The organism is Sinorhizobium sp. P24N7, from assembly GCF_042436655.1.
Lineage (GTDB): Bacteria > Pseudomonadota > Alphaproteobacteria > Rhizobiales > Rhizobiaceae > Sinorhizobium > Sinorhizobium meliloti_A.
Map to the genome: position 1 here is coordinate 1 of NZ_JBHMIW010000021.1, position 115,343 is coordinate 115,343.

General features: G+C 60.0%; 95 protein-coding genes and 5 pseudogenes. 70 read left to right on the plus strand and 30 right to left on the minus strand.

What is annotated here, in order from left to right; genetic code table 11:
• Positions 1–1,001 precede the first annotated feature (1,001 nt).
• Positions 1,002–1,778: a LuxR C-terminal-related transcriptional regulator gene (locus tag ACFHWW_RS28980; protein ID WP_379942584.1), complete on the plus strand. Its 777-nt coding sequence runs from the start codon at positions 1,002–1,004 to the stop codon at positions 1,776–1,778.
• 505 nt (positions 1,779–2,283) lie between these two features.
• Here ACFHWW_RS28980 and ACFHWW_RS28985 read toward each other — a convergent pair.
• Positions 2,284–3,729, minus strand: coding sequence for a hypothetical protein (locus ACFHWW_RS28985; protein WP_379942586.1), 1,446 nt, complete (start codon positions 3,727–3,729; stop codon positions 2,284–2,286).
• A 524-nt stretch (positions 3,730–4,253) separates the two neighbouring features.
• Between ACFHWW_RS28985 and ACFHWW_RS28990 the strand changes: the two genes are divergently transcribed.
• Together ACFHWW_RS28990 and ACFHWW_RS28995 are read left to right on the plus strand one after the other, a co-directional pair.
• Entirely contained in the window at positions 4,254–5,699 is a 1,446-nt protein-coding gene (locus tag ACFHWW_RS28990) for a lipopolysaccharide biosynthesis protein (RefSeq protein WP_379942588.1), read from the plus strand.
• Between the two features lie 232 nt (positions 5,700–5,931).
• Positions 5,932–7,153 (plus strand): annotated as a pseudogene (locus ACFHWW_RS28995) (IS3 family transposase).
• Positions 7,154–7,185: 32 nt separating this feature from the next.
• On the opposite strand, the gene ACFHWW_RS29000 reads toward ACFHWW_RS28995, so the two are convergent.
• Positions 7,186–8,535 (minus strand): nucleotide sugar dehydrogenase, encoded by a 1,350-nt coding sequence (locus tag ACFHWW_RS29000; protein ID WP_379942590.1) that lies wholly within the window; start codon positions 8,533–8,535, stop codon positions 7,186–7,188.
• 309 nt (positions 8,536–8,844) lie between these two features.
• Between ACFHWW_RS29000 and ACFHWW_RS29005 the strand changes: the two genes are divergently transcribed.
• Positions 8,845–9,807 carry an NAD-dependent epimerase/dehydratase family protein gene (locus ACFHWW_RS29005; RefSeq protein WP_379942592.1) on the plus strand — a complete coding sequence of 321 codons (963 nt, stop codon included), beginning with the start codon at positions 8,845–8,847 and terminating at the stop codon, positions 9,805–9,807.
• A gap of 19 nt (positions 9,808–9,826) precedes the next feature.
• Positions 9,827–11,077: a glycosyltransferase family 4 protein gene (locus ACFHWW_RS29010; protein ID WP_379942594.1), complete on the plus strand. Its 1,251-nt coding sequence runs from the start codon at positions 9,827–9,829 to the stop codon at positions 11,075–11,077.
• Between the two features lie 75 nt (positions 11,078–11,152).
• On the opposite strand, the gene ACFHWW_RS29015 is transcribed toward ACFHWW_RS29010, so the two are convergent.
• The 4 genes from ACFHWW_RS29015 to ACFHWW_RS29030 all read right to left on the minus strand — a co-directional run bounded on the left by ACFHWW_RS29015 (position 11,153) and on the right by ACFHWW_RS29030 (position 15,868).
• Positions 11,153–11,785 (minus strand): class I SAM-dependent methyltransferase, encoded by a 633-nt coding sequence (locus tag ACFHWW_RS29015; protein WP_379942596.1) that lies wholly within the window; start codon positions 11,783–11,785, stop codon positions 11,153–11,155.
• Between the two features lie 41 nt (positions 11,786–11,826).
• The gene (locus ACFHWW_RS29020) at positions 11,827–12,573 is read right to left on the minus strand and encodes an FkbM family methyltransferase (RefSeq protein ID WP_379942747.1); all 747 of its coding nucleotides are present in this window, start codon (positions 12,571–12,573) and stop codon (positions 11,827–11,829) included.
• 165 nt (positions 12,574–12,738) lie between these two features.
• Positions 12,739–15,129 (minus strand): FG-GAP repeat domain-containing protein, encoded by a 2,391-nt coding sequence (locus ACFHWW_RS29025; RefSeq protein ID WP_379942598.1) that lies wholly within the window; start codon positions 15,127–15,129, stop codon positions 12,739–12,741.
• Positions 15,032–15,868 (minus strand): PIG-L deacetylase family protein, encoded by an 837-nt coding sequence (locus ACFHWW_RS29030; protein ID WP_379942600.1) that lies wholly within the window; start codon positions 15,866–15,868, stop codon positions 15,032–15,034. Before ACFHWW_RS29030 ends, ACFHWW_RS29025 begins: the two co-directional genes overlap by 98 nt.
• Positions 15,869–15,962: 94 nt before the next feature.
• Between ACFHWW_RS29030 and rfbF the strand changes: the two genes are divergently transcribed.
• The 5 genes from rfbF to ACFHWW_RS29055 all read left to right on the plus strand — a co-directional run bounded on the left by rfbF (position 15,963) and on the right by ACFHWW_RS29055 (position 22,440).
• Positions 15,963–16,733, plus strand: coding sequence for a glucose-1-phosphate cytidylyltransferase (rfbF, locus tag ACFHWW_RS29035; protein WP_379942602.1), 771 nt, complete (start codon positions 15,963–15,965; stop codon positions 16,731–16,733).
• 4 nt (positions 16,734–16,737) lie between these two features.
• Positions 16,738–17,787, plus strand: coding sequence for an NAD(P)-dependent oxidoreductase (locus ACFHWW_RS29040; protein ID WP_102762249.1), 1,050 nt, complete (start codon positions 16,738–16,740; stop codon positions 17,785–17,787).
• A 22-nt stretch (positions 17,788–17,809) separates the two neighbouring features.
• Positions 17,810–19,057 (plus strand): class I SAM-dependent methyltransferase, encoded by a 1,248-nt coding sequence (locus ACFHWW_RS29045; protein ID WP_379942604.1) that lies wholly within the window; start codon positions 17,810–17,812, stop codon positions 19,055–19,057.
• Between the two features lie 168 nt (positions 19,058–19,225).
• Positions 19,226–20,278, plus strand: coding sequence for a class I SAM-dependent methyltransferase (locus ACFHWW_RS29050; RefSeq protein ID WP_379942606.1), 1,053 nt, complete (start codon positions 19,226–19,228; stop codon positions 20,276–20,278).
• 59 nt (positions 20,279–20,337) lie between these two features.
• The gene (locus ACFHWW_RS29055) at positions 20,338–22,440 is read left to right on the plus strand and encodes a DNA-binding protein (protein WP_379942608.1); all 2,103 of its coding nucleotides are present in this window, start codon (positions 20,338–20,340) and stop codon (positions 22,438–22,440) included.
• Between the two features lie 15 nt (positions 22,441–22,455).
• On the opposite strand, the gene ACFHWW_RS29060 is transcribed toward ACFHWW_RS29055, so the two are convergent.
• The 4 genes from ACFHWW_RS29060 to ACFHWW_RS29075 all read right to left on the minus strand — a co-directional run bounded on the left by ACFHWW_RS29060 (position 22,456) and on the right by ACFHWW_RS29075 (position 27,217).
• Positions 22,456–23,310: a hypothetical protein gene (locus ACFHWW_RS29060; protein ID WP_379942749.1), complete on the minus strand. Its 855-nt coding sequence runs from the start codon at positions 23,308–23,310 to the stop codon at positions 22,456–22,458.
• Between the two features lie 116 nt (positions 23,311–23,426).
• A complete protein-coding gene (locus tag ACFHWW_RS29065) occupies positions 23,427–24,380 on the minus strand; it encodes a glycosyltransferase family 2 protein (RefSeq protein WP_379942610.1) in 954 nt (317 codons plus the stop codon).
• Positions 24,381–24,395: 15 nt separating this feature from the next.
• The gene (locus tag ACFHWW_RS29070; protein WP_379942751.1) at positions 24,396–25,388 is read right to left on the minus strand and encodes a class I SAM-dependent methyltransferase; all 993 of its coding nucleotides are present in this window, start codon (positions 25,386–25,388) and stop codon (positions 24,396–24,398) included.
• Between the two features lie 509 nt (positions 25,389–25,897).
• Entirely contained in the window at positions 25,898–27,217 is a 1,320-nt protein-coding gene (locus tag ACFHWW_RS29075; protein WP_379942612.1) for a glycosyltransferase family 8 protein, read from the minus strand.
• Between ACFHWW_RS29075 and ACFHWW_RS29080 the strand changes: the two genes are divergently transcribed.
• From ACFHWW_RS29080 to ACFHWW_RS29090, 3 genes are all read left to right on the plus strand, one after another.
• Complete coding sequence (locus tag ACFHWW_RS29080; RefSeq protein ID WP_379942614.1) at positions 27,216–28,634, plus strand: DUF4214 domain-containing protein; 1,419 nt, start codon at positions 27,216–27,218, stop codon at positions 28,632–28,634. The genes ACFHWW_RS29075 and ACFHWW_RS29080 overlap by 2 nt on opposite strands.
• A gap of 442 nt (positions 28,635–29,076) precedes the next feature.
• Complete coding sequence (locus ACFHWW_RS29085; protein ID WP_379942616.1) at positions 29,077–30,975, plus strand: GNVR domain-containing protein; 1,899 nt, start codon at positions 29,077–29,079, stop codon at positions 30,973–30,975.
• A 231-nt stretch (positions 30,976–31,206) separates the two neighbouring features.
• Positions 31,207–32,058 carry a sugar transferase gene (locus ACFHWW_RS29090; protein ID WP_379942618.1) on the plus strand — a complete coding sequence of 284 codons (852 nt, stop codon included), beginning with the start codon at positions 31,207–31,209 and terminating at the stop codon, positions 32,056–32,058.
• 721 nt (positions 32,059–32,779) lie between these two features.
• Here ACFHWW_RS29090 and ACFHWW_RS29095 read toward each other — a convergent pair.
• A complete protein-coding gene (locus tag ACFHWW_RS29095; protein WP_379942620.1) occupies positions 32,780–34,219 on the minus strand; it encodes a polysaccharide biosynthesis/export family protein in 1,440 nt (479 codons plus the stop codon).
• 8 nt (positions 34,220–34,227) lie between these two features.
• On the minus strand, positions 34,228–35,106 hold the full coding sequence (locus ACFHWW_RS29100) for a glycosyltransferase family 2 protein (RefSeq protein WP_379942622.1): 879 nt from the start codon (positions 35,104–35,106) through the stop codon (positions 34,228–34,230).
• Between the two features lie 299 nt (positions 35,107–35,405).
• On the opposite strand from ACFHWW_RS29100, the gene ACFHWW_RS29105 reads away from it, so the two are divergent.
• Complete coding sequence (locus tag ACFHWW_RS29105; protein ID WP_379942624.1) at positions 35,406–36,629, plus strand: glycosyltransferase family 4 protein; 1,224 nt, start codon at positions 35,406–35,408, stop codon at positions 36,627–36,629.
• Here the strand turns inward: ACFHWW_RS29105 and ACFHWW_RS29110 are convergent.
• Positions 36,619–37,752: a glycosyltransferase family 4 protein gene (locus ACFHWW_RS29110; protein WP_379942626.1), complete on the minus strand. Its 1,134-nt coding sequence runs from the start codon at positions 37,750–37,752 to the stop codon at positions 36,619–36,621. The two genes, ACFHWW_RS29105 and ACFHWW_RS29110, sit on opposite strands and share 11 nt — an antisense overlap.
• Positions 37,753–38,200: 448 nt before the next feature.
• On the opposite strand from ACFHWW_RS29110, the gene ACFHWW_RS29115 reads away from it, so the two are divergent.
• The 5 genes from ACFHWW_RS29115 to ACFHWW_RS29135 all read left to right on the plus strand — a co-directional run bounded on the left by ACFHWW_RS29115 (position 38,201) and on the right by ACFHWW_RS29135 (position 45,612).
• Positions 38,201–39,406, plus strand: coding sequence for a glycosyltransferase family 4 protein (locus tag ACFHWW_RS29115; RefSeq protein ID WP_379942628.1), 1,206 nt, complete (start codon positions 38,201–38,203; stop codon positions 39,404–39,406).
• Positions 39,407–39,837: 431 nt separating this feature from the next.
• Positions 39,838–40,569, plus strand: a complete 732-nt coding sequence (locus ACFHWW_RS29120; protein ID WP_379942630.1) for a Crp/Fnr family transcriptional regulator — start codon at positions 39,838–39,840, stop codon at positions 40,567–40,569.
• A 299-nt stretch (positions 40,570–40,868) separates the two neighbouring features.
• On the plus strand, positions 40,869–41,693 hold the full coding sequence (locus ACFHWW_RS29125) for a DNA-binding response regulator (protein ID WP_379942632.1): 825 nt from the start codon (positions 40,869–40,871) through the stop codon (positions 41,691–41,693).
• 36 nt (positions 41,694–41,729) lie between these two features.
• On the plus strand, positions 41,730–43,277 hold the full coding sequence (locus ACFHWW_RS29130) for a phosphomannomutase/phosphoglucomutase (RefSeq protein WP_379942634.1): 1,548 nt from the start codon (positions 41,730–41,732) through the stop codon (positions 43,275–43,277).
• Between the two features lie 31 nt (positions 43,278–43,308).
• Positions 43,309–45,612, plus strand: coding sequence for an AGE family epimerase/isomerase (locus ACFHWW_RS29135; RefSeq protein ID WP_379942636.1), 2,304 nt, complete (start codon positions 43,309–43,311; stop codon positions 45,610–45,612).
• A 593-nt stretch (positions 45,613–46,205) separates the two neighbouring features.
• Here ACFHWW_RS29135 and ACFHWW_RS29140 read toward each other — a convergent pair.
• Both ACFHWW_RS29140 and ACFHWW_RS29145 read right to left on the minus strand, forming a co-directional pair.
• Positions 46,206–46,304, minus strand: a complete 99-nt coding sequence (locus ACFHWW_RS29140) for a CPCC family cysteine-rich protein (RefSeq protein WP_379942753.1) — start codon at positions 46,302–46,304, stop codon at positions 46,206–46,208.
• Positions 46,305–46,544: 240 nt separating this feature from the next.
• A complete protein-coding gene (locus tag ACFHWW_RS29145; RefSeq protein WP_379942638.1) occupies positions 46,545–46,913 on the minus strand; it encodes a MarR family transcriptional regulator in 369 nt (122 codons plus the stop codon).
• Positions 46,914–47,010: 97 nt separating this feature from the next.
• Here ACFHWW_RS29145 and ACFHWW_RS29150 point away from each other — a divergent pair, with 97 nt between their 5' ends.
• The 16 genes and pseudogenes from ACFHWW_RS29150 to ACFHWW_RS29225 all read left to right on the plus strand — a co-directional run bounded on the left by ACFHWW_RS29150 (position 47,011) and on the right by ACFHWW_RS29225 (position 59,671).
• A complete protein-coding gene (locus tag ACFHWW_RS29150; RefSeq protein WP_379942755.1) occupies positions 47,011–47,529 on the plus strand; it encodes a hypothetical protein in 519 nt (172 codons plus the stop codon).
• Positions 47,530–47,532: 3 nt separating this feature from the next.
• Positions 47,533–48,201 carry a lytic transglycosylase domain-containing protein gene (locus ACFHWW_RS29155; RefSeq protein WP_379942640.1) on the plus strand — a complete coding sequence of 223 codons (669 nt, stop codon included), beginning with the start codon at positions 47,533–47,535 and terminating at the stop codon, positions 48,199–48,201.
• Complete coding sequence (locus ACFHWW_RS29160; protein ID WP_379942642.1) at positions 48,198–48,497, plus strand: TrbC/VirB2 family protein; 300 nt, start codon at positions 48,198–48,200, stop codon at positions 48,495–48,497. Before ACFHWW_RS29155 ends, ACFHWW_RS29160 begins: the two co-directional genes overlap by 4 nt.
• A 4-nt stretch (positions 48,498–48,501) precedes the next feature.
• The gene (locus ACFHWW_RS29165) at positions 48,502–48,843 is read left to right on the plus strand and encodes a type IV secretion system protein VirB3 (protein ID WP_379942644.1); all 342 of its coding nucleotides are present in this window, start codon (positions 48,502–48,504) and stop codon (positions 48,841–48,843) included.
• On the plus strand, positions 48,836–51,217 hold the full coding sequence (locus tag ACFHWW_RS29170; RefSeq protein ID WP_379942646.1) for a VirB4 family type IV secretion/conjugal transfer ATPase: 2,382 nt from the start codon (positions 48,836–48,838) through the stop codon (positions 51,215–51,217). Before ACFHWW_RS29165 ends, ACFHWW_RS29170 begins: the two co-directional genes overlap by 8 nt.
• Positions 51,217–51,915: a P-type DNA transfer protein VirB5 gene (gene virB5 / locus ACFHWW_RS29175; RefSeq protein ID WP_379942648.1), complete on the plus strand. Its 699-nt coding sequence runs from the start codon at positions 51,217–51,219 to the stop codon at positions 51,913–51,915. The genes ACFHWW_RS29170 and virB5 overlap by 1 nt, the downstream gene beginning before the upstream one ends.
• Positions 51,912–52,145, plus strand: coding sequence for an EexN family lipoprotein (locus tag ACFHWW_RS29180; RefSeq protein ID WP_379942650.1), 234 nt, complete (start codon positions 51,912–51,914; stop codon positions 52,143–52,145). The genes virB5 and ACFHWW_RS29180 overlap by 4 nt, the downstream gene beginning before the upstream one ends.
• A 5-nt stretch (positions 52,146–52,150) precedes the next feature.
• Entirely contained in the window at positions 52,151–53,086 is a 936-nt protein-coding gene (locus tag ACFHWW_RS29185; protein ID WP_379942652.1) for a type IV secretion system protein, read from the plus strand.
• Positions 53,087–53,122: 36 nt separating this feature from the next.
• The gene (locus ACFHWW_RS29190) at positions 53,123–53,395 is read left to right on the plus strand and encodes a hypothetical protein (protein WP_379942654.1); all 273 of its coding nucleotides are present in this window, start codon (positions 53,123–53,125) and stop codon (positions 53,393–53,395) included.
• A 4-nt stretch (positions 53,396–53,399) separates the two neighbouring features.
• The gene (locus tag ACFHWW_RS29195) at positions 53,400–54,071 is read left to right on the plus strand and encodes a virB8 family protein (protein ID WP_379942656.1); all 672 of its coding nucleotides are present in this window, start codon (positions 53,400–53,402) and stop codon (positions 54,069–54,071) included.
• A complete protein-coding gene (virB9, locus tag ACFHWW_RS29200) occupies positions 54,071–54,922 on the plus strand; it encodes a P-type conjugative transfer protein VirB9 (RefSeq protein WP_379942658.1) in 852 nt (283 codons plus the stop codon). The genes ACFHWW_RS29195 and virB9 overlap by 1 nt, the downstream gene beginning before the upstream one ends.
• Positions 54,923–54,934: 12 nt before the next feature.
• Positions 54,935–56,107 (plus strand): type IV secretion system protein VirB10, encoded by a 1,173-nt coding sequence (gene virB10, locus ACFHWW_RS29205; RefSeq protein WP_379942660.1) that lies wholly within the window; start codon positions 54,935–54,937, stop codon positions 56,105–56,107.
• 10 nt (positions 56,108–56,117) lie between these two features.
• Positions 56,118–57,119, plus strand: coding sequence for a P-type DNA transfer ATPase VirB11 (gene virB11 / locus ACFHWW_RS29210; RefSeq protein WP_379942662.1), 1,002 nt, complete (start codon positions 56,118–56,120; stop codon positions 57,117–57,119).
• A gap of 913 nt (positions 57,120–58,032) precedes the next feature.
• Positions 58,033–58,212 (plus strand): Rap1a/Tai family immunity protein, encoded by a 180-nt coding sequence (locus ACFHWW_RS29215; protein WP_379942664.1) that lies wholly within the window; start codon positions 58,033–58,035, stop codon positions 58,210–58,212.
• Positions 58,213–58,373: 161 nt separating this feature from the next.
• A pseudogene (locus ACFHWW_RS29220) lies at positions 58,374–58,552 on the plus strand (IS630 family transposase); the annotation flags it as partial.
• A gap of 534 nt (positions 58,553–59,086) precedes the next feature.
• On the plus strand, positions 59,087–59,671 hold the full coding sequence (locus ACFHWW_RS29225; RefSeq protein WP_379942666.1) for an NYN domain-containing protein: 585 nt from the start codon (positions 59,087–59,089) through the stop codon (positions 59,669–59,671).
• Between the two features lie 604 nt (positions 59,672–60,275).
• On the opposite strand, the gene ACFHWW_RS29230 is transcribed toward ACFHWW_RS29225, so the two are convergent.
• Entirely contained in the window at positions 60,276–60,581 is a 306-nt protein-coding gene (locus ACFHWW_RS29230) for a hypothetical protein (RefSeq protein ID WP_379942668.1), read from the minus strand.
• 749 nt (positions 60,582–61,330) lie between these two features.
• Positions 61,331–62,164, minus strand: a complete 834-nt coding sequence (locus ACFHWW_RS29235; protein WP_379939972.1) for an IS5 family transposase — start codon at positions 62,162–62,164, stop codon at positions 61,331–61,333.
• A 100-nt stretch (positions 62,165–62,264) separates the two neighbouring features.
• Between ACFHWW_RS29235 and ACFHWW_RS29240 the strand changes: the two are divergent.
• From ACFHWW_RS29240 to ACFHWW_RS29250, 3 genes and pseudogenes are all read left to right on the plus strand, one after another.
• Positions 62,265–62,525 (plus strand): annotated as a pseudogene (locus tag ACFHWW_RS29240) (type II toxin-antitoxin system VapC family toxin).
• A gap of 622 nt (positions 62,526–63,147) precedes the next feature.
• Positions 63,148–63,471 (plus strand): DUF736 family protein, encoded by a 324-nt coding sequence (locus ACFHWW_RS29245; RefSeq protein WP_018097213.1) that lies wholly within the window; start codon positions 63,148–63,150, stop codon positions 63,469–63,471.
• Between the two features lie 350 nt (positions 63,472–63,821).
• The gene (locus tag ACFHWW_RS29250) at positions 63,822–63,989 is read left to right on the plus strand and encodes a hypothetical protein (RefSeq protein ID WP_379942757.1); all 168 of its coding nucleotides are present in this window, start codon (positions 63,822–63,824) and stop codon (positions 63,987–63,989) included.
• Positions 63,990–64,473: 484 nt separating this feature from the next.
• Here the strand turns inward: ACFHWW_RS29250 and traG are convergent, their stop codons facing one another.
• From traG to ACFHWW_RS29265, 3 genes are read right to left on the minus strand one after another with little or no spacing between them, the layout of a single operon-like run.
• Positions 64,474–66,393: a Ti-type conjugative transfer system protein TraG gene (gene traG, locus ACFHWW_RS29255; protein ID WP_379942670.1), complete on the minus strand. Its 1,920-nt coding sequence runs from the start codon at positions 66,391–66,393 to the stop codon at positions 64,474–64,476.
• Positions 66,390–66,623, minus strand: coding sequence for a conjugal transfer protein TraD (locus ACFHWW_RS29260; RefSeq protein ID WP_379942672.1), 234 nt, complete (start codon positions 66,621–66,623; stop codon positions 66,390–66,392). Before ACFHWW_RS29260 ends, traG begins: the two co-directional genes overlap by 4 nt.
• Positions 66,613–66,900, minus strand: a complete 288-nt coding sequence (locus tag ACFHWW_RS29265) for a TraC family protein (RefSeq protein ID WP_379942674.1) — start codon at positions 66,898–66,900, stop codon at positions 66,613–66,615. The genes ACFHWW_RS29260 and ACFHWW_RS29265 overlap by 11 nt, the downstream gene beginning before the upstream one ends.
• Positions 66,901–67,077: 177 nt before the next feature.
• Between ACFHWW_RS29265 and traA the strand changes: the two genes are divergently transcribed.
• Positions 67,078–71,697, plus strand: a complete 4,620-nt coding sequence (gene traA, locus ACFHWW_RS29270; protein ID WP_379942676.1) for a Ti-type conjugative transfer relaxase TraA — start codon at positions 67,078–67,080, stop codon at positions 71,695–71,697.
• A 620-nt stretch (positions 71,698–72,317) separates the two neighbouring features.
• Positions 72,318–75,704 (plus strand): AAA family ATPase, encoded by a 3,387-nt coding sequence (locus ACFHWW_RS29275; RefSeq protein ID WP_379942678.1) that lies wholly within the window; start codon positions 72,318–72,320, stop codon positions 75,702–75,704.
• Between the two features lie 387 nt (positions 75,705–76,091).
• Here the strand turns inward: ACFHWW_RS29275 and ACFHWW_RS29280 are convergent, their stop codons facing one another.
• From ACFHWW_RS29280 to ACFHWW_RS29295, 4 genes are read right to left on the minus strand one after another with little or no spacing between them, the layout of a single operon-like run.
• Positions 76,092–77,165 carry an ABC transporter substrate-binding protein gene (locus ACFHWW_RS29280; RefSeq protein ID WP_379942680.1) on the minus strand — a complete coding sequence of 358 codons (1,074 nt, stop codon included), beginning with the start codon at positions 77,163–77,165 and terminating at the stop codon, positions 76,092–76,094.
• A 48-nt stretch (positions 77,166–77,213) separates the two neighbouring features.
• Complete coding sequence (locus tag ACFHWW_RS29285) at positions 77,214–78,080, minus strand: ABC transporter permease (protein ID WP_379942682.1); 867 nt, start codon at positions 78,078–78,080, stop codon at positions 77,214–77,216.
• On the minus strand, positions 78,070–78,960 hold the full coding sequence (locus ACFHWW_RS29290; RefSeq protein WP_379942684.1) for an ABC transporter permease: 891 nt from the start codon (positions 78,958–78,960) through the stop codon (positions 78,070–78,072). The genes ACFHWW_RS29285 and ACFHWW_RS29290 overlap by 11 nt, the downstream gene beginning before the upstream one ends.
• Positions 78,957–80,075, minus strand: a complete 1,119-nt coding sequence (locus ACFHWW_RS29295; RefSeq protein WP_379942686.1) for an ABC transporter ATP-binding protein — start codon at positions 80,073–80,075, stop codon at positions 78,957–78,959. The genes ACFHWW_RS29290 and ACFHWW_RS29295 overlap by 4 nt, the downstream gene beginning before the upstream one ends.
• 280 nt (positions 80,076–80,355) lie before the next feature.
• Here ACFHWW_RS29295 and ACFHWW_RS29300 point away from each other — a divergent pair, with 280 nt between their 5' ends.
• From ACFHWW_RS29300 to ACFHWW_RS29320, 5 genes are all read left to right on the plus strand, one after another.
• Positions 80,356–81,045, plus strand: coding sequence for a GntR family transcriptional regulator (locus ACFHWW_RS29300; RefSeq protein ID WP_275598935.1), 690 nt, complete (start codon positions 80,356–80,358; stop codon positions 81,043–81,045).
• 111 nt (positions 81,046–81,156) lie between these two features.
• Entirely contained in the window at positions 81,157–82,518 is a 1,362-nt protein-coding gene (locus ACFHWW_RS29305) for an aspartate aminotransferase family protein (protein WP_379942688.1), read from the plus strand.
• Positions 82,515–84,227, plus strand: a complete 1,713-nt coding sequence (locus ACFHWW_RS29310) for an acetolactate synthase catalytic subunit (protein ID WP_379942690.1) — start codon at positions 82,515–82,517, stop codon at positions 84,225–84,227. Before ACFHWW_RS29305 ends, ACFHWW_RS29310 begins: the two co-directional genes overlap by 4 nt.
• Positions 84,224–85,000 (plus strand): SDR family oxidoreductase, encoded by a 777-nt coding sequence (locus ACFHWW_RS29315; RefSeq protein WP_379942692.1) that lies wholly within the window; start codon positions 84,224–84,226, stop codon positions 84,998–85,000. Before ACFHWW_RS29310 ends, ACFHWW_RS29315 begins: the two co-directional genes overlap by 4 nt.
• Positions 85,001–85,020: 20 nt before the next feature.
• A complete protein-coding gene (locus ACFHWW_RS29320) occupies positions 85,021–85,719 on the plus strand; it encodes a winged-helix domain-containing protein (RefSeq protein WP_379942694.1) in 699 nt (232 codons plus the stop codon).
• 79 nt (positions 85,720–85,798) lie between these two features.
• Here ACFHWW_RS29320 and ACFHWW_RS29325 read toward each other — a convergent pair whose 3' ends face one another.
• Both ACFHWW_RS29325 and ACFHWW_RS29330 read right to left on the minus strand, forming a co-directional pair.
• The gene (locus ACFHWW_RS29325; protein ID WP_379942696.1) at positions 85,799–86,029 is read right to left on the minus strand and encodes a hypothetical protein; all 231 of its coding nucleotides are present in this window, start codon (positions 86,027–86,029) and stop codon (positions 85,799–85,801) included.
• A gap of 149 nt (positions 86,030–86,178) precedes the next feature.
• Positions 86,179–87,098 (minus strand): annotated as a pseudogene (locus tag ACFHWW_RS29330) (nucleotidyltransferase and HEPN domain-containing protein).
• A gap of 246 nt (positions 87,099–87,344) precedes the next feature.
• Here ACFHWW_RS29330 and ACFHWW_RS29335 point away from each other — a divergent pair.
• The 3 genes from ACFHWW_RS29335 to ACFHWW_RS29345 all read left to right on the plus strand — a co-directional run bounded on the left by ACFHWW_RS29335 (position 87,345) and on the right by ACFHWW_RS29345 (position 90,012).
• Entirely contained in the window at positions 87,345–88,094 is a 750-nt protein-coding gene (locus ACFHWW_RS29335; RefSeq protein WP_379942698.1) for a winged-helix domain-containing protein, read from the plus strand.
• Between the two features lie 185 nt (positions 88,095–88,279).
• The gene (locus tag ACFHWW_RS29340) at positions 88,280–89,524 is read left to right on the plus strand and encodes an aminotransferase class I/II-fold pyridoxal phosphate-dependent enzyme (RefSeq protein ID WP_379942700.1); all 1,245 of its coding nucleotides are present in this window, start codon (positions 88,280–88,282) and stop codon (positions 89,522–89,524) included.
• A gap of 164 nt (positions 89,525–89,688) precedes the next feature.
• Complete coding sequence (locus tag ACFHWW_RS29345) at positions 89,689–90,012, plus strand: hypothetical protein (protein ID WP_379942702.1); 324 nt, start codon at positions 89,689–89,691, stop codon at positions 90,010–90,012.
• 126 nt (positions 90,013–90,138) lie between these two features.
• Here the strand turns inward: ACFHWW_RS29345 and ACFHWW_RS29350 are convergent, their stop codons facing one another.
• The gene (locus tag ACFHWW_RS29350) at positions 90,139–90,726 is read right to left on the minus strand and encodes an SOS response-associated peptidase (RefSeq protein WP_379942704.1); all 588 of its coding nucleotides are present in this window, start codon (positions 90,724–90,726) and stop codon (positions 90,139–90,141) included.
• Between the two features lie 92 nt (positions 90,727–90,818).
• On the opposite strand from ACFHWW_RS29350, the pseudogene ACFHWW_RS29355 reads away from it, so the two are divergent.
• The 5 genes and pseudogenes from ACFHWW_RS29355 (at position 90,819) to ACFHWW_RS29375 (ending at position 95,503) form a co-directional block, all read left to right on the plus strand.
• A pseudogene (locus tag ACFHWW_RS29355) lies at positions 90,819–91,294 on the plus strand (SOS response-associated peptidase family protein).
• Positions 91,295–91,589: 295 nt separating this feature from the next.
• The gene (locus tag ACFHWW_RS29360; protein ID WP_379942706.1) at positions 91,590–92,750 is read left to right on the plus strand and encodes a CaiB/BaiF CoA transferase family protein; all 1,161 of its coding nucleotides are present in this window, start codon (positions 91,590–91,592) and stop codon (positions 92,748–92,750) included.
• Positions 92,747–93,877 carry an extracellular solute-binding protein gene (locus ACFHWW_RS29365; protein WP_379942708.1) on the plus strand — a complete coding sequence of 377 codons (1,131 nt, stop codon included), beginning with the start codon at positions 92,747–92,749 and terminating at the stop codon, positions 93,875–93,877. Before ACFHWW_RS29360 ends, ACFHWW_RS29365 begins: the two co-directional genes overlap by 4 nt.
• A 134-nt stretch (positions 93,878–94,011) precedes the next feature.
• On the plus strand, positions 94,012–95,022 hold the full coding sequence (locus ACFHWW_RS29370) for a GH25 family lysozyme (protein WP_379942710.1): 1,011 nt from the start codon (positions 94,012–94,014) through the stop codon (positions 95,020–95,022).
• A 10-nt stretch (positions 95,023–95,032) separates the two neighbouring features.
• Positions 95,033–95,503: a GNAT family N-acetyltransferase gene (locus ACFHWW_RS29375; protein ID WP_379942712.1), complete on the plus strand. Its 471-nt coding sequence runs from the start codon at positions 95,033–95,035 to the stop codon at positions 95,501–95,503.
• A 30-nt stretch (positions 95,504–95,533) separates the two neighbouring features.
• On the opposite strand, the gene ACFHWW_RS29380 is transcribed toward ACFHWW_RS29375, so the two are convergent.
• Positions 95,534–96,436 carry a LysR substrate-binding domain-containing protein gene (locus ACFHWW_RS29380; RefSeq protein ID WP_379942714.1) on the minus strand — a complete coding sequence of 301 codons (903 nt, stop codon included), beginning with the start codon at positions 96,434–96,436 and terminating at the stop codon, positions 95,534–95,536.
• Positions 96,437–96,620: 184 nt separating this feature from the next.
• Between ACFHWW_RS29380 and argH the strand changes: the two genes are divergently transcribed.
• From argH to ACFHWW_RS29410, 6 genes are all read left to right on the plus strand, one after another.
• Positions 96,621–98,087, plus strand: a complete 1,467-nt coding sequence (argH, locus tag ACFHWW_RS29385; protein ID WP_379942716.1) for an argininosuccinate lyase — start codon at positions 96,621–96,623, stop codon at positions 98,085–98,087.
• Positions 98,084–98,956 (plus strand): amino acid ABC transporter permease, encoded by an 873-nt coding sequence (locus tag ACFHWW_RS29390; RefSeq protein WP_379942718.1) that lies wholly within the window; start codon positions 98,084–98,086, stop codon positions 98,954–98,956. The genes argH and ACFHWW_RS29390 overlap by 4 nt, the downstream gene beginning before the upstream one ends.
• A gap of 8 nt (positions 98,957–98,964) precedes the next feature.
• Positions 98,965–99,735 (plus strand): amino acid ABC transporter ATP-binding protein, encoded by a 771-nt coding sequence (locus ACFHWW_RS29395; RefSeq protein WP_018097183.1) that lies wholly within the window; start codon positions 98,965–98,967, stop codon positions 99,733–99,735.
• 61 nt (positions 99,736–99,796) lie between these two features.
• Positions 99,797–100,627 (plus strand): ABC transporter substrate-binding protein, encoded by an 831-nt coding sequence (locus tag ACFHWW_RS29400; protein ID WP_379942720.1) that lies wholly within the window; start codon positions 99,797–99,799, stop codon positions 100,625–100,627.
• A gap of 86 nt (positions 100,628–100,713) precedes the next feature.
• Entirely contained in the window at positions 100,714–102,105 is a 1,392-nt protein-coding gene (locus ACFHWW_RS29405) for an MmgE/PrpD family protein (RefSeq protein ID WP_379942722.1), read from the plus strand.
• 10 nt (positions 102,106–102,115) lie between these two features.
• Positions 102,116–102,994: a polysaccharide deacetylase gene (locus ACFHWW_RS29410; protein WP_379942724.1), complete on the plus strand. Its 879-nt coding sequence runs from the start codon at positions 102,116–102,118 to the stop codon at positions 102,992–102,994.
• Between the two features lie 66 nt (positions 102,995–103,060).
• Here ACFHWW_RS29410 and ACFHWW_RS29415 read toward each other — a convergent pair whose 3' ends face one another.
• Together ACFHWW_RS29415 and ACFHWW_RS29420 are read right to left on the minus strand one after the other, a co-directional pair.
• Complete coding sequence (locus tag ACFHWW_RS29415) at positions 103,061–103,897, minus strand: amidohydrolase family protein (protein WP_379942726.1); 837 nt, start codon at positions 103,895–103,897, stop codon at positions 103,061–103,063.
• Positions 103,898–103,947: 50 nt separating this feature from the next.
• On the minus strand, positions 103,948–104,730 hold the full coding sequence (locus tag ACFHWW_RS29420; protein ID WP_010975556.1) for an IclR family transcriptional regulator: 783 nt from the start codon (positions 104,728–104,730) through the stop codon (positions 103,948–103,950).
• A gap of 167 nt (positions 104,731–104,897) precedes the next feature.
• Between ACFHWW_RS29420 and ACFHWW_RS29425 the strand changes: the two genes are divergently transcribed.
• From ACFHWW_RS29425 to ACFHWW_RS29475, 11 genes are all read left to right on the plus strand, one after another.
• Positions 104,898–106,217: an ABC transporter substrate-binding protein gene (locus tag ACFHWW_RS29425; RefSeq protein ID WP_379942729.1), complete on the plus strand. Its 1,320-nt coding sequence runs from the start codon at positions 104,898–104,900 to the stop codon at positions 106,215–106,217.
• Between the two features lie 69 nt (positions 106,218–106,286).
• Positions 106,287–107,183 (plus strand): carbohydrate ABC transporter permease, encoded by an 897-nt coding sequence (locus ACFHWW_RS29430; protein WP_018097177.1) that lies wholly within the window; start codon positions 106,287–106,289, stop codon positions 107,181–107,183.
• Positions 107,183–108,049: a carbohydrate ABC transporter permease gene (locus ACFHWW_RS29435; RefSeq protein WP_379942731.1), complete on the plus strand. Its 867-nt coding sequence runs from the start codon at positions 107,183–107,185 to the stop codon at positions 108,047–108,049. Before ACFHWW_RS29430 ends, ACFHWW_RS29435 begins: the two co-directional genes overlap by 1 nt.
• 6 nt (positions 108,050–108,055) lie before the next feature.
• Positions 108,056–109,153 carry an ABC transporter ATP-binding protein gene (locus ACFHWW_RS29440; protein ID WP_100670641.1) on the plus strand — a complete coding sequence of 366 codons (1,098 nt, stop codon included), beginning with the start codon at positions 108,056–108,058 and terminating at the stop codon, positions 109,151–109,153.
• 1 nt (position 109,154) lies between these two features.
• Positions 109,155–110,267 (plus strand): mandelate racemase/muconate lactonizing enzyme family protein, encoded by a 1,113-nt coding sequence (locus ACFHWW_RS29445; RefSeq protein WP_379942734.1) that lies wholly within the window; start codon positions 109,155–109,157, stop codon positions 110,265–110,267.
• A gap of 12 nt (positions 110,268–110,279) precedes the next feature.
• The gene (locus ACFHWW_RS29450; protein WP_018097173.1) at positions 110,280–110,609 is read left to right on the plus strand and encodes an L-rhamnose mutarotase; all 330 of its coding nucleotides are present in this window, start codon (positions 110,280–110,282) and stop codon (positions 110,607–110,609) included.
• The gene (locus ACFHWW_RS29455) at positions 110,602–111,684 is read left to right on the plus strand and encodes a Gfo/Idh/MocA family oxidoreductase (protein WP_338284248.1); all 1,083 of its coding nucleotides are present in this window, start codon (positions 110,602–110,604) and stop codon (positions 111,682–111,684) included. The genes ACFHWW_RS29450 and ACFHWW_RS29455 overlap by 8 nt, the downstream gene beginning before the upstream one ends.
• 1 nt (position 111,685) lies before the next feature.
• Positions 111,686–112,147, plus strand: a complete 462-nt coding sequence (locus ACFHWW_RS29460; RefSeq protein WP_102762312.1) for a MaoC/PaaZ C-terminal domain-containing protein — start codon at positions 111,686–111,688, stop codon at positions 112,145–112,147.
• Positions 112,144–112,878, plus strand: a complete 735-nt coding sequence (locus ACFHWW_RS29465; RefSeq protein WP_338284249.1) for an SDR family oxidoreductase — start codon at positions 112,144–112,146, stop codon at positions 112,876–112,878. Before ACFHWW_RS29460 ends, ACFHWW_RS29465 begins: the two co-directional genes overlap by 4 nt.
• Positions 112,879–112,901: 23 nt before the next feature.
• Entirely contained in the window at positions 112,902–113,747 is an 846-nt protein-coding gene (locus ACFHWW_RS29470; protein WP_018097170.1) for a fumarylacetoacetate hydrolase family protein, read from the plus strand.
• A gap of 123 nt (positions 113,748–113,870) precedes the next feature.
• Positions 113,871–115,148, plus strand: coding sequence for an L-fuconate dehydratase (locus tag ACFHWW_RS29475; RefSeq protein WP_379942737.1), 1,278 nt, complete (start codon positions 113,871–113,873; stop codon positions 115,146–115,148).
• Positions 115,149–115,343 lie beyond the last annotated feature (195 nt).

Consider the following 115,343-nt stretch of genomic DNA (forward strand, 5'->3'; position numbering starts at 1 on the left):
GCGCCCCACATGCCGCACACGCAGTTTCTGCTCTTCGTCACTCATATTTGGTGTCCACCTATTTTAAGTGGACACTTCATGCGGCAGAGGCATCAACGAGAAAAGGCGCATGGAAATGAGCGCTTACTTTGAGGCGAGGACGACGTAGACGGCATTTCCAGCCGTAACAACGGCGTCAGCCGCGTCATCTGAGATTTCGATGTCTGAACTTGCCCTCGATCATCCAATGGCGCCCGCAACAGAAGCGAGGCGGGGCGCGACTTTGCAGTCTTCAAAGACGGAAACAGGAGCGCAATGCCTTCCTATGGCTTCCTGATGAGCGGGGCGCCTAACATACTCCTACAAAAGGTGAATAGGCGATACCGGGCTTACCTCGAAGATGGTAGCTATGCCTCTCATTCGGTAATTGCCAAATGGCGCCCCCCATCACTTAATTCGAAGGTTAAGGTGATTAGACCTGACGGTCGCATATTATTTTGAGGAGACGAAACGACATCCACCGTCGCCGGCGCGGAACAGCAGATGTGCAATAGCGTGTGACGTTCCCCCTTTGTCGCGAACCCGATCTTCTTCGACGTGGGCTCTTGAAAGACGTGGTTTGCCGACCAATCGGCCTTCGTGGATGGGAGACGATTTGCCCTGCGGCGTCGGCCCGACTGCATGCGCCATTTGCCAATTGGATCAACATGGCCGGAATAGTGCTGATCCGTTGGGACAGCAGAGGACTCCAGTTCCGAATGTAAATCGTGCAGGCAATTCGTCATGACGTATGCCCGCGATCTTTGTGGATGTGTTCTTCAGGACCATCTACTGGAAGATTGTATTCGTTCTTTGATCGATAACGAATTTTCGGGGAGTAACGGTCCGAGGGAATAAGCCGAAGCTCGCGTAAAACATTTATAGTAAAATCTCGGTCGGAAATTGCTTCCTGGTCCGTGCAGTTCTTTGGCTGCAGTTCTTTGGCAAATATATCTGTCTAGCGGTACCAGAGGGAATCGGCAATGGCTTCATCAATACCAGATCTAGGGAAAGTGTCGGGATTCACGCATGAGCCGCACCGCGCGAAAAGTGTCTCACCAGCGGCAAATGAAGGGGAAGAGCAGTCACTCGAAAACGCAGACAAGCCGTGCTTGCTTGTCCTTGATAGTAGGGCGTTAGGTCGCGAATGCTTGGCCAGAACCCTCATTAATCACGGTATAGGGATGGATGTTGCCGCTTTCGGATCGATTGACGATTGGCGGGAGGCGAAGGGCAACCGTCCCCCCATTGCAGCCGTCCTCCTCAATAGCGGTGCGCGCAAACTCGGCGAGATCGAGATAGAAATTCCCAGGCTCGCATCCGAGTTTCGCCCCGCACCCGTCGTTGTCCTGTCCGACAGCGACGACATCACCCAAATCTTGCGGGTTCTTGAAAGCGGCGCGCAAGGATATATCCCGACATCTGTCGGCGTGGACGTGTGCATTGAAGCGATTAGTTTGGCGATCGCGGGCGGCGTCTTTGTGCCGGCGAGCAGCGTTCTCGCGGCACGCCACCTAATCGCGCCTGAGAAGCAGGAAGTTTCGCCGCTAGCGGGGATGTTCACCGTACGTCAAGCGGAAGTGGTCGAGGCGCTACGAAAAGGCAAGGCGAACAAGATCATAGCCTACGAACTCAAGCTCCGCGAAAGCACAGTCAAGGTCCATATTCGCCATATCATGAAAAAACTGAGGGCTACCAACCGAACCGAGGTAGCTTGTAAGCTGAATGGCCTCTTTTCAGGCGATACACTCACCTCCTAAGCCACTTAGTCCGTTCAGGCGGATCGTACGCGCTTGCGCAATGAGCCTAACAGAGCGGCCAGTGTGTACTCCTTAGCGCGCATCCTTGGCGTCGAATAGGCATTCGCACGCAGGCCGTTGCAAATGTTGAAATGCAACGATTTTGATGCCCAACAAAGGCCGATCGCCCGATCGCCCTCCCTCATCGGCTGACTAGGCCCCTCACCTTAGCCCAAGCCGGCAAGCTGTCGAGCAACTGTTCCCCAGTTCCCGCCACGACCCAACGACAAACGACTGACCCTAGGCCACTGATTGCTCGGAGTGCTCGTGTCCAGGCACTATGAGAACTGAATGGAAAGGGATATGCACTCGATCCGAACAAATCGTTGCGCCAGCCGGGCGAACGGAGGTCAAGAGGGAATCGGTAAATCGGTAGCCCCGTCGGAATGGAGGGGACTGAGGCGCGACGGCGATAAAGTCTTTGCCGGATGTGACAGCCCGCGCGCCGCGCCGCCTTTGCGACACATCAATGCGTTGCGGGTCGGTAAGTGAGAGGCGCAGGCTGACCAAGCCGTATGGTGCGCAATGTGGCATCCCTGCTTCTGCGGGCATTCACTCTGCTCGTCGAGATGACGGCAAGTGCAATGAAGAAAATCATGCCCGGATCGGCACTTCCAGCACCCAAAGATCCAGCGACGACGGAACCGAGCGCGCAAGCCTGCACGCTCGATATCACCGCATTTGCTTCGGGATGGATGTAGCCCTTTAGGCTTCCCATGCCCCTGAGTATAACCAGCAGCAGCGTCACCATCATCGCCCCGCCAACGAGGCCAAGCTGCGAAGCCACCGCAATCGGCCAGCTCGAGGCACGCGAACTGCCCAAGCCGACGCCGAGGCCACCCGTCTCGACGAAAGCCTGGAGGCTCTTAATATTCCAGTAGGCACGCTCCTGACCGGACGCGGAACTGGCTTTGTTGAGAACCATGGAATCGATCAGATGAACAAAAGGCGCGAAGAATTCTTCATCGTAGTGAACGATTGCCAAGATAGTGACGGCTGCGAGCGCAATGAACGCGATGATCAGGATCTCGTCCTTGTCCATGCGGCCGGACAGAAACGACCACGAAATGGAAAGTGCCACGGGAATGCTCAGTACGGCGAGGCCGACATAGGCAACAGAAGACGTGGAAAGAAGCAAGAGGACGAGTAAGAGGAAGGCCAGTACCTGGGCCACGCGTGACTTTGTCTTCCGCCAATAAACGTAACAAAATGAGAGGCAGACCAGTGAGCCGCCGCCAAAGGACGATGCCTCGGATGCGGCCCCAGTAATGCGCCAAAAGCCATTTTCGATGACCTCGGTAAGCATGGCGTAGCTGGCCGTGCGGATAGGCGACAGGATATCGCCGGCTCCGCCGACCTTGCCCAGCAAATCAAGGAGTCCGAAGACGACGTGAACACTACACCACAGAAGAAATCCGCGTCGGATACTCTCCAACCTATTTTCTTGGAGGAGTAGGACGCATAAGGCGATGGCGGTGAGGCCGCCCAGAACAAAATATCCGGTTTGGGTAATGTTGCCCGAGACGGGCGCAAGCGGAGCCTCGATGACCCCGCGCCTCATGGCTGCCTGAACGAATACGCTCGTCTGTCCGGCAAAGAAGCGCGGAAACAACCATGCGCCGACCACGGCATAGAGCATCAGGCCGGTGAGCACCCAAACCGGTCTAATTTTGCCGAACACGTGACCAAGGTCCCGCCACATGCGCCGCCTGCTGACAACTGCCGTTATTAAAAGCGCGGCGAAGAAGGTGTAGATGAGCGGTGACGAACCTCCAATCGCGCTCAGAGTCATAACTGCAGTGGCACCAAAAGCAAGCGAGACGATGAGGCCAATGATCAATGGAGCGCGGCAATAATAGCCGATTACCAATATCCCCGCACAGATTAAAAGGCCGACGAACGAAATCTGCATGGGCTGCCGGTTCCAACTCTGCAACGCAGACCGAAGGCACGCGAATTCGTCGCAACCTTGCCTCATCCAATCCTTGGCAAATGTTGCGCGGAACGCAAGCGCGCCAAAGGGAGTAAAGTCCTGCTACGATTTGGTAGGGCTTGTCGCCTCAGGTCGCCCCGCCGAGGTCTGCCGACGACGATCCCGCCCGCCAAACGCCCCTGAACCTCAGCGCGCGGTGTGCCAATATGCCGAAAGTTGCGGGGTTACTTCCCGCCGTCTGCCCCCGTTCTCATGGTTCGCGCCACATGCCATGGCCCTGCGAAAGGAGTGGGAAGGTTTACGCCCTCCCCAAAATGGAGAGATTTGCCTTCATCCCGTGCGCCGCTAGCCTGAGCGCACACCACAACTGCGGAATTTGGTAAGTGGCAGCGGCCTTGCATGTACCAAAACGGATCGAGCGAATAGCAAACGCCGAGGAAGACGATCCGCGCCCATGCAATTTAACTTCGAGATCCGATTCCCCAAAGGTCCGAGGACCCAAGATGACTTCGCTAGGCAAAAAGGTTCTCAGCAGCGCGGCATGGGCAGCTGTCGAGACATGGGGCCGCCAAGTCGCCATGTTCGCCGTCTTCATCATTCTGGCCCGCCATCTCGGCCCGGAGGAATTCGGCCTCGCCACACTCGCCATGGTTGCTCCAACCATTTTAGCAACGGTGGTGACGAGAGGGATACCTGATGCACTTGTCCAGCGCGCGGAGATCGAGCCCATTCATCTGGATTCAGCGTTCTGGCTGCTTGTTGCGACCGGCGCAACGCTGAGCGCTCTCATCTGGGCGTTCGCCGGACAGGTCGCCGAGCTCTTCGGCGAACCGCTTCTCGAGGGCCTCGTGCGCTGGACCGGCATAATTGTTGTGGTTCAGTCCTTGGCGGCAGTCCCAACAGCGGTCCTCAAGAGAGAGCTGAATTTTCGCCTCTTCACACTGCGCACACTGACCGGAACGATGGTCGGCGGGACCGTGGGTTTGACCATGGCGATCGCCGGCTACGGCATGTGGAGCCTAGTCTTGATGCAGGTCGCAAAGGCGATTGTAGAAACAACCGTTATTCTTCTCGGGAGTTCGTGGCGGCCACGTATGGCGTACTCTTACGCGCGCTGCCGCGAATTGTTCGGATTTGCCGGCCCGATCGTCGTCCAAACTCTATGGACCTTCGTGAACGAAGAGATTCCAAAAGTCATCCTTGGCCTGTTTTTCGGGCCTGTTGCTGTTGGCGTTTACGCCATCGCCCGTCGCCCCCTTGACCTTTTGGGGGAGTTCCTACTCGGTCCTTTGGCGGCGATAACGATGCCCGCCGTGGCCAGAGTTCAACGCGAACCGGACAAGATCGATCACTTCTTCAACACAAGCGTGCGGATGGCCGCAATTGCTGGCTTTCCCGCCTTCGTGGGCTTTGCCGCGATCGCGCCTGTCGCCGTTCCCTTGGTCTTTGGGCCACAATGGACAAGCGCCGTGGTCGCCGTCCAGATCCTCATGATACTGGGATTGCAGCGTACGATCGACAGCTTGTGTGCGTATACGATCCTTGCGCTCGGGCAATCGAGTTTGGTCCTGGAACTAAATATGATTTACACGCTCTTCAGTCTCGTCCTGCTCACCGCCGCAGCACAGATTAGTCTGGAGGCAGTAATTGCTGCGCTCGTCGCCTGTAATTTGCTCCTGCTGCCGGTCTTTCTCTTCTACGTACAGCATACCGCTCATATCGACGTGTCGAAGCCATTGGCAATCTTCCCGAGATTGGCGGGCGCGGCCGCACTCATGTTCGTGATCGTTAGTGCATGGTTGCTGGCCGCCCCGGATGATCTCCCTCAGGCTGTCACAGTGGCAGCAGGGATCGCGATCGGCGCTCCCATCTATATTGCCGCAGCCGTCCTGCTAGTGCGTGCGGACCTGCTCAAAGCTCGCGACATGCTTCTAAGCCTTCGCGAATAGGAGCAACCAGATCATCGGAGAAAATGGCAGCGCTCTCACAAGCACACTGACCAGGTCCCCGCGGCGCTTCCCGGTACCTACCTCGAACCGGCGGCTTGTCAGAATACAATTCGCTGACGCTATCCCACGGAGCCTTGCAGTCGGGCAATTTATGCTTTTACTTGAATTAGCCCCCGAAAGGCCCGGACATGCTCCCCCACTTAGTTAAGTGTGTAGGAGTAATGTTGGTAATATGACTAGCAGCAATTTTAAGATGGAAGTGCTCTCCGGGCCGGAACGTCGGCGGCGCTGGAGCACGGCAGAGAAGCTGGCGATCATCCACGAGACCTATGAGGCGGACGCGACGGTGAGCATCGTCGCGCGTCGGCACGGCATCCAGCCGAACCAGTTGTTCGCCTGGCGCAAGCTGGCGTCCCAAGGGGCACTAACGGCGACTGCCGCCGAAGAGGAGGTCGTTCCGGCTTCCGAATACCGGGCGCTTCAGGCCCAGGTGAAGGAGTTGCAACGCCTGTTGGGCAAGAAGACGATGGAGAGCGAAATCCTGAAGGAAGCCCTCGAAATCGCCGGCGGCCCAAAAAAACATCTGTTGCGCTCGCTCTCTCTTCCGAGGGGGATTTTGGAATGAAGACCGTCTGCGAAACTCTAGATGTCGCCCGGTCGAATATCGCCGCGCGTGCCGCAAATTCCCCTTCCAGAGCCAGAGGACGTCCACCACTCCCGGATCGGGAACTGGTGGAGGATATCAAGGCCATCATCGCCGACATGCCCACCTACGGCTATCGGCGTGTCCATGCCATCCTGCGCCGCAATGCCCGGAAAGATGGGCGTTCGTGGCCCAATGCCAAGCGCGTTTACCGGGTGATGAAGCTGCACAATCTGCTATTGGTGCGCCACACCGGAGCGGCCGACCTGACCGTCTCCACGACGGTCAGGTCGCTGTCGAACGTTCGAACATCAGATGGTGCTCCGACGGCTTCGAGATCGGCTGCGACAACAAGGAGAAGGTCCGCGTCGCCTTCGCTCTCGACTGCTGCGACCGAGAGGCAATCGCCCATGTCGCCACCACCGAGGGCATCAAGAGCCAGGACGTGCAGGACCTCGTGATCACCGCAGTGGAGAACCGCTTCGGCCGCATCAACATGCTGTCCGAGCCCATCGAATGGCTCACCGACAACGGCTCCTGCTTCATCGCCAGGGACACCGCGTCCTTGCTGCGCGACATCGGCATGGAACCGTGCACGACGCCGGTGCGCAGCCCGCTGTCGAATGGCATGGCCGAGGCCTTCGTCAAAACCTTCAAGCGCGATTACGTCGCCGTGAACCCCACCCCGGATGCCGAAACCGTCATGGCGCAACTGCCGTTCTGGTTCGAGCATTACAATAATCTTCACCCGCACAGCGCCTTAGGGTATCAATCTCCACGCGAGTTCATCAGCTCGAAATCTCAAGCCTGAGCATGTCCGGTCTTTTGGGGGCAACTCCAAGTTTATGCTTTTACTACATTAGGGGCGCTCACATGGAAGCGTGCACAGACATTTCTGGTGTCGACCACCAGCTTTGCACCTTCAACGACGGTTCTCCAATCAATGGCATCATGATCTGTCGTGATGACAATGGCATCAAACGAGGCCAGGCGGTCGGCTGAAATATCCACCGAGCGCCGACCTGCTAACGCGGCATACTCTCTTGTGGCGGGAATCTCAGGCACGTAAGGATCGTGGTAGTCAACGACTGCGCCCCGTCGCTCCATCAGGTCGATTAGCCTCAGCGACGGGCTCTCTCGTGTATCCCCCACATTCTTCTTGTAAGCCATCCCGATCAATAGGATCCGAGATTCGTTCAAGCCGCGGCGGGCTTTGCGGTCCAAAGCCTCCACAAGGCGGTCAACAACGTAGTGCGGCATGTTCGTGTTGACCTCTCCAGCTAATTCTATGAAGCGCGTTGCTACTTCGTACTCGCGAGCCTTCCATGTCAGGTAGAACGGGTCGATGGGGATGCAGTGGCCGCCGAGACCTGGTCCTGGGTAGAACGCCATATATCCGAACGGCTTTGTCTTGGCGGCTTCGATCACTTCCCAAACATCGATGCCCATCCGGTCGAAGATGACCTTCAGCTCGTTGACCAAGGCAATGTTCACGGAGCGAAAAATGTTCTCCGTTAGCTTGACCGCCTCCGCGGTTGCGGTTGAAGTCACGGGAACAGTCCGCACGATAATCTGGCTGTACAGTGCTTGCGCAATTTCCAGTGAAGACGGATCGTCGGCGCCGATCACCTTCGGAACACTGGTGGTAGTGTGCACTTTGTTTCCGGGGTCTTCGCGCTCGGGCGAATATGCAAGAAAAAAATCCTTTCCGAGAACAAGGTTCGTCGCTTCCAGCAGCGGCCGCACGATTTCTCGTGTCGTGCCTGGCCAAGTGGTCGACTCTAAGACGACAAGTTGCCCAGGACGGAGCCGGTCAGCGATGGCCCTTGCGCTGTTTTCGACAAACGACAGGTTTGGCTCCCGATTTCTGGTAAGCGGCGTCGGAACCGCTATCAGGATCGCATCAGGCATGCTCAACGCAGAGAAATCGCTCGTGGCGCGAAACCGCTTGCTGTCAACATTCTGTTGGATGGCTGGGCCAGGCAGATGCTTTATTCCGCTTTCGCCGCGGTTAAGCAGCGCGACCCGCGACTGGTCGATGTCGAAACCGATAACCCTGAACCCCGCCTCAAGCGAGCTCAGAGCGAGCGGCAACCCGACGTATCCAAGCCCCATGATGCCGATCGTGCAGTCCCGCGTCCGGATGCGGTTCAGCAGTTCTTCGGCATCAGGACCAGTGTTCATGTGTTGCATATGCTTTCGTCCCCATGTCGAAAATGGAGCATCGTCTCAATTATTGCAGTGAAGTAGTTCCCGGCAATCAGCAAATTGGATGTATTCTGCGAGGCGCTCTACATCTCAAAAAAGTTGAGTTGCGCCAAAAGGAGAACAGTCGAAATGCTTATCCAGCCGAAGTTGTCAAATAAATCGTTCGCTGCGACACTCAATCTCGAGCGCAGCAAAGAGCCTTTGACATTTCTCCGCTTATGAGCGGGCAGGGCGTGTTGTGGATGGCGCCGACGCATCGGCGGCCACTATCGGTTGCTTGGTACAGGTGGGATGATGACACAGTCAATTTTGATCACCGGAGGTGCGGGCAACATCGGCAGCGCACTCACTCGCGCTTTGGTCAAACTCCCTCAGACCCAAGTGGTCGTGGCTGACAACTTGTCGACCGGCAGTCGCGATAAAGTACAAATCGACGCCGGAAACCTGACCGTCATAAAGGCGGATGCGAACGATTTCGACGACATCTCCTCCTTGTTCTATCGCTTCCATTTCACACATGTCTTCCATTTCGCAGCCGTCGTCGGCGTGCAGCGCACCTTGGCAAACCCATTACTCGTATTGCGCGATATTGCCGGAATAGAGAACGTGCTGAGACTGTGCAAGAACACGGGCGCCGAGCGTGTGTACTTCGCTTCCTCATCAGAAGTTTATGGGGAGCCATTTGAGATTCCCCAAAATGAGAACACCACGCCGCTGAACTCGCGCCTGCCATATGCTGTCGTGAAGAATCTTGGAGAAGTCTATCTACGCACCTATCAGCGTGAATTCGGACTCCCCTTCACGATTTTCCGCTTCTTCAACACCTATGGACCACGCCAGAGCGAAGATTTCGTGCTGCCGCGTTTCGTGCATGCTGCACTTCTCGGTGAGCCTCTGACCATTTACGGGGATGGTTCGCAAACGCGCACTTTCTGTTATGTTGGCGACACGGTTGACACGTGCATTGCGGTACATCGAACTCGCTCGCACGAGAACGATGTCATCAACATAGGCAGCGATCTGGAAGTGAGCATTCGACAACTCGCCGAAATCGTCATCGGCGTGCTGGGCTCATCGTCAAAATTGGAGTTCCGTCCACCGCTAACAGAGGGCGACATGACGCGCCGGTGCCCTGACACGAGCAAGATGAAGGCACTCTTGAACCGTCCCTTGGTTCCACTAGAAGAGGGCATTAGGCGCCTTGCCGAACACGTCTCCAAGTCGCAAAGCTCTCATGAGTTCAGAAAAGTCGCGTGAGCACACGTTGGGGGCATGAATGAAGCTGGTCTATGTCGGGCAGCCTTACGATAGACTTTTCCCGCCGGTTCAAAATTCGATCGGGCTGATTGTCTACAATACTGCGCTTCACCTCAGTAACAGCTTGCACATCACGGTCTATGGAAGACACTACCGGGACGACAGAGTTCCGGCGGACCTGCCATTCGCTTTGCGGCGAGCTCCGGTACGGCGCGACAGGCTGCAGCAAAAGGTTATTCGCGAATTTCCTCGCTTGGCGCGGTGGACGCAACTGGACCGGAAGGCCGACGACCATTCCCAATATAAGAACGAAATTCGTCGTTATCTGGCCCTGGACCGGCCGGATATCGTCCATCTGATGAACTATTGGAAGTGGAGCCGGGCTCTAAAGGAGTCCAGCTCATCTCATAGGCTCGTGCTCGAGATGCAATGCGAGTGGTTGTCACAGCGTGACCGCGATCAGGTGGCCTCCCAACTTGAGGTAGTGGATGCCGTGGTCGCCGTCAGCGATCACATAGCCGAAACATTTCGTTCTGCATTCCCGGACTATCCCGGAGCTGTTGCCTCTGTCGGCAACGGCGTCGATGTCTTCCATTTTCGGCCGGGCGAAGCGGGAGCACCAGGTGACCCAAGAACCGGGCGTGTAATCCTGTTCGTCGGGCGAATATCACCAGAAAAGGGGCTTCACACGCTCGTAGAGGCCTTCAGTGAAGTCGCGCTGCGCTTCCCGGACGTGGAACTGCGGATCGCGGGGCCCTATTCTCCTCTCCCTGTTGACTTCCTGACCAGCCTCTCGTCAGACCCCCGTGTCATAGATCTCAACCGTTTCTACGACCAATGGAACAGATGCAGATATCAGGAACACCTGGACGAACTCATAGATCGCCACAGGCTACGGGATCGGATCCGATTCGTTGGCAATGTGTCCCACAAGGAACTCATTGCGGCCTACCACGACGCCGATATCGTGGTGAATCCGTCGCTCAGCGAGAGCTTTGGGATTTCTGTCGTGGAAGGAATGGCCTGCGGAATTCCGGTGGTGGGAACGCGGGTCGGGGGTATGTGTGAATCCATCCTGGACGGACATACCGGGATGTTGGTGGAGGCCGATGCTCCGGGCGAACTCTCGCAGGCACTGATCACCGTTCTGGATGATCCCGCCCGCGCAAGAGGAATGGGGAAAGAAGGACGCGAGCGCGCCGTGGCGCTTTATTCGTGGGAGGCGCGCGCGGAGCGGCTAAGGTCCGTTTATGAGCGGGTGAGCAGATGAGCACCGCTAGTAGCTAGGTCCATGTTTCGTTTCCTCAATCCAGTCATCCCATCCGGTCCATCCAAGACTTTGAAATTAGACGTATTTTCCCAAAAGGCCTTCCTGAATGGAATCTGGCTTCCTGAAAAACGTATAAGTGTGTCCGTAGCTTGTGTCCGTCCGATGCTCGCTCGCACCTAGCGGGGGAAATGAAGTGCGCGTAAAAGCCGCAAGCGTCGGGCTTTCCGAGGGAGGATAGGGCCGCAACTCGTCAATGTCGTTCCAGCCGAGAACGAACCAGCCGCCGGGGCGCAGACAACGCCAGCATGCCCGGAATGAGGCTTCAGCGTCGTCGCGCGTTTCAATTGCCGTTTTCATGAAGACGCCGTTGCAGATAACCGCGTCGAAGTAATCGGCGGGCCTATGCCGTTCCAGGTTCCTCAGAGCGTCAACCATATGGCGTCGCGCACCGAAGCGGCGCTTATTGGGATCTATGTCGATCGTCCAATATTCCTTGGCGCGAAACTTCGATTCACAAGGCTTCGTGTACCACTCGCAGCCGACAAACAGGACACGTTTTACAGCAGGATCGTCGCGCAGATAGGGGAGAATAACCGTCTCGAGGAGTATGCGGTCATCGGTGAGATGAAACGTACTGATGTAGCGAATCAGATAGGGCGCGCGCCTCCGAAGGAGGTCGCGCACCGCATTTCGCGCTTGTCTGTACATGCTCTTCTCGCCTCCCATCATATCCCGGCACCTAGCGACGGTTACATTGCTTCCGCGAACAAATGTTGGACGTGCCAAGACTGCTCGGTATAGGACGGCGGCAGTGCTGCGAGAACATAGCCGGCCGATGTCAGAAGCGCGGCGATTTGGCGAGCCTTACGGTCAAGACCATCGCGCGTCGCGTCATCGATTTCGTAGATGATACTCGGTCGATGGGCTCGCAAGGTTTCCGTCATGCCGCGAAGGACCTCAATCTCGGCACCTTCGACGTCAATCTTGACCAGCGACGGGGGCCGCAGACCGTGCCGGGCGATCGCGTCGTCAAGTGTTGTCACATCGACTTCAAGATAGCCGTTCATATCGGGTGGTGCCTCGGCCGAGGCAAGTGCAGCGCCCCCGATGTGACGCGCCAACAGAAGCTCTGCGCGGCCGGTCGTCGCCCCAACAGCTTCGGGGAACACCCGAATGGCGTCGAAGCCGTTGAGCTGCGCGCTTCGACGGATCGCGGCGGCATTCCTCGGCACCGGCTCAAAAGCGTAGACTTGGCCTTCCCTTCCGACCCGGCGCGCAGCGATGAGGGAGAAGAAGCCGATATTGGCGCCGATATCGAAAAAGGCGCCACCAGGCGCCAAATTCGATGCAATCGCCTGTTGGATTGGCCGCTCATAGGTACCGCGCCTGAAGTCCGGATCGGCATCTCTAGAGACCAGCGTCAATCCGGCGGCCTCTCCCGTGGCGACCACACGTCTTTCCGAAAAAGCGTCGAGCAGCCTTGAAACCAGTCTCATGGCCCCATTCTCCGTTGCGTCGGTAAAACATTCCTGCCTCGGCTCGGAACGGAGCCGACTACCTTGATAATGGCAAATCCGCCAAGCTCCATCGAGACCTACATCGGGTTGGTGGCAGTACGCCGATTGATTAACGGGTGCATCCCGCGCAGTGAGCAATGCACCTTATCGTCGTAACTGGCCGGGTTCAGGGGCCGCCGGCATTTGCTCGACCGCATCATTACGCCAGGCATGGATGGCGCCGGGGGCGTCCCATCCGATCGAAACGATGTCGAGATCGCCATCGCCGTCCAGATCGACCGCGCGCGCGCCGAGATGGCTTTCGAAACCTTCCCCGACCAACTGCTCGATAAAATTTCCGCCGCCCACATTGCGCCAAACCGACATCCCAAGCGCGCCGCGGTGCTCGGCCATAACTAGGTCCAACCTGCCGTCGCCGTCCATATCAGCGACCGAAAGGCTGTTGAGTGAGCCTCGCGAAGTGATTTCGTGCCGCTCCCAATTGAATGAGCCAGTGGCTGGGCCGCTCCACCAAGAGGCCCTCGCACCGTCAGCGGCGCCATTTTCCTCCGTCACGACGATGTCCGGGTGACCGTCGCCGTCGAGGTCAGCCGCCGCCACCCGATCGGGGTAGATCATTTCTGACACTTTCGCGACGTCTCGTCGCTGCCAATCTTCCGAACCATCGCCGGGGTTGCGCCACCAGGCGACCTCCTTGGTGTCCCCCGTCGAGGCGACGAGGTCAATCAGGCCATCGCCATCGAGATCGGCGAAGGCTATTCCCTCATCGGAGGCCTCTGCGCAGATGCGCGTCCTCGGCCAGGGAGCCGCCGGATCGTCGGGGATCGTGAAATAGAAGACCCCGCCACCGCTCGAGACCGCCAGCTCCGGAAGACCTCCTTCAACGATCTGTGCGAATACGTGGCCTTGCGAGCCGAGGTCATGCGTCGCTGCCGGCACCTCGCCAATTACGTGCTCTTCGAACTTGTGCGCTACAGCATCGACAGTTTTCAGCCAATAGAATTGCAACGTTTTGCCCCTGTTGCGCTGGGCGGTGGCTTCCGCGTGCCCGTCGCCGTCAAAATCGAGGGCTCCGACCGCGTCCAATCCTTCGCCCAGCCGGATCTGCTCCCATCCCTTCTGCCACGGCAAGGGTGGCTGACGGTACCAAAACGGGCCGGACACAATGTCCATTCGCCCGTCGCCATCCATATCGGCGAAGGCCAGCCCGAAAGAACGCACATGCGCGTTCGTGATCCGGTGATAGACCCACCTATCGAGCCGACGGGTCGGGGCGGGCGGGTTGAGAAGGTTGATCCAGACCCTGAGGGGCGGATGGCCCGCCCAGTTGGCGCCATAGATATCGAAATCGTCGTCGCTATCGACGTCCGCGACAACGCCGTTGTGCAAACCGGTATCGTCTATGATCTGCCGGGTCCAGCGCGTTCCGCGTCCGTCACGGTTATAATGGACGGCGAGGGTCCGCTCCTCCGTCTGATGCATTTGCCCGACCACAATGTCGATGTCACCATCCCTGTCCATGTCGGCTGCCTGTAGCGTGTGAGCACCTGCCACGGCTGGTTGAATGACATGGCGGACCCAATGGCCAGACGGTCCGCTTTCGGCGCGGAACCACGCGACATCAGCCGTGTGCTCTGAACTCGACGACAGAATGTCGACGCGTCCGTCTTGGTCGATATCGATAACGAGCGCCTTGAATGCCGGGTTGAACGGGCCAACCGGATAGCTCTGCCATCGAGGTGCATCGCGTGCCGCTACTCCGCCGGGATTGTGCGCCCATACACCGCACAGGACCAGGTCGATATTGCCGTCGCTGTCGATGTCTCCGATCGCCATGCCCTCTTCGCCCAGATTGAAGGAAGAAAAGGCGACACCGATCCAGGCGATCGGCTCGTTCTGGAAAAAGATCACTACTTCACCAGGCGCTCGTACGACAATGTCTAAACGGCCGTCGCCGTCAAAATCGGCAGCCTTAATGTCCTTGCCCCAACCGCCGGCTTCTCCAATCTCGTGGCGTTTCCATTTGTGACCATCGGCCGGGTCTCCGTTCGGGCGCGGATTTTCGAACCAGATTAAATTAACTCCGTCAGGCCCGTCGGCGGTGATAATGTCGAGATCACCATCGTCGTCCACATCGGCAAGCACGCCATCGGTGGTGAACTCGATGCGGGCGGTGGCGATGGTCGTCTTGCGCAAATCGGGACCGTGCCACCATGACAGCGGATCCTCCGGAAGGCCGCCGAGAACGAAATCGACTTGACCATCACCGTCAATATCGCCGACGAGCTTTACATCTCCCGAATGATCGGCGATTTCCTTCCGATCGAAGGTAAGGCCGTTAAGAGCTGTGTCTTCGGGATTTTCGTTGCCATGGCTGACATCGCAGTTTGTTGTCGCTATGCTTACCGCAAGGATGAAGACCGCACGACGTAGGTCGCTAAAAATTGACCGGGTAGCGCGTGAACACTTCATGGTCTGCAAGCAGCCGCGCAACGAACTCACCGCTTGAGAGATCTGAAAGTGTCTGCCAGTCATCCTTGTCTTCCGAGCGTTGAGTCTGTGAAACATGTGCTGCCAGTGCGTGGCGCTTTACCTCGAGAACGTCGCCGATCGGGACCAGCGTGTTGAGTGCAGACAGCGCACGCAGCCCGGCGGCGGTCTTGATCGTCTGCCGCAGTGTGGTTCGCCACATGCCGGGAAGATCGCCCGCCGTACGAACCCAGGGCCAGTGATACCAATACCATACCGGATACTCGAAGACGGTGAGCGGGCGACCATGCCAGCGAAGTGCCGCCCGCACGGCGGTGTTGACAGCGATATGGTCGGAAGGGGGGTCCTTTGCATGAGTGACAAACACGCTTTGCGACCGCCATCTTTCGAGCAACGGTACAATCGCCTTCGTTATCGCATGAATGTGATGTGATGCCTCCGCATCAGGAAAGCGTAAGAAGGTCACACTTTCGGAGGAGGCGCCGAGACGGCGGACCGCCTCCAACGCTTCGGCCTCCCTCCGGGAGCGCAATTCTTCAGGACTGATGAGCCTCCGATGAGATGCTGCGCCGTCGGTAACGAAAACAAAGCGAACCTCAACGCCTGAAGCGAGCTTCTTGGCTGCAACGCCGCCGCAACCCAGCGTCTCATCGTCTGGATGCGGCGCGAAGATGACGGACGACGCGGACCAATCGGCTACATCAAAGGGCTTAAATCGACGCCGCATACGGCTATCGAGGATCGTGCAAAGGGCCTGCCTGACGTCCCAGGTGTGCGTGTCCATCATCCGTTCGCCCGTGTTGTTTGCTCAGCGCTGAACATGCATCGTAGCTGAAATCGCCTGCGTCAGGCACACAGTCTTCGTGAGGAGGTTCTTCATGAAAGTGGGTATCTTGGCTGGTGGCTTCGGCACGAGGCTGGCCGAAGAAACGGAGGTTCGACCCAAGCCGATGGTCGAGATCGGCGGCATGCCGATCCTCTGGCACATCATGATGCACTACTCTCACTTTGGCCATCGGGAGTTTGCAATCGCGCTCGGCTACAAGGGTGAGTACATCAAACGCTGGTTCAGCGACTACATCGCGCTCAATGGCACTCTGACGGTCAACGCGGCGACCGGGAACGTGAGGCGTCACACGAATGCCGCCCCGGACTGGTCCGTCGATCTCGTCGAGACCGGGCTCAAAACGCTGACGGGCGGCCGCATCAAGCGCCTGATCGACTGGATGAATGACGGCACCTTCATGCTCACCTGGGGCGACGGCGTTTCGAACATCAATCTGGACGAACTCGTCGCCTTTCACCGTAGCCACGGCAAACTCGCGACAATGACGGCGGTGCGTCCGCCTGCGCGCTACGGACACATTCAGTTCGACGGCAACCGCGTCGTCGAATTCACCGAGAAGCCGCAGGCTTCGGAAGGTTGGATAAACGGAGCGTTCTTCGTGCTTGAGCCGGGCGTCCGCGATTACATCGGCGGCGACGAAGACATGTTCGAGCACGCGCCGATGCAGCAGCTCGCGGCTGATGGCCAACTGATGGCGTACCGCCATGAAGCCTTCTGGCAATGCATGGATACGCTGCGGGAGAAGCACATCCTGCAGACACTTTGGGACAGCGGGAACGCGCCCTGGAAAACGTGGGAGTGAATAGATGAAGGTGCTGGTCACGGGCCACCGCGGCTACATCGGAGCCGTTCTGACGCGGATGCTGCATCAGCGCGATCACGACGTGACCGGGCTCGACAGCGATATTTTCCGCTCCTGCACGTTCGAGAGCACCCTCGACGATACGCCGACGATGGAAGAGGACGTCCGCGACATTGTCGTCGGCGATTTGGCTGGTTTCGACGCCGTCATACACCTCGCTGGGCTCTCCAACGACCCTCTTGGGGACTATCGGCCGAACCTCACCCAACAAATCAACTGCGAAGCTTCCGTGAACCTGGCGCGGCTTGCAAAAAAGGCAGGCGTGCGGCGTTTCCTTTTTGCCTCGTCCTGCAGCAATTACGGAGCCGCAGGCTCGGATTTTTTGACCGAAAGCGCGCCTTTCAACCCCGTCACGCCGTATGGCCTTTCCAAGGTTGAAGTAGAGCACGCAGTTGCCCCTATGGCGGACGAAAGCTTCAGCCCTACTTTCCTGCGCGCTTCCACCGCCTATGGCCTGTCGCCGCGCATCCGTTTTGATCTTGTCCTCAACAATCTGACTGCATGGGCATTCACCACTGGGCAAATCTACCTCAAAAGCGATGGCTCGCCTTGGCGTCCGATCGTGCATGTGGAAGACATTGCTCGCGCCTATATTGCCGCGCTCGAGGCCGATCGTGAGCTTGTCCACAACGAGGCCTTCAATGTGGGACTGACCACCGAGAACTACCAGGTTCGCGAAATCGCCGACATCGTCCAAGCCATCGTGCCAAACAGTCGGATCGAGTTCGCGCCCGATGCGGGTCCGGATACGCGATGCTATCGAGTTGATTGCAATTACATTGGTCGGCGCTTGCACGCCTTCAAGCCCCAATGGACGGCACGGCGGGGCGTCGAGCAGCTTTACGAGGCGTTCTGCTCGGTTGGCCTCTCCCTCGAAGATTTTGAAGGCGAGCGCTTCAAGCGCATCGCCCATGTGAAGAAGCTGATCCGCAATGGCGAGTTGGACGATGACCTACGCCGGGTTTCCGTTCCTACCATGGCGGTGGCGGTCTAAAGTGTGCGAGGGTGGTACCAACATGCTGCATGAAAAGCTGAACTCTGTTACGGAGTACGCATGCCGGTCCTGCGGCGGAACACGTCTCGAAACGTTTCTTGACCTGGGAGCAACACCGCTTGCCGATCGCCTTCTAGCCGAGGAGGACATCGGTAAGCCCGAACTGATCTTCCCGTTGCGCGTCGCGTTCTGCAGAGACTGTAGCCTCGCTCAGATCACCGAAACCGTAAGTCCAAATATCCTCTTTGCGGACGATTACCCCTACTACTCCTCATTCTCGCCCGCGCTGTTAGAACATTCGCGCAAGAACGCGCTCGATCTCATCGCCTGTCGCAACCTGGGTCCAGAGAGCCTTGTCATCGAACTGGCGAGCAATGATGGATACCTGCTTAAGAACTATGTCGAGGCGGGTGTCAAGGTGCTTGGAATCGACCCCGCCGATGGGCCTGCCGCGGCCGCGGAAATGATAGGCGTTCAAACGCGCTGCGCCTTCTTTACCCAAGATCTCGCCGAAAAGCTCCGTGTAGACGGCGTGCTTGCCGACGTCGTTCACGCCAACAACGTACTCGCTCACGTAGCCGACACAAATGGCTTTGTCGCCGGGATAGCACGACTCCTCAAGGAAGATGGTGTAGCGGTGATCGAGGTGCCCTATGTCGTGCCGTTGATCGAGCATTGCGAGTTCGACACAATCTATCACGAACATCTTTGCTACTTCTCCGTCACGGCGCTCGAGAGGCTCTTCCGTCGCCACGGGCTTTATCTCAACGAGATCACGCCTCTCTCGATCCACGGGGGGTCACTCCGTCTTTATGTGGGGCCCAAGGAGCGCGTCGGCGCCACCGTGAAGGTGCAGCTAGCGCACGAAACAGCGCTGGGGATCGATACGATCGACTATTTCCGCAATTTCTCTGCGAAGGTCGACGTGTTGAAGCGTGAGCTTCTGGCACTCCTACGCAGGCTGAAGTCGCAGGGCTCATCGATTGCCGCCTATGGGGCGGCGGCCAAAGGAGCGACGCTGATCAACACGATCGGGATCGGACGCGATCTCATAGACTTCGTCGTGGATCGCAACATCCACAAGCAAGGCAAGTATATGCCGGGGCAGCGGCTGCCGATACGATCGACGGAGACGCTTGTCGAAACCCAACCGGATTACGTGCTGCTGCTTGCCTGGAATTTCGTAGACGAGGTCCTCGACCAGCAGGCCGACTATCGCGCGCGTGGCGGAAAGTTCATCATTCCTGTCCCGATTCCCCGCATCGTGTGAGAATAAGCTCGAGGAGCAGGCATGAATTGCGCGCAAGCAGTTGGAACCGAGACGGTCGCGTCAGATCTTCGCAGCGAATGTCCAGTTTGCAGGGGGCAAGAGCTACTGCCTTCGGTTACGTTCGAGGCGTTGCCCGTGCTTTGCAACGCTCTCCATTCGAGCCCGGCTTTGGCACGCGCAGCAGAAACCGGCCGATTTTGCGGCGTCTTCTGTCGCCGTTGCACGCATTTCTTCAATGCCGCCTTCGAGGAACAGCGGATCGGTTACACGCAAAGCTATGAAAACTCTCTGCATTTTTCTCCGCGTTTCCTGGCCTTCGTGGACGCTCTGGCGGGGCGTCTGAGCAATAGCTATGCACTCGCTGGCAAGACGGTCATCGATGTCGGTTGCGGTAAGGGAGATTTTTTGAAGCGCCTTTGTGCGCTCAGCGGCGCCACGGGCATAGGTTTCGACAAGAGCTTTGAGGAAGACCGTGGCGCGCTCGTCCCCCGGGTTCGTTTTGTTAGTGATTGGTTCGACGACCGCTATGCCGATTTGCGGCCGGACCTCGTCTCCTGTCGTCACGTCATAGAACACCTCGCTGACCCGATCGCCTTCTTGCAAGCCCTGCGCGCCCACCCCGGCATTGGCCCCGAAACCATATTTTATTTTGAGGTCCCGAATGCCCTTTACACCCTGCGCGAGTTGGGCATCTGGGATCTCATCTACGAACACGTGTCCTATTTCACCGGGCACTCACTGCGGGTTGCCGTCGAAGCGGCGGGATTCGACGTGCTGCGTGCTGGAAGCTCATTTGGCGACCAGTATCTGTTCATTGAAGCGCGCGCCGGTACAGTGTACCCGCTTGCGAGAGCCCAAGAGTCTGAGGAGTGTGCGTTAATGGTCCGCAAATTCGAGGGACTGCATCGCGACAAGGTCACGCATTGGCAGAAGTTTCTTTCTGAACGCAACCTCGAAAGGGTGGTTGTCTGGGGAGCCGGTTCAAAGGGCATCACCTTCGTGAACGTGGTCCCGCCGGCAGCGGGGATCAGTGCGCTTGTCGACGTTAACACGTACAAGCAAGGGCGATTTGCACCGCGGACCGGCACGCCGGTTCTCTCGCCCGAGTCCTTGCGCGGCTGTTTGGTCGACGCGATCATCATCATGAATCCACTTTACCGCCATGAGATCGCAGGAATTGCGAAAGCGATCGGTCTTGCGCCGGAAATCGTCGTCGCTTGATGCGGCGGCTGCAACACGAGCTTTTGTTACGACACGTCGTAGAACGGGAAGGGATGTCGATGACTGTATCGGTCGCGATCGTTGCGGGGCCGCGAGATGATCATAACGAATTGTTGGTCGCGGATGCCTTTTCCGACGATCGCGCCGCCGGCACGGTCATAGGAACCCATACCACCAACGGGGTGACTAGGGGCGGCTGTGATAGTGAACGGCAGATCGCTATCGACCATGGAACGCTCCGGTTTCAACCGCTCGTGAAACCTGGATGGGCACGCCAGGGGATCGCCTATGGCCCCTTCCACCGTGCAAGCGGGCTCGTCATGGCTGTCTCCGTAACAAACGGGCACAATACGTCACAGGGCACAACCATCGGAGAGCACATCCTCAGGCGAATTCATCGCTGGGTGTTAGGCCCTAATGCTGACCCTTGGCCGAACCGCCTCGTTTCCTGGGCGTGTGGTCCGCGCAAAAAAGGGACGCTCAGGCGCTTCCTCTGGTGGGCGCACAGCACAAGGACGACCTACAAGCTTCCTGATTTCAACGAGAATCTCGCGATAGGCTGGTTTACGAGCGAAGCACCCCGCGACCCGCTTTCTGACGGTTGCGGCTTCATCGTGCATGCAGCGAAAGGGGAAAACGGAGAATTGTGGACTCGGGTCGGGACGCGCTGTCTCAGTGCATTTCGCGGCCTGAAGAACTTGCGGATCTACTATTTCGTCGCTTTGCGTGAGCGCGGCGCAATCTACTATGCCGCTGCCATGGAGGGGGCGCATGGGCTCGCTGCCTTCCCGATGATGCGGCCGATCGCCATCGATCCCTTCAATGACGACGAGACTCTCTACGCCGGCGTGCATCAGTGCGTACTCGGCCAGATTGGATTTCGCGTCGATACGCGCATTCATGGCATCAGAGTGCACAAAGTGCCGGATCTAACGTCTCGCTTTGGGACAGCTCATGTCGGTGACCCGATGACGAGAGACCCCGTTGCCAGCGGTATTGCCGAGCGGAGTGGTTCTTGGCGTGTTTTGCGCGGCAATGTCGATTGCACGGAAACGGGGGCCGTAGGAGGTGATGGTGCCGCCCTGGCAACGTCCGACCCTGGCGTTCCGTCGGGGCTCATTCATGCGATCGCCGCAACCGGCGATACTCCGGGCGCTTGCGGCGTAGCGTGGCGCGTTCGCGATGGCGACAATTTCTGGCTCTTCAAGGTGTCGGGCGAGGGGAGTGCGCTCATCCGAGTAGAGCAGGGGGCAGAAGTCATCCTTGTCAGCGACGCGCGCCCAAGCCTAGCGCCAGACACCCTTCATTCGTTGCAGATTCTCGACGGATATGGGCAAATCGGTTGTTACCTGGATGGCGATCGCCTTTTCGGCATCGACGATCAACCGCTTGAAGAAGCTACCGGCACCGGCATATGGTTTGACGGCGCTGGTGGCGTGGAGATGCGCGATTTCGAGGCGCATCCACGCGAGGTGCCCATACCCGCCTTTGTGCTCTTCGACGCGCCTTGGCTGCGGCTTGGCCAACGCCCCGAAATCGTCGATGACTTCGCTGGGCCGTTCGGGGATCTTGCGGGACGCGCGCCGAGGATCGGCAGAGGAACCTGGGGGAAAACCTTCGGTGCCGGCTTGATCGACATCACAGGTAACGGGGCGGCGCGCGTGCGGGGAACCGTTGAAAAGCCCCATCCGAACAGAACATTGTACACGCTGCCGTGGGATGAGGTTGGCTTCGCCGATTTGGAAGTCACTATCACGCCGCCCGGGGAAGAGCGCGGCCAGGCGCATTGTTGCCGTACAGGGCTCGTATTCTGGCAGGACCGTGACAATTATCTCACGTTCACGGCTTATCTGGACGATGAATACCATGGATCCTCGATTGCGCTGTTTACCAAGCGTCACGGTTTTGAAGAGCTTTATGACGCGGTGTGGACAATGCTGTGGACCAAGATCGACTGGGGCAAGCCCTTCCGCCTCCGGGTTCCCTTCGATGGAGAGCGCTTTGTGGTCTTTGTCGATGACGAACCTGTGATGCAACGGGCCCTGACTGATTTATATCCGGACGATCCGCCGCTGCGAATTTTGGGCGTGGGCCTGGCGGTTAATTGGGAATGGGGAAATGATACCGGATCGACCCTTCAGTCGTTTATCGCTCGCCGGTGACGGGGTCCAAATTCGTCAGGAATCGGTCCGAATTGCGCTTGAGCGCGGCGCGTTTGCCATGGGAATTCGGTGAAGGTTGGTTGGGCGCACGAGGCAGTGGCGTGTATAATCAGTAACAAGCCTGACAAAATATGTTAAGGGCACCGGGGTTCTACGCCAGGCCGTCCATGTCGCTAGTGAATGCAGCCCAATGAGATAGCGAGATGAGACTAGGCGGTCGTGCTTATCTATTCCCGCGTAAGTAACGAATCCGCGAAACTCTGCTGCAAATCTCTTCAGCACGCTTTCGACTTGCCTGTCGTAAGGCTCGTTCGGGGCAAAACCCTGCTGTCCCATCGTCGTGCCGATAACCCTTGTGTGGGTCACGACCACCTCGTCAACAATCGCGTATCGGAACCATGGATCGTCGTTAAGACGCGTCCACACAAGATCTATTCCCGTTTCATAACCGAGACTAAATAAAGGGAGTGCCATACGCAGGTATTTCGCGCGGAACACAGGACACATCATCTCGACCGTGTTGGTGAACCGCAGTCGAAATTTGTGAATGACGAGCGTCGCCGCGTATGAGAAGTAACTGTCCCAGGACAAGGCTGGTTGAAACAGGTCGAGACGGTAAGCCATGCCGATTTGAAACAGCCGGTTGATATCCTGCTTTGTAGCTTTGATGTCATCGTCAATGAGTGCGATGTATTCGTAGCGGTCCAGCAGTTCAGGATATCGGTGGAAGAGTTCGTTATATCCGGCGATCTTTCGTCCAGGTAACAGGATGGACCACTGATCAGTTGCGCCGGGCGTAAGCTCCTCATAAGCGGCCACGAGGAGATCGAACTCAGCCTCACCCGTTCCCGCCGTCCAGCTCGCATGCAAAGAGTTGCGGCCCGCGCGCACGATGACCAGGTTCTTCCGCCGCAGTTGTGCGGCTGAATCACCAGGCAATGCCGGTCGGGTAATATTCATCGGTTGGAAAGTGAGGTGCGGCTTGTTCATGTTCGTCTTGACGGCTGGTTCGAGGAACCCTGTATCGACTTTAAGGCGCGCAACCCGATGGCGCGGAGTTTGGCGCGAAGCCGAGGTGAAAAGGCGCCGACGCCCTCCAGGACAAGCCGGCCTATCAGAGGAGGATCCAACATCCAAAGCGCAAGATGGCAGAGCGAACGGTGAACCGGTGCTTGGCGTCTATGCCTATACGCGATTACGACCAGGTGCCTCAATCGACTGGACAATTCGAAGGGATTCGAGCCTGATGCGTCCTGGTTGTGCCAAAGCAAGCGCTCACTGCTGTGCAAATTCACCGACCGTGTCGGATGATCGCGACTGTACAGAATTGCGCTCGGCACACGGACGAATTTGCCAAGCAGTGCCATTTCGGCAAGGAGCGCGCAATCGGAGCCGTAGTAGGGCTCATGGAGAGACGTCTGAACAAGGGAACTCCGGCGCCAAAGCCCGAACATTGCCGCATCGCATCCGTGCGCGGCAATCAGTATTCGGAAGCGCGATGCAGGCGGTAAATTCCTCATATTCGGTAAGTCGCGTTCCTGGTACGCAGTCATTGTGCCATACCCGTCGATGCCCAGCAAAGTAGGGTATGCGATCACGGCATCCGCATCCTCATCGAGAGCGTTTGCGGTGTCCGTGAGAAAGTTGGCGCTGATCAGGTCATCATGCGCGCACCATTTGAAGTAAGTCCCGCAGCTCAACTTGAAAACCCGGTTGAAGTTGCCCCCCGCTCCAAGGTTCCGTGTATTCCTGAAATAGCGTATCCGGGTGTCGCGTTCGGCGAACGACTGGCAGATTTCCGCCGTCCTGTCTGTTGACGCATTGTCCGCAATGATAAGCTCGAAGTCCTCGAAGTCCTGGTCGAGAAGCGATTGGATCGCTTCGGCTATGAAGTTCTCTCCGTTGTACACGGGCAATCCAAGGGAAACGCGCACCGACATATTTCGCTCCGGTTATCAATTTCCCACTGCAACAATTTCCGGCCTGAGGCCCAGTGAGTTGAGCGCGTGGGAAACCTCATTGCTATAGATCGCGTTCATCACGATGACCAAATCCGGTGGCCGCTGCAACAATGCATGCGGTGAGACGACGGGGTGGCCGGTCCCCGGGGTGTACTTGCCCTGTTTGTAAGGATTGATGTCAACCGCCGCATCCACTTCTTCGCCCAGGCCGAGCGTCGTCAGGAAAGAAACTGCTTTCGACCCGCCACCCCACAGGACGATCCGGCGGCCAGAGGCGTGCGCTGCGGCAACACGTTCGTGCCACTGCTGCTGAAATGAGCTTACCCGGTTTGAAAAGGTTTCAGCGAGGCGTTCCAATTCGGCAAGGTCATCCTCCAGCGGTAACGTCGGCCGTGTTCGCCCGTCGGCCGGTCTGGCGTATTGGACAATATATTGGCTTCCATAGACCAACTCGAGGCCGGTGACGTCGAAGCCCTCTTGCCGAAAGACACGGGCATGAGCGCCAGGGCTGAAATAGGAACAGTGCTCGTAGTAGATATCCCAGAATGCGGCTTCCTTGAGCACACGCTTTGCATCCGGCGTTTCAAAGACAATCCAGGTGTCATTATGCGTGCCGGCGAGTCGTCGAATTGAGCGGAGGAATTCCCGTACAGGCGCGATATGTTCGAGCGTATGACGACAAAGAACTACATCCGCACTGAGATGCTCGTATTTGGGCCCAAAATGGTCGACGATGAAGTTCAGCCTGCGATCGCCGTCGCCGCCGCGTCCCTTGTCCGCCCTATAGCCCGGGTCGATTCCGAGCCCGGTCGCACCACCCACGGCGCAGAGTTCCCTTAGGAATTCTCCTTTGCCGCAGCCGATCTCGAGCACGTGTTTTCCCGCAACTGCGCATACCTTCACGATCTCTCCGGCAAGTTTTTTCGCGAATGCGCCGAAGGTGTCCGAAAAATGTTGGGATTCCTCGAAGTTGGTCGAATAGCCCATTACGGACTCGTCGAAGATCCGGTTGAAGATGAATCCACACGCTCGGCAGTAGGCAAGCTCAAGATCGCGCACAGGAAACGCGCGGGCTTCCTCCGCGGACCCCAGCAGAATGCAACTGTGCACAGGAATGGACGAAGCCCGATAGATCGGCCTTGCTCCGCTCGACGCACAGCAGGGACAACCTCCCGGTGCGGCGACATTGGGCCTCATGGGCGCCACATTCAGTTCGAGCGAATTCATAACTTCACCGGGTCGAGTTTGGCTGTACCGTTAGGTGCGTCACAAGGTTGCCCTTGGGCGGCATCGGTGGCACGGTTCCAGTTGTCTAAAGTGTGGGTATCCTCCTACGCTCCAGCAAGCTCGCCATTGGGAGTAAGGGACCGCTGTTTCCCGTTGTCAAAAGGGGTAGGTCGCCAATTACGGACGTTTCTGGTGTGCTTGGCAATCACAACTGGAAAAGGTCACCGGGAGCGCTGTACATCGATACTGGCATCCCGGTCCGCTACGGCCTAGTTTCCGTTAGCGGTCGCGGAAAGAAGATGCAGGATTTTTCTTCTACGTGTGATCTTTCGCCATGGATAAACCCAAGTCATTCTGCTTCTGCTACGCCGCCGATGCGCTATGCCTGCCCTAGTCTGGGCCTCTGGGGGTACCGGTGTAACTAGTGTGCTTCCGTGCAAGCGCATTTCGGCTGCGCAATAATAGCGATTGAACGATTCATCCCACGGCCAATCAGGCATGTTCCAGGGTTTGGGGCCTCCGGTAAAGTGCCATATTGTGGGACCGATACCTCGTCTCCGCGGATCGAGCACCATCATGTGTTCACTCTGGTAGTTGTAGCGGAGGGACAGCATCGTGACGCGGCCACGCGCCGCGTGATTAAGCGCACTCTGATCTGAGGCGGGGCAATGGTCCGGGTGCTCGATCATGAATTTTATGGCGGCAGGAACAATGTCGTTCCACGCCTCGCGTGAAGCGTAAATCACGCCGGAGTTGAAATAAGTTTCGGCCCGGCAGCCTATGCCTTCCAGATGGGCTAGATCGCGCTTCTTACCACGACTGACCTCGTCCATGAAAATGTTCAGAAAATCTGGTGCGGCCATCAAACCTTCCGCTGGCGGCGTCGTGGCCAAGAGGCTATCAAGCTCGTCATCGACCATTGTGTCTCCGTCAATATAGAGGAACCGGTCGACCCCGGCATCAAGCAAACCGTCAATCCAAAATCTCGCGAGAGCTATAGGGGGCAGATAGTGATCGCGGTGGTATGGGGCAAGCTCGGCCAACTGCGGCAGCCTTGCTGCAATGACTTTAATCTTGGTCCCAGCGACCGCTTCGTCAAATTGGCGAGCCCATGTATCTTCAGCACCGACCACGAACATGCGAATTGCGATGTCTGCGCTTTTCGTGTGTTGATCAGCAGACAGCGCGGCAGAAAATGTCGGCAGTGCGTAATTCTGATCAGTGACCAGGACAATCGCGGCGCTCCCGGAGGAACACTGCCTGTTGAGTGGAGAAATCGCGCCTTTGTCCACGTCCTGATGCCTCCGCTGGAGCAGTATCTGCCCGGGGAACGAGGTTCGCTTGCGTCTCGTACCGAAGGCAGCATTTTCGTCTTCGCAAGCGATTTCACGCGCCACGCATATGGCGATCCGGTCGGCGCTCCCAGCACCAAATTCCACAAATTCAAGCGAGAGGTCATGCTGGCAATAAGTAGGCGAACGGTCGTCCAAAGGTGTAGCGAACGTCGCCGCCTCGTCAATTTCGTCGAATTGCCGCGCGGGCCGGGCGGCGGCATGGTTCGGGCATCGAAATGAAAAGGATTTGGTCATGTTTACTCGGCTGGCAATCGGAGCACTATGTCTCCTGACTACGGCCACCTCCGGCTCCGCAGACATGCTTTGGGGGGCCAACGGCCATCCGATCACGGCCTATCCTGGCATTGGAATCGAACAACAACTCAACTTCCTCGAGGATCTCGGCATGAAATCTTACCGCGTCAACATTTCCGACGCAGTCAGAGTAGAGGACCTCGCGGTACTTGTGAAAGAAGGAAAGGCCCGCGGCATAAGTATCCTTCCCGTGATCACACCCGGCAACATTGACCTCGACAAGGATAGTGTGGGAGATCTTTACGAGAAAGCCCATAGGCTTGCCGTGACGCTTGGCTCCCAGTTCAAGGCCGACATCCGGGTTTGGGAACTGGGAAACGAGATGGAAAACTATGCCATCATCAAGGCTTGCGAAAAGCGGGACGACGGTAGTCAATATCCGTGTGAATGGGGTCCTGCCGGCGGAGTTGGTCCACTGGACTACTATGGACCCCGATGGATGAAGGTGAGCGCTGTCTTGAGAGGATTGTCTGATGGAATGACCGCCGTTGACCCGCAAATCCGCAAAGCAATTGGCACGGCGGGCTGGGGACACGTCGGCGCCTTTGAAAGGATGAAGCAGGACGGGATCGACTGGGATATCTCCGTCTGGCATATGTATGGCGAAGACCCTGAATGGGCGTTCAAGGAACTCGCACGTTATGGCCATCCCATCTGGGTCACGGAGTTCAACAATCCCCTCGGTAGTCAACGCAGCGACGAGCAGCAGGCAGACGGACTTAGGCAGGCGATGATGCGCCTACGCGAGTTACACTTGAAATACAACCTGGAGGCGGCGCATGTTTACGAGCTCTTGGACGAGACATATTGGGCACCCAATTTCGAGGCGTATATGGGTCTCGTCAAGCTCGTCGCAAAGAGTGATGGCGGCTGGGCAATAGGGGAGCCCAAACCAGCCTACGCCGCGGCAAGGGAAGTCATTCTCGGGAAGCGCCCTGTGGTGCGCCCCAAAAGGGACTGTGAAATATCAGAAGTCAGTACATCCGAGCCCCTCTCTGTACGGCAGGGGCGCTTTGCCTACTGTCTCGTGCTAGGGCACAGAAAAGATGCCGGAGGCATAGCCCGCTGGGTGCAGGCATTGGAGAACGGCGAGACTAATGTCACGGAAATGGTGCTCACCCTGATGCAATCCGAGGAATTCAATCGGCGTTATGCCACCTTTGGCTTGACTGACCGCCCGTTCATCAGTTTTCTCTATCTCCTGCTCTTGGACCGGTCAGCCGATCCATATGGCCTCGACACATACGCGGGACATCTGAGTGACGGAACTATGACCAGGGAACACGTTGCCTTGGGAATGATACTATCGAGTGAGTTTCAGAGGAAATATGCCGCGCACCTTGGTGCGGGTCAGTGACGTCTGCGATGTCTGCTGATGCGGCATTTATGTCCATGAGGGAAGAAGGTTAGCTCTCCGCTCGGCGCGAGCTTGGCCTACATTTGCTAATTGCCTTTAATGACCCGCCGCGCTGCTGGAGCGAAGCTCCACCCAGATCGCGGTGGCACTCGCTGTTCATCGTGAATGCAACTGTCGATCGCTGATTTATGAAGGGCGTAGACCAGCCTACTCCATTTGGTGGCATTTATGCATCCCGCCCTTGAGGCTAACCTGCAATTTCCGGGACAATTTGGATCGCAGCAGGTCTGTAAATCGACATGCACATCTATTCCGTAGCACAAGAGGGTTGGCCCGACCGGTCGAGAAATTCACTAGGGGTTCCCTGGCCGAGTGTCGCTAGCATGTGTCTTACGCTTGCTCGGCACTTCCACATGATCTACGCGAACTGTGGGCGGACGCCATGCTAGAGCGCCAATGGTCGGCAGCGGCGGGCCAGCAGAATTCGTATGGACCAGCTAGGGACTCCGAGTTTATCGGCTTTGCCGATATCACCTCATTTGTCCGGCAGCGTATATTTCTGATCATGGCGTTCCCGTTGCTCGGGCTGCTTGGCGCCGTCTTCTCCCTAGCTACGACGGATTCTATGTTCACGGCTCGCACCCAGATTCTCATAGAACCGAAGATCCCCGAACTGCTGCAACGGCAATCCGGCGAGATTAACTTGTCCCTGGACACGTCCCAGGTTGAAACCCAGCTCGCGGTTCTCAGGTCCGAGAAGATTGCGTTAATGGTGATCGAAGAGTTGGACCTTGTCGACAACCCGCGTTTCAAGTCCGTGAGCAGCCCGAGCATAGTGGAGCGCATCGAACGAGTAAGGGAAATCGCCGTCGACATGCTCGCTCTCAACGGCGATCCGCAACATCAGGCGATGCCGAAGCCTGCTTCGCCCATCGCAGATCGGTCGGAAACAAGGGCAGTCACGGCACAACTATCGGAGTTTGAGCGCAGGCGCATCGTGGTCGAAACATTCAGAGAGAGCCTGGGCGTCCAGCGCGTTGGTGTCTCCTATGCTATCGATATAACCTTCCAATCCCACGATCCGGCACTAGCAGCAAAGGTCGCCAATGCCACAGCGGCAGCGTTCGTTCGCGAACAATTGGAGACCCGAGCTGCAGCCGCACGCGAAGGCGTGGCATGGCTTGAAAAGCGCATCGAGGAAGTCCGTACCCAGATGAATCTGGCCACGCAGGTGACCCAAGAGTTTCGGGCAAAGCACGACTACAGCGTTGGCCGTCAACTTGGAGCTACAATCGTGGACGGGGAGGTCGTGGCGTCCGGACAAGGGGAGGGAGTGACGCGAAACGGCCCCACTCTCGAGGAACTCGAGGTTACCGCGGACACATATCGAAAGATGTATGAAAGCCTGTTGGCCGCCTTCACCAGTTCTGTGAACCAACAACCTTACCTGATAGCCGACGCACGCGTCATCACGCCGGCCACGCGACCACTCGCAGCCAGTCATCCGCGGAAGAGGCTAGTGCTTGCATTGGGGGTTCTTTCGGGGCTGATGGCCGGCCTCGGGCTGGCATTCGCACGGCATACGCTGGACCGGACTATTCGGACGTCGAGGCAGGTCAGGGACGAATTGGGCTTTGACTGCGTCGGGGAACTGCCACCAGTGGGCTTTCTTCGAGGCTTTGGTCAGCTGGATGACGTACTAAGGCGGCCGGAGTCTCTGTTCAGCCGGAATCTCAGGCATACAAAGGGTGCCATTAGCCTGGCTGATGTCGCGCATCCCTTGCGGTGCATCGGCGTCACCTCGGCCACTCCGGATGACGGCAAGAGCACGGTTGCGAGCAACCTTGCCGCGCTGTATGCCGTCTCCGGCATGCGAACTCTCGTAATCGACGCCGATGGTTTCCACTCCACGTTGACAAAGCGCCTTCCGCATGCCCAGGTACCGACCGGCGAGAACCGCGACGGTGCGGAAATAGAAGGACAGATCACATCCGTTCCAGGGTTGCAATTTGATCTCTTACCAAGCCCGGCATCCGATGCGCTCCGGCTGATTACACCGAAGAATCTGGAAGCATTATTGGTCAATGAACTCGATAGCTATGAGATCATCATTGTCGACCTCCCGCCGTTCACCTCTGGGGTGCACGGTTTGGTGGCTGCTTCCGTTCTTGACGGTGTGCTCATTGTCGCGGAATGGGGAAAAACCCCCCTGGACCTTGTCGGCGAGCTTTCACGCATTTTGCGGGTTACAAAGACCGCGGTGATCGGCGTGGTCATGACGAAGGTCCGTAGCTTGTCGACGCGACAATATCGCAAGCGCACCACTCAGGCGGGGCATTGATTGCAGGTGCCTTGCAGAGCGGCAGCACTTGTTCCTGGGCGGCAGACGGTGCTGCTCCGCGTATTGGCGTGATGCGGTCGCCGAGCCGCATTCGAAGCGCGTAGCCGATAGCAACTTAGTAGTAGGCAGCGGCGGCAGTTGCAAAAAACGTTACGCCCTTTGCCGTTCTTGCCTCGCGGCGGCGGCGGCTGAAAAATATCTGGGTGAGATGTCCTGGGGGCCGCTGAGATCATGACAGTCAACACTCCTGGTATTCGCCCAGACCGTCGCGGAATCGTCGCCAGGTTGCTCGGTAGCAACAGCTCGTTGATGGGCGTGCGCCGTTCCGCGCATTCGGAAGCCTCAATAGAACGACCGAGCCACAAATGGCCGCCCCTTCCGATTGAAGGCAGTTCCACCAGGGAGATTGACGCGAATGCTGAGGATCAGCCCTTGGCGCTTGCAAGACCACATGGTCCACATCTCCAGCCCCTTGGCGGTAGCTCCAAGAGAGGCCTGGACCTCGCAGTCGCTTCGACGGCTCTTGTTTTGGCCCTGCCATTAATGGCTGTCGTCGCACTCCTCATCAAGGTCATCACGGGGGGGCCAGTCCTGTTCGTCCATCGCCGTATCGGTTTCAACGGCGCGCCATTCGATTGCTATAAGTTTCGAACGATGGCGGAGAACGCGGACCAGGTACTCAAGGAGTATCTTGCCTGCAATCCGCGGGCAGCCGAGGAGTGGCGGCAAACCCAAAAGCTCAAAAATGATCCGCGCACCACGCCGCTCGGCCAAATGTTGAGGAAGTCCAGCCTTGATGAACTTCCCCAACTGATCAACATCCTGCGAGGGGAGATGAGCTGCGTCGGACCACGGCCCATCGTGGCCAGCGAGATGTCGCGATATGGTGCCGTAGCGTACGAGTATCTAAAAACCCGCCCCGGTTTGACCGGTCTTTGGCAAATAAGTGGCAGGAATGACATTGAATACTCGAACCGAGTTGCCCTTGACGCACAATACGTACGAAATTGGTCCATTTGGACTGATCTCATCATCCTGGCTAAGACAGCCTTCGCGGTCATGAGGTTCGATGAGGCATCGTAGAGGGCCGCAACAGACGTGGCACGTCCGCTGGCTGCAATCAACCGCCTATCGCCGATGTCGATCAAAGGGCGACCTGTGCAACAACGTCGCAAAGAGAAGACCAATGAGATAGGTACCTTGTAAGGTGAGGACGAGGTACAGCGTCGTCAAAAACGTGCGTCCGTCAGAAAACCCCAAGCACTGCATCGCGGTAGCGCTCACTATAATCGTTATCAAGGACGCGACGATGAGCGCAGGCACCCTGAGGCGAAGGCCGATCAGCACGCCGACCGCTCCGACTGCAAGGAAGCTCCAAAGCATACCAACCTCCCCGCAGGCGTCCGAAGGGAAACCAATTAAGCCCAGAAAACCAGAGTCGCTTGGACTTGTGAACGTGAGTCTCTAGATTTTCATGGCTTTTCATTGCCAGGATGTGCAGCCATATTAACCGGCCTGGCGAAAACCCCGTCAGCCCGTAGCGATCCGGCATCATGAGCTTGGATCTGGACCTTGATCTGCTGGCGGCTTATGGCTGCTCGCATCGCATTTATTTCATGATTGTCGGGACGCACCTTGCTGTCCGTCACCGATGTGAGAGGGAGCCGTGAAACAGTGACAACGCCGGGAAGCTAGACCGCTTGCCCTTCCACAGGTCACATAATGGGCTTACAGCCTGCGACGATTCAGTCGGCCGCCTGCCGACTACGGCCGGAATTCGCTTGCTATCACGGTATTGAAGAGCCTAGCGAACATTCGGCACTCTGGATGTCGTCGGCGCGATCGAGAGCGCAGTGGTGCCCGGGGCGCCCGGGTCGGTGGCCTCGAAGCCCTCGAAGTCCTCTAGGTCGGGCATGGGAATTTCCACCTTCAAGGTGTCACCCGGGTTGACCACGTTCGACTCGCCTGCCCGCAGTTCCTTGCTGTGGCCGTTTGTCGTGCGTACGATGGTGTAGATCGGTTTGGCCTTAGCGGCCCAAGCCTGGCGCGCCAGAAGCCGAGGCGCTGAAATTTCCGACTCATGTAGCAGTTCAATCGCCGTCTCTGCCCTGCGACCCAGTGCATCGAGTTCTGCCTGTGTCTGGCGCAGAGTTGCAGTGACTTCGTTCACGTACCGATTGCGCAATTCCAGAATAGAGATCTCCGTCTTGCTAATCTCCTGTCGCGTGCGGAGAAGGCTTGTCTCACCCGCCAGTCGTTCACTTTGATACTGCGCCAGCGCGCGTTCCAGTGACATCTCTCGTGGAGCGGCCGCGAGGCCCTTGGAAACAAGCGATGATACATCCCCCAGCTCTTTCTGGATGAGTGCGATCTGCCGGTCGTGGAAAACAAGTTGCTTGTCCAATGATATGAGCTCCTTTTCAAGAAAGGCCCGAAGACTTTCAAGTGCACGGATTTGGGTCTCTAGCCCTTCGCGGCGGGCCTGGAAGATTGACCGTTCCTGCTCCATGAGAAGCGCGACTGCGTGATCGTCTTGACGAGAAATCAGCGAGCCTGGAAAATTAATATTATCTGCGTGCTTAAGCTCCGCCTCCAGTCGTGCCTTACGAGCCAGAAGATTGATGTTCTCAAGCCCGAGAAGGCTGACGTCCCCTCTTCCTTGAATCATTTCGCGCTCGAATCTGGCGATGCTTTCTTCCCTCGTTCTCACGCCTCCGGCGATGCTTACCGCTTGGAGAACCGTAAGCTCCGGCCTGTATGGAAATTCCCCCGGTTGCATCACATGGCCGACGATATAAAAGGGTCTGTACTGAATGACTTCAACTGCCGCATCCGGACGTCTCCCGAGACCCATATTGCGCTTCAAGTTATCGCCAATGGCGTAGGCGAGGCTATTCGGCGTGAGACCGGCGGCAGGGATTGCCCCGACAAAGGGCAGTGACAATGTCCCGCCCGCGCTGACCGTGAAGGTATCATTCAAAGCCTTCCATTCAAAAATAACGTCACGCGAGGCGCGCCATTCATAGATCTTGACGCGCACCTTGTCCTGAGGTCCGAGGAGATATTCATCGTTGGCGATGGCGGCAATTGGTCCGCATACGGAGAAAACGGAAAGCACGGCGGAGAAGGCGAAACGGCCGATGCAACGCCTGGTACCCTTCGACAAAACGCGGGCTGGAACAAGACCCCGCACTTCCAGTGAAAAGGGTAATTTGGATCGCGGGTGTTTGTGTGAGGGCATCATCTGGCCTCCTAGGCGGCTATCTTCTGGATGTATTCGGGCTCGATGCGGCCCTTCAGCAGATGCGCGAGGGCTATAAGGTTGCCGCGAAGGCGTCCCCGCCGGTCGATGTATGGCTCCGGCCAAAGGCTGCGCACAAGATTGGCGGCTAGGTTGCGTCCCATCAGCGGCAGCGCGAAACTTGCCGGCACGCTTCCTTTTCTTATCAGGTAAATTGGATTGATGATCTGGGAGTAGCCAAAGCGCTCGCCGCTGACGCGGCCGATCTTGAGCCCCAGATGAACACCGCGCAGTGTACTCAGACCGATCACTCGACCGAACCGTCTCAACTGACTTGTGAAGTCGATGTCTTCCTGCCAACCGTAAAGGACCAGCCGCTCATCGAAGCGCAACTTGCCGATAAACTTCATTCGAATCGACATGTTGCAGCCATAGGCCCCGACATGATCAACGATTTTCGGCTTGACAGGCATTTTCGATCGTTCAGCCGCAAGGACTTGAAGCCCCTCCGCCCAGCTCAGACCTGCAGTTCGGGCGCCGTCCTTGACGACGTGCCCCATCACCACCGCCCAGTCCTCATGCTCATGAAACGCCCGATCAACAAGGCGCAGATAATTGTCCTCGGGGATGAAGTCGTCATCGAAGAAGGTGATCACATCAAAGCGCTCTGAGACCTTATCGAGCGCTTGGTTGCGTTGCGCGCACAGTCCTCTCCTTCCCAAGACGATAGAGATCGGAAATTTGGGCGTCTCATAGACCGGAACGTGCGTCTCGTCAGGAGCCGACACGACGACCTCGTCCGGCAGCCTTTCCTGCCTTTTGAGGTGCTCTAGAAGGTGAGCAAGCTGCTCTTTGCGGCCGAAAGTGGCAATGATCACGGCCAGTTTCATCAATAGCTCGCTATCCTGCAGTTGACATAATCACGGGCCTTCGCCTAGCGAGACTCATCCTAGGCGAGCCGGGTTGGCCAGACAGCCTGTGAATAAGGCTACCGAGGTGCCGGGGGCTGGCCCATCAGGCGTAGCCATCATACGCATTTCGATTATGTCCGCCGCGCAGGTGAGAACCGTCTAAGCCCGATTGCCACCTTGCCCGCGTCAACAGCCGAACACAGACTGTTTGATGTGCGTCCCAGAACCGCGTTCATGTGGAGAATCTGGAGGCACATCAGCTGAGGGGGTGTTCCCACATGCATCATATGCGCCGGGACGAACTGGCCACGATCACGCGCCTTAGGCCGCATAGACGTCAGCAGCCGCTCGCCCTGGTGGACCGCAGCGCAAGAATCGCCATCGTACACGATTGGTGCCCAAACTTTCGCGGTGGTGAGCGTGTGCTTGCCCGCATATGCAAGCTGTTCCCAAATGCAGAGGTCTTCACCCTGTTCGACTTTCTGCCGAACGACATAAAGGAGCAGTATTTTCACGATGTCGCGTTTCATTCCTCGGCCGCCAACCGATTGCCGATGGTGCAGAAATATTATCGCTCCCTGTTTTTTCTTTGCCCTTTTCTCATCGAGCAGTTCGATGTCACCGGCTATGATGCCGTCATCTCGTCCTCCGCCGCTTTCGCGCGCGGAGTTCTAACCCGCCCTGACCAACCACATTTATGCTACGTGCACAGCCCCATTCGCTACGCGTGGGACGAACAGTTTTCCTATCTTGCGCAGGGCCGTCTTGGATTTGGCCCAAAGGGCCTGCTCTTCCGCTACATGCTGCATAATCTAAGGACCTGGGACACCCGAACCGCCCACGGGCCCGATCTCATGCTGGCCAATTCGAGCTATGTGCGCTCCCGTATCCAGCGAATCTACGGCCGGCAAGCTCAGGTCGTCTTTCCGCCGGTTGCCCTCGACGAACTTGAATTCATCGCCTGCAAAGACGACTACTACGTTACGGCGTCTTTTCTCGCGCCCTACAAACGCACGGACCTTGTCATACGGGCATTCAACGACATGCCATCGAGGCGACTGGTCGTGGTAGGAGAGGGGCAACAGTCGCAGAGCCTGCGAGGCATGGCCAGCTCGAATGTCAGCTTCACAGGCTATTTGCCACGACAGGAATATGTGAGGACCGTCGCCAGTGCCAAGGCGATGGTGTTTGCTGGGTGCGAGGATTTCGGAATAGCTCTGGCGGAAGCACAGGCGTGCGGTACGCCACTGATCGCTTTTGGCCGTGGCGGCGCGCGCGATATCGTGCAGCCGTTCGGCGAAGCCGAGCATCCAACTGGTATTCTCTTTGGCAGCCAATCGGTGGAGTCGCTCAAGGACGCCATCAAAGTCTTCGAGCAGAACCAGCCGGCGATCAAATCGCAGGCGTGCCGATCGAATGCGGACAGATTTTCCGAAGACCGCTTTGACCTGGCGATCCTGAAGGCGCTTGCGGTGGCGCAGGCCGCCCACGTCAGACGATAGATACGGCAACCGGCCCGCCGGATGGCTTGGACATTCCGTCCAAGACGGCCATTATGTCGAGATATCGGCCAGCCGACGCCTTCCACTGGAAATTTGACGCTCGCATCCTGCCAATGCCGATCATTTCATTGCGCATGTCGGGCATGTTGCGCAACCGCATGAAACGGTCGAACCAAGCTTCGGCGTCGTCGGGAGAAGCGTAAAGAGCCGCGTCACCGCAGATTTCCGGCAAGCTTGCCCGATTGGACACGATGACGGGGCAACCGGTGGCCATGGCTTCGAGCGGAGGCAGACCAAAGCCCTCTATGAAAGAGGGGAACGCGAGGCACAGGCAGTCCTGGAGCAGCGCCGCCAGTTCCTCATCCGAAAGCCTTCCCAACCAAGTAACATTACTCGCCGCTTCTTTCCGGCCAGAAGTTTTGAAAACGCGCGCGTCGGACATGCCTACCACCGCTATTCGTAGCCCCACCGCGGCAAGCCTTTCGGACATGCCGATGATAAGCCCGGTGTTCTTGTGAGGAATTGCGCTTCCAATGACGACGATCGTGTCCCGCCCCGCGACGGCCCGAGTCCTTTGGGAATGCCCCGGTTTCCACGAGGCCGCGTGCTCGTGCCCGTTTGGGATCACCATGATCTTGCCCGGTCCGCATATTCGATGACGGACGAGCTCGCCGGCAGAGTAGTGCGAGACCGTCGCGATCGCCGCGACTCTCCTCCCCAAAGCAGGTAGTAAGGTGCGGTAGAGCAGACGGAAGGGGAGCGAATAACTCTGTGGGTAGGTCCGCGTGTTGACATCATGGATGCACAAAATCTGCTTTCGGACGCTCAAGGGGCCGGTATTGCAGAAGCTGAGAAGTCCACCTCGAACGTGAGCTGCAAGCGCTGCCTGCTCCCAGAGATGGCCGTGCATAGGGGCAATAGCAATGGCGCGCGTTGAGATCGCTTTGAGGGAAGGGACCCTCGCCTCGCGAGGAACGAGCAATTCGATCTTGAGTTTGCTGGCGAGGAGGGGCTGCTCGACGAGAAGTTCGTCCAAGGCACGCACGATCTCAATAGCGTATCGCTGAACGCCCGTAAGAGGCTGCGCCAGAAAGCGTCCGTTAATCGTCCACGAGCGTTCCATAGTCCGCCACCGCGCGTTACACCGCGCCCGAGCCTACCGCAAACCATCGGATTTTTCTTCCCAGCCACCGTCAGCCCTTGGAGTGAGGACCGACGCTCGCTGGTTTGTCCTCGGCGTGGCCTGGCGAGCCTCGTTCCGACGAAGGGCTCAACACGTCACCACCCTTTGGATAGCGCTCTTACTCATTGGCGTTAGACTCGGTGTAGGTCGCAGGATGATGGCCGTCGGGCATGCCACCTTTACCTCCAATGGGTTCGTTTCGAAGGCGCGCATGTGGAGGTATTTTCCAAGAGGTTAGGTTTAAGGACAGAAGCCGACGGCATAACGCCTCCAGGTGGACGATAAATGGGCCGAGCGACTGACGGGAAGTTGAACGACCGGCTCCCAAATTGTCATTGGATGCTCCATTGCGCAGTCGGTCAACGTCGTCCGTGGTGGAGTAGCAAGCATGACCGATGTCGGGGGCGCTCGCCCGGTCGACCAGCAGAGTGCTCGTGCGAAATCGCCACGGCATGGAAGCGACGCAGGGGGACCGTCGCTCGCGACTCGTATTCCGAATTGGCACCATGACTGGACCATCAACGGGGACTTTCTCGCTTTGCGGCCGACTGGTGTGGCCCGCTATGCGCGAGAAGTGACTTTGGCGCTCGACGCGTTAATCACGGAACGTCATCCGATGACGCGTGGGCTCCAGTTTTCGATTGTGGCCCCTTGCGAAGCGCCTGGAGACCTTCCCTTGGAGTCAATCCCGGTGCGTGTGGTGCCGGAATACAGCCGACCTCGGATGCCGCAGTTCTGGGTGCAGGCGCAATTGCCATTCTATGTCAGGGGGGGATTGCTGAGCTTCTGCAATCTCGCGCCAGTGGCTATACGGCGCCAGATCGTGTGCATCCACGATCTACACACCAGATTGATGCCGCAAAGCTACGGGCGAGGATTTCGCTTGGCGCACAGATTGATACTTCCTGCATTGGGCCGCCGAGCGTCGGCGGTTACTACAGTATCGAGTTTCTCACGCGATCACATCGCCGGCTTTGGCGTGGCACCTTTCGAGAAGATCACCGTTACCTACAATGGAAGCGATCATGTAGCGCGCTGGGATGCGGCGCTGTCGTCGATCGATCTGGGGCAGCGGCCTTTTGTCTTCTGCCTTGGCCAGAGCCAAAAGTACAAGAATGTGGAACTTCTGTTGAAGCTTGCCCCAGCCTTGGATCGGCTGGGGCTGGATCTTTGTATGGCTGGAGATGTTGATGCCGCTTTGCTGAAACGATTGGTCTCGAAGCGGCCATCGAACCTCCGACTGCTGGGTCGCATCAGTGATAACGACCTGGCCAAAGCGCTCTCGCATGCATTGTGCTTCCTTTTCCCCTCCCGCATCGAAGGGTTTGGTTTGCCAGCCGTCGAAGCTATGGCACTTGGTTGCCCCCTTATTGCTTCGACTGCCCCCTGTCTTCCAGAGGTGTGTGGGGATGCCGCCCTCTACGCCGGCCCGGCAGATGCCGGATCATGGATTTCGGCCGTCCGCCGACTTTGCAAGGAAGACAGTCTACGCAGCCACTTGGCAGAAAAGGGCAGAGCCCGGGCAGCGACTTTTTCATGGCGCCGGATTGCTGAGGCGTATCTGCACCTGATCGCGGACATAGACTCATGCTAATCACATCCTGCGCGTGAACCCGCCGCAAGGTCTGCGTGACTCGCAGACTTCACCAGATCTGATGACGGCCATTTCCCTTTTGTTCGATTCTTTCCCGTCTCGCCCGCATCATTGGACCTCGTCCGCATCTATCCAGTTGGCGGCCAGGCCCCACGATTGAGCGCAATCGCCTCAGACTCGGGCCCAAACACGGCGGCTTCACCTTGCGGTAGCGACGCAGAAATTTAACGAGCAAGCGGGACCGCACTGAGTACTTCGCAAAAGCGTGAGATTGCCTCGTCGCTCAGCCACAACTCAATGTGCGAGACAAGACCTCACAAGGTCACAAGCGGGGAGCACGGTACCGATTTCGCATTAGCTCGCATTAGCAATCTTACGTTGTGGCGCACTCCGTATATTATGCAAGTTTAAAGAAAGGGGGTGCCCCGCAAATGACAGTTGCGTCTGAAGCGTTTGCCCGGGCACTGGAAACCTCGATACTCCGGGTTGCGCTCAACGACAGCGATAAATCCCACTTTGGGTCGCTCGGCTTCATTCCGAGGCGTTACCCCGCGCATGCCGTGATTACCCGACAGGGAGACGAGGAGGATCGCATCTTCGTCGTCCATTCCGGTTGGGGCTGCATCTGCACCAATTTGGCGAATGGCGAGCGGCAGATCCTCGATTTCCCGCTGAAAGGAGAGGTTGTAGCCTCTCGAGCCTTCGAGGGAGAAGGTTTGGAATCATTCACGGCACAGACCGAACTCATGCTATTCGAGGCGCCCGCCAAGGCGATCTCGTTAGGCCTCGCCCATTCCACGAGCCTTGCCGCTGGCCTGCTCGGGGCGATCGCCCGCGAAAAAGCGATACTGTCTCAGCACTTGACCAATCTGGGCCGAAGAAGTGCCTTGGTACGTACCGCTCATTTTTTCCTTGAGTTGGGGACGCGCCTAGAGAAGGCGGATGCTGCAAAAAGCCATGGGTTTGAATGCCCCCTAACTCAATATGATCTCGCGGCCACACTCGGGGTAACCCCGATCCATGTTAACCGGATGCTGCGCGAACTGAGACAGAGGAGCTATTTGGATTTCCGACAGGGTTCCGTTCATTTACTGAACAAAGAAGGCCTAGAGCACTTTGCAGATTTCGATCCAGGTTACCTCCGTTTGCCTGGTGAGACATGAAATGCGAATGCGAGATCAAGATGTTTGAGATAGCTCAAAATGGGTATAGTGCGAGCGGATTGTAAAATCGTATTAATCTGTAGAGTATCCTGTAATTGCTCCATTTAGGTTAGATTTCCAGACATATAAAATAATGGTGCATATTAACTTATGTTAATGAACTATGATTTTTTAGGGGGTATTCTCGCTTGCTATTGGGGATTGGCGCTTTACCGGCGCCCTTTCAAAAGTTGACATTTTTTTGTAGCGGGTGACGTGAACCGTTCAGCGCCACCTCATCATTTATTTGCGCCCGACTAATGTTGCGGTGGGGGTGTACCATGCATTCATTGACTCGAATTCACGAAAATGGCGCGCTTGAAGTCCACAGGCTGAGCTCACCTCTTCCTGGCAAGGCAATAAGTGAAACGCATAACAACACGGCAGCGGGCTCGGCTCTGCTCCTGCTGGACAACCGAACGCTCGATAGGGAATGCCTGTCCCAATGTCTCGTGCTGCATGGTATCGGCATGCAAGTCTTAGCCTATGGTTCAGTTGATGAATGGCGCAAGGACAAAGAACCTCATCCGCCCATCGCGGCAATCCTGTTGAATATCGGTGGTCGAAAGGCTGTCGATACCAGCAATTCGGCCGAAATCTCGGATCTGGTAAGGGAATTTGACCCGACCCCCGTCGTGCTCCTATCCGACTGGGATGAACTGCCTCAAATCCTCAAGGCACTTGAGTGCGGAGTCAGGGGCTATATACCATCCTCAATCGGGTTCGACGTCTGTGTGCAAGCCGTCAATCTCGCGCGAGCCGGCGGGATATTCGTCCCCGCCAGCAGTGTCCTGACCACACGAATGGACATGGTCGCTGGCGGGGAGGTGACACGGCCTCTGGGGGGGATGTTCACGCAGCGCCAGGAAGAAGTCATCCAAGCGCTCAGGCGCGGCAAGGCGAACAAGATCATTGCCTACGAGCTCAATCTGCGTGAGAGCACCGTAAAGGTCCACATCCGGAACATCATGAAAAAGCTGAAGGCTACGAACCGGACTGAGGTTGCTTACAAGCTCAGCGATATGTTCGTCGTCGAGGGCGGAGCACGGGACAAGCCGGGACTGCGGGAACCGCGATCCTGTTAATGGTTCCAACAATTGGCGGTGCGCGAGGCGGTGCAGATGAATTTTGCTCGTTTTGAATCGGCGTCGGCAAATGGGCGGGCCCAAGAATCCGGGCCCGACAAATTTACCTATGAGACGAGCCCGCTGATACGGGCGACGGGGTTTCGGGAATACGATGCGCGGTGGTGGTTCGGGCGCTCCGATGGCGGGAAGGCGCCCGAACTTAACCTGATGGGCGCTCAGGCACTGGGCATGGGGCTCGGCACCTTCATCCAGCGCTCCGGCGCCGGTCCGGAGATCGTGACCGGGCACGACTTCCGTTCCTACTCGCTTAGCATCAAGCTGGCATTAGTTTGCGGGCTGATGGCCGCAGGCGCCCGGGTCAGGGACATCGGCCTGGCTTTGTCTCCGATGGCCTATTTCGCGCAGTTCGCACTCGACGTGCCGTCGGTCGCGATGGTGACGGCCTCGCACAACGAGAACGGCTGGACCGGCGTTAAGATGGGCATGGCCCGGCCGCTGACCTTCGGGCCGCAAGAGATGGCGGAGTTGAGAAGGATCGTACTGGAAGCTGACTTCGACCTGACCGGCGGCGGAGCCTATGAGTTTGTTCCCGACTTCCGTCGGCGCTATATCGACGATCTGACCCGCGGCAGGCGCATCGGCCGGAAGCTAAAGGTCGTTGCCGCCTGCGGCAACGGCACGGCCGGCGCTTTTGCGCCTGATGTGCTGCAACGGATCGGCTGCGAGGTGATCCCGCTCGACTGCGAGCTGGACCATTCCTTCCCCCGCTATAATCCCAATCCCGAGGACCTGAAGATGCTCCATGCCATCCGGGACAAGGTCTTGGAGAGCGGCGCCGATGTCGGCCTGGGCTTCGACGGCGATGGCGATCGCTGCGGGGTGGTCGACAACGAGGGCTGCGAGATCTTCGCCGACAAGATCGGTGTGATGTTGGCACGCGATATTTCCGCTTTGAATCCTGGTTCGGTTTTCGTGGTCGACGTCAAATCGACCGGGCTCTTCGCGAGCGATCCGGTGCTGAAGGCGAACGGTGCGCGCACCGACTACTGGAAGACCGGCCATTCCTACATTAAACGAAGGGTCGCTGAACTGGGCGCCATCGCGGGCTTCGAGAAGTCGGGCCACTTCTTCTTCAATCCGCCTCTCGGGCGCGGGTATGACGATGGGTTGATCACCGCGATGTCGATCTGTGAGATGCTCGACCGCAGTCCGAACAGAAGCATGGCCGACATCTACCGGGCGCTGCCGATGACCTGGAGTTCACCAACCATGTCGCCACCTTGCGCCGATGAGGTGAAGTATATCGTGGTCGAACGGGTGGTGGAGCGGTTCCGGGCGATGCAGCGGGACGGAGTCCCTGTCGCAGGACAGATGATTGCCGATCTCGTCACCGTTAACGGCGTGCGCGTGGTGGCCGAGGACGGCACCTGGGGACTGGTGCGGGCATCCTCCAACAAGCCGGAGCTCGTCGTCGTGGTCGAAAGCCCGGTGTCGGAAGCACGCCAGCGCGCCATGTTCGAGGCGGTCGACTGCGTACTCAGGGAAAATCCGGAGGTCGGCGCCTACAACCAGACCTTCTAGCCGGAAGCGAGCAAGGGAAGAGGGCGAAGTTATGCCGGAACGGATTTCCTGCTTCGTAATGAGCGGCGGCGTCGGTTCGCGGCTTTGGCCACTTTCACGCGAGGACAATCCGAAGCAATTCCATGACCTTGCCGGCCACGGCTCGATGCTGGTCAACACCGTGCGGCGGCTGAAGGCTCGACCGGCTGGGGACACGCCAGTCCACGTGATCGCGTCGGAGCGCCATTCTGAGCGGATGCGTGCCGACCTGGCCGGCATCGATTTGGCGGGTGGTCACGCGATCTTCGAGCCGGTTGGCCGAAATACGGCTGCCGCGGTCGCTGTGGCTGCACTCCAGACGATTGCCGCTCACGGCGACGGACTGGTCTTGGTTGTGCCCTCCGACCACGAGATTTCGACCGAGGAGCAGTTCTGGAATACAGTGGAAAAGGGCGTGCCGGCGGCCGAAGCCGGCAGACTTGTTGTCTTCGGCATCCCGCCGGACCAGCCGGAAACTGGGTACGGCTACATAGAGTCGGTTGGTAAGGGCGATGTTCGTGATGTCGCCCGGTTTGTTGAGAAGCCTGGACTGGAGATGGCGAAGGCCTATGTCGCGTCCGGAACCTTTTTCTGGAACGCTGGCATTTTCCTGTTTCGCGCCGGCGCTATGCGCGCAGCCTTCCGCAAGCATCAGGCCGTGATCTGGCAAAAGACAGAGTGCGCCTTCGCGGCGGCAGCGACCGAGGTGTCGGGCACCTACCTTCCAATTGAGCAATATTCGACAATCCCCTCTGCCTCGATCGACTATGCGATCATGGAGCATGCGAGCGGCATCGCGATGGTGCCGGCGAGCTTCTGTTGGAGCGACCTCGGCTCCTGGCAGTCGCTGCTCGATATCAGCCCTACCGACGGGAACGGCAACGTGGTGATCGGCGACGTCGTCGCAATCGATTGCGAGCGCTCCTACCTGCGCAGCCAGGGTCGGCTGCTCTCGGTCATCGGTCTCCGAGACGTCGCGATCGTGTCCACGGCTGACGCCACCTTCGTGGCGCCGGTCGCCAAGAGCCAGGAGGTCAAGCGCATCGTCGAACAACTAGAGAAGAGCGGGCGTTTGGAGACGAAGTTCACCCCGGCTCACGGTCGCGTGCTTCAGCCCGGTGCCTGGCGTGAGCGGGTCGCTCACTGGCTGTTCGAGGAAACGCTGCCGCTGTGGTCTACGGTGGGTGTCGACGAGCGCCATGGCGGCTTCCACGAAGCCATGAGTTTCGAGGCTGCGCCGCTGATGAAGCCAAAGCGTATGCGCACCATGGCCCGTCAGGTCTACGCCTTTTCCGTGGCAAAGCTACGCGGCTGGGACGGCGATGCCGACCGGTTGATCGAGCATGGCATTGCGTTCATGGAGAAAGGACGTACTCAACGCGGCGGCTGGGCGCGGGTGCTTCAGGAAGACGGCACGATTGCCGATGCGTGTGAGGATGCTTACGATCATGCCTGTGTCCTGTTGATGCTCGCTCACGCACACCAAGCCGGCAATCCAGACGCTCTGCGGCTCGGCCAGGAGACCTTCGCCTTTCTCGACGAACACCTGGAGGACGACAGACTGACCGGTTTCCTCGAGACATCAGACGGTACCGAGTTGCGCCGGAGCAACCCGCATATGCATCTTCTCGAGGCTTTCCTCGCCTGGTACGCAGCAACGGGCGAGCGGGGTTATCTGCGCCGGGCTGCCCGCATCATCGATCTGTTCCGCAGCCATTTCTTCGATACCGAAAGCTGGACGCTCGGCGAATATTTCGACGAGGCCTGGAGGCCGGCCGCCGGTGAAAAGGGCCAGTGGACCGAGCCTGGCCATCATTTCGAATGGGCCTCGCTTCTCGTCGAGTTTGCCGCAAAAAGTAGGCAAACGGATTTGATTGCTTTTGCCCGCAAGCTCTACGCTTCCGCGATAGCAACTGGGCTCAATCGATCCACAGGACTGGCTTACGGAGCGGTGTCGCGTGCCGCCCTCCCGCTTGACCTCATCTCGCGCAGTTGGCCGCAGGCCGAGGCGGTCAAAGCCGCGCTCGCGCTTGAAGGCACGGGTGGACCGGATCTCAAGCCGGAGATCGAGGCGCGTGTCGGTCGCCTGTTCCGGTGGCACATCGACCCGGCGCCGCTCGGCATGTGGATCGACCGTATCGACGATAAGGGTAGGGCCGTTGCGACTGAAGTGCCAGCTTCCATATTCTATCACCTCGTGACCGCCCTTATGCAGTATCTCGATAAGACGGAAGAAGCTCTCTATCGACTGCCTTCTTTTTCTCAAAGCGTCGGTGTCGCAGACCCTTCAGCCGCACTCAATAAGGAAACTGTGTAATGAAACCCCGAAGCGGCACCGACGTAGGTCCGCTACAGGCATTCAACGGTGGGTGATCTGTTGAGCTTTTCTTAGCGAGCAAATAGGCATTGTTGCCTCCCCGCGAGGATAATGTCCAAATCACAAGGGGTTTATGTCGTATAGACCTGCGCGCATATGTCCTGTTGATGCGGATGCTTATCACTGCCAGCCAAAACGGTTCTCCGCAATCGGTGTGCTGGACCTAGGATTTGCCGTAGGTAACGGTGAGGCACCGCTGGGCTTCCCAATCTCACGCCAATCCTTTCAAGCCCAATCCATGCCGAAAGGTCGCCGATGCGACGCCGCTTCTGGTGCGCGCCAGATGCAAAGAAGCGCTACCGCTGTTCGACCTGATGATGATGGGAGGCGGACGAGAAATCCTGCCTAGATCTGAGCAGCCGCAACCTCATGCCGCTGCCAGTACATCCGTGGTCAACGGCACGAGGGCACGAGGGAGGACTTGTAATCTGCGCGTTGATTGTGACGGTGGCAAGTTGAACGCAGTACGCAATTGTGCGTAGCCAGCGTTTCGCGATCGGAGAATGCCGCTAGCGACCACCTGATGAGTACCATCACCTTTTCGGCGGCACTGCCGCTCGCACCTTGGTGACGAAGCGTATTTCGCTTGCCCCAAAAGCTGAATAGTTTGGACGAGCTTCGGTTAGCGATATTGGTCACTTAGGCAACCTCGCACTCGTCTGTATCGGCTCGTCTTGCCCGGCTTTTGTTCGCCGGAGCAGGCGGCCAGCAACTTCTCCCGCAAGTTGCAGCTCACTGCCTTCCTGCTCTTGCGCCGGCGTGGCCACATGGTGGGGCCCAACGGCAAGCGCCAGGGCGGACTTGATAGACGGTGCGCCGAAAGCGGCCGTGATCTCGCGCCTTACATGAACCTTAGTGTCAGATAATAGACACTAATTCTGCGGCTTTCTTTGATGTGCGCTCAGCTTTAGTCTCTCAAATAGGTCGGGACAGAACTCGAATTGCCTCGCAGTTCCGCGCCCCATGGAGTTCTTCACAATTGTCTCTGTAAGTATGCCTCGCTCAACGAGTGGATCGACCGATTCCGCCACGGCATTGCGCGTCAATCCGGTGATTTTAACGATGTTTGAAAGCGTTAGCTTTTCGTGGCTCTGGTGCATCATGTAGAGGACCGTCATCATCCCAAGCTGCTTCAGCCGCGATTGCGGAGTCTCCCCGTCGATCGGCTTGTCGAGGACTTCTTGCAAGGCGTAGGCCGCAAAAAGCTGGCTCTGCCAATGTGCGTTGAGTGCGCTTGTCATCTTCTATACTATCAGATATATGATTGTAAAACGACTCGCGAAAGCCGCAGAGCCTGCTAGGCTCCGCAAATGCTTGCGTCGGTGAAGGGTAGTGATCATGGACAAGTCTCTCATGCAGGCAGTCGTCGCTGCGGTCAGCTTAGCGTCATTCCATCTGGTTTTCGACGGTAAAGCGCGAGCGGACGAGTGGGGATGCAAGGTTATCCTGTGCCTTTCCAATCCGGTTGGTCCGACGCAGTATGCGGAGTGCCGGCCTCCGATCGAGAAGCTCTGGCGCGCGCTTGCAAAGGGACACTCTTTTCCGACCTGCAGCGGCGTTGGGTTCCAGGCCTCGCGCCCCAGATACCAGCCGTATTACTGCAATGATGGCTACCGCCTGACGACGCGGTATGGAGATCGTGGGCGCGAGGCGAGCTGCATCTCGACCACGCCACAAACCGTCTCAAGTGATGAGTGCTATTCCGACAATGATCGGAGCACCTCGGCGATGTGGCGCCGGAGCGAGGGCCGCATGAAGTGCCAACGCTATGTGACGACGCGGCCGAACGTCCGCGCGCAACCCCATTATGTCGATGTGACCATCGACGGCGTCAGCAAACAAAGGGTGTGGTACTGAGCTATGCCTGTTGCGTTCCTCGATCTGGCGCAAACGTGCGCACCAATGGTTGCGGCCGAGACACTCGCCGGCGTCGTCAGTCTTGAAAGCAGATTCGAGCCGTTGGCCATCCGGATCAACAGCGGCGCCAAACTTTCGCAGCAGCCCGCGACCAAGGCGGAAGCGATCGAGATCGCCACATCGCTCGTAGCCGAGCGGCAGGACATCCAACTCGGCCTCGGTGGTATTGGCTTGGAGGAACTTCGGAACCTGAAACTATCGATCTCCGACGCCTTCGATCCGTGCCTCAACCTTCAGGCCACCGCGACGCTGCTCGACGGCTATTTCCGGCTCGCTGTGAAGGCCGGCGCGGAGCCGAACCAGGCCGAACAAGTGATGCTGCAATCCTACTACGGCCGAGACGATCCCTCCGTCGGCGCCATGGTTCAATACGACGAGCAGGTCCGCGAGGAAGCGAGGCGGCTCGGCAAGACGCTTGCGACGCTCACGATCAGCGATGGCGGGCAGGGGAGGGGAGACAACGAAGCGCCTCCTACCGATGTGGCTGTCAATGCCGGCAGGGACGAATTCCAGGCGGAAGCGGCCTCGACGCAGTCCTGGGACGTTTTCAGTTCGCGGCGGAAGTCTTCCGTCCTCGTGTTTCAGAACAGTCAAATGGAGCAGAGTGAATGACTTTAAGTTCCCGTATCCGCCCAATGGCCGCCAGCGGTTTAATGGCCGTCGCCATTGTGGTCACCCTGGTCGAACCGGCCTTCGCGCAAGCCGCCGGCATCGAGACCGTGCTGCAGAACATCGTCGATATGCTGACCGGCAACATCGCCAAGCTGCTGGCCGTCATCGCGGTGATCGTGATCTGCATCGCCTGGATGTTCGGCTACATGGATCTGAGACGGGCAGGGTTCTGGATCATCGGCATCGGCGGCATCTTCGGTGCCACCGAACTTGTGAACACCATCGTCGGAAGCTGATGTCATGGCGACCGCGCGGCCAACGCTCGAGGACGACACGCTGTTCATCGCATGCACCCGGCCGGCGACGATCGCCGGCGTGACGATGGAAGCGATGGGCGTGAACATCATGCTGACGACCATTCTCTTCATCGTTGCCGGCTCGGTCGCCTACTTGGCTGTCGGCGTCGTCTTCCATCTGGTGTTCCGCGCGCTCGTCAAGCACGACCACAACATGTTTCGCATCCTGCTTGCCTGGGTGGAGACGCGCGGCCGGTCACGCAACGGCTTCTATTGGGGTGGGGCGACGCTTTCGCCACTGAGGCAGGCCCGGCGTTACGACGAAAAGGACCTCGGATTTGCCTAGTCTCGCCACACTCAGGTCTCGCGAGCTTGGCCCGGAGACCTTCATTCCCTATGTCCGCCACGTCGACGAATCTACGATCGCGCTCGATTCCCGCGCGCTGATGGTGATGATCGCGCTTGAGGGCGTCTCCTTCGAGACCGCGGACGTTCTCGACCTGAACGCGCTTCACCGCGACCTTAACACGCTTTATCGGAACATAGCCGACGAACGGCTTGCCCTTTGGACCCATCTCATCCGCCGTCGCGACAACAGCTATCCGGAAGGCACGTTCACCACGCCGTTCTCCGCCGCGCTCAATGACAAGTACCGCGCGCGCATGGTGGGCGAGGATCTGTTTCGCAACGATCTCTACCTGTCGATCCTGTGGTCTCCGGCGCGCGATCCGGCCGACAAGGCGGCGAAACTGTTGTCCCGCCTGCGTCACGCTCGTCGCGCTGGCATCGAGCTGGATCAGGAGGCCTTCAAGCAGCTTCGCGATAAGGTCGTCGATGTCACGGCGGCGTTGAAGCGCTTCGAACCGCGCGTACTGTCACTTTACGAGCACGATGGCTTGCTGCTCTCGGAACCAAGCGAGGTCCTGCACCAGATCGTCGGTGGCCGACGGGAGCCGATCCCGCTGACCGACGGGCGCATCGCCTCGGCGATCTACTCCGACCGCGTCATCGTGGGCCGCGAGACGATCGAGATCCGGCACGAGGCGACGAGCCGCTTTGCCGGCATGCTGAGTTTCAAGGAATATCCGGCCCGCACCAGGACCGGCATGCTTGATGGCGTGCTCACCAGCCCTTTCGAACTGATCCTGGCCCAATCCTTCTCCTTCGTCTCGAAGGCCGACGCGCGCGCGATCATGGGCCGCAAGCAGAACCAGATGGTGAGCAGCGGCGACAAAGCCGCCTCGCAGATCGAGGAGCTCGACGAGGCCATGGACGATCTGGAGTCCAACCGGTTCGTGCTGGGAGAGCACCACCTGACGCTTTCCGTCTTCGCCCCGTCGGTGAAGGAACTGACCGACAACTTCGCCAAGGCGCGTGCCAGCCTAATCAGTGGCGGCGCAGTCGTCGCGCGCGAAGATCTTGGCCTTGAGGCGGCCTGGTGGGCGCAGCTGCCGGGAAACTTCCGTTACCGCGCCCGGTCCGGAGCGATCACGTCGCGGAATTTCGCAGCCTTGTCGCCCTTCCACGCCTATCCACTCGGCCGGAAGGACGGCAACGAATGGGGTCCCGCCGTCACCCTGCTCAAAACGGCCTCGGGGTCTCCGTATTATTTCAATTTCCACTATGGCGATCTCGGCAACACCTTCGTCTGCGGACCCTCCGGCGCCGGTAAGACCGTGCTTCTCAACTTCATGCTGTCGCAGCTCGAAAAGCACGATCCGCATGTGGTGTTCTTCGACAAGGACAGGGGAGCCGATCTCTACGTGCGCGCCGCCGGCGGCACCTACCTTCCCCTCAAGAACGGTGTCCCGACCGGCTGCGCTCCCCTGAAGGCCCTCGAACTCACGCCGGAGAACAAGGTTTTTCTGACGCGCTGGATCGGGAAACTCGCCGGCTCATCGTCTCGGGAACTGACCGTTACCGAACTCCGCGATATCACTTCCGCCATTGACGGCCTTGCCGACCTGCCGGTGGAGCGGCGGACGATCGGCGCGCTCAGGACTTTTCTCGACAACACCGATCCAGAAGGTATCGCGGCAAGGCTGCGGCGGTGGGAGAGGGGAGGGCCGCTCGGCTGGGTTTTCGACAATGTCATCGAGGACATCGGCTTCGGCGAGTTTGGTGTCGGCGGCAAGTTCGTCGGCTATGACATGACCGACTTCCTCGACAACGAGGAGATTCGCACGCCGCTAATGGCCTATCTTTTTCATCGCGTCGAGCAACTGATCGACGGCCGCAGGATCATCATCGTCATCGACGAGTTCTGGAAGGCGCTTCAGGACGAAGGCTTTCGTGATCTCGCCCAGAATAAGCTCAAGACGATCCGCAAGCAGAACGGCCTCATGCTGTTCGCCACGCAGAGCCCGCGCGATGCGATCGTCTCGCCGATCGCCCATACCATCATCGAGCAATGCCCGACCCAGATTTTCCTGCCGAACGCCCGCGGCAACCACGCCGACTATGTCGACGGCTTCAAGCTGACGGAGCGCGAATACGAGCTGATCGCGCGCGAGCTCTCCGTCGAGAGTCGCCGGTTCGTGCTGAAGCAGGGCCATAAGAGCGTCGTTGCCGAGCTAGATCTCAATGGCTTCGACGACGAGCTCGCTATCCTCTCCGGCCGGACCGCCAATATCGAACTCGCCGATGCCATTCGCGCGGACGTGGGCGACGGTGCCAAGGACTGGCTTCCCGTTTTCCAACAAAGAAGGAGTGCGAGCTGATGGCTTTCCATCGACTTCACGGTGCGGCAATCGCCGCGGCGCTGATCCTTTCCGCCGGCAGTGCGGCGGGGCAGGGGATCCCGGTGGTCGACCAGACGGCGATCGCCAAGCACATCGAGAGCATTGCGCAGTTGAAGTCCCAGCTCGATGCCCTGCATCAGCAGATCGAGCAGGCGCAGCAGCTTTATGGTTCGTTGAATAAGCTGACCGACATGGCCGATGTCGCCAGCGTCCTGAACGATCCGGCGATCCGCAAGGCGCTGCCGGCAGATTTCAATGCCATTGAAGGATTGTTCAAGGGCAACGCCACCGGCCTCTTCGGCGATTCCGCGTCGAACTTCCTCGAAGGCAATACGACCTACCGGACCAGCGCCGACGACTTCTATGCGCAGGAGCTTTCCCGCATCCAGAACAGGAATGCCGGGCAGATGAGCCTTGGCGAGCAGATCTATGACGCCGCGACCAAGCGCATCGATGGTATCGACCAGTTGCGGCAAAAGATCTCCACGGCTGGCGACGCCAAGGATATCGCCGACCTTCAGGCGCGGCTTCAGGCCGAAACGGCTTTCCTCCAGACCGATGTGCTGCGGATGGAGGGGCTGCGGATGGTGCAGCAGGCTCAGGCGCAGGTGGACGAACAGCGTAAGGCCGAGGACTGGCGCCAGCGCATGGACACGATGAGGGCGGCCCTGCAATGAGGAGACTGCTCCTTCTTCTGGCAGTGCTTGGTCTGGCGGCCTGCTCGGAACCGTCTGACAGGAGCTACACCGTCGATGAGTTGCTGGCAGACGAGGCGCTGCTTACCGACATCATCACGAAGTGCCGTAACAATCCAGGCGAGCTTCGCGACACCACGAACTGCAGGAACGCCGAAGCCGCCGACGGCAAGCTGCGGCTCCAGCGTATGCGTGACTCCTTGGGAGGCTGATGCGCATGTATGAGGTGTTCAGCTTTGTCGACGAGCAGTTCAAGACCCCCCTGGAGACCTTCATCTCCGACGGAACGTCGAACATCTCAGAGTGGGTCTCAGGCCCGTTGACGGCGGCGGTCACCCTCTACGTTGTACTCTACGGCTATCTCGTCCTTCGCGGTTCGATCCAGGAACCGATCCTCGATTTCGCCTACCGGGCAATCAAGCTCGCCATCATCGTGATGATGGTGAAGAACGCCAGCGAATATCAGACCTATGTCACCAACATCTTCTTCGACGTCCTGCCGCGCGAGGTCTCCCAGGCGCTGAACACCGGTATGGCGCCGAGCGCCTCGACCTTTGATAGCCTGCTCGACAAGGGGCAGGCCTCTGCTACCGATATCTGGTCGCGTGGTTCCTGGCCGGTCGACATTGTCACGGGCGTCGGTGGCATGATGGTGATCGGCGCAAGCTTCATCGTCGCTGCGATCGGCTACATCGTTTCGCTCTACGCCCGGCTGGCGCTCGCCATCGTTCTGGCGATCGGGCCGATTTTCGTGGCGCTCGCCATGTTCCAGTCAACGCGACGCTTCACCGAGGCTTGGATCGGGCAGCTTGCCAATTTCGTGATCCTTCAGGTCCTCGTCGTGGCCGTCGGCTCGCTGCTGATCACCTGCATCGACACGACCTTCACGGCAATTCAGGGATATAGCGACGTGCTGATGCGCCCGATCGCTCTTTGCGCCATCTGCCTCGCTGCTCTCTACGTCTTCTATCAGCTTCCCAGCATCGCTTCGGCGCTGGCCGCCGGCGGCGCTTCGCTGACTTACGGATATGGCGCAGCCCGAGACGCCCACGAGAGTACGCTCGCCTGGGCTGCCTCACGCAGCTTCCAGGCCGCCGGGCGCGGAGTTCGTGCCGTCGGGCGGACTTTCAGATCGAGGGGCGCCCGCTCATGACGTCCTTCGCACGAACAAGAAAAAGGCTTTTCCGGAATGATCAAAACGTTTTCGCTGCTCTGCGTGGCGGCGGTTTTAACCGGCTGCGCATCGCTGACCTATCCGCTCCCCAAATGCGACGGCTATTCGCGCAGGCCGCTCAATCGCTCGATGTGGCAATGGGAGGACAAGAGCAATCTCAACCAGAAGCATTCGAATACGCGGTCGGCCTCCCAGCACGCGGCCACACCCTATGTAGAGGAAAGCAGGGAGCCGCCGGCTTTCGCCCATCTCACCATTGATGCTTCTTACCGACGTTGCGAGGGGTGACGCCATGGTTTCAGGGGATGAACTCAAGACATATTTCGATAAGGCGCGGCGTTTCGATCAGGACCGTATGGCTCAGGTGGAACGATCGAACCGCATCGCCTGGACGATTGCCATCGTCGCCAGCATCATCGCCGGCGCCTCGATCTTTGCAGTCGCCGGTCTTACGCCGCTGAAGACGGTGGAGCCCTTTGTCGTGCGGGTCGACAATTCGACCGGAATCGTCGATGTCGTATCGGCGCTGACGTCGACGGCCGGGACCTACGACGAGGCGGTGACCAAATACTTGGCGGCCAAATATGTCCGTGCTCGCGAGGGTTATGTCTGGAGCGAGGCGGAGGAAAACTTCCGCACCGTCGCGCTTCTGTCGACCCAGCCGGAGCAAGCCCGGTTCGCGGCCTTCTATCGCGGCAGCAATCCGGAATCGCCGCAGAACATATATGGGCGCGGCGCCACAGCGCGCATCAGCATCGCCTCGATCTCGCTGATCAACCCGAATGTGGTCTCGGTCCGCTACATGCGCACGATTACCCGCGGCGAGGAGGTCCGCACGACCCATTGGGTGGCGACACTCACCTTTGCTTACGTGAACGCACCGATGTCGTCGACCGACCGGCTTGTGAACCCCCTTGGTTTTGCGGTCAGCGAATACCGGGCCGATCCGGAGGCGATCAACTGATGCGGACCGCAGCTATCCTCGCACTTCTTCTCGCCGGCTCGACATCTTCGGCGCTTGCACTCGAAATCCCCCGCGGCGCATCGCAGGACAGCCGCGTGCGTTTCGTCGATTACCAGCCCTACAACATCACCCGCATCATCGGTTCGCTGCGTTCGTCCGTGCAGGTCGAGTTCGCTCCCGACGAGGAGATCGCCCATGTCGCGCTTGGCAACAGCGTCGCCTGGGAGGTCGCGCCGGCCGGCAATATCCTGTTCCTGAAACCGCGGGAGAACCAGCCGGTGACGAACATTTCCGTGGTGACGACGCGCCGGGATGGATCGACGCGCAGCTATCAGATGGAACTCACCGTACGCGACGGCTCCGTCGCGGTCGGCCAGAACACATACTTCTATGTGAAATTTCGCTATCCCGGTGATGAGGCGGAGCTCCGCCGCCGGCAGGCCGCCGCTCGCGCACTCGCCAACCAGGCGAAGGAAGCCGACAATGTGCTGGCTCTTCATGAAGCATTTGGGCCGCGCAACTGGCGCTATTCGGCACAAGGGGCGCAGGCGCTGGAACCGCAGAGCGTCTACGACAACGGCAAGGTCACGACCTTCGCGTTCGTCGGCAATCAGGAGATGCCCGCCATTTACATGGAGAACTCCGACGGCTCCGAGAGCCTGGTGCCGAAGTCGGTCGATGGCAATCTGGTGATGGTTCACGCGATCAGCCGCAAGTTCATCCTGCGCCGTGGCAAGGATGTGCTGTGCGTTTTCAATGAGGCCTACGATCGTGTCGGCATCAACCCGGACACCAACACAACATCACCGTCGGTCGAGCGCGTCGTAAAAGCCGACGACGCTGTTCAATAGGGGAGGGGAATCATGGCTCAGGAAGACGAAACCCGCATTCCCGGAGAGCGTGCCGAAACGGTGACCGGCCGGCGCATCGACAATAGCCCCGTGCTCAAGCGCGGCGCGGTGGCGCTCGCCGTCGTGGCGTTCGTTGGTTTTGCCCTTTGGTCGACAACCGGGAAAGAAGCGAAAGATGAGAACGCGCAACCCGAGCGCATCGTTATTCGGCAGACAAGCGACTTTGAGGCTGCCAAGGAGAAGGTCGAGCCGACGCAGGCGGTCCCGGAAGTGAAGCTGCCAACCCCGGTCGTAGAACCAGTCACCAAGGAGAAGGATGAACTGCTCGACTCTGCTCGTCGCGCGCCGGTCATGGCCTTCAGTGGTGGGCAGAAAAATGCGACGCAGCGCCGCGAGGCGGATCGTTCGGAGACGGCTGCGAACAGCAATTTCCTGCCGTTCGATAGCAATATGATAGGGCAGAACCAGCAGAACAGCGACGAGCAGCGGTTCGACGGCCTGTTACGACCGACCAAGCTCGAAGGCTCGCGTGCCGGCACGCTCGGCAATCGCGACTTCATCGTCGCCATGGGGACGTCGATCCCCTGTGTACTCGAAACGGCTCTGGCGTCCGACCAGCCCGGATTCACCAGTTGTGTGATCAATCGCGATGTCCTCTCGGACAACGGCCGGGTCGTTCTACTGGAAAGAGGCACACAGATTGTCGGCGAATACCGTGGCGGTTTACAGCGTGGGCAAAAGCGCCTGTTCGTGCTTTGGAGCCGTGCGAAGACGCCGAACGGCGTCATCGTCACGCTGGCGTCACCGGCGACCGATGCGCTCGGCCGTGCCGGCGTCGACGGCGATGTCGACACCCATTGGTGGGAGCGCTTCGGCAGTGCCCTTCTCCTCTCTATAGTAGGAGACGCCACGAGTTATGCCAACAGCCGCCTGCAGGACAGCGACGTCGATGCGCAGAATACCACCGGCGGGGGCCAGCAGGCCGCAGCGATTGTAGTGGAGCAGTCGATTAACATCCCGCCGACGCTCCTGAAGCACCAAGGCGAGCTTGTATCGATCTTCGTCGCGCGCGACCTCGACTTTTCTGGCGTCTACAGGCTTCGAGTAACGGAACCGAAGAACAGAATTCTTGACCGGGCTATGCTGGGTGACTTCAGTCCCCAATCGGCGTTGGTGACAAAGTAGGGGTGGCAATATGACCGAGGGACCTGATGCAGGAGTCGTCCGCGAGTTGCTTTCTCCGTTTTCGCGGTTCTTGAAAGACAGGTCCTTTTATGAGGTGATCGTAAATCGGCCCGGGCAGGTTTTGACCGAAGGCGCCGAAGGCTGGCGGACCCATGACACCCCGGAGCTGAGCTTCGAGAAGCTGATGCGCCTTGCCCGGGCCGTGGCGTCGTTTTCCAATCAATCCATCGATGAGAGGCGGCCGATCTTGTCAGCGACCCTGCCGGGAGACGAAAGGATCCAGATGGTCATTCCGCCGGCGACAAGCAAGGGCATAGTCAGCATCACCATCCGAAAACCATCTTCGGTGACACTGAGTCTCGAGGACCTCGAGAAGGATGGGCTGTTCGCGAACGTGACGCACGCTGGCAATGGGGGTTCAGCGGACCGTAGAATTGTCGATCTTCATCGAAATGGTGCTTATGCTGAGTTCCTGCGTGAGGCGGTGCTGGCGCGCAAGAACATCATAATTTCAGGAGCGACGGGGTCAGGTAAGACGACACTCTCCAAGGCGCTCATGCGTCATATTCCGATCGACGAGCGGATCATCTCTATCGAAGATACGCCGGAACTCATTATCCCGCAGCCGAACCATGTGCGGTTGTTCTATTCTAAGGGAGGGCAGGGGCTTGCCAACATCAGTGCGAAGGAGCTCCTCGAGTCCTGTCTGCGCATGCGGCCGGATCGTATTCTGCTTCAGGAACTGCGCGATGGGACCGCATTTTATTACATTCGCAACGTCAATTCCGGGCATCCAGGATCGATCACGACGGTCCACTCCGATTGCGCAGCGCTGGCGTTCGAGCAGCTAACGCTGCTCGTGAAGGAATCAGAGGGCGGCCGGGACCTCGGTAGGGATGATATTCACAAGCTTCTGAAGGTCGCGATCGACATAATTGTCCAATGCAAACGCATCGATGGGTGCTTCCGCGTGACGGAGATTTATTTCGACCCAGGCCATGCGGGGCATTGAGATAGCGGGTGCGGTCTGATTGTGTGGAGAGCAGTCGCCCGCTGCAGCTGGCACCGACGACCGTGGACATCGGCGTGCCACGAATGCTGGCGCGGAAGTGGGGTCCGCACCCGCGCAATGAGGCCCCCACCACAAGGTCCTCAACGGTTCCGTCGCCTGAGAGTGCCTTCGAAGCGCGTAGGCTTCGGGGCTAAATGGGTACAAATGGGCCCAACTGGCGCGCCTGTCGCGGTCTCAGCACATCCCTCCTTTCTGAAGCTTCGAGGCGATAAAATATGAAAGCGCCAGCGCACGCTATCCGTGGCGCTGATATCGCCGACGTCGCTCCTCGGTCGTCTGATCACTGAGCTCCAGTAGCGGCGGGACGGCGACACAGGCGCGTCCGTGAAGAGCAGCGAAGGTGGATAGACACTTCGGTCGCACCGGGAATGATTGAATGGCACCGCAATCGCCTCGGATTTTTCGAGCGTGAATCTAAGCTCGCATCCAAGCCAATGACAGAAAGCGCCTTCAACATGCCGGCCTCCCTGCCGTTTCGGACCTGTCCGCCATTGGCTTGTGGACGATTGAGCAGAAAGGTAATTATCGCTGCCCTATATAGATTGGTATATTATCGAATGGCACCCTTAGATGGTATCCATGTGAGAGGTGTAGGTGTCTACATTTCTTGGGAATGCTGACAATTGTTAAATTACAATCAGCCGGTACTGCTATCTTAGAGCAGAAATCATCTCGAAAACTCTGCAGCCGGCTGGAGCCGAGCAAGTGTGCAGCCGAGGTGCGCAATGAAGGTCGCAAACCTTGCTATGGCCCTGATGACAGCTGCGTCCGATGCTCATGCGTCTAACGGCAAAGACATCAATCGGTGGTGCGAAAATGACCCTGCCATAGCACTGGCCTACATCGACGGATTATGGATGCATATGCGACGGTGGGTCCTCCAATCGATTATTGCCCAGTCAGGGACGTGACATATGGGCAAGTCCGCGACGTCGTCTGTAAACGGGTCAACAATAATCCAGAGGAGAGACATAGGTCAGGCGCTTTGCTGGTCCCTCTGGCATTGAGCACGGTTTGGGCCTGCGAGGACTAATCACCGAGTACTGAAAGCTGCCGATGCAGCCGCTGATGGCGACGACTTTTCATGCCGATCGCGACGGCGTAACGCGGAAACGGCGCTCGAAGAGCCGCGCTTCTAATAGTAGACGGTAAAGCCATCTGGCGTGCTTCCGTTCGGGTATCGGTTGCCTCGTGCCCGTTCTCGATCCTATCGAACAGGCCTACACTAAAATCAAACACAGGATGTGGGCGGGCACGGAAGCGAACCCTCGATCAGACATGGCAATACCTCGGCAACCTTGTCCCCTCACTCCAACGCGGCGAGTGCAGCAACTACTTCGCCACCGCCCGGATATGCTTCCGTCAAAACCTGAAACGCCTCGAGCTGGCGCGGCATCGCTCGACCGGTCCCGCAATGCGAGCGGTTCTGGCGGCCACCGCTGCCGCCTCTGCTGCCCTTGGTATCACTGCCTGGCTGCAACAATCTCGCCTGATCAGCGATGAGCGTCCTCGCTTGCCGTGCTCCCGTTCAACAATCTCGCCGGTGACGCGAAGTGGGACGGTAGGACTGTCGGAACACATCATCAGCGGTCTCTCCCACCCGCGAAGTCTCCTCTTCTTGGTCGCGCGCACCTCTTCGGAGCATCAGGACACACGGCCGGCCCGCAAAAGGTCAGCAGGGAGCTTGGCGTGAAGTATCTCCTGCAGGGCAGCGTCAGTCTCGGACTAGATTAGATTGGCTACTCCCCCGGTGTGCTCCGCGCGGAGCGGGGGCGGGGAGGAAGGATGAGCCGAACGGACTATACGCAAGTGGCGCCCTATTCGCGTATAGTGCTCCTCTGGAGACTGAACCGCCGAGCAAGTTTGCTTCGTTCCGGAGCCCAGCCCTGCGGCGGGAGAGAGCGGCCATGTTCGATCAGCGGGAGAAGATCGCGCTCCTCATCGACGGCGCCAATCTGTTTGCCGCCGCGAAGGCGCTCGGCTTCGACATTGATTTCCGCAAGCTGCTCGAGGCTTTTCGCAAGCGAGCTTATCTGCTCCGTGCCAATTACTATTGCGCGCTGGTGGAGAACGAGGAAACGGCTACAATCCGGCCGCTGATAGACTGGCTCGACTACAATGGATACCAGGTGGTGACCAAACCTGTCAGAGAATTCACCGACTCGCTCGGACGTCGCAAGGTCAAGGGCAACATGGATGTGGAGCTAGCGATCGACGCCCTCGAGATGTCAAAGACGGCCGATCATCTCGTGATTTTCTCAGGCGATGGCAACTTCACGAGTCTTGTCGTGGCATTGCAACGTAATGGGTGCAAGGTCTCGGTAGTATCGACCATGGCGACGCGGCCGCCAATGATTTCAGACGCACTGCGCCGCGAAGCCGATCACTTCATTGACCTGGATAGGCTCCGGGGCGAGATAAGCCGGGCGCTTTCAGAAAGCGCCTCAAACGGCCGCGAAAATGGTCACGCAGTATCGGCACTTGGGGCGTGAGGCAGTGTAGCGCGTCACCGGGCGCAGCGTACATAAAGTATGATTAACCAACAAACCCATTATTTTTTATTGTCTATCTACGACTTTCGGATAATATCCTTGTTGCAGCGGCCCATCTTTCCTGAATGCCCTTAGAACTTGATGTATTGGCGAGGGGGAAGAAGTATTGTGGAGTCGATGATTGATATTGCATCAGAATACAGTTTGAAAATTGATTAAGCCCGGATCGCAACTATCCGGGCTTCTTTCGGCCTATTCTGAAGGAAGAGGCAGGCAGCGGTATGCCACCCCGGACCGAACAACCGCCCATGTGAGATATAGATGTGAGATATAGCCGCCCCAATGACCGCAAAAGCTTGTCGAACGCGCCGCCACCGGTGGAAGAAAAGGCCGAAATCCAGGCGACGCCTGCCGACCTTACAACTGAATTTTAACAACTTCGGGCCGTTTGGGTCGTAGGTCACCAGCTAACCGGCGGCACGAGAGCGCCATGAGCGGACAATAGGCCCATCCTTGCTTTCCCTAAGGCAGCAAGGACGGGTGGATAGCTCAACCGGATTTCGCAACCCCGCGTATAGTCTCCGCAACATGGCAGCGCTAATTCTCAAATCCCTGATCCGTCGAGCTCTCGCTCGTCTTCGCCTCCCCAGGGTGAGGGCATCGAGGTGCGATCGAGATTGGCCGAGGGCATCGGCATCCAACACTTCAATTCCGGCTCGGCGTATTCAATGATGTGGCCGGGCGAGGAATCAGAGGCGCGCCAGCCATCTGCACCGAACTGATCGCCATTCGACCAATATACGAGGTCAACTTCTGCCGCCCCCTGCTCGGACGGGCGGATCGTGACCAGGATCCGACTGCCGTCTTTCGGCGCGCTTGCCATGTGGCGCCAGGGGTTTGGTTCGGCCATTATTTTTCCTCCTGCCTTGCTGCAGGTCGTAAGTGTCGCCTCGCCATCTAGAACGGTCAATTCACACTTTTCACAGCCGATCGTCTATCACTGTCCGGCCAGGTTGGCGCTCCGAATTAAGGCGTACCATCGCTCCTCGGCAGGATTTCGTAGCGTGGGTCCGCCAGCACATCAAATGCAATAGCGGCAAACCGGTCGAGGTCCATGGCAACTTGGCAGCTTCTCGATCTGTGCACAAACGATCGCATTTCGTCCGGAACCGATTAAATTATAAGACTCTGATGAACGTCTTATAGCAGGCGGCAATTGCCAGCGAACCGTGGCGCAAGTTATAAGAGAATTGCGCAAATCTTATAGTGAGCTTGCTGATGAAGACGATCGACCTGATGTACCGAACAACGTTCGCGGAGCTCGTCAATGCGGACCCTCGCTCGTAACGATTTGCATCATGGCTGCGTTCATCACCGTTCCGATCGCATCGCCGCAGCAAATTTACTTGCCCGTCTTTCTCCTGCCGACAACATAACCGGGTGGGTTTCGTGCGACAGAAATCTACTTTCGACCCTGACAAATCACTTGGTCCGGGGTCGGCTCGGAGGTGAGAAGCGTCCAGCTCGAGCGACCTCACGGATGGGGTAACGCTCAGACGTCGTCATACAGAAACCAAGTGCATTTGCGGAAAGATCAAAGTTGCCGATGATTTCGACAGGCTGCCGGAGAATGTTCTAAGAGGCTGACTCAAAAAGACCTCAGCAATATCTGTATTTTGCAAGCCGCCGCGTGAGCATGCGGATGTGGGCGATTGTGATCCAGGCCTCGGCGGAGGCGATCGTTTTCTCCCAATCCTTGGCCAGTCTACGGCAACGACCGAGCCAGGCGAAGGTCCGTTCCACCACCCAGCGGCGCGGCAGGACGGTGAAGCCCTCGGCCTTGTCGGAACGCTTGACGATTTCCATCGTCCACTGGCCGAACTTCGCCAATCTCCCCTTCAGCTTGTCGCCCGCATAGCCGCCATCGGCGAAGACATGCCGGAGCCAGGGCCAGCGGTGGCGGATCGATTTCAGGAGGTCGGATGCCCCGTCACGATCCTGAATGTCCGCGCCATGCACCGTCAGGCCGACCATCAGCCCCAGCGTGTCGACAATGATGTGGCGCTTGCGCCCCTTGATCTTCTTGCCGGCGTCATAGCCCGAAATCCCGCCGCTTTCCGTGGTTTTCACGCTCTGGCTGTCGATCACGCCAGCGGACGGCGAGGCTTGCCGACCTTCCAGCTCGCGCGTCTCCATCACAAGACGATGGTTGATCCGGGCCCATAAACCCGTTGCCCGCCATTCGTAGAAATAGGCCTGAACTGTCGTAAACGGTGGAAAGTCCTTTGGCAGCATTCGCCACTGACAACCCGTCGAAGCAATGTAAAGCAGCGCATTCACGACCTCGCGAAGATCGGTACTACGTGGCCTGCCCAAACGCCTTGGCCCAGGTAGGCAAGGCGAGATCAATCCCCATTCCAGGTCCGTCAGATCGCTTGCATAGCGGCTCGCGCGTCGGGCATATTGCCGACGGGTGAAATCAGTCCAACCCATTGTGGTCTCCGTTCGTCATAAGCAAACAAACAGAATCACAAATGACTGATTTCACTCAACTCTTTTTCGGTCAGGCTCTAAAGTCCGTGGAAGATCGGACGTGAGGCTGCTACTCGATACGCATGGCTTGTTGTGGTGGCTGAACGACGACGAGGAGCTGGGGAATCTGCGTGAGGTCCTATCGGCGATCCTGAGAACGACGTCCTCGTCGGCGCTGTCTCCCAGGGAAATCACCGCGATCCCTTGGATCATCTTCTCATGGCGCAGGCCGTCGGAGGGAGCGCATTCGTTTTCCCAGGATCAGAATGTCGCGCCTTGTGGCATTGGGTTCGTCACTTGCTCGGATCCTGTTGTCTCGTGATCTCCGACGGGCTTGGTTCCACTGACCAAGCCGGCACCGATCGCTCGGATGGCACGCTTGCCCGTGGCGATATGTGCCTGCGAAGACCGACGGCTCAGAGTTCAGATGACCGGGCGGCGGGGGGATTGGGGAAGATCACCCATCGCTCACGCGAACGGCTTCATCAGGTGTTGCCGCGCCGGCTGCAGGCGGCGACACATTCGCCGCGTCTACCACGCGGATCAACAAAAGGGGTGATATCGTTAGCGACGTGCTTACCCGCCTGCTGTAGCTTAGAGAGGGCGAGGGCATGGCGTTGACCGGCACGCGGACCAACGTTTCAAGGGATGCGCGGCCGATATCCCGCGGCGTCGGACCGGACAGTCATGATGGTTTTTCGCGTCCATCTGTTGCCCCGAACCATTCCCGGTTTATGTCGCTCGTATAGACGCCCGCCTGCTTTTGCGGCCAACCCCTAAAGGGGTAAGACTCGCCCGAAATTTTGCAAGATTCGATTTCGGTTCTTTCTCTCTCGGCGGAAAATAGAATCTAGCAAAATTTTCGGGCGAGCTGACCGCAGCAGGTCGGCCGTCTCTTCGTGCGCCATCGGGAATGGTCCCGAGCAACCGAAGGAGACAGAACCATGGCTACCACGATCGCAACCCTGACGCAGAAGACTGACGGCATCCTCGAAGGCGTCTTCGCCACCATCCGGGTCAACGCCCCGATCGCCATCGTCCCGAACGCAAGCAAGTCGAGCGAAGAAGCCCCCGATTACCGCGTCATCAACCGCAAGACCGGCTTCGAGATCGGCGCGGGCTGGAACCGCGTCGCCCGCCAGACCGGCGAGGAATACCTCTCGGTGAAGCTGGAGGCACCCGAGATCGGCGTGATCTTCGGTAATCTCGCACAGGCACCCGGCGGCGATCCGAGCAAGAAGGTGATCCTCTGGAACAATCCGGACTGACGAGCCAAGCGAGCGGCCCCGAGAAATCGGGGCCGACTTCTCCGCTACTCGGCTTGATCGCTACACGCAGCATTGGGAGCAAAAGCGGGCATCGAGCCCGCTTTTGCTCCTCTCCCGTGCCACCGGAGCCGAAAGCTTGTCTGCTCAAATAGCCAAGTCTGCCATGAGGGCTCGCGCCGCCTCAAGGACTTCGCGGCCCCTCCAATTTTCAGCCGCTGCCCTTAAGGGCACCGTCAGAAAATCGGTTCCCCCGCGCGCTGCCTCCGGCAGTCGCTGACGCGATCCTTGACCCGGCCCGATCCTCACGACCCCGAACGTCATCTTTCACACTATCCAAGGAGATGACGACAATGACGATTGCACTTGAAATTCAGATTGAAGAACTGCGCGCCGAGCTCAGGAACGCGGACGCCGCCGAGTGCCGCGACATCGAAGCCGAGCTGGAAATGGCTCAGGCCGAACTGGCGGCAGCGATCGCCGAACAGGAAGGCATCCTCGACGCCGCGCCGCCCTTTTGAGGGCGGCGTCTGCCTTCTCGCTTGGGCCGACACGCCGGGTCGACCGAAGCTCCGCTTCGTACCAATGATCACCGGCAGGATCAGGGCGCGCTCGCTGCTGGAAACCCCAGGCCATGTGTTCACGTCGAACGCGTGTTTTCGGTCCTTAGCCGCGCGCCTGTCTGGTCTGCAGCAGATCGAGGATCATGTGCACAGCATGCTCTTCCTTGTCGAAGTGATGCACCATGGCCCGATGCGCCCCAACGCCGTGTCAGGCAGGGCGTGCCGGACAGCGTCGGTTCGATCGCGAGCGCGTAGAAGCGAGCCCCGACGCGGCCAACGGCATGCCCTTTTGGGCGTTCGGTCTAACGGTGCTCGGGCTCACTACTTCGGCCATACACTCTTTCTAGACTGGTTCACGCCGCCGGGCGCGGAGGACCCGTTCGCGCTGTATTGCCGCACCGAGCGATAGAGATTTTTTTCCCGGCGTCATGTTGGCGGCCCATCACGGGATCGGCTTGACGAAGCGGTTTGCCTTCGCCGCCTCCTTCATGTCCTTTCGCCTGAAGTAGATCGCGCGCCCGCAGCGGATCGGGCTGTACCCCTGGACGATGATGATCTGTTCATCCTTTCGCATCGAGTGGGTGATTTCGTGCGGCATGATCAGCGGTCGCCGCTGGTAATTGACGCTCTCTGATTTGCGCGAGGCGCCGTTCGTCGTATCCCAGCCGATATTGCGGGAGCTTCCCTTCACCTCCACCGTCATGTCACCGCATTGCGCCGAGACATTGCGCGCCGTGTCGAACGCCTTGATCGCGGCAAAGGAGGCCAAGGCGCAGCCATCAATCCATGCCGTCGCGCCATCCCTCCCGAAATGCCGCTCCAACTGCCCCAGGGATTGGTACATCAGCATCATGCTGATGCCGTACTTGCGGCCGCGGTCGCGTGCCTCCTCGAGGACGCGCATGTAGCCTAGGAGATCGACCTCATCGAGCATGAAGAGTGCCCGGCGCTGGAAGGCACCATCGGCCTGGACCATGGCATTGATCAGCGAGCCAATGATGACGCGGCCGATTCCTGGATAGGAGCGCAGGATCGTTGCCGGGATATTCAGAAACACGTCCTTCTTGGCTGTAACGATGTCGCTCGACTTGAAGGCGCTGCCGCAGACGAGCGCGGCGTAACTGTCGAGCGACAGCCACTGCGTGTCTTTCGAGGCGGTCGAATAGACGCCGCTGAACGTCTGCTCGGTCATGTTGGTGAAGACGCCGAGGGTTTCGCGAATGAAGGCAGAGTGCGAGTGCTCCTGAACGTCGCGCAGCATGGCGAGCACCGAGGGCTCAGGTTCCGAGACGATTTGCCGGAGACTGCGTAAGTTGCGCCGCCCCTCAAAGTCCGGCGAGAGCATGACGTGGGCAAGTAAGCCTGTCAGTAGATTGTGCGCCTGGTTCTGGAAGTAGGCGCCGCTCGAGCTTTCGAAGCGGGCGCTTTCCGACAGCAGCATATGCGCAAGGCCGACAATATCCTCTTCTTGTCTCTTCGACGCCTCGATCCCGTCGAGCACATTAAATCCCATAGTCGGGTTCGTTGGATCGAGCACCATCACCTCGCGCCCAAGGACGCGGCTTCGGTGCTCGACCACCATCGGCGCGACCTCGGTCGACGGGTCGAGGCAGATCAGTGGTCCGGTATAGCGCAGCGCCGTCGGAACAACGTTGCTCATCGTTTTGTAGCCACCTGACCCGGCGAAGAAGAGCATATGGGTGGAGTCGAAGTCCTGCTTGTAAGTGAGCAAAGGGGCTTTGCCCCCCTGTCCCCAAGTACTGCGATCATTTGGATCGAAGGGCAGTCCATGGACGATATCCTTGTCGACTCGGTAGCGCTCACCGACAACGATCTCGCCCCCCGGCGAAAACAACTTTCCGGCGGCCGACATTGGCAGCCAGTCCGCGTCGCCGAAGGTGCCGCGCTTGGCGCGCTTCACCGGCTCGGGCACGACGGTGGAAATGCGCGCGGCCATCGCCGCCGCTACGAAGCCAGCGACTGCACTGAAAACGGCGACCATATCGAGATAGGAAAGGGCACGGTCCCATGTCACCACTCTGCTCTCCACGGACGGGGCGAGCCGGCCGAACTCCCGCAGCGCGTAAAAACCGGCGACCGCAAGAAAGCAGACGAGGCTCGCCATCGCGACCGGCCGTCGCCGGTGCAATGGCAGCGCCCAGACGCTCAACAGTCCTGCCAGTGGTCCGAACAGAAGCGCCGGCACAGGAGAAGCGCGTAGGAACCAATATTCCGCTTTCCCGGATAGGCCGCCGGCGAGTGTTTGCCAGCGCCAGCCGACCACATAGACGGCGACAGCCGTTACTGCGATAGGCACCAGGACGAGCAACAGGCTCGGATGCGGTTTTGCTCGCACGGTCATTCGGTCGCCTCCGGGATGCGCGTCGAATGACCGTCAAGCGCCAGTGCCTTGAACGCTTCCTCGCCGATATCGCGCAACCGCCGATGCTCCGGTGAGCCCGGATCAAGCCTCGCCAGTTCGAGTAGACCGCCGAGCAGAAACGCCCGGTCGGACTTCGTGAGACCCGCCCTGACGACGATGCCGCCGAGTAAAAACTTCTCGCGCGCCTCGCGTTTGCGATCAGCTGTCATGAGAAACATCCGCCGACGTTCCAGTCCCGCCAGCTGCTGGTCGATGCAACGAAGTAGATACGCCGGCAGTCCCCTTCTTTTCCTCTTTACGAAATCGCGCGGCGATCTCTCCGAAAATCCGATCGACCTCCTCGTCAGCGATGTCCATTTCCGCCAGCCCCGATTTCGTTGCCGCTCGCGCAAAGCGTTCGGCGGATTTTGCGATCATCACGCGTCTGCGCTCGCGTAGCTTCTCGATCTGGGCGTCGATGTCAGCGATCGATGATTTTGCGACCATTCCGATGTCCTTTCCGGGTTCGAGCAATCTCCACGGGGCGAATTATACTATCTAGAATAAGATAGTTAAATAGGCTAGCCTGCAACCGAGAAGGCGGCATCGGCCCTGGCGGGCCGATCGGTTTGAGGGCGCAATATACGTCGCTGGCGCGACGTGCTTGGACGATCGGAGACAGCCGTGGCGATCATGTTCGTCAGAGCGCAGGTGATCAGCAGGGGAGCGGGACGCAGCATCGTCTCGGCCGCCGCTTATCGCCATCGCGCCCGGATGATGGACGAGCAGGCGGGAACGTCCTTCAGCTATCGAGGCGGCGCCGCAGAACTCATGCATGAGGAGCTGTCATTGCCGGAAGGAATACCGGCCTGGCTGAAGACGGCGATTGAGGGAAAGTCCGCGGCCGGCGCCAGCGAGGCGCTCTGGAATGCGGTTGACGCCTTCGAGATGCGGGCGGATGCGCAGCTTGCCCGCGAGCTGATCATCGCGCTGCCGGAAGAACTGACACGGGCGGAAAACATCGCCCTGGTTCGCGAGTTCGTGCGGGACAATTTCACGTCAAAGGGAATGGTCGCGGACTGGGTCTATCACGACAAGGAGGGCAATCCGCATATCCACCTGATGACCACATTGAGGCCCCTGACGGAGGAGGGGTTCGGGCCGAAGAAGGTTCCGGTGCTCGGCGAGGACGGCGAGCCGTTGCGTGTCGTCACGCCCGACCGGCCGAACGGCAAGATCGTCTACAAGGTCTGGGCGGGCGACAAGGAAACCATGAAGGGCTGGAAGATTGCCTGGGCGGAAACGGCCAATCGGCATCTGGCGCTCGCCGGTCACGAGATCCGCCTCGATGGTCGTTCATATGCCGAGCAGGGCCTCGACGGCATCGCGCAAAAACATCTCGGACCGGAAAAGGCAGCACTCGCTCGCAAGGGCGTTGAGATGTATTTTGCCCCGGCCGATCTTGCGCGGCGGCAGGAGATGGCCGACCGGTTGCTGGCCGAACCGGAGCTCTTGCTGAAGCAGCTCGGCAATGAGCGCTCCACCTTCGACGAAAAGGACATCGCCAAGGCGCTGCACCGCTACGTCGACAACCCGGACGACTTCGCCAATATTCGCGCGCGGTTGATGACCTCGGACGATCTGGTCTTGTTGAAGCCGCAAGTGGTCGACCGGGAAACAGGCAAGGCGGCGGAACCGGCCGTCTTCACCACGCGGGACATTCTCCGCATCGAATATGACATGGCGCAGTCGGCCACGGTCCTGTCTCAACGCAAGGGCTTTGGCGTTGCGGCGCGGAATGTCACGGCCGCGATCAAATCGATCGAGACTGCTGATCCGGAAAAGCCCTTCAGGCTCGATGCCGAACAGGTCGACGCGGTCCATCACGTCACCGGCGACACCGCGATTGCCGCGATCGTCGGTCTCGCCGGCGCTGGCAAATCGACGCTGCTTGCCGCCGCGCGCGTTGCCTGGGAAGGCGAGGGGCGCCGCGTCATCGGTGCGGCGCTTGCCGGCAAAGCGGCAGAAGGGCTGGAAGACAGTTCCGGGATAAAGTCTCGCACGCTTGCGTCCTGGGAACTCGCCTGGTCCAGCGGACGCGACCTGCTCAACCGCGGTGACGTGCTGGTCATCGATGAGGCCGGCATGGTGTCGTCGCAGCAGATGGCGCGCGTCCTGAAGGCCGCGGAAGAGGCGGGGGCAAAGGTCGTGCTGGTGGGCGATGCGATGCAGCTCCAGCCCATCCAGGCAGGCGCGGCGTTCCGCGCGATTTCGGAGCGCGTGGGCTTTGCCGAACTTGCCGGCGTGCGCCGCCAGCGCGAGCAATGGGCGCGCGAAGCCTCGCGGCTCTTCGCCCGCGGTGAGGTCGAGAAAGGTCTCGATGCCTATGCCGCGCACGGCCATTTGGTCGAAGCGGAAACGCGTGAGGAGATCGTAGAGCGCATCGTTTCCGACTGGGCGGATGCGCGCAAACAGGCGATCGAGAAAGCCCTCTCGGAGGGCGGGGTCGGCCGGCTTCGCGGTGACGAACTTCTCGTTCTCGCACATACCAATGATGACGTGCGGAAGCTGAACGAATCCCTGCGCCGGGTGATGAACAATGAAGGCGCGCTGACCGCTGCGCGCGAATTCCAGACAGCGCGTGGCGCACGCGAGTTTGCAGTCGGCGACCGCATCATCTTTCTGGAAAACGCGCGCTTTTTCGAGCCGCGTGCGCGGCATTTCGGCCCGCAATACGTGAAGAACGGCATGCTCGCCACGGTCGTATCGACTCGCGATGACCGCGGCGGCACGCTGCTGACGGTCCGCCTCGACAATGGCCGCGACGTCGTCATCAGCGAAAACAGCTATCGCAACATCGATCATGGGTATGCCGTGACCATTCATAAGTCTCAAGGATCGACCCTCGGCCGAACTTTCGTGCTCGCCACCGGCATGATGGATCAGCATCTGACCTATGTGGCGATGACCCGGCATCGCGACCGCGCCGACCTTTATGTGGCGCGGGAGGATTTCGAGCCGAAGTCGGAATGGCGGCGCAAGCCGAGGATTGATCATGCCGCCGGCGTCACTGGGGAGTTGGTCGAAACCGGGGAGGCGAAGTTCCGTCCGAATGATGCGGATGCCGGCGATAGCCCCTATGCCGACATCAGGACGGACGACGGAACCGTCCATCGTCTTTGGGGCGTCAGCCTGCCGAAGGCGCTCGAAGAGGGTGGCGTCTCGGAAGGCGACACGATCACGTTGCGTAAAGACGGAGTGGAGCGGGTCAAGGTCCAGGTTCCTATTGTCGATGAGCAAAGCGGGCAGAAGCGCTTCAAGGAAAGGGAGGTCGACCGCAACGTCTGGACGGCCGAAGTCGTCGAAACTGCCGATGTGCGCCAAGCGAGGATCGAGCGGGAAAGCCACCGGCCGGACCTGTTCTGTGAGCTTGCCGGACGCCTTGGACGATCCGGCGCCAAGACGACAACGCTCGATTACGCGAGCGAGGAAGGCTATCAGGCGCATGCGCGGGATTTCGCGCGGCGGCGTGGTATCGACATGCTCGCCGAGGTTGCGGGGGAAATCGAGGAGGGTATTTTCCAGCGGCTGGAGTGGATTGCGGAAAGGCGCGGGCAGGTGGCCAAGCTTTGGGAGCGGGCGAGCGTAGCATTCGGCTTTGCGATCGAGCGCCAACGGCGTGTCTCCTACAACGAGGAACGGACCGAAACCCTCTCGACCGGAATTCCGTTGGGTGGAAAATATCTGATCCCGCCCACCACGAAATTTTTCCGCTGTGTCGAGGGGGACGCACGACTTGCTCAGCTCTCCTCCGAACGCTGGAAGGTACGCGACGCCATCCTGCGCCCGGTGCTGGCGAAAATCTATCGCGACCCTGATAGCGCGCTGTCGACGCTGAATGAACTGGCGTCGGACGCCGCCATCGAATCCCTCAAGCTTGCCGACGATCTCGGCAAAGCACCGGACCGGCTTGGCCGACTGCGCGGGTCGGACCACATGGTTGACGGCCGGGCGGCTCGCGACGAGCGCGGCGTCGCCACGGTGTCCCTAGACGAATTGCTGCCTTTGGCCCGCGCCCATGCGACCGAGTTCCGCAGGAATGCCGAACGGTTCCGCGAGCGCGAGCAGACGCGGCGCGCCCATATGTCCCTGTCGGTCCCGGCGCTGTCGAAACAGGCCATGGCGCGCCTCGCCGAAATCGAGGCGGTGCGCAAGCAAGGGGGTAACGACGCCTGGAAGACCGCCTTTGGCTTCGCCGCCGAGGATCGCTCGCTCGTGCAGGAGGTGAAGGCAGTGAACGACGCGCTGACCGCCCGCTTCGGTTGGAGCGCCTTCACGCCGAGGGCCAACGCGATTGCCGAACGCAACATCGCCGAGCGCATGCCGGACGATCTCACCGATGAACGGTTCGAGAAGCTGACGCGGCTCTTCGAGGTTGTCCGTCGCTTCGCCGAAGAACAGCATCTTGCCGAGAGGAAGGACCGTGCGAAGATCGTTGCCAGTGCAAGTGTCGAGTTCGGGAAGGAGGATAAAACCTTGCTGCCGATGCTCGCCGCCGTGATAGAGTTCAGGACGCCGGTGGACGAGGAGGCGCGCCCACGCGCGCTTTCCGCCCCGCACTATCGTCACAATCGCGCTGCGCTCGCCAAGACCGCCAAGCGCATCTGGCGCGATCCGGCCGGCGCCGTCGACAGAATAGAGGCGCTGATCGTCAAGGGCTTTGCAGCCGAGCGGATCGCCGCGGCCGTCGTCAGCGACCCCGCCGCCTATGGTGCGCTGCGCGGTTCCGAACGCCTGATCGACCGCATGCTCGCCTCCGGCCGGGAACGGAAAGAGGCTTTGCAGGCCGTATCCGAGGCGTTCGTCTTTTTCCGCTCGCTCGGCGCGGCTTACGTCAGTGCCGTCGACGCGGAGCGCCAGGCCATCACGGAAGAACGACGCCGCATGGCAGTCGCCATTCCGGGATTGTCACAGGCAGCCGAAGACGCGCTGCTGCGGTTGGCAGCGGAGATGAAGAAGAAGGGCAGCAAGCTCGACGTGGCCGCCGGCGCGCTTGCTCCCGCCGTCGCCCGAGAGTTCGCCGGGGTCAGCCGGGCGCTCGATGAACGCTTTGGCCGCAACGCTATCCTGCAAGGCGAGACGGACGTCATCAATCGCGTGCCGCCGCCGCACCGCCGTGCCTTCGAGGCAATGCTGGACAGGTTGAAGATCTTGCAGCAGACCGTCCGCATGCAGGCGAGCCAGCAAATCATATCGGAGCGTCAGCAGCGCATCATCGATCGCGCGCGCGGCGTCACCTATTGAAATTTTGATCGAGCATGGCAGGTGGAACAACCGCGCTTCATCCTGATCGGCGGTCAACCGGCTACGCAGCGACCATCCTCATCGTCGCCGACGATCTTCGCTCCTATCATTCGCGGAAGGCCGGAGCTATCGCTGGATCGCCCCCAATCTGGCCATCAGCAAGTTACACGACTACTCATATCGTCAAACGAGATGATGGCGAATGAGGTGGTTGCCCAGACTTTACGCCATCGGCAACCAATTGCTAAAGGGCCGTGATGGGTGGGGAGTTGCCCTTCGGCTCGTCTACCTGAGAGAACACGTTCCACGTAATCAGACGTTGCCAGCACCGCCTCAAACCCGACCTTCGCTGCCACGGCATGAAGCGATCATTCGGTGCAATGAACTCCAACCGCGCGCCTTTTCCATCTGTGGCCGCGCGTCCGATGCCCGAACGCCCCAGAAGGTCACCTCGGACCAGCAGCGCTCGATGGACTCGCGCGCATCGAAGTCACGGGTCATTTCGATCATTCGACGACCAGACGGCGCGGGCCATGGTCCTCTTCGCTTGGAGTCGTGCGGCTTAGAGACTTCTGGAGTATGCTGAGAACCTTGCACTCCGAGTAGACGGAGGAGGAGCCATGGACGTCGGTGCCTGGCTGCGCGATCAAGGGCTGGGACAGTACGAGGAAGCGTTCCGCCAAAACGACATCGATCCTGGAGTCGTAAGAGATCTTACTGCCGAGGACCTCGTTGGTCTTGGCGTCACTTCGGTGGGGCACCGTCGTAAACTGCTTGCCGCCATCGCCGCACTGCGTGAGGTCGCTCAACCGAGCGGCCAAGCTGGGGTTGGCGGAACACCTGTAATTCTCCCGGAGCCGGAGCGCCGGCAACTCACCGTGATGTTCGTCGACCTTGTCGACTCGACTACGCTTTCCTCACGACTCGATCCAGAAGAGATGGGCGAGCTGCTGCGGGGCTATCAGGGTGCGGTGGCGGGCGCGATTGCTCGATTCGAGGGCCATGTTGCCAAGTACATGGGCGACGGCGTGCTCGTTTACTTTGGCTATCCCCGCTCTCACGAGGATGAGGCTGAACGAGCAGTGCGAGCGGGGCTTGCGGCCGTCGACGCAGTGGGAAACCTGCAACTTCCGCATGGGGAGACGCTGCAAGCCCGCGTCGGTATCGCGACCGGCTTGGTGGTTGTGGGCGAACTGATTGGCGAAGGTGCAGCGCGGGAGGAGACGGTAATCGGCGAGACGCCCAATTTAGCGGCACGGCTGCAAAGTGTCGCCGAGCCGGGAGCTGTGGTGGTGGCATCCACCACCCGGCAGCTGATCGGCGGCCTGTTCGATCTAGCCGAGCTCGGCTCCCAACGATTGAAGGGCTTTCCTGCCTCCGTACCCGCTTGGCGCGTGCTCGGTGAAAGTTCTGCGGAAAGCCGTTTCGAAGCCCTGCACGGGGCGAGCCTGACTCCGCTCGTTGGTCGCGAGCACGAGATCGGACTCCTGCTTAAACGTTGGGAAGCGGTCAAAGAAAGAGAAGGCCGCGTGGTGTTGCTAGCGGGCGAACCCGGCATCGGCAAGTCGCGCCTTGTTCGTGCCCTGCGGCGGCGTCTGGAAGGCGAGCCGCATACGACTGTAAGTCACTACTGCTCGCCCTATCATCAGACCAGTCCGCTTCATCCGGTTATCCGCCTCCTGGAGCGGGCAGCTGGTTTCGCCGCGGAGGATCGCCCCGACGTGAAACTGAGCAAGCTCGAAGCGCTGCTCACGCAATCGACTGAAAACGTCGCCGAAGCAGCCGCGTTGCTCGCGGCGTTGGTGTCGGTTCCAGCGGATGATCGCTATCTACCGTTGGAGTTAAGCCCGCACCGGCAGAAGAAGCGGACGCTGGAGGTACTCGTCGATCAGCTCATCGGGCTCGCGGCCCGTCGGCCAGTCCTGGCAGTATATGAGGACGTGCATTGGGCGGACCCGACCTCGCTCGAGTTGCTGGATCTTGTTGTTGACCGCGTACAGGACTCGCCGGTGCTGGTGCTCATCACATTCCGCACCGAGTTTCTCCCACCGTGGACGCGCTATCCCCATGTGACCGCCTTGACGCTTAGTCGGTTGAGCCGTCGGCAAGGTGAAGAGATGGTCGACCGGCTGACCGGCCGCAGGGCTCTGCCTACCGAAGTGCTCAATCAAATCGTCGCGAAGACAGACGGCGTTCCGCTCTTCGTGGAGGAACTGACGCGCGCGATATTGGAGACCAACTTGCTTAAAGATGAGGGCGATCACTACACTCTCGCAAGTCCCCTGTCGGCAATCGCAATTCCAGCTACGCTTCAGGAGTCGTTATTGGCCCGGCTCGACCGACTTGCGCCCGCCAGGGAGGTGGCGCAGGTGGCGGCCGCAATCGGTCGAGAATTCTCGCATGAGTTGCTGGTGACCGCCGCGCCGTTGCAAACGAGCGAGATAGAGGAAGCCCTCGACGACCTCATTGCCTCGGGATTGGTGTTCCGCCACGGGACTCCGCCGCAGCTAACCTACAGCTTCAAGCACGCGCTAGTACGCGACGCCGCCTACGCCACCCTTGTGCGCTCGAAACGACAACGCTTGCACGCGGCGATAGCCGCAGCGATCGAGCAACGCTTCCCCGAAACGGTCCAGACGCAGCCCGAACTTCTAGCCCAGCACTATGCGGAGGCGGGGCGGCTAGAAACCGCGATCGATTACTGTCTCAGGGCCGGGCAAGCCGAGATTGCGCGCTCCGCAACGGCCGAAGCGATTACTCATCTGAAAAAAGGGCTGGAGCTACTTGAAGGACGGCCTGACGATGCTGCGCGATGGCGGCAGGAACTTGAATTGCAAGTCGCTCTCAGCGTCGCCCTGATGACTGGCAAGGGTTGGGCAGCGCCAGAGGTCGGCCGGGCCAACGCGCGAGCACGCGCATTATGCGAGCGGATGGGGAATAAAAGCAGGCTTTTCCCTGTCCTCTATGGGGAGTGGGTCTTCCACGTCGTGCGCGCTGAACTGGAGGCGGGGAGGAAGGCGGGAGAGGAACTGCTCCGGCGCGCCCAGGTGGAGCGGGAGGTGTCCGGCGAGACCGTCGGCAATCGCATCGTCGGAACCGATGCCTTCCTTCGCGGCGAGATATCAACTGCCCGCGAATATCTGGAACGGTCGCTCGCCCTGTATGACCCGCAGCAACACCGCTCCCTCGCGTTCCTGTTCGCCCAGGACCCTCGGGTGGCGGGACTATCGGTCCTTTCCTGGACCCTCTTCGTTCTTGGGTATCCCGAGCAGGCCCAGGCCAGGAGCAACGAAGCCTTGGCGGACGCGAGCGAACTTTCCCACCGCAACACGCTCGGTTACGCCCTGCTTTACGGCTGCACCCTGTCACAGCTTCGCGGCGATTGGCGAGAGGCCCGAGATCGGGCGGATTCACTGATCGCGCTCGCAAAAGCGCAGGGCTCTCCGCACTTTCTCGGCGCAGGTAGGATCGTTCGAGGCTGGACGCTAGCCGAGACGGGTGAATTACCGGCGGCCCTCACACAGGTTCGAGAAGGCTTGGCGTCGTGGCAGATGACTGGAGCGAGGTTCCTGGTTCCATTCTTTTTGAGCTTGCTCGCGCGCCTCGAGGCGCATGCCGGGAGAGCAAAGCGAGGCTTGGATTTGCTGACCGACGCGCTGGACCGAGTGGGGGCAACGGGCGAGCGGTGGTTCGAGGCGGAATTGCATCGGCTGACGGGCGAGCTAATGCTGCAGCTGCCCGAGCTTGATCGTGCCGAGGCGGAAGCACGACTCCGGCACGCGGCCGAGGTAGCACGAGGGCAAAGCGCTGACTTATGGGAGTTGCGCGCGGCGACAAGCCTGGCCCGACTATGGATCGTGCAGAACCGGTTCGGCGACGCTCATCACCTGCTAGCGCCCCTCTACGGCAAGTTTACGGAGGGATTCGCGACATCGGATCTGCAATCGGCACAAGGGGTGCTTCGCGCGACAGCCGGTGTCAATGGCGCGACCAAGTCATCCGACTAGTCAGCCGAGTTGCAATGTTCTACGCCAAACCACGCTGACAGCACTGTCGGACGGCAAAGGCGTCGTGTGATGGAGCGTCGCCGAGTCTTCCGCTGCCGGTAACGAATTAGAGCCCCTGAGTGTCAGATCCGGGGCAAAGACCTGGCGGCGCACCCAGCAAACCAACTTCCGCTTCGGGTCGCTCCCGGCCGCTGATGAGAAACTGTCGTGCGACTGCTTCTGGACAAACGAGGACGTACACGGTGCTGGCGTGAACCTCGGCTCCCCCAAAAAAGAGGGTGCTTGGCTCGGGTCGAGCATCCGCTTCACTTTTAGACGATTCCCAAGGCGGAGGCGCTCCGAGGCCGCTGGGGCCTCGCCTCCATGCACGGGGGGGCGCTGGCGCAGTCAGCGAATCCACTCGTTCCAGCGCTGCAACATCATCGCAGCATTGGCGTTGATCCACTCCGCGTCGGGAAGGATGACGTGATCCCGAACGTCGCCACCTTGCGGCATCGTCTTGCGCGCCTCATCCGACATCATCGAGATCGCATCGCTGCTCGGGGGCGTGCAGGAGAGAGCTTCGCACGCTTTGGCCTGCGCCGCGGGAGAGTTCAGCCAGAAGGCCATTAACTTTAGCGCGTTGTCACGGTGCGGCGCGCCCTTCAGCAGCGCTATCCGGTCGCCGACGAGGAAGGCGGCCTTGTAGGACCAGTCGATCGGCAGCCCCTCATTCTGCATCGCCTTTGCGCGCGTCAACCAGATCTGCCCGAGCGAGTACTCGCCATTGCGAAACCCTTGCACGCTCTGATCGCCCGTCTTCCACCACAGCGTGACTGAAGGCCTGATCTTGTCGAGCTTAGCAAGCGCGCGATCGATGTCGAGCGGAAATAATTCGTCGCGCTTGACACCATCGGCGAGCAGTGCGGCCGCCATGACGCGCCACGGATCATCGAAGTTCGGAAATGCGCGTTCGCCCGGAAATTTCCCTGTGTCCCACATATCGCCCCAAGTTGCGGGAACTGGCTCCCCGGGTTTTCCGGTTTTGTAGGCCAACAGCGTAGCCGTGGATTGCAGCAAGGCCCCGCCAGCGGAGCAGGCATTGGCGCTGAGGTCCTCGCGATCGGCAAACTGGCGGCAGAACTCCGTTAGATCCTCTGTCACTTCGCGATGCGCCTTTGACGCGGCCTGGATCTCGCCGTCGAGATAGAGGTCCCAATTGACGTTTCCCGTTTTCACCATGGCCGCAGCCTTGGCGCGCATTTCGGCGTTCGTCGCCGCGACGGTGACCACCTCGATGCCAGTAGCCTTCGTGAATGGATCGAACCAGGCCTCCCTTAGAGCCTTGTCATAAGCGCCGCCGGTCGACGCGATGATGACTTGCTCGCCGGCGAATGCCGGAAGAGACAAGGCTATCAAGGATAGAAATCCGGCGATAGTCGGCTTCATCACTGCGGTGGAACGTGAGAGGAGAGACGTCATGAAAGAATCCTTTGTTAATTCAGATGCTGAGAAGTGGGAGTCCTCGGTTTACGAGCGAGGCTTACGGGCGTTCAGCAGGTGAACCGTGCCCATGAGCAGGAGGGAAGTGGCGACGAGCACGGTCGAGACCGCGGCAATGACCGGCGTCAGGTTGAAATCGATATCCTCGAACATCTTGCGCCCGATCGATTTGCCACCGATGTCCGATATGAAGAACGCGACGGTCGCTTCATCGAATGAGGCGAGAAAGGCGAACACGGCCGCCGCTGCGACACCTGGGACGATGTTCGGCAGAACGACCAGAAAGAATGCCTGCAGCCTGGTGGCCCCGCAGTTCAACGCCGCCAGCTCGAGCGTCGGATCGACGCGCTGCAGCGACGCCGTGACGGTGATGATCACATAGGGGATTGCCAACACGGTGTGCGCGATGAGGAATCCGAAGAAGCTGCCGGTGAGCTGCAGGGGCGAGAAGGCGAGGTAGAGCGCCACGCCCAGGATGATGTGGGGAACAATCATCGGCCCGAGCGCAAGCGCCTGCAATGTGGATCTGAACGGAAGGCATCCTCGCACAATCGCGAGCGCCGCCATGATTCCCACGACAGTCGCTGTCGCGGTTGTCGCCAGGGCGATCTTAAGACTGAACCACGTCGCTGCCATCCAGTCCGGATCATTGAAATAGGCGCTGTACCATTTGAGTGTCAGGCCCTGGGGCGGGAACTCGATATGGTCAGTTTCGCTGAGCGACATCGGTAGCACGATCAGCGTCGGCAACAGCAGGAAGAAGAGAATACATCCGATGCCCGCGCCGATGGCAATGATCCCCGCCGCCCTCGAATAGCCGCGGATCGTCGGAGAAGCGAAGATACCCATGACCGCAGGAATCCGGCCCGGCATCTGTGCGTGATCAATAGACACTGTTCAATCCCTTGCTGAGCGATAGCGTCCTGCGGAACAGGAGAACAAAAAGGAGCGTAACGGCGAGGAGTACGGTCGAAAGTGCTGCCGCGAACGGCCAATCGAGCAGGACTGTTGTCTGCTGGCCGATGAGCGTCGCCATCAGCATCGAGCCGGGCCCACCAACCAGCGCCGGGGTGATGTAGAAGCCGAGCGCCAGTACGAAACACATGACGCTGCCGGCAAAAACACCCGGCAGACTGAGCGGAAGCGTTACGGCGACGAAGGTACGGATGGGCCCGGCGCCGAGATTGCGGGCGGCACGCACGTAGTCTGGGGGCAATGCGCGCAGTGCCGAATAAATCGGCAGGATCATGAAGGGCATCAGCACATGCGTCATCGCGAGGATGACCGCGCCCTGGGTATAGATCAGCTTCAACGGCCCTTCCGTAACCCCCGTATCGACGAGCAGCTTGTTGATGATGCCGTTGCGTTGGAGAAGGACGACCCACGCATAGGAGCGGATGAGGACGGAAGTCCACAAGGGGATGAAGACGCAGGCGGCGATTGCCATTGCCAAGCCCCTGCTCAGCCGCGCCATCATGTAGGCGACGGGAAAACCCAACAGCAGGCTTGCAAGCGTCACGACAAGGGCGACCTCGATCGTGCTGAAGAGAACGTCGAGATGAAGCGACTCGGTAAAAATTCGCTGATAGTGGCTGAGTGTTCCCCCGGAAAAGCTCAGCGCGATCAGCCGCGCGACCGGATACAGGAACCCAGTCAGCAGGACCGCGAAGAGGGGCGTGACCAATGCCATGGAGGCGGTGGGCGAATAAAAGCGCGCGGAGCTCGACCGGCGGAATGTCAATGAAGATGAGAGTGATGCCAGTGAACGCGTCATGCGGCGCACCTCTCCGCTATCGAAAAGACGTGCGCGGCTGCGCCGTCGAGGACGATGTCCACGGCGTCGTCTCTTTGGAATGGCATGACGCAGTCCGCAGCGACCTGTACCTGCAGGCTTGCTTCCGGGCGATCGGCTAGGCGGACGAGAAAGATGTATGTCGAACCGATGAACACAGCGGCATCGATGACGCCCGGCAGCGCGTCGGCGCCACCATCGCCGCGCTTCGCAAGACGCATCCGTTCTGGACGGATTGCCACACGCAGAGCCGTTCCGGCATCATATTTGCGCGTGCGCTCGCTTGCCGCAGAACGGAGGTTGAGCACCGTTCTCTCCGATAAACGAACAACCGTTTGCTCAGCCGTGCAGTCGAGGCAATCGCCATCAATAAAATTCATCCGGCCGATGAAGTCCGCGACGAACTCCGTCTTCGGCTGCCGGTAGAGCTCCGTCGGCGTACCCATCTGCATCAAGCGACCGTCGGACATTATGGCGACGCGATCCGACATCGTCAGCGCTTCGTCCTGATCATGGGTTACGTAGACGACCGTGGCACCAAGTCGCTCCTGCAGACGTTTGATCTCGAATTGCATCGCCTCTCGCAATTTCTTGTCGAGGGCGCCAAGTGGTTCATCCATCAGAAGGACGGGTGGCTCAAAGGCCAAAGCCCGCGCCACGGCGACCCGTTGCTGTTGGCCACCGGAAAGCTGGTTGGGATAGCGCTCCGCGTAGCCGGAGAGCTGGACGAGTTCCAGCATCTCCTCGACGCGCTGCACGATCGCGGTCTTCTGCATCCGCCCACGCATCCTGAGTGGAAATGCGATGTTCTGGTGGATCGTCAGGTGCGGAAAAAGCGCGTACTTCTGGAACACCATTCCGATGTTCCGGTGATTTGGCGCAAGGAAGGTTACGTCCTGGCCACCGATGGCGATCCTGCCGGCGCTCGGAGCCTCAAAGCCGGCTATCATCGTCAACGCTGTTGTCTTGCCGGAGCCGGACGGCCCCAACAGCGAGACAAATTCCCCGGCTGCGACGTCGAGCGTCAGCTCGCGAACTGCAAGGGCTTCGCCATATCGTTTTTGAAGTCCCGCAAGGGACAGAGATTGACCGATCAAATCCGCCTTTCCTTTCAGCTGTTGGACGCTCTTCGGCGTCTTCCCCGAGATACGGCCGCTTCCGGCCGCAATGAAAAGCCTTCTTCCGACTCGGGACGAGTCAGGACAATGCGCTTATTGCTGAGGTTCTGGTGTCCCGCGGACCGCTTGTCGCCGGTCCGCGTGACGGTGCATGGGAAAGCTGCTAGTAGTCGTTGGTGCGACAAAAACTTTGCAAAACCTTCACACTTCATTTTTGTTGCATCAAAATTTCGCAGTGTCAACCGATTGAGAGAGTGAAATGGCGGACAATTCGATCGAATTGCCAGATCTTGAGAGAGCGCCGGAAAGATTGGGCGATGCCGCTTATCGGGAAATGAAGGAGCGCATCATCCGAGGCGTCTACAGGCCGGGCCATAAGTTGACGGTGCGCGCTGTCGCCCAGGACCTTGAGGTAAGCACAACGCCCGCGCGTGATGCGATCAATCGGCTGACGAGCGAGGGGGCGCTTGTTTACGCCGGGCCGAAGACGGTTGTCGTCCCGGTGCTCGACGCGGCCGCCCTTCGAGAGATAACGCTCACGCGCCTCGCGCTGGAGGGGCTGGCATCGGAGCAGGCCGCGCAACATGGCGCGCCTGCCGACGTCGAGGAACTGCAGTCCTTACAAAAACTTATAAGTTCGGCCCTCGACGAAAAGCGCTATACGGACGCGCTGTGGCACAACAAGGAATTCCACTTTACGATCTACCGCCTCTCGGGTCTTCCCCAGCTTGTTTCAATGATTGAAAGCCTTTGGCTGAGGATCGGTCCCTCCTTGCATAATCTCTACCCAGAGTTTGCCGAGGAGAAATATGGCGTTCGCAACCACGAGATTGCCATGGAGGCTCTCTCGGAGCGCGACGCGGCGAGCCTCAGGGCGGCGATGGAGAATGATATCCGCGATGGATATCGCCGGCTGAAGCGGGCCAATTTGGAGAGGGATGCTGGCTGATCGTCCTAAAATTTTGTTGCATGGACTTGACGAGCTGCATTTTTGTTGCAACAAAATTGTGAAGCTCGTGCAAAGCGAGCGGTCGATTTCTCACCTCAGGAAGCCGGAACTATGCTCGTTCAAGCTACAAACAGGCTGCGGCAGGCGTCTGCGCGTCGTCGGTCAAAACATTTATTCAACCGCGCCAAGGCCGTGTTCCCGGATGGAACCACCCGCGCCACGGTGGAGAGGAACCCGTTTCCGATCTATGTCCAGCGCGGCGAGGGGGCTTATCTCGTCGATGTCGACGGGAACCGGCTTCTCGATCTGAACAACAATTTTACCACGCTCATTCACGGGCACGGCTTCGCACCGGCCTCGGAGGCTGTCGTCGACCTGCTGCGCTCGGGAACCTGTTTCGCCAACCCGACGGAGCATGAAATCGCGCTCGCGGAACTTCTGACGACCCGCATTCCCGCAATGGAACGGGTCCGCTTCGTCAACAGCGGGACAGAAGCAGTGATGTTCGCGATCAAGGCGGCGCGCGCCTTTACCGGCAGGCCCGCAGTCGCACGGATCGAAGGTGCCTATCACGGCGCCTACGACTGGGCAGAGGCGGGGCAGGGCGTTTCGCCCGGCGAGGACGGCTGGGCGCCAAACTGCGTCGCAACTCCGGCCTATCGCGGCACTCCCTCGAGCGTCTCCGACGAGGTCTATCTTCTGCGCTTCAACGACGTAGCGGCCCTTGAAGCGCGCCTGAGTGCGGGTAGCAAGCGCATTGCGTGCGTACTGATCGACCCGATGCCCAGCCGCGCGGGCTTGCTGCATCCGGAGCCCGCCTTCATCGAAGCTTTATCGAAAATAGCGAGCAAGTACGGAATCTTGATCGTCGCCGACGAGGTGCTCAACTTGCGGCAAGGCTACGCCGGGGCCTCAGCACGCTACGGTTTGAAGCCCGACCTGATCACTGCCGGCAAGATCATCGGAGGCGGCTTTCCGATTGGCGCCATAGGCGGCCGCGAGGAAGTGATGCGCGTTTTCGGTACAGAAGATGCAAAGCCGTTGTTGGCGCAGGGCGGCACTTTTTCTGCAAATCCGATTTCCATGGTCGCTGGTCGGGCGGCCATGGAGGCGATGACCCCCGATGCCTTCGATCGCCTCGAAGCGATGGGAGAGAGGTTGCGCGCGGGTTTGAGGGCAAGGATTGCCAGGCGCGACGCGCCATTCTCGGTTACCGGCGCCGCCTCGCTCTTCCGCATCCATCCGAAGCGTATCGCGCCGCTCGAATATCGCGATGCCTATCTGAGCGCCGAAGAGGCCTCGCTCATGCGAAGAATGAGCCGCTACTTGCTGGAAGCGGGCATTCTTCTCCCCTATGGAGCCGCCGCCTGCCTTTCGACGCCAATGGTCGACAGCGACATCGACCTTATCCTCAGTGCATTTGACGAATTTCTTCAGGCCGAAATCCAATCCGGAAAGGAGTGCGCGCAATGACGCAACAGAACCCAAACGAAACCGTTGCGCAGCGTATCGCGACGATTCTTCGCCGGCACGATGTGGAATTCATATTTGGCCAAAGCCTGCCATCGGCGGTCATCCTTGCAGCGGAAGCGATCGGCATTCGCCAGATCGCCTACCGGCAGGAGAACATGGGCGGTGCGATGGCGGACGGCTACGCCCGTCTTTCCGGCAAAGTCGCTGTGGTTGCCGCCCAAAACGGGCCCGCGGCAACTTTGCTTGTGCCGCCGCTGGCCGAGGCGTTGAAGGCTAGTGTGCCGATCGTGGCGCTTGTGCAGGATGTCGAGCGAGACCAAATGGACCGCAATGCCTTTCAGGACCTTGATCAGATTGCTCTCTTCCAGTCCTGCACTAAATGGGTGCGGCGTGTCACGGTTCCGGAGCGGATCGACGACTATGTGGACGCGGCATTTACGGCCGCGTCGTCAGGCCGTGCCGGCCCAGCCGCTCTGCTGCTTCCAGCCGATCTCCTGCGTGCCGAGGCGAAATCTCCGGCGGTCGTACGTTCAAAGAACTTAGGCCACTGGCCCTTGGATCGCGTCCGCCCGTCGGATGAAGCACTAGCAGAGGTCGCGTCTCTGATCGCAGCGGCGCGAGCCCCGATCATTATCGCCGGCGGAGGCGTTCATTGCGGCGGCGCCGCGGCAGAACTTGCTGCGCTCCAGCAGGAAGCGTGCCTGCCGATTCTCACCACGAACATGGGGAAGGGGGCGGTGGACGAATTTCATCCGCTTTCGGCCGGAGTGTTAGGCTCGCTGGTCGGGCCGCGCTCGCTCGGTCGATACTCGTCCGCTTTGGTTGGAAGTGCGGACTTGGTCATTCTCATCGGAACGCGTACCAACCAGAACGGCACCGACAATTGGCGGCAAATTCCCTCCAGCGCGACGGTCGTGCACATTGACGTCGATCCGGTGGAGATCGGACGCAACTACGAAGCCATTCGGCTGGTGGGCGATGCCCGGGAAACGCTTGCCGCCCTGAGAGCGGCGCTCACCCACGTCGACCTCACGCGGCGGCATGGGGATCGCGCGCGACTGGAGGAATGTATCCATCAAAATTGGAAGCGGTTCGAGCTTGATCGCCACGACGTGGTGACATCGCGTTCCCGACCGATACGCCCAGAACGGATTATGGCTGAACTCCAGGACCTGCTAACCGGCGACGTAACGGTCGTCGCCGACGCGAGCTACTCGTCTATGTGGGTCCTGGGCCAACTCCGAGCGCGAGCGAGCGGAATGCGCTTTATCACGCCGCGCGGGCTGGCGGGGCTCGGTTGGGGGGTGCCGCTCGCGATCGGGGCCAAGGTTGCGCGACCGGATAAGCCGGTCCTTGCGATTGTCGGTGACGGCGGCTTTGCTCACAGCTGGGCCGAGCTTGAGACCATGATGCGGATGAAGCTTCCTTTGGCGATCGTCGTCCTCAACAACGGCATCCTTGGTTTCCAGCGCGATGCGGAAACGGTGAAGTTCGGCAACTTCACATCGGCATGCCACTTTGCCGAGGTGGATCACGCGAAATTGGCGGAAGCCTGCGGCTGCCCAGCGGTTCGTGTGGAAGACCCGAGTGAGCTTGCCTATCACTTGCAGCGTGGCATGGACCAGGGGCCGCTATTGATCGAAGTGATGACCGACCCGGCGGCGCATCCCCCCCTCTCACTCTTCGCAAAGATGGACGAAGCGGCATGAGTCGCGATTCTAAAGCAAGAATTGCCGTCGTCACCGGCGGCACTTCCGGTATCGGGTTGGCAACATCCCGTCTCTTGTTGGAGCGTGGATGCCGGGTCGCCCTCTTCGGGCAAAAGCTCGTCAATGTTGAAAGCGCCGCCCAAGCTCTTTGTCAGGATTTCGGCTCCGAGCGGGTGTTCGCGCGCGCTGTCGATCTCGGTGAGCCGGCGCAGATAACGTCATTCTTTCGGGAATTGGACGATTGCTGGGGCAGAGCGGACATTCTCGTTTGTAATGCCGGCATATCACCCAAGGGGCTCAACGGGCCGACCCCATTCCAAGAGATCACACTCCAAGAATGGAACACGGTTCTTTCCGTCAACCTGACCGGGACAATGCTTTGCTGCCAGGCAGTGTTGCCCGGCATGAGCGCGCAAGGTTTTGGCCGCGTTGTCCTTGTCGGGTCTATCGCCGGCCGTGCGCTGCCCCGAATTGCGGGCACCGCCTATGTTACCTCGAAAGCCGCACTTGCGGGCTTCGCCCGCTCACTGGTCCCACGGTACGCGGCGGTAGGAATTACGGTGAATGTCGTTGCTCCGGGCAGGATTGCCACCGAGATGGCCGGTCCTCGTGACGGCGAGGTCAATCGCACAGCAGTTGCCCGCATTCCCGCGGGCCGCCTGGGGGAGCCGGAAGAAGTCGCGGCGGCCATCGGTTTCCTGACCTCCGACGGAGCAGCCTTCATCAATGGCGCGATAATAGACATCAATGGCGGAGAATACGCGCCACTTTGAAGTTGGAGACCGGGTGCGGAATGCATGCGGGTGTGCTGATTTATACGGGCAATGCGGAGCTCTTTCTTCTGCTCGAGTACATTCTCGAGACCGAGGGATTTCCTGTCCAGCTTTGCTCCGATGCGAGCGAACTGATTAGTACAATCGAGACCGAAAGGCCGCTCGCTGTCCTAGTCGATTGTTCCGATCGGCGCCTAGAGGCGCCTGGCCTTTGCGGCCACATCAAGGCAATCAGCGCACGCCTGCCAGTCGCCGTCTTCACAAATGCATCGAGCGCGGATCTCAGCAGTCTTGGGATCGACGTGGTCATATGCAGTCCTTACGATCCGCGACACCTGCTCGCGTTCCTCAAGGGCATTCAAACGAACTTGCCCGACGGCTCCCGCCCTGGCGTCTCACGAGAGCAGATATTTCGGCACGCGGATTTCGAAATGAATGTCACGACGGTTCGCGTTACGCGAAACGGACACACCGTAAGCCTTTCCGCACTACAATTCAGACTGCTTCTGCATCTCATGAAGATGCCCAATGTGGTGCACAGTCGTGACGATCTCATCGCCGCAGGCTGGCCGCCTGAGGTCGAAGTCGAGCCCCGCACCGTCGATATCCATATCGGTCACATCAGGCGCGCGCTGAACCAATATGGGCCCGATGTCATCCGGACCGTACGGTCCATTGGCTATGCGCTCGATAGGCCCACCGCCCCACGCGGAAATTGAGCGTTTTCCAATTTCCGCCGGCTAGCGCCTTGCTCGCTCACAGATCGCCGCAAGGCGCACCATCTGAGCAGATGAACCGCTAGATGAAGCGGTTTCTAACCCGTAGGAATACCTCAAACCAGAAGCCGTAATCGCTATGTCGGTGCTCGGTCCAGGCCTCGAGCGCGCAATAGGCGGCCGCCGTTGCGGCTTCGCTGCCATAGAGGCCGATCGCCGCCTCCACCATTTCCTCCTGTTGGTGCTTCTGCCAGAAGCCATCTTTCCGGGGGCTTTCCTCCCCGATGACCGGATTGCGAAAAATTTTGGACACGCTGAACCTCCTGCTGTCCGGCGCAGGGGATCAATGGATTGCCGGACGTTGGAACTCAGCTTTCGCGAGCCACAGAACCATTTCGGTTCTCATCGTGCCGTCCCTGACAAATGTGTCTATCGTAAGCGAAGACTGTTCCCTCTCCGGACTCAGTCGAGATCATCTCCCGCTTGCTTTCGAAGCCGATCCAAGTGTTCGAAGCAGATCGCTTCCACGTCCGCGATCAGCTGACGGGCTCTTTCAACAAGCCAGACAAGGGCGTCTTCGCTGATTTCATAATGCTTCGAATATCGAGATTTGACGTAAGCCTCATTCAAGATGTTGAACCACGCTACATACTGATGCTGATCGCGGGCCAAACTTCAGAGAACCGCTGGTCTTGTTCCTCGGCGAGGCGGCGCAGATCCCTCATATTGTGAGATGCGGGGCTGCAGCTCGTCGGGACAAGCAAGAGTGCTGAGTACGCATGCTCGATCGCTTGGTGCAGGAGAAAGGCAGCCCCTTTGAAGTCGCGTTCGGGTAGACAGAACTCCGCGGTCTTTAAGAATACCCTGGAATGCGGCATACGGTCCTCGAAATACTCGACGGCTATTCGCAGGGCGTCGGCCGGCCCTCGAGATCTTGGCTCGGCAAGTGGTTCGTCGTCGGGTTCGTAGAGGAGAATTCCGTCGCGGCGGATTTCGACGAAGAAGTACTGTCCATCGTAGAGTGCCGTGTTCACTTCACGTCTTGAATGGACGATGAGGCTTACCGGCGTCTGGATCTCCGGTAGATGCATGAGGCGGTCCTGTGCCTTGTGCCAGTAGGTCGAGAAATCTGCTAGCTTCCTGTTGTTGACGACGATCAGCAGATCGTAGTCCGATTTGTATCCCTTCTTGGTGTGCGGCTCATCGACCCATGTTCCTCGGGCGTAGGACCCGAAGAGAATGATCTTCAGAATGCGGCCAAGCTTCTTGAAGTCGGCCGTTCCCTCTTTGAGGGCGTCCTCGAATTCCTGGTGCAGGACCTGGACGATGCGCGCGAGTTCGCGCTGTTTTCGAAGCGGAAGTTGGTCAATGCTGGTCTTCATCGGTTCTGGCGCGTTCTCTGAAGTCATGATGCATGAATAGCGAACCCCGTTCGCTGCATCTACACAGTGCCCATCTCACGTCTAAATTCAACAAAAATGTTGCAACAAAATATGATGTAAACCGCTCAAGTTTTCAAGCTGGTGCGTTATTTTGCACAATATCACTGAAATTATAGGGATTACGCGCGAGTGTCAGGCATACTATTTCCATTTTTTGTGACATCAAACATCGGGAAGAGAACGGCGATGAGACAGCTTGAAAGCACGAAGGCTCAGCACACAAAACACTTGGTCCTGATCTGCTCTGGTAATGCAAACTTTTACGTGCTGCTTGCACACATCCTCGCGTCGGAAGGCTTTCAGACGTTGTTGGTGAGCGAAGAAGAGGTAGTGGATCAGGCTGTGCTAAGGCCGGCCACAGCAATCATCCTGGATTCAGCAGAGGATTCAGAGCTCACGGTGAGAACATGTGCCGCCATAAAGGCTAACGACGTAACCTCGCGTATCCCGACTATCGCCCTCGTTTCGTCGGGCAATGAGCGGTACTATCTGGCACTGTTGAAAGCGGGGGTTGACGAAAACTTCGTGCGCCCGGTCTCCCCGGCAAGGCTGCTTGCTTACCTTGGTTCTCTGCCGGACAATCGTGCGAATGATAAGCAGCCGACACATCCCCCTAGCGAAGAGGTCGCTGAGACCTTTGGCGCGTTAAGACTCGAGCCTAGGCGCCGTCTCGTCAGATATGGCGATGAAGACGTTCAATTCGGTGCCATCGAATTCAACCTGCTGCGATGCCTGCTTGAGGCACCAGGCCGGGTGCGAAGCCGTCTGGAACTGATCGAAGCGGCATGGCCATCAAATCGCTACGTGCAGCCGCGCACTGTGGATGTGCATGTCGGTCGCTTGCGTCGGGAGCTCGAGCGCCTGACCGGCCATCCTCTTATTCGCACAATACGGGCCACCGGCTATGCGATCGACATTGATGATGGTTCCGATTGAGCTCGGATACGTTTCACACTTCTCATATTTTTTTTCAAAAATGCAGCGAAAGGAAAATTCAACCGTAATTTTACCCGGAATGCAAAATGCAGGGTGAAAATATTTCGCGAATACTTCGTTGAGTTTAGCGCCTAAACAAATAAATCTCCCGTACATTCGCCGCTCAAGTCTCGGGAGATTTTCGGATGGAAGAAAAAGCGCCAGGGCAGGGAAGTAATTCTGGCAAGGGTGCCCAAAGGAACACCGCCAGCTTAATCCAGTACGCCCAAAGCCATTTCGATGCCGCGCATTTTCAGGGCTTGATGGCGATTTACGGGCGTCCCTTGGCGGATCGTGCCGTGGCACTAAACCACGACCGTGGACGCCGGGTCGTTGATTTTGTGCGTTGCTCCTATCTCGGCTTGGACAACCATCCGCAGATCGTCGCAGGTGCCGTCGACGCCCTGAAAGATTACGGCGCGCTTCATTGGTCATGCGCAAGGACGCGTCTCAATTTCTCAATCCTCGGTGACTTGGAGGCGGCGCTGTCGGAGTTGTTCGATGCGCGGGTGATTACTTATAGCACAGTGCTCGCGGCTAACATGAGCGCGTTGCCGCTGATTGCTTCCGGGCATCTCACGGGTGGCGTTAAGCCGCTGATGGTGTTCGATCGCTTCGCCCACGCAACGCTTGCCTTTCACAAGGGAACCATCGCCGCCGAAACTCGCGTCGAGACCATTGCTCACAATGATTTTGACGCGCTCGAGATGCTCTGCCGCGCGAACGAATCCGTCGCCTTCGTTTGCGACGGCGTCTATTCGATGGGCGGAAGCGCCGACATCGAGGACCTAAGGAGCCTGCAGGACCGCTATGGCCTGTTCCTCTATATCGATGACGCACATGGCGTCTCCATTTTCGGCAAGCACGGGGAAGGCTTTGCCAGATCGCAAATGAGCGGACACCTGGGCGATCGAACGATAATTGCGGCTTCGCTCGGAAAGGGCTTCGGCGCCTCAGGAGGCTTGATCATGCTCGGAACGGCGCGGCAAGAGGAACTGTTTCGAAGATTCGCGGTCGCTCATGCGTTTTCGGCGTCGCTGAATGTCGCGGCAATCGGCGCGGCGCGCGCGTCGCAGCAACTGCACCTAACGCAAGAACTCACGGAGCTACAACAGGGACTTCGAAGCAGAATCGCCTTGTTCGACAGCCTCGTTCCCACAGACCAGCAAGGCTCACCCTTGCCGATACGAACGGTCGAGATAGGCGACGAGATGACGGCCATCGAAGCCGCAAGAGCTTTGCTCGACCGCGGTTTCTATACGTCGGCGATCTTCTTTCCCACGGTTGCACGGGGAAGGGCAGGGTTGCGGCTTTGCCCCACGGCCGGACACTCCGAAGACGATATCCGGGCGGTGTGCACCGCGATCCAAGACGTGCTGACGAACACATAAGAGCGTGCGCTGCACCAAGGCCACGCCAACATTGAATCTTACAAGGAGCGAACATGTCTGAGCACCTCTCGGAGTGCTGTGTCTCCGTCCCCGGTTCAAGGAACCTCGTCGAGACTGTCTCCCAACGGTTTGCCGAATTTTGCGTCTCAATCGTGGACAACGGAATGGAAAAGACCTTCAAGTTCATCGATGGCGAGGCCGTCGTGAGAGCTGTCGGTAGAGGGATTTTGATGCGGGTCGTCGCGACAGACGTCATCTCTTACTATGGAATACGAACGGCATTGGAGGGCAGCATTGTGAAGTTGGCTGCATTGGAGCCCGAGGAATTCACTTGGTACACGGCCGGTGAATCACCATTTGCAGCGGTCGGACGTGTACATCCGAGCCAAGATGAAGTGCATGAACGGGAGAAACTCGCCACGGCTGAGGTTCACCACAAACGACTAACGGCAGGAACGTTGGACACGCAGAGCAATCACCACCATTGAGAACATGACCTACGCGAACTTCCACATGAATAATGCTCGCAGGACGCTGAATGCCGACACGCAGGCGCAGGCGACAAAGCTCAAGCTGATTTGAAGTCCGTGAACACATCGCGAATCGAGCAGACTCTAGCCAACGTGCTCTACCGATAGCGTGCCTACCGGAAGGGGTTTGATCAGCGACTTCGCAGAAACGCTCGGGTTCAGCCAGTCAGTCCATGCATTGCGCTCAAGGATCACGATCTGTCGATCGTGGTACGTAGCGATGTCGGGCCCCGGCGCCATCGTCAGCATGGTAAAAGCTTGCCCGACCTCGGGCGTGTTGCGCCAGATGCCGGCGATGCAGAAGATCGGCTCGTCCTTCTTGGTGAACAGCCACTTGTCCTTGCGCTTCTTGCTCGGATCCTTCGGATCGGTGAACTCGTAAAAGCCGTCGGCAAGAATTAGGCAGCGGGAGTTGAACTCCCGTCCCTCTGATCGGAAGTTATACACCGGCCGCTTGTTCGGCCCCGGCCAACTCCAGCGTCGCTGTACGAGCTCGGCCTCATCCGGCACTCCGTCGATGGCCCTGACGATCGGCCCAACATCGGTGATCTTGATGTCCTCACGGGCTTCGAGATTCGGGGTGCCTTCGCCGAAACGGATCTTGATCTTGAGCTCGGCAAAGCCCTCGACGATGGAGGCGACATCCGTCATTAGCCGATAATCATTGCACATGCATCCTCCGTCTCAGGTCCGATTGTCTCGGAATCGTGTTTCTGGTAAATGACGCGCGCGAAGGGTGCCAGTCCGACGCCCGCCGCGTCATCATGAGGCGCCATGATGGCGAAGTGGAGATGGTGGGGCGGCCGTGGGGCCTGCGTCCGCGCGACGTTGGCGGGCGCCGTGAACGTCGTCCGATCGGAAGACCCGGACGTTCCCCGCCCGCCGCTGCCTGGTGCCCGCGTCCGAGTTTCGCCACAGGAACTTCAGCTTCTCGCTCACCATTGGTGACTGGTTCTATTTCGCGGGGATTTGGCGGCCGGCGACCCGGCCTGGGCGGAGACATATGCCATCCTGACGATGGAGCCGAATGCCGATCTCGCGCCGTACCATGCCCGCCAGCTGGGTACTCACCCGCGATCAACGCGTGGTCTGGCTCGACGGACTTTTCCGCGAAGACGAAATCCTGCGGCCGCAGCCGGCAGGGACTTTCCAGGTCTTGCGACATCCAACCTCTCCGGTTCAGTCGATGCTGGACGGGTCTGCGTCCCATTGGGCTTGTTCTGGCCAGACGCCATCTTAGACAGAAACTTGTTGCAGGAAATGCCGCAGAGCCGGTGAGGCCTGTAGCGTGATGCGCATGCGCGGCATTCCGAGCGCCTCTCGATGGCGCCAGCGCGTCTCCAATCCGTTCAGGTATCGCCAGTCCTGTCGTTGCTTCATTCCGGCAGTCAGCTGCGCCATGCAGCGGACGTCGTCCCTTTTGCAGCTTGTCAGGACACCTATATTTGAATTAAGTATTCAAATAAGAAGACACTATTTTTGTCCGACAGTCATCCGCATCGCGTTGCCGCTGCACGAGGGAAGAGTAACCACGCATGACAACACAATCCGAACTGCCGCTTTCCGGCCTGGTGGTCGTCGACATGAGCCAGTTTCTTTCCGGCCCCTATTGTTCGCTGCGGCTGATGGATCTCGGCGCGCGGGTGATCAAGATCGAGCGGCCGGATGGCGGCGACCTTTCCCGCCGGCTTTATCTGAGCGACACCGAGATCGGCGGCGACTCGACCATTTTCCATGCGATCAACCGCGCCAAGGAAAGCCTTGCGATAGACCTCAAGAACGAGGCCGATCTTGCCGCACTGAAGCGGCTTCTCGCGCATGCCGATGTCGTGATCCAGAACTTCCGACCGGGCGTCATCGTAAGGCTGGGGCTGGACTATGAGGCGGTCAGGGCCATCAATCCGCGCATCGTCTATGCCTCGATCAGCGGTTATGGCGAGGAGGGCCCCTGGGTGAAGCGTCCCGGCCAGGATCTGCTGGCGCAGGCGCGCTCGGGGGTCATGTGGCTGAACGGCGACGAAGGGCAGGGGCCGGTTCCCTTTGGGCTCGCGATCGGCGACATGCTGGCCGGCGCCGCCGCCGCTCAAGGAATTCTCGCGGCGCTGGTGCGGCGCGGCATTTCCGGCAAGGGAAGCCTCGTCGAAACGAGCCTCCTCGAGGCGCTTGTCGATTTCCAGTTCGAGGTATTGACCACGCATCTCAATGACGGCGGCCGCCTGCCGAAGCGGTCGGCATTCCGGAGCGCCCATGCTTATCTCGCCGCACCCTACGGCGTTTATGCCGCGAGCGACGGCTATCTCGCGATCGCCATGACGCCGATCCCGAAGCTTGCGGACCTGCTTCAGATCGACGAACTCGCCCCCTATCGCGACGACCCGTCCTCGTGGTTTACCGAGCGCGACCGCATCAAGGCGCGGATTGCTGACCGCATCGCGCTCAGCACCGTCGACGAATGGCTGGCGGTGCTGGAGCCGGCCGATATCTGGTGCGCGCGCGTGCTCGACTGGAACGAGCTTCTGGAGAGCGAAGGCTTCCAGGTGCTCGACATGCTGCAGACGGTGATGCGCGAAGACGACGTATCGATCACCACCACGCGCTCGCCGCTCAGGATCAACGGCCGCCGCCCGCGCGTCGAGCGCGCCGCCCCGCGGATCGGTGAGCATGGCCGCTCGATCAGGGAGGAGTTCGGACTATGAGCGTCGTCCTCAAGGGAATGACCTGGAACCACCCGCGCGGCTATGATCCGATGGTGGCCTGCTCGCAATCCTGGCAGGAAAAGACGGGCGTCGAGATCCGGTGGGAGAAGCGGTCGCTGCAGGATTTCGAGACCTTTCCGGTCGAGACCCTGGCCAGGAACTATGACCTGATCGTCATCGACCATCCGCATGTGGGGCAGATCACCGGCGAGAATTGCCTGCTGCCCCTGGACGTGGCGGGCCGCGAGGCGGAGCGGCAGGCGCTCTCGGCGGCAAGCGTCGGCCCGTCCTATCGGAGCTACGCGTGGAACGAACGGCAATGGGCCTTTCCGATCGACGCGGCGACCCAGGTGCAGGCCTGGCGGCCGGACCGGACGGATCGCCTTCAGACCTGGCGGGATATGCTCGCGCTCGCGCGCAGCGGCGGCGTTCTCCTGCCGCTGAGGCCGCCGCATTCGCTGATGAGTTTCTACACGCTCTGCGGCAATCTCGGCCGTCCTTGCCGCAGCGCCGGTAAGGGCGATCTCGTCGACGCCGAAACCGGCGCCATGGCGGTCGAGCTGCTGCAGGAAATCTCGGCACTTATCGACCCCGCATGCTTCGGGATGGACCCGATCGCGGTGCTCGAGGCCATGGCGGCCGAGGCCTCGCCCGCCGCCTGCGCGCCGCTTATCTACGGCTATGTCAGCTATTCCATTGCCGGCTTTCGCCCGGCGCTCGTCCGCTTCGGCGATTTCCCGACCGTCGGTGCCGTCGGGCCGGTCGGCTCGGCGCTCGGCGGGACGGGCATAGCCGTCTCGGCCTTTTCGAAGGCGCCGGAACAAGCGATCGATTTCGCCTATTGGGTTGCAAGCGGCGGCGTGCAGCGCGGCCTCTATGCGGCATCCGGCGGCCAGCCCGGCCATGGGGACGCCTGGCAGGACGATACCGTCAATGCGGCGACCCATGATTTTTACCGCGCGACGCGGGCGACGCTCGAAGGCGCCTGGCTGCGGCCACGCCACGACGGCTACATGACCTTCCAGCAGGCGGGCTCGGACCGCCTGAACGAGGGGCTGCGGAGCAGGGAAAGGCCGAGGCTCGTGGTCGAAGACCTCAACCGGCTGTTTCTTGCGAGTTTTCGCTGAGGGCGAAATCGCTACCAACTCTGCCCGCGTAAAGATTGGATTCAATCTTTCTTGGTAATTTCCCGTTAGCAAGTCTCGTCAGTGGGTCCTGACGGCGCGGTTGCCGTCGGCTTTTGTATTGCGTGCGGGTCCTCATGCGTCCTTTTTCGGCTGTCTCAGCGATCGTCATAACCTGCCTGGCTCTAACGAGCTGCGGCTTCGGGGGGAGCAGGCCCTCGCGCGAGACGACGAGCTCCGTCGTCCGTCCGGCAAGTCCGGTTCCTACGGCGGAGGTCAGTGCCGCTGCCGCGCAAGCGGCGCCTCAGCCGGAGGCGCTCGCCTGGGCGGGAACCGTTCCCGAGCCGCAGGCCTTCATGCCGGCGGAAAGGACGGTGGGCATGCCGGTTCCGGCCGAGCGACCCATGGCGATGCTCGCTCCCGAAAATCCCGCGCGCGAGCCGCGCGGCCGCTCACGCGTCTACAGCCACAGCTTCCGCGATGCCCATCCGATCAATTTCGGTACCCGGTCGCCGCGCAAACTCGCCGTTCACGGCGTCGACGTTTCGCGCTGGCAGGGCGAAATCAACTGGGCGAAGCTGCGCACGCAAGGCGCCAACTTCGCCTATATCAAGGCGACCGACGGCGGCGATCACCTCGATCCCATGTTCAAGAAGAACTGGCGCCGGGCCGACGAGGCCGGGCTGAAACGCGGCGCCTACCACTTCTTCTATTGGTGCCGCACGGCCGGCGAGCAGGCGGACTGGTTCATCCGCAACGTGCCCCGGGATCCGAGCGCGCTTCCGCCCGTCATCGATGTCGAGTGGAACGGCGAGTCGAGCTGCAAGCGGCGTCCGTCGCCGGAGCGGGTGCGGGAAAAGATGCAGGTCTTCATGGACAAGCTGGAGCGCCACTACGGCCAGCGTCCGATCATCTATACCGCGCCGGACTTCTACCGCGACAATCTGCAGGGCGCGTTCCCCAATCATCCCTTCTGGCTGCGCTCGGTCGCGGCGCACCCGTCCAAGGTCTATCCCAGGCGCAAATGGATCTTCTGGCAATATTCGGGCTCGGGCCTGTCCCACGGCGTCGACGGGCGGATCGACCTCAACGTCTTCAACGGCAGCGAGGAAGACTGGCACAACTGGGTGGCGGCGCGCTCGAGCTGAGGGAACAGAAGTGACGCCGATCCGCCTGCTGCAACCCAATGACGCGGCCTTCCCAGCACTTGCGGCCCTCATGGAGGAAATGCAGGCGCATTACCGCGTGGCCTGTCCGCCGCGCGCCGAGATAATCGCGGGGCTTGAAGCCATGCCGCCGGGCGCGGAGATCCTCGTCGCCGAGGAGCATGGTTCGGTGCTCGGTTTCGCCGCCTTCTCCGCGATTTACCCCGGGCCGGGCCTGAAGCCGGGTATCTTTCTGAAGGAACTCTACGTCAGCGGATCACAGCGGGGCCGCGGCCTCGGCCGGGCCTTGATGCAGAAGGTGGCCAGCCTGGCGAAGGAGCGCGGGCTCACGCGCATCGATTGGACCGCGGAGGCGGAAAACACACGGCTCCTCTCCTTCTATGAAGAACTGGGCGGCGCACGCAAACCGGACAAGGTCTTCTTCCGGCTCGACGGAGAGGCGCTCGCGCGGCTGGCGGACTGAGATAGCGCGCCACGGCCCGGGCCGGCGCCCTCAGTCGCCCATGCCTTCGGCTTCCGCCATCAGCCATGCCTCGAATGTCCGCATGGAAGCACTCGGCGCGATGTCCCGCGGTTTTGCGAACCAGTAGCCATGGTCGCTTCGATATCCGAAGCCGTTCGGGTTGACGAGCTTTCCCGCCGCAAGGTCATCGAGGATGAGGCCGCGCGGGATCAAAGCCATTCCCTGTCCGGCAAGTGCCGCCCGGATCACCATCGTATAATAGCCGAAGCGCGTGGTGTGGCGGACCAAGAGGTCCTCCTTGCCATGACCCTTGGCGAAATAATTCCAGTGCAGCGGCGTCTGCGGGTGCTCCAGCATGATGCCGTCGGCGAGATCTTCGATCGTCTCCGGAGTGCCGTTCTTCTCCCAGTAGGAAGGGGCGCTGACGACAAGAACCTCGCGCCCGAAGAGATAGCTGGTTTCCTCGTCCGGCAGCGGTTCGCTCAGGAAACGGAATATCGCATCGGGCGTCTGGGACTGTGTCGGAGAAACGAACGTCGTGAACTGCACCTCGATCTCCGGGTGCTGCTCGGTAAAACGAAGGAAGCGCGGCAGCAGCCACCGGTCCCCGAAAATGGGCGGCACCTGCAATCTCAGCACGCGCGGGCCCGGTTTCAGGCGAGCGACGCGAAGGGCGGCGTCCTCCATCGCCTTCAATGCGGTGCGCGCCTGTTCGATATAGATCGTGCCGACCTCCGTCGGGATCATTCCGCGCGGTGTCCGGACGAAGACGGGGCTGCCGATCAGCTCTTCGAGCGACAGCAATCGCTTGCTGACGGCGCTCTGCGACAGCGACGTGCTTTCGGCGGCGGCGCTCGTCGATCCCCTTTCGGCCACCGCAAGCAGCACCTGAAGCGCGGTCGTCGAAGGCAAGCGCCGCCGTCCCGAAGCCATGAAAATTCCTCCGCCAGATGCAGCCGATGCGCGTCCGCTCCGCCCCGTTCTTTGCGCAGACCCTAAATAAGTGCCGGGAGCAAGGCTAGTCGTTTTTGTCATAGCTTGGTGAAATAACTTCGCTTGCCGGGATATGCCACCCGTGGGAGCTTCTTCGAAAGAACGACAAATAAAGGGAACGAAGATGACCGAGCCCACTCAGCTTTGGGGTGGACGATTCAAGTCCGGACCGTCCGAAGCGCTTGCCAATCTGTCCCGCGCGCCCCGATCTTACTTTCGACTTTACAGGGAAGATATTGCAGGTTCGCGCGCCCATGCTTCCGAGTTGAAGCGGGCCGGCGTCCTGGACGAGAGCGAATTCTCCGCGATACGCGCGGCCCTGGAAGGCATCGAAGCCGATGTCGGTGCCGGCCGCGAAGAACCTATTGCGGCCGACGAGGATCTGCATACCTTTCTCGAACGTCTGTTGATGGCGCGCCTCGGCACACTTGGCGGCAAGCTTCGCGCCGGGCGGTCGCGCAACGACCAGACGGCGAACAATACGCGCCTCTATCTGCGGCGCATGGCGCGGGAGCTTTCCCGGGGCGTGATCGCCATCGAAGAAGCACTGATGGAGCAGGCATCCCGGCATACGGAGACCGTGATGCCCGGCTTTACCCATCTTCAGCCGGCCCAGCCGGTCGTGCTCGGCCACCACCTCATGGCGCACGCGCAGTCGCTGCTGCGCGACCTGCAGCGTTTTGCCGATTGGGACCGCCGCTTCGATCGCTCGCCTCTGGGTGCGGCCGCGCTGGCCGGATCCGGCATTGCGCGCCGCCCGGATCTCTCCGCCATCGATCTCGGCTATTCGGCCGCTTGCGAGAACTCTATCGATGCCGTCGCCGCGCGCGATCACGTCGCCGAATTCCTTTTCATCTGCTCTCTGGTGGCGGTGGATCTCTCACGGCTTGCGGAGGAAATCTGCCTCTGGAGCTCCAAGCAGTTCAGCTGGGTGCGGCTGCATGATTCCTATTCCACCGGCTCCTCGATCATGCCGCAGAAAAAGAACCCCGACGTCGCCGAGCTGACGCGCGGCATGTCGGGCACGCTGATCGGCAACATCGCCGGCTTCCTCGCGACCATGAAGGCGATGCCGCTCGCCTATAACCGTGATCTCGCCGAGGACAAGCGGAGCCTGTTCGAGACGATCGACGTTCTCGAACTGGTCCTGCCCGCCTTTGCCGGCATGGTGGGAACGCTGGAATTCGACGTGGAGAAGCTGCGCGAGGAGGCACCGAAGGGCTTCACGCTCGCGACCGAAGTGGCCGACTGGCTGGTGGGCCGGAACGTGCCTTTCGCCGAAGCGCACGAGATCACCGGCGCAGTGGTGCGCTATTGCGAAGAGCGCGGCCACGACCTTGCCGGCCTGACGGCTGAGGATCTGCCGGGGATCGATCCGCGGCTTCAGCCGGAGATGCTTGCGGCACTCGCGCTCGAAAAGGCGCTTGCCAGCAGAAACGGCTATGGTGCGACGGCGCCGGAGCGGGTTCGCGAGCAGATCGCCCGATTCGAAACGGCGCTTGCCGGCTGCCGCGCCTTTGCCGGCGGTCCGATCGGCGGCGGGGCCCTAGCGGGCGCGAAGAACGGCGCAGAGGAGGCGCGACGCCGATGAATGTGGCAAGCCTCGCAACTCCGCCTGCGGATTCCAAATACGAGATCGCCCATCTGAAACTGGTGCCGAAGCGCCGTATCGGGCGGATGATTGCGGCGGGCATCGTGCTCCTGCTGTTTGCAGGCCTCGTGCGGGCCTTCAGCGTCGGGCAGATCGAATGGAGCTATGTCCGCGATTTTCTGTTCGCACCCGCAATCCTCGCCGGCCTCTACAACACCCTGTTGATGACCGTTGCCGCCATGGGGCTCGGCATCGTCCTCGGCGTCGTCATCGCCATCATGCGGATATCAGGCAATCCAGTGCTGTCGTCGATCGCCATCGGCTATATCTGGGTCTTTCGCGGCGCCCCGGCGCTGCTGCAGTTGATGCTGTGGTTCAACCTGGCGCTCATCTTCCCGACGCTCGGCATTCCGGGACTGTTCGAGTTCAGGACGGTCGACGTCATGACGCCCTTCGTCGCCGCCGTACTCGGGCTCGGCATATCCCAGGGCGCCTATACTTCGGAGGTCGTGCGAAGCGGGCTTCTGTCCGTCGACAGCGGCCAGTACGAGGCTGCGCGCACGATCGGCATGACGCAGATGATGATGCTGCGCCGTATCGTCCTGCCGCAGGCGATGCGCGTCATGGTGCCGCCGGTCGGCAACGAGGTGATCGGCATGGTGAAGCTGACGTCGCTCGCCAGCGTCATCCAGTATTCCGAGATCCTCCACAACGCGCAGATCATCTATTTCGCCAATACCCGCGTCCTCGAACTGCTGCTGGTCGCGAGCTTCTGGTACCTGCTCGTCGTCTCCGTGCTCTCGATAGGGCAGCACTATATCGAGCGCTATTTCGGCCGCGGTTCGAAATCGATCCGCTCGTCCATGTGAGGTCGGTCATGAACCAGGATATTCTCGTCAAGGCTATCGACGTCACGAAGAACTACGGCACGTTCCGCGCTCTCGACAAGGTCAGCCTGGACGTCGCCCGCGGGGAGGTGAGCTGCATCATCGGTCCCTCGGGCTCGGGCAAGAGCACGCTTCTGCGCTGCATCAATCTTTTGGAGCGGATGGACGGCGGAGCGATCTGGGTCGAGGACGAACTGATCGGCTACCGCCGCGACGGCAATAATCTCCACGAGATCAGCGATGCGGAGATTTCGCGCCAGCGGCGCCGGATCGGCATGGTCTTCCAGCGCTTCAACCTGTTCCCGCACAAGACCGCCCTGGAAAACATCACCGAGGGCCCGGTGCAGGTGCTCGGCGAGCCGGTAAAGGAAGCGCGCGACAGGGCCTCCGCATTGCTGGAGCGGGTGGGCCTGGCGGACAAGGCGAACCATTACCCTTCCGAGCTTTCCGGGGGCCAGCAGCAGCGCGTCGCGATCGCCCGCGCCATGGGCATGCGGCCGGACCTCATTCTCTTCGACGAACCCACATCGGCGCTCGACCCTGAACTGGTGTCGGAAGTGCTCGATGTGATGCGGGACCTTGCCGCTTCCGGCATGACGATGATCGTCGTCACCCATGAGCTCGGCTTCGCCCGCAACGTGGCGAATACCGTCACCTTCATGGAGACCGGCAAGGTGGTCGAAACAGGCTTGGCATCGGAGGTTCTCAGCACCCCGAAAAGCGCCCGAACGGCGGAGTTCATCAAAGCCGTTCACAGCTGAGGAACAGAAAACGGCGGCAGACGAAGCCGCCGGCTCGAACCAGGACAAGATGGGGAACCACATGAACAAGCATATCGCAGCGCTCACGGTCGCATGCCTCGCCGCAACCTCCGCCAATGCCGCCGGCCTGCCCGAGCGAGTGAAGTCGGCCGGCAAGGTCGTCGTCGCCAACCAGCCGAACTATCCGCCGATGGAATATGTCGACCCGGCGACCAACGAGCTTAAGGGTGTCGACATCGACCTCGGCGTTGCGCTCGCCAAAGAGCTCGGCACCACGGTCGAGTGGTCGAATATCGGATTCGAGCAGATGATCTCGTCGCTTCAGACCGGCCGCGTCGACCTTATCCATAGCGGCATGAGCGATCTTCCGAAGCGCCGGGATACGCTCGATTTCATCGATTACATGAAATCCGGCGCGCAGTTCTACACGTCCTTTGTCCGCAAGGACGAGTTCAAGACGCTTGCCGATTTCTGCGGCAAGACCGTCGGCATGAGCCGCCGCACCTCCTTCCCGGACGAGACGGCGAAATGGAGTGCTGCCAATTGCGAAGCCAAGGGGCTGCCGGCCATCAAGGTCGTCGGCACGGAAGGCTCCGCCGATGCCCGCGCCCAGCTCAAGCAAGGCCGGCTCGACGCCGCCGTCCAGGGTTCCGAAACGCTGCCCTATCTGATGGATCTCGAGAAGGACACCTACGCCGTCGTGGGCGAGCCCTTCACCGTGGTCTATCAGGGCATCGGGTTTGCCAAGAAGGACACGGAACTGCGCGACGCCTATGCCGCGGCGCTGAAGGCCCTGATGGAATCAGGCGAATACAAGGCGATTTTCGCCAGATACGGCCTCGAGGGCACCTTGCTCGATGGCATTTACGTCAATGGCGAAGCGGTGAAGTAATTTCGCCGCGTTGCGGCCCGGCCGAACAGGCGGGGCCGCAATATGCGCCGCCGCCGACCGATTCTCGACAAACCATGAGCAGTTCCATGCCCCGCGTTGCCGCCGACGCGCCGGTCGACAGGCTGGCATCCTTTCTTGCAGCCCTTAAGTTCGAAGCGGTTCCCGCCGATGTCGTCGAGAAGACCAAAGTCCACATCGCGGACACGATCGGCGCGGCACTGGCTGGCGCGCGATCGGCTGAAGCCGGCATAGCCCGCAGGGCCGCCGATGTGCCCGGTAGCGCGCTGATCTGGGGCACCGGCGATCGCGCGGCAGCGCGTGAGGCCGCGCTCATAAACGGGGTCGCGGCCCACGCTTTCGAACTCGACGATTCCGGCGGGTGCGACCATTCGGGCGCCGTCGTCATTCCCGCCGTTCTGGCCGCGATTGCCGAAGCGAAGCGGCCGGCGACGGGCAGGGAACTCATCGCCAGCGTGGTCGCGGGCTACGAGACCGGCCGGCGCGTCCTCGAAGCGGCGGGCGGATACGACCGCCACAACGGGCTCGGCTGGCATTCCACGGGCACCTGCGGCACGCTTGCGGCTGCGGCGGCCGTGGCCAGACTTTGCGGGTTCGATGATCGTGCCACGCGCGATGCGATCACGCTCGCCACCAGCTTCTCCTCCGGTCTCTGGGCCTTCATCCATGACGGATCGCAGGCGAAGAAGGTCCATGCCGGCCGCGCGGCCGAGGGCGGGCTGCTCGCGGCGCGGTTGGCAGGGGAGGGCCTTGCCGGCCCCTCCAAGGTCTTCGACGACGTCTGGGGCGGCTTTTTCCGGTCGTTCAACAAGGATGTCTGCGAGCCGCATAAGCTATGTGAAAGACTGGGCGAAGACTGGAAGGTGAGGCGTGCGGTCCTCAAACCTTATGCTTCCTGCCGGGGCGCCCATTCGGCGATCGATGCGCTGGACGACCTGCTTTCGGAAACGGGACGTGATGCAGCTGAGATCGAGCGGATCGAGTTGCGGTTGAGCGCCATGCTGATGGGCATGTGCGGCGCCCGGGAGAGCGGCGCCATGGCGCCCACGCAGATGAGCCTGCCCTATGCGCTTGCGGCACGCTGCGTGTTCCTGACGGCCGGGCTCCAGGCCTATGCCGCCGACCGACGTGCCGATCCCCGCCTGCGGGCCGTCATGGAGCGCATGCTGCTCACGGTGGACGATGGGATGCAGCCGCTCGACGAGCCGGTCGTCACGCTTCTCTTCAAGGACGGCGCTCGTCTGGCACGAATGGTGCCCCGCGCGACCGGCTCCGCCGAAAGGCCGATGCGCCCCGCCGCCATCCGCGCCAAGTTCGGAGAGCTCGCCGCGATGAGCATCGAAACGGAGCAGGCGGACGGGCTCTGGCGGATGCTCGCCGAGCTCGAACACGTCGAGGATTGCCGCGCTCTGGAGCCCCTGCTTGCCGGCGACGGCGACAAGCGTCCCGTTTTCTGCTGAGGATTTCGTCATGACCTACGACCTGACGCCCCGTCCGCTCAATCCGGCGCCGCAAACGCCGCCGATGATCTGGCCGAACGGCGCGAAGAGCGCCGTCTTCATCGGCTTCGACGTGGATGCCGAAACCGCATGGATCGGCAACAATCCTTCGAATGTCGATCGGATGGTGACCACCTCCCATGGCGGCTACGATGCGCGCGTCGGCATTGCCAGGATCGTCGAACTGATGGACGAGCTGGCGATGAAGGCGACGTTCTTCACGCCGGGATGGACGGCGCTTGCCCATCCCGCGGCCTGCGAGAAGATTGTCGCGGCCGGACACGAGATCGGTCACCACGGCTATCTTCACAAGATGCCGGATCGCGATCGGCTGGACGAGACGTTCGAGGAGATCGACCGCGGCTTCGAGGCGCTGCAGCGGGCATTCGGCATCCGTCCCGTCGGTTATCGCGCGCCCTCGGGAGAGAACTTTCCCGAGCTCATCGCCTATCTTGCCAAATCGGGCATCCGCTATTCCAGCTCGTTTCGCGACGACATCCTGCCCTACCGGCACGCGTCGGCGGACGGCGTGCCGGGCCCGGTGGAGATTCCGGTCAATTTCGCATTCGACGACTGGAATTTCGGGATGTCCAGCCGCTCGAGCGCGCGACCGCTCTTCGGCCGCGAAGCCGTCCTCGCGCTCTGGATCGACGAATTCGAAGCCACCCATGCCTGGGGCGGCGTCACGACGCTCGTCCTGCACCCGCAAGTGTCCGGCCGTCCGATGCGCTGGCACCTCCTTCGCGACTTCCTGCGTCACGTTCAGGCAAAAGGCGACGTTTGGATCGCAACCGGCAAGGAGATCGCCGACCATTTCGAGACGCTGGAACGGCAACGCGGCGCATCATGACGGCGCCTCCCGCACGCCCTCATGCCGTGTGACAAGCGCAGGGTGAGGGAGCAAGGGAGAGATTCGTCAGGGCAGGTTCCAGATCCGCCGCGCATTGCCGGAGAGCAGCTTCCTCCGTTCCTCGGGACTGCAGCCTTCGATGAGAGCCTGGGTGGCCGCGACCCAGCTCGAGAGGTTGCCGCCGAGGGTGCAGACCGGCCAGTCGCTGCCCCAGACGACGCGGTCCCATCCGAAGACTCCGATGGTGTGTTCGACATAGGGACGGATGGAGGCGAGCGTCCAGCCTTCCTCCGCATAGGCGACCACTCCGGAGATCTTGGCGACGACATTGGGACGGCGGGCGATCTCGGTCATATGATCGCGCCAGGGGTGCTCCGCGCGGGTCTTTACATCCGGAACGCCGCAATGGTCGAGAATGAACTGAACGTCCGGCGCGAGGTCGGCGAGTGCCATGGCTTTCGAAATCTGATGCGGCAGGACGCAGAGATCGAAGGTGAAGCGGGTGCCGGAGAGCCGCTTGATGTTCTGGCGAAAGAGAGATTGCTCGGAGAGATCGTCGGCAACGACGTGCAGCACCCGCCTGAAACCCTTGACGAAGGCGTTTTCCTCCTGCCGCGCGAGATAGGCGGCGAAGCCTTCCTCTTCCGGTCGGCAGGCGGCGATTGCGCCTTTGAGGAGGCTTCCGGGCTCACCCGCAAGACGCGCGACCTCGCGCGTTTCGAGTTCGATCTCAGCCGGGTCGACGTCCACTTCCATATGCAGCGAGGCGGCAATGCCCACGCGCTTTGCCTCCGCCGCATAGCTCGAATAGAGAAAATCCCGATCGAGCGCGGGAACCCCGGCGAGCCACGGATAGTTGAGCGCGGATTTGTCGATCAGATGCAGATGCGAGTCGATGATCAAGGCTGCTCCTCCTCTTCGTTCAAATAGGAAGTCTGTTTTTCCGGCGCGGATCAACCCTGCGCGACATCGGCTCCGGCGAGCGCCGAGAGCTGCGATGCGGTCTTGAGCAGGAGCGATATGGTCTCGGTGATATCAGGGGCCGAAGGATTGTTGACCAGGGAGATATAGGGGCAGGTGAGGGCTGCGATGCTGCGTCCGTCGGGTCCAAGGATCGGGGCGGAGAGGTTGTAGACACCGGCGGTCTGGGCACTTGCCATCATCTCGTAGCCGCGCTCGCGGATCTGGTCGAGACGGGCGTAGAATTCGGGGGTGAGGTTGATCTCGTCCCTGCTGCGCACATGTTCGGAGATCATCATTTCCCGTTCCTCCGGCGAACGGAATGCAAGCAGCACGTGGCCCGATCCGGTGTCGAACAGGCTGATATGCGAGCCCACCCGGATCGAAATGCCCCAATAGTCCGGCGCCTCCTGCTGCGCGATCACGACGGCGGAGCCGCGGTCGAAGACGGCGAGTTGGTTGGCCTGCTTAGATCGCTGGGCGAGCTCGCGCATCAGCGGCGTGGCGAAGGAAGCGAGCCGGCGCACGGGCGCATGCAACTGCGCCAATCCGAAGAGCTTCAGGGTCAGCGAATAGAGATCGCCGTCGATACGGGTCACGTAGCCGCGGCGCACCAGACGGTCGAGCATGCGGTAGAATTCGTTCGGACTGCGGTTCAGCCTCTTCGAAATCTCCGCCTGCGTGAGGCCGCCGTCGACGCTGGCAAGCAGCTCCAGTATGTCCAGGCCCTTGTCGAGTGCCGGCGCGCGATACTTGTCGGACTCTTCATTGTCCATCCGCGTCTCTCCCAGATGAATATTCCTCTCCATATACGCATGAAAAGCGGAAGACGGAAGGGAATGGCCCTTGACCATCCATAAATTTATCGTTTGTATATAAATTAGTTTCTCACGGATGAGGACTCATGCTCTCGGAGAAGGGAGTGTTCAGTGGAGGAAGTACAATGAACAGGCTGCTTTCCGGCGTATCGGCCGGAGTGATCATGCTTGCTTGCGCAATGGGGGCGGCAAATGCCGCGGACCTGCCCGGCAAGTTCGAAGGCGTGACCATCGACGCCAAGCTGATCGGTGGACAGCAGTACGAGAAACTCTATGAGCGCATCGGCGAATGGGAGAAGGCGACCGGCGCCAAGGTCAACATCCTGTCGAAGAAGAACCACTTCGAACTGGACAAGGAGATCAAGTCCGATATTGCCACCGGCGGCCTCACCTGGTGCGTCGGTTCGAACCACTCCTCCTTCGCGCCGCAATATCCGGACATCTATGCGGACCTTTTCGGCCTCATCCCTTCCGAAGAAGTGTCCAAATTCGTGCCGGCCGTAATCGACGCCTCGACGCTCGACGGCAAGCTCGTCATGCTGCCGCGGGCGCAGTTCGACGTCTCCGCGCTCTATTTCCAAAAGAGCCTTTACCAGGACGAGGCGAAGAAGACCGAATTCAAGGCCAAATACGGCTATGACCTCGCGCCGCCGGACACCTGGGCTCAGGTGAGCGACCAGGCGGAATTCTTCGCCGCTCCGCCGAATTTCTACGGCACCCAGTTTGCCGGCAAGGAGGAAGCGATCAACGGCCGCTTCTACGAAATGCTGGTCGCCGAGGGTGGGGAATATCTCGACAAGGACGGCCGCCCGGCCTTCAATTCGGAAGCGGGCGTGCGCGCGCTCGAATGGTTCGTCAAGCTCTACAAGGACAAGGCGGTACCGCCGGGCACCACCAACTATCTCTGGGACGATCTCGGACAGGGCTTCGCCTCGGGCTCGATCGCGGTCAATCTCGACTGGCCCGGCTGGGCATCCTTCTTCAACGATCCGAAATCGTCGAAGGTCGCCGGCAATGTCGGCGTCAAGGTTCAGCCGGCCGGCTCCTCCGGCAAGCGCACCGGCTGGTCCGGGCATCACGGCTTCTCGGTAACCGAATCCTGCGCCGACAAGGAAGCAGCCGCCTCGCTCGTCTGGTGGCTGACGAACGAGGACAGCCAGAAGCTCGAATCCGCCGCCGGCCCGCTGCCGACGCGAAGCGCCGTCTGGGACTACAACATCAAGGCCGCTGAAGGCGACGCCTACAAGACCGAGGTCCTGCAGGCCTTCCAGGAAGCGGCCAAGCATGCTTTCCCGGTGCCGCAGACGGCTGAGTGGATCGAGATCTCCAACGCAGTCTATCCGGAGCTGCAGGCAGCGATTCTCGGCGACAAGACGTCGAAGGAAGCGCTCGACGCGGCCGCCGAAAAGGCGACCGGCATCCTCGAAGACGCCGGCAAGCTCTGATCCCGATTGAAAGGCGGCGCCGGACCGTTTCGGCGCCGCCACGCATGTGAACTCTTCCCAGGATCTCCGATGAAGCTCTCGAAACTGTCGGCACCCACGCTTCTGCTGCTTCCGGCCTTCATCGTCCTGGCAGTGTTCATCGTGCTGCCGCTCGTCTTCTCGCTTTATTCGAGTTTCACCCCGTTCCGTCTGACGAAGCCGGACTCGCTTTGGGTCTTCATCGGTTTTCGCAACTATGTGAACGTCCTTACCAATGCCGAATTCTGGGTCGCGTTCGGCCGGACGGTGCTCCTTCTCACCGTCGCGCTCAACGCCGAGATGTTCCTCGGTCTTGGCTTGGCGCTGCTGGTCAACAAGGCGACTTACGGTCAGCGGGCGTTGCGGACCGCGATGATGTTTCCGATGATGTTCTCGCCGGTGCTGGTGGGCTTCCAGTTCAAGTTCCTGTTCAACGACAATATCGGCTTCGTCAACAACGCGCTGCAGTCGCTGGGCCTCACCGACCGTGCCATCCCCTGGCTGATCGACGGCAATCTCGCGCTGTTTTCGATCATCGTCGCAGAGGTCTGGTCTTCGACCGCGGTTTTCGCGATCCTCATTCTCGCCGGGCTGCTTGCCATGCCCAAGGATCCGGTCGAAGCGGCCCATGTCGACGGTTGCACCCCCTGGCAGACCTTCCGCTACGTCACCTGGCCCTATCTGATGCCCTTCGCCTTCATCGCGATGACGATCCGTTCGCTCGATGTCGCGCGCGCCTACGACATCGTCAAGATCATGACGGATGGAGGCCCGGCAAAGCGCACCGAACTGCTCTGGACGCTTATCGGACGCACCGCCTATGGCGACGCCCGCATGGGGATGGCCAACGCAATGGCCTATGTCGCCATCCTGCTGTCGATCGTCTTCACCGTCTATTTCTTCCGCAAGCTCGCCGCGGCGCGCCAGCAGATCGGAGCCGAGTGGTAATGGATACGAACGCATCTCATCGCCTGCGGCGGCGGTTGCTGAAGGTGGCACACCTCGTGGGGCTCTTTCTCGCCATGCTGGTCATCTGCCTGCCGGGCCTCTGGATCGTGCTTTCATCGCTGAGGCCGACGGTCGAGATCATGGCCAAGCCGCCGGTCTGGATTCCGGAGACGCTCTCGTTCGACGCCTACCGGGCGATGTTTTCGGGCGCCGGGCAGGGGGGCGTCCCGGTCTGGGACTATTTCCGCAATTCGCTCATCGTATCGGTCACCTCCACGGTCATCGCGCTGGCGATCGGCCTTTCCGGCGGCTATGCCTTCGCGCGCTACCGGTTCAAGGCGAAGTCGGCCATCTTCCTCGGCTTCATGCTGACGCGCGCAGTACCGGGCATCGCGCTGTCGCTGCCGCTCTTCATGCTCTATGCGCGCACCGGCATTATCGATACGCATTTCTCGCTGATCCTGACCTATGTCGCGCTCAACGTTCCCTTCACGATCTGGCTGATCGACGGATTCTTCCGCCAGGTGCCGAAAGATCTCGCGGAAGCCGCGCAGATCGACGGCTGCACGCCCTTGCAGGCCTTCTGGCAGGTGGAGTTTCCGCTTGCCGGCCCGGGCATTGCGTCGGCCGGCATCTTCGCTTTCCTGACGTCCTGGAACGAATATGCGCTCGCTTCGCAGATTACCCGCTCCGTCAATTCCAAGACCTTGCCCGTGGGGCTCCTCGACTACACCGCCGAATTCACCATCGACTGGCGCGGCATGTGCGCGCTCGCGGTCGTCATGATCGTTCCGGCGTTGACCCTCACCTTCATCATTCAGAAGCACCTCGTCTCGGGCCTGACCTTCGGCGCGGTGAAAGGATAATCGTCCATGGCGCCCGTTACGCTCAAGAAACTCGTCAAGCGCTACGGCGCTCTGGAAGTCGTGCACGGCATCGATCTTGAAGTGAAGGATCGCGAATTCATTGCGCTCGTCGGACCTTCGGGCTGCGGCAAGTCGACGACGCTGCGCATGATCGCGGGGCTCGAGGAGGTCAGCGGCGGCGCGATCGAGATCGGCGGGCGAAAGGTCAACGATCTGCCGCCTCGAGCGCGCAACATCTCGATGGTCTTTCAGTCCTATGCACTCTACCCGCATATGACGGTCGCCGAGAATATGGGCTTCTCGCTGAAAATCGCCGGGCGTCCGGCGGAAGAGATCAAGACGCGCGTTGCCGAGGCGGCGGCGATCCTCGATCTCGGCCATCTTCTCGAACGTCGCCCTTCGCAACTGTCGGGCGGCCAGCGCCAGCGCGTCGCCATGGGACGCGCGATCGTGCGGCAGCCGGACGTCTTTCTGTTCGATGAGCCTCTGTCGAACCTCGACGCGAAGCTCAGGACCCAGGTGCGCACCGAGATCAAGAAACTGCACGCCCGCATGCAGGCGACGATGATCTACGTCACCCATGATCAGGTGGAGGCGATGACGCTCTCCGACCGCATCGTCATCATGCGCGACGGGCATATCGAGCAGGTGGGCACGCCGGAGGATGTCTTCCGCCGCCCGGCGACCAAGTTCGTCGCCGGCTTCATCGGCTCGCCGCCGATGAACATGGAGGAGGCGGTCCTGACGGACGGAAAGCTCGCCTTTGCAAGCGGAGCGACCCTGCCGCTCCCGCCACGCTTCCGTTCCTCGGTTCGCGAGGGCCAGAAAGTGACCTTCGGGCTCAGGCCGGACGATGTCTATCCTTCGGGGCACGGCCTCCATGCGGGTGATGCGGACGCCGTCCACGAGATCGAGCTTCCGGTCACGATCACGGAACCGCTGGGCAACGAAACCCTGGTTTTCACTCAGTTCAACGGGCGGGATTGGGTCTCGCGCATGCTCAACCCGCGGCCGCTGCGCCCGGGCGAGGCGGTGCGCATGAGCCTCGATCTGTCCCGGGCGCATCTCTTCGACGGCGAGACCGGAAAGGCTTTGGCAGGCTGACATGGCAAGGATCGAGAAAATAGAACTGCGGATGGTGGATCTTCCGCCGAAGGTCAAGCGGACCGACGCCATCCAGAGCTTCGTGAGCCAGGAAACGCCGATCGTGACGATCACGGATGCGGACGGTGCGACCGGCACCGGCTACAGCTACACGATCGGAACAGGCGGATCGTCCGTCATGCGGCTGCTCTCCGATCATCTGGTTCCGATCCTGCTCGGGGAAGACGCGGACTGCATCGAGGCGCTTTGGCACAAGATGGAGTTTGCGACGCATGCGACGACCATCGGCGCCATCACGGCCTTGGCGCTCGCCGCCGTGGATACGGCGCTATGGGACCTGCGGGCGAAGAAGCAGAAGCTGCCGCTCTGGAAACTGGCGGGCGGGGCGAAGGAAAGCTGCCCGCTTTACACCACCGAGGGCGGCTGGCTGCACATCGAAAAGCAGGCCCTCGTCGACGACGCGTTGCAGGCGAAGGCCAAGGGCTTCTCCGGATCGAAGGTCAAGATCGGCAGGCCGAGCGGGGCGGAGGATTACGACAGGCTCTCGGCCATGCGCGCAGCACTTGGCGACGGCTTCGAAATAATGACGGATTGCAATCAGGGCTTCACCGTCGACGAGGCGATCCGCCGCGCCGCCCGGCTCCGCGAACTCGATCTCGCCTGGATCGAGGAACCGCTGCCGGCCGACGATCTCGACGGCCACATCCGCCTCACGCGGTCGACGCCGACGCCGATCGCCGTCGGCGAGTCCATCTATTCCATCCGCCATTTTCGCGAATATATGCAAAAGGGCGCCTGCTCGATCGTCCAGGCGGACGTGGCGCGGATCGGCGGCATCACCCCTTGGCTGAAAGTGGCTCACGCGGCGGAGGCCTTCGACATTCCCGTCTGCCCGCATTTCCTAATGGAACTGCATGTGAGCCTCGTTTGCGCGGTGCCCAACGGGAAATATGTGGAATACATTCCGCAGCTCGACGATCTGACGCAAAAGGGAATGGAGATCCGGGAGGGCAGGGCGATCGCGCCTTCCGATTCGGGCATTGGCATCGCCTGGGATTGGGAGGCTGTCCAGGCGCGCTCGGTCGCCGAGTTCACCCGCGAGTTCCGCCGGTAGAAGGGAACGGTCATGCAGAGAATGGGAATGGTGATCGGGCTCGAACCGCCGAAAGTGGCGGAATACAAGCGGCTGCATGCGGCCGTCTGGCCGGAGATTCTCGCGCTGATCAGCGAGTGCAACATCACCAATTACTCGATCTTCCTGAAGGAGCCGGAAAATCTTCTCTTCGGCTACTGGGAATATGTCGGGGAGGACTTCGAAGCCGACATGGCGAAAATGGCGGCACATCCGAAAAACCAGGAATGGTGGTCGGTGTGCATGCCCTGTCAGAAGCCTCTCGAAAGCCGCAGGCAAGGCGAGTGGTGGGCTATGATGGAGGAAGTCTTCCACCATGACTGAGACCTTCGATCCCTCGTCGCTGCGGCAATGGTGGCCGAAGCCGGCTACGCCACGCCCCATCGTCATCTTCGGTGCGGGCAGCATCGTCGGCGACGCCCATCTTCCGGCCTACAGAAACGCAGGCTTCCCGGTGGCCGGCATCTTCGATCCGGATGCGGAGAAGGCGGCGGCGCTCGCACGGCAATGGGATGTCAGCGCGTTTACGAGCGAAGGGGAGGCTCTTTCGGCGGAGAACGCGATCTTCGATCTCGCGACGCCGCCCGCCGCGCACGCCTCGATTCTCTCGAAACTGCCGAAGGGCTCCTTTGCGCTGATACAGAAGCCGATGGGCAGCGATCTTGCGGCGGCGACCGGGATTCTCGAAATCTGCCGTGAGCGGAACATCAGGGCGGCGGTGAACTTTCAGCTTCGCTTCGCGCCGATGATGCTCGCTCTCAAGGACGCGATCGCCAGGGGCTATCTCGGCGAGGTCGTAGATTTCGACGCCTGGCTGGCGCTTGCGACGCCCTGGGGGCTCTGGCCGTTCCTGAAGGGACTGCCGCGCATCGAGATCGCGATGCATTCCATCCACTACCTGGACCTCGTGCGCAGTCTCCTAGGCGATCCCCAGGGTGTTCACGCCAAGACCATCGGCCATCCGAACCACGAGGTGGCTCAAACCCGCACCGCCGCGATCCTCGATTACGGCGATGCCGTGCGCTGCGTGCTTTCCGTCAACCACGACCACGATTTCGGGCGGAGGTTCCAGGCCTGTGAATTCCGCATCTGCGGGACGAGGGGTGCCGCCTATGTCAAGCTCGGGGTCAATCTCGACTATCCACGCGGCGAGCCGGACGAGCTGTGGATTCGTCCCTCGGGAGACAGCGAATGGATTTCGGTACCGCTTGAAGGTTCCTGGTTCCCCGATGCCTTCGCCAACCGGATGGCCAATCTGCAGCGCCATGCATGCGGCGAGGACGATGAACTCATAGGGTCGGTCGAGGACGCATGGCGGACGATGGCCCTGGTGGAGGCCGCCTATCAATCGAGCGCGCGCCCGGCAACGCCGATCGCAGCGCTTCCATTGGAAAAGTGAAATGAGCGAGCAGACGATCTACTACGAGGACTACGAACAGGGCCATGTGCGGCTGACGAGCGGACGCACGATCACGGAAACGGACTTCGTCGTCCATGCCGGGCATACGGGTGATTTCTTCCCGCACCACATGGACGCGGAGTTCGCCAAAACGCTGCCCGGCGGCCAGCGCATTGCCCACGGCACGATGATCTTCTCGATCGGCGTCGGGCTCACCGCCTCCTTGATCAACCCGGTCGCCTTCTCTTACGGTTACGACCGTCTGCGATTCGTCCGCCCTGTCCATATCGGCGATACGATCCGCACCCGCGTCACCATCGCCGCCAAGGAAGACGATCCGAAGCGCCCGAGGGCCGGCCGGGTCATCGAGCGGTGCGAGGTCATCAACCAGCGCGGCGAGGTCGTTCTTGCCGCGGATCACATTCTGATCGTCGAACGCAAACTTGAGGGAACCATTCAATGACAGCGAGCCTTGCCGGAAAGGTCGTCCTCGTCACAGCTGCGGCGCAGGGCATAGGACGCGCAACCGCACTTGCCTTCGCCAGGGCCGGTGCCAAGGTCCATGCGACCGATATCAATGCGGACGCCGTCGGCAGCCTCGAAGGCGAGGCGGGCATCAGCACCCACCGGCTGGACGTCCTCGACACCGCTGCGGTCGAAGCGCTGGTCGCAGAGATCGGGGCCGTGGACGTGCTCTTCAACTGCGCCGGTTTCGTGCATGCAGGCTCGGTGCTGACGATGAAGGACGAGGACCTCGATTTCGCCTTCGACCTCAACGTCAAGTCGATGATCCGCACCATCCGCGCGGTGCTGCCCGGCATGATCGCCCGCAAGGACGGGTCGATCGTCAATATGGCCTCGGTGGCCTCCAGCATCAAAGGCGTGCCGAACCGCTTCGCCTATGGGGTGACCAAGGCAGCCGTCATCGGGCTGACGAAAGCCGTTGCGGCGGATTATGTGGGCGACGGCATTCGCTGCAATGCGATCTGCCCGGGAACGGTCGAAAGCCCGTCGCTCGAAAGCCGCATGCGAGCACAGGGAGACTACGAAACGGCGCGCGCGGCCTTTATCTCCCGCCAGCCGATGGGCCGCCTCGGCACGCCCGAAGAGATCGCCGACCTCGCCGTCTATCTCGCCGGCGCCACCTACACCTCCGGCCAGGCCTACGCCATCGACGGCGGCTGGACCATTTGAACGCTTCATCAGGGAAAAAGCACATGAAATTTCTTCGTTATGGCGAACCGGGCCAGGAAAAGCCGGGTCTCCTCGGTTCCGACGGCATCATCCGCGATATTTCCGGCCACGTTCCCGATCTCGCCGCAGGCGCGCTCGATCCCGGCAAGCTTGACGAACTCGCGAAGCTCGATGTCGCGGCGCTGCCTGCCGTGTCCGGCAATCCGAGGCTTGGTCCCTGCGTCGCAGGTACGGGCAAGTTCATCTGCATCGGCCTCAACTATTCCGATCATGCTGCCGAGACGGGCGCGACCGTGCCGCCGGAGCCGATCATCTTCATGAAGGCGACCTCCGCCATCGTCGGGCCGAACGACGATCTGATCCTGCCGCGGGGTTCGGAGAAGACCGACTGGGAAGTGGAACTCGGCATCGTCATCGGAAAGACGGCGAAATATGTGAGCGAAGCCGAGGCGCTCGACTACGTCGCCGGCTATTGCACGGTCCACGATGTCTCCGAACGCGCTTTCCAGACGGAACGTCACGGTCAGTGGACGAAGGGCAAGTCCTGCGACACCTTCGGGCCGACCGGCCCGTGGCTCGTCACCAAGGACGAGGTGGCGGACCCGCAAGATCTCGCAATGTGGCTGAAGGTCAACGGCGAGACGATGCAGGACGGCTCGACCAAGACGATGGTCTACGGCGCCGCCTATCTCGTCTCTTATCTCTCGCAGTTCATGTCGCTGCGTCCCGGTGATATCATCTCGACGGGCACGCCGCCGGGCGTCGGCATGGGCATGAAGCCGCCGCGCTATCTGAAGGCCGGCGACATCGTCGAACTCGGCATAGAGGGCCTCGGCAGCCAGAAGCAGCGCGTTCGCGCCGACACCTGAGCTACTCGCATGTTTCCTTCGGTCCTATTCGACTGAAGGAAACGAACAGGCAGCATCAAAGTGCCACCGTGTTCTCCGCGCGTCCGAAAGGGCGCGCGGCGCTGTAGGTCCATTGGAGCAAACATGACCCGCATCACCGACCTTCGCGTCTTCGACCTTCGTTTTCCGACCTCGGCGAGCCTCGACGGCTCGGACGCCATGAACCCGGATCCGGACTATTCGGCGGCTTACGTCATCCTCGACACGGATCGGCCGGGGCTGGCGGGTCACGGCCTCACCTTCACCATAGGGCGGGGCAACGACATATGCTGCATGGCGATCGAGGCCATGCGGCATCTCGTGGTGGGCCAGGACATCGGCGACATTTTAAAACATCCCGGCCACTTCTGGCGGCACCTGACGAGCGACAGCCAGCTGCGCTGGATCGGCCCGGAAAAGGGCGCGATCCATCTTGCGACCGGCGCCATCGTCAACGCCGTCTGGGATCTCCTTGCAAAGGACGCCGGCAAACCGGTGTGGCGTCTCGTCGCCGACATGTCGGCGGAAGAGATCGCCAACATCGTCGATTACCGCTACTTGACGGATGTTCTCACCCGCGACGAGGCGGTCGAGATCCTGCGGCGGGCCGAGCCCGGCAAGGCCGAGCGGATCGCAAGGCTCGAGAAGGAGGGTTACCCCTGCTACACCACGTCTGCCGGCTGGCTCGGCTATGACGACGAAAAGCTCCGGCGGCTTGCGCAGGAGGCGGTCGACGCAGGTTTCGACCACATCAAGATGAAGGTCGGGCGTGACCTCGACGACGATATCCGCCGGCTGAGGATTGCCCGCGAAGTGATCGGCCCCGACCGGTACCTGATGATCGATGCGAACCAGGTTTGGGAGGTGGGCGAGGCAATCGAATGGGTGCAAAAGCTCGCCTTTGCCAAGCCCTTCTTCATCGAGGAGCCGACGAGCCCGGACGATGTCGCCGGACACCGCAAGATCCGCGAAGCGATCGGCCCTGTCAAGGTCGCGACCGGCGAGATGTGCCAGAACCGCATCATGTTCAAGCAGTTCATCGCCGAAGGCGCGATCGACATCGTGCAGATCGATTCCTGCCGTATGGGTGGCCTGAACGAGGTGCTGGCGGTGCTGCTGATCGCCGCCAAATACGGACTGCCCGTCTGGCCGCACGCCGGCGGCGTCGGCCTCTGCGAATATGTGCAGCACCTTTCCATGATCGATTACGTTGCCGTTTCCGGCACGAAGGACGGGCGGGTGATCGAGTATGTCGACCACCTGCACGAACATTTCCTGGATCCGTGCGTGATCCGCAACGCCGCTTACATGCCGCCCGAGCGGCCCGGCTTCTCGATCGAGATGAAGCAGCAATCGATCGAGGACTACACGTTTAACGGCTGATGTGAGCGCTCCGTCTTTGTCAGGCTCGCATGTGGATTCTCGGGCCAAGCCCGGGGCCAGGCACGAGGATGGTGACCGCGCCCGGGGATTGACGCCGGAAGAAGCCCGAGGTCACGACCGAAGGGAGGCGAGAATTACTGCGACGCCACAGAAATTCTCGAAGTGTGCCACCCGCGGGCCGCTTGTTCGATTTCC

Excerpts from the sequence above, each read along its gene's own strand:
- ACFHWW_RS28980 (WP_379942584.1), top strand. The coding sequence starts at position 1,002 with ATGGCTTCATCAATACCAGATCTAGGGAAAGTGTCGGGATTCACGCAT.
- ACFHWW_RS28985 (WP_379942586.1), bottom strand. The coding sequence starts at position 3,729 with ATGCAGATTTCGTTCGTCGGCCTTTTAATCTGTGCGGGGATATTGGTA.
- ACFHWW_RS28990 (WP_379942588.1), top strand. The coding sequence starts at position 4,254 with ATGACTTCGCTAGGCAAAAAGGTTCTCAGCAGCGCGGCATGGGCAGCT.
- ACFHWW_RS29000 (WP_379942590.1), bottom strand. The coding sequence starts at position 8,535 with ATGCAACACATGAACACTGGTCCTGATGCCGAAGAACTGCTGAACCGC.
- ACFHWW_RS29005 (WP_379942592.1), top strand. The coding sequence starts at position 8,845 with ATGACACAGTCAATTTTGATCACCGGAGGTGCGGGCAACATCGGCAGC.
- ACFHWW_RS29010 (WP_379942594.1), top strand. The coding sequence starts at position 9,827 with ATGAAGCTGGTCTATGTCGGGCAGCCTTACGATAGACTTTTCCCGCCG.
- ACFHWW_RS29015 (WP_379942596.1), bottom strand. The coding sequence starts at position 11,785 with ATGTACAGACAAGCGCGAAATGCGGTGCGCGACCTCCTTCGGAGGCGC.
- ACFHWW_RS29020 (WP_379942747.1), bottom strand. The coding sequence starts at position 12,573 with ATGAGACTGGTTTCAAGGCTGCTCGACGCTTTTTCGGAAAGACGTGTG.
- ACFHWW_RS29025 (WP_379942598.1), bottom strand. The coding sequence starts at position 15,129 with ATGACTGGCAGACACTTTCAGATCTCTCAAGCGGTGAGTTCGTTGCGC.
- ACFHWW_RS29030 (WP_379942600.1), bottom strand. The coding sequence starts at position 15,868 with ATGGACACGCACACCTGGGACGTCAGGCAGGCCCTTTGCACGATCCTC.
- rfbF (WP_379942602.1), top strand. The coding sequence starts at position 15,963 with ATGAAAGTGGGTATCTTGGCTGGTGGCTTCGGCACGAGGCTGGCCGAA.
- ACFHWW_RS29040 (WP_102762249.1), top strand. The coding sequence starts at position 16,738 with ATGAAGGTGCTGGTCACGGGCCACCGCGGCTACATCGGAGCCGTTCTG.
- ACFHWW_RS29045 (WP_379942604.1), top strand. The coding sequence starts at position 17,810 with ATGCTGCATGAAAAGCTGAACTCTGTTACGGAGTACGCATGCCGGTCC.
- ACFHWW_RS29055 (WP_379942608.1), top strand. The coding sequence starts at position 20,338 with ATGACTGTATCGGTCGCGATCGTTGCGGGGCCGCGAGATGATCATAAC.
- ACFHWW_RS29065 (WP_379942610.1), bottom strand. The coding sequence starts at position 24,380 with ATGTCGGTGCGCGTTTCCCTTGGATTGCCCGTGTACAACGGAGAGAAC.
- ACFHWW_RS29070 (WP_379942751.1), bottom strand. The coding sequence starts at position 25,388 with ATGGGCTATTCGACCAACTTCGAGGAATCCCAACATTTTTCGGACACC.
- ACFHWW_RS29080 (WP_379942614.1), top strand. The coding sequence starts at position 27,216 with ATGTTTACTCGGCTGGCAATCGGAGCACTATGTCTCCTGACTACGGCC.
- ACFHWW_RS29075 (WP_379942612.1), bottom strand. The coding sequence starts at position 27,217 with ATGACCAAATCCTTTTCATTTCGATGCCCGAACCATGCCGCCGCCCGG.
- ACFHWW_RS29085 (WP_379942616.1), top strand. The coding sequence starts at position 29,077 with ATGCTAGAGCGCCAATGGTCGGCAGCGGCGGGCCAGCAGAATTCGTAT.
- ACFHWW_RS29090 (WP_379942618.1), top strand. The coding sequence starts at position 31,207 with ATGACAGTCAACACTCCTGGTATTCGCCCAGACCGTCGCGGAATCGTC.
- ACFHWW_RS29095 (WP_379942620.1), bottom strand. The coding sequence starts at position 34,219 with ATGATGCCCTCACACAAACACCCGCGATCCAAATTACCCTTTTCACTG.
- ACFHWW_RS29100 (WP_379942622.1), bottom strand. The coding sequence starts at position 35,106 with ATGAAACTGGCCGTGATCATTGCCACTTTCGGCCGCAAAGAGCAGCTT.
- ACFHWW_RS29105 (WP_379942624.1), top strand. The coding sequence starts at position 35,406 with ATGCATCATATGCGCCGGGACGAACTGGCCACGATCACGCGCCTTAGG.
- ACFHWW_RS29110 (WP_379942626.1), bottom strand. The coding sequence starts at position 37,752 with ATGGAACGCTCGTGGACGATTAACGGACGCTTTCTGGCGCAGCCTCTT.
- ACFHWW_RS29115 (WP_379942628.1), top strand. The coding sequence starts at position 38,201 with ATGACCGATGTCGGGGGCGCTCGCCCGGTCGACCAGCAGAGTGCTCGT.
- ACFHWW_RS29120 (WP_379942630.1), top strand. The coding sequence starts at position 39,838 with ATGACAGTTGCGTCTGAAGCGTTTGCCCGGGCACTGGAAACCTCGATA.
- ACFHWW_RS29125 (WP_379942632.1), top strand. The coding sequence starts at position 40,869 with ATGTTGCGGTGGGGGTGTACCATGCATTCATTGACTCGAATTCACGAA.
- ACFHWW_RS29130 (WP_379942634.1), top strand. The coding sequence starts at position 41,730 with ATGAATTTTGCTCGTTTTGAATCGGCGTCGGCAAATGGGCGGGCCCAA.
- ACFHWW_RS29135 (WP_379942636.1), top strand. The coding sequence starts at position 43,309 with ATGCCGGAACGGATTTCCTGCTTCGTAATGAGCGGCGGCGTCGGTTCG.
- ACFHWW_RS29145 (WP_379942638.1), bottom strand. The coding sequence starts at position 46,913 with ATGACAAGCGCACTCAACGCACATTGGCAGAGCCAGCTTTTTGCGGCC.
- ACFHWW_RS29150 (WP_379942755.1), top strand. The coding sequence starts at position 47,011 with ATGGACAAGTCTCTCATGCAGGCAGTCGTCGCTGCGGTCAGCTTAGCG.
- ACFHWW_RS29155 (WP_379942640.1), top strand. The coding sequence starts at position 47,533 with ATGCCTGTTGCGTTCCTCGATCTGGCGCAAACGTGCGCACCAATGGTT.
- ACFHWW_RS29160 (WP_379942642.1), top strand. The coding sequence starts at position 48,198 with ATGACTTTAAGTTCCCGTATCCGCCCAATGGCCGCCAGCGGTTTAATG.
- ACFHWW_RS29165 (WP_379942644.1), top strand. The coding sequence starts at position 48,502 with ATGGCGACCGCGCGGCCAACGCTCGAGGACGACACGCTGTTCATCGCA.
- virB5 (WP_379942648.1), top strand. The coding sequence starts at position 51,217 with ATGGCTTTCCATCGACTTCACGGTGCGGCAATCGCCGCGGCGCTGATC.
- ACFHWW_RS29180 (WP_379942650.1), top strand. The coding sequence starts at position 51,912 with ATGAGGAGACTGCTCCTTCTTCTGGCAGTGCTTGGTCTGGCGGCCTGC.
- ACFHWW_RS29185 (WP_379942652.1), top strand. The coding sequence starts at position 52,151 with ATGTATGAGGTGTTCAGCTTTGTCGACGAGCAGTTCAAGACCCCCCTG.
- ACFHWW_RS29190 (WP_379942654.1), top strand. The coding sequence starts at position 53,123 with ATGATCAAAACGTTTTCGCTGCTCTGCGTGGCGGCGGTTTTAACCGGC.
- ACFHWW_RS29195 (WP_379942656.1), top strand. The coding sequence starts at position 53,400 with ATGGTTTCAGGGGATGAACTCAAGACATATTTCGATAAGGCGCGGCGT.
- virB9 (WP_379942658.1), top strand. The coding sequence starts at position 54,071 with ATGCGGACCGCAGCTATCCTCGCACTTCTTCTCGCCGGCTCGACATCT.
- virB10 (WP_379942660.1), top strand. The coding sequence starts at position 54,935 with ATGGCTCAGGAAGACGAAACCCGCATTCCCGGAGAGCGTGCCGAAACG.
- virB11 (WP_379942662.1), top strand. The coding sequence starts at position 56,118 with ATGACCGAGGGACCTGATGCAGGAGTCGTCCGCGAGTTGCTTTCTCCG.
- ACFHWW_RS29215 (WP_379942664.1), top strand. The coding sequence starts at position 58,033 with ATGGATGCATATGCGACGGTGGGTCCTCCAATCGATTATTGCCCAGTC.
- ACFHWW_RS29225 (WP_379942666.1), top strand. The coding sequence starts at position 59,087 with ATGTTCGATCAGCGGGAGAAGATCGCGCTCCTCATCGACGGCGCCAAT.
- ACFHWW_RS29230 (WP_379942668.1), bottom strand. The coding sequence starts at position 60,581 with ATGGCCGAACCAAACCCCTGGCGCCACATGGCAAGCGCGCCGAAAGAC.
- ACFHWW_RS29235 (WP_379939972.1), bottom strand. The coding sequence starts at position 62,164 with ATGGGTTGGACTGATTTCACCCGTCGGCAATATGCCCGACGCGCGAGC.
- ACFHWW_RS29245 (WP_018097213.1), top strand. The coding sequence starts at position 63,148 with ATGGCTACCACGATCGCAACCCTGACGCAGAAGACTGACGGCATCCTC.
- ACFHWW_RS29250 (WP_379942757.1), top strand. The coding sequence starts at position 63,822 with ATGACGATTGCACTTGAAATTCAGATTGAAGAACTGCGCGCCGAGCTC.
- traG (WP_379942670.1), bottom strand. The coding sequence starts at position 66,393 with ATGACCGTGCGAGCAAAACCGCATCCGAGCCTGTTGCTCGTCCTGGTG.
- ACFHWW_RS29260 (WP_379942672.1), bottom strand. The coding sequence starts at position 66,623 with ATGACAGCTGATCGCAAACGCGAGGCGCGCGAGAAGTTTTTACTCGGC.
- ACFHWW_RS29265 (WP_379942674.1), bottom strand. The coding sequence starts at position 66,900 with ATGGTCGCAAAATCATCGATCGCTGACATCGACGCCCAGATCGAGAAG.
- ACFHWW_RS29275 (WP_379942678.1), top strand. The coding sequence starts at position 72,318 with ATGGACGTCGGTGCCTGGCTGCGCGATCAAGGGCTGGGACAGTACGAG.
- ACFHWW_RS29280 (WP_379942680.1), bottom strand. The coding sequence starts at position 77,165 with ATGACGTCTCTCCTCTCACGTTCCACCGCAGTGATGAAGCCGACTATC.
- ACFHWW_RS29290 (WP_379942684.1), bottom strand. The coding sequence starts at position 78,960 with ATGACGCGTTCACTGGCATCACTCTCATCTTCATTGACATTCCGCCGG.
- ACFHWW_RS29300 (WP_275598935.1), top strand. The coding sequence starts at position 80,356 with ATGGCGGACAATTCGATCGAATTGCCAGATCTTGAGAGAGCGCCGGAA.
- ACFHWW_RS29305 (WP_379942688.1), top strand. The coding sequence starts at position 81,157 with ATGCTCGTTCAAGCTACAAACAGGCTGCGGCAGGCGTCTGCGCGTCGT.
- ACFHWW_RS29310 (WP_379942690.1), top strand. The coding sequence starts at position 82,515 with ATGACGCAACAGAACCCAAACGAAACCGTTGCGCAGCGTATCGCGACG.
- ACFHWW_RS29315 (WP_379942692.1), top strand. The coding sequence starts at position 84,224 with ATGAGTCGCGATTCTAAAGCAAGAATTGCCGTCGTCACCGGCGGCACT.
- ACFHWW_RS29320 (WP_379942694.1), top strand. The coding sequence starts at position 85,021 with ATGCATGCGGGTGTGCTGATTTATACGGGCAATGCGGAGCTCTTTCTT.
- ACFHWW_RS29335 (WP_379942698.1), top strand. The coding sequence starts at position 87,345 with ATGAGACAGCTTGAAAGCACGAAGGCTCAGCACACAAAACACTTGGTC.
- ACFHWW_RS29340 (WP_379942700.1), top strand. The coding sequence starts at position 88,280 with ATGGAAGAAAAAGCGCCAGGGCAGGGAAGTAATTCTGGCAAGGGTGCC.
- ACFHWW_RS29345 (WP_379942702.1), top strand. The coding sequence starts at position 89,689 with ATGGAAAAGACCTTCAAGTTCATCGATGGCGAGGCCGTCGTGAGAGCT.
- ACFHWW_RS29350 (WP_379942704.1), bottom strand. The coding sequence starts at position 90,726 with ATGTGCAATGATTATCGGCTAATGACGGATGTCGCCTCCATCGTCGAG.
- ACFHWW_RS29360 (WP_379942706.1), top strand. The coding sequence starts at position 91,590 with ATGACAACACAATCCGAACTGCCGCTTTCCGGCCTGGTGGTCGTCGAC.
- ACFHWW_RS29365 (WP_379942708.1), top strand. The coding sequence starts at position 92,747 with ATGAGCGTCGTCCTCAAGGGAATGACCTGGAACCACCCGCGCGGCTAT.
- ACFHWW_RS29370 (WP_379942710.1), top strand. The coding sequence starts at position 94,012 with ATGCGTCCTTTTTCGGCTGTCTCAGCGATCGTCATAACCTGCCTGGCT.
- ACFHWW_RS29380 (WP_379942714.1), bottom strand. The coding sequence starts at position 96,436 with ATGGCTTCGGGACGGCGGCGCTTGCCTTCGACGACCGCGCTTCAGGTG.
- argH (WP_379942716.1), top strand. The coding sequence starts at position 96,621 with ATGACCGAGCCCACTCAGCTTTGGGGTGGACGATTCAAGTCCGGACCG.
- ACFHWW_RS29390 (WP_379942718.1), top strand. The coding sequence starts at position 98,084 with ATGAATGTGGCAAGCCTCGCAACTCCGCCTGCGGATTCCAAATACGAG.
- ACFHWW_RS29395 (WP_018097183.1), top strand. The coding sequence starts at position 98,965 with ATGAACCAGGATATTCTCGTCAAGGCTATCGACGTCACGAAGAACTAC.
- ACFHWW_RS29400 (WP_379942720.1), top strand. The coding sequence starts at position 99,797 with ATGAACAAGCATATCGCAGCGCTCACGGTCGCATGCCTCGCCGCAACC.
- ACFHWW_RS29405 (WP_379942722.1), top strand. The coding sequence starts at position 100,714 with ATGCCCCGCGTTGCCGCCGACGCGCCGGTCGACAGGCTGGCATCCTTT.
- ACFHWW_RS29410 (WP_379942724.1), top strand. The coding sequence starts at position 102,116 with ATGACCTACGACCTGACGCCCCGTCCGCTCAATCCGGCGCCGCAAACG.
- ACFHWW_RS29420 (WP_010975556.1), bottom strand. The coding sequence starts at position 104,730 with ATGGACAATGAAGAGTCCGACAAGTATCGCGCGCCGGCACTCGACAAG.
- ACFHWW_RS29425 (WP_379942729.1), top strand. The coding sequence starts at position 104,898 with ATGAACAGGCTGCTTTCCGGCGTATCGGCCGGAGTGATCATGCTTGCT.
- ACFHWW_RS29430 (WP_018097177.1), top strand. The coding sequence starts at position 106,287 with ATGAAGCTCTCGAAACTGTCGGCACCCACGCTTCTGCTGCTTCCGGCC.
- ACFHWW_RS29435 (WP_379942731.1), top strand. The coding sequence starts at position 107,183 with ATGGATACGAACGCATCTCATCGCCTGCGGCGGCGGTTGCTGAAGGTG.
- ACFHWW_RS29440 (WP_100670641.1), top strand. The coding sequence starts at position 108,056 with ATGGCGCCCGTTACGCTCAAGAAACTCGTCAAGCGCTACGGCGCTCTG.
- ACFHWW_RS29445 (WP_379942734.1), top strand. The coding sequence starts at position 109,155 with ATGGCAAGGATCGAGAAAATAGAACTGCGGATGGTGGATCTTCCGCCG.
- ACFHWW_RS29450 (WP_018097173.1), top strand. The coding sequence starts at position 110,280 with ATGCAGAGAATGGGAATGGTGATCGGGCTCGAACCGCCGAAAGTGGCG.
- ACFHWW_RS29455 (WP_338284248.1), top strand. The coding sequence starts at position 110,602 with ATGACTGAGACCTTCGATCCCTCGTCGCTGCGGCAATGGTGGCCGAAG.
- ACFHWW_RS29460 (WP_102762312.1), top strand. The coding sequence starts at position 111,686 with ATGAGCGAGCAGACGATCTACTACGAGGACTACGAACAGGGCCATGTG.
- ACFHWW_RS29465 (WP_338284249.1), top strand. The coding sequence starts at position 112,144 with ATGACAGCGAGCCTTGCCGGAAAGGTCGTCCTCGTCACAGCTGCGGCG.
- ACFHWW_RS29470 (WP_018097170.1), top strand. The coding sequence starts at position 112,902 with ATGAAATTTCTTCGTTATGGCGAACCGGGCCAGGAAAAGCCGGGTCTC.
- ACFHWW_RS29475 (WP_379942737.1), top strand. The coding sequence starts at position 113,871 with ATGACCCGCATCACCGACCTTCGCGTCTTCGACCTTCGTTTTCCGACC.